Origin of the sequence: Mangrovibacter plantisponsor, assembly GCF_003182475.1 — a bacterium.
GTDB lineage: Bacteria > Pseudomonadota > Gammaproteobacteria > Enterobacterales > Enterobacteriaceae > Mangrovibacter > Mangrovibacter plantisponsor.
On record NZ_QGTS01000005.1, the window covers coordinates 191,072 to 306,414 of the forward strand.

Genomic DNA, 115,343 nt, shown 5'->3' on the forward strand with positions numbered 1-115,343 from the left:
GTAACAGGCGCAAATCAGGCACCACTGCGGCGGCAATGAACAGGCTCAGCCAGCCATCACGGGTAACAACCAGCATAATTCCCAGAACAGAGCAGGATAAGGTTACCGCGAGAGGCACGGCCGGGACATGCTGGTGGAGCATTAGCCCCAAAGCAATGCCGACAAAAATGGCCGGGAAAATACGCCCACCACGAAAACCACAGGCAGCGGCAACAACCAGTGCCAGAAGTTTTACGATAACAAAGAGCAGGTAGTCTGATACGGTAAACTTCCCGGCAAAAAGCGCAGTTACTTCACGCAGCCCACTGAATAGCGTAATGTCGCCACCAATTACCCCCAGCAAACCTAATACAAACCCCCCGGCGGTCAGCATCAGAATTGGGTTATTTACCTGGCGCATCAGGTAGTGCAATTTAGGAAACCCCCACACCGCCATCATGCCTAAAGCAATCGCAATGATGGCCACTACACTGCCGCTTATCAGGTCAATAAAATGCAGCCCTGGGTAAGGGGCCAGGGGAATGATAAACAGTGGGCCTGACATCAGTTGAGTGCAGATGGCACCGGTGGCTGCTGCTAACAAAGGTGCAAACAGGCGGTCCCATAGTGGCGCTTCATTACCGGCATTGAGTGTCTGAGCAAAGATCAGTGCTGCGGCAACAGGCGCACCAAACAGCGCGCCAACTGTTCCGGCTGCCGCCAGAATCGTCCAGTCGAATGCACTGACTTTTGGCAGCACGCGTGCGCCCAGAGCAACCGTTAGCGCAATATTAACAGACATAATAGGGTGCTCAGGCCCAAGGCTGACACCACCAGCCAGGCCCAGCAGCATTGCCAGCAGTAAGCCTGGCAAGGCAGCGATAGTGATGGGTGGGCTTATCAACGGCTCCAGTGCAGGATCCGGCCCGCCTTCACCAGGCATATAGCGAATGATGAGCCCCACAGCCAGGCCAGTAAGTGTTAATACACTCAGCATCCAAAACGGCGCATCCCCGGATGTACCCATACTTTGTGGTAGCACAATCCACAGGAATTTTTCCATCACCCAGGAGACATTCAAAACCAGGTGCAATACCAGACTGGTGGCAATACCAATCAGGATGGCGGGGCAGGAAAGAACCAGGAGCGTTCGGGCTCGCGGATGCAGCATAAGTAAAATCCTTACATAAAAAGTCTGGCAGACTGCCCCAGGCTGATTGCTAAGCACACTGAGTCAATAAACTGAAACGGTAAACTGATTCTCAGATACTGCAAAGGAAATTTCTTAAATTTTAATTAAATCAAACTCGTGAATGGCTGGACAGGTAGCTGTACCAGTAGTGGCGCAGGTGCCAGTCTCCCGGGTATCTGTAAAACCATAAAGTAGTTAACTTTAGCACTAACCAGGGGACTGGGGACAGGAGCAGCAAAAATATCGTTTTTTCACAGGCAAAAAAATCCCCCAAAATAAAGGGGGATAAAATTACTCATTTCAGGCAGTGAAAGTCAGGGTTTGACCATATAAAAACCAAAATCTTGTACTCATTTGCCTCATCGAAAATATACAAAAAATAGATTCAGCCACACAAGGTAATATTATTAATAGTTGGTTTTATTAAATGTAATATCTCTATTTCTTTTTGAATTTCAATGAAATTATCAAATTTGGTTATTTATGATGTTTGACGAATTTAATTTTAACAGGCAAATATGTCATTTACAGGATAATTAGAAAACTACCGGGAGGGACGGGTGAATAAAGCTGGCTTTATTCTGCTGGGGGTAATTATTTTAGGCTGGCGAGTAAATGCCAGTATTGAACAAGCGCGTATTGATACGTTACTGGAAACAGAAGACAGCCTGGTTATGGTGTGTTCGGCTTTGGGGGAAGGGGTGTGGCTTGCCGACTCATTGCCACAAAATGAAACCGTGGCTGTAAGAGAGGCAGCCGCCCGGCAGGCGAACATTATGACGCACATTGCCCTGGGTACCTGCCAGGGGCGGGCAGAAGATGAATTTTCACGTTGCCAGTCCAGTGGCTGTGGCTGGTAGCCCTGTGCTGACCGCTCGCTCCCGCTACACGAAATAGCGGTATCTGGCCGCAGGATGAATGAGATTATGTGATATGGCTCAATAATCACACCCCGGGTATGCTATGTTGTTTGTTGATATCACTGACTTGATTTTACTCTGTTATCAGGAATTTTTCTGACTTAAGTGGAGCGAATGGCAAATGACAAAATATGCTTTGGTGGGAGATGTTGGGGGCACCAATGCGCGGTTAGCTTTGTGTGATATCGCTACAGGTGAAATCTCGCAGGCAAAAACTTATTCGGGGCTGGATTACCCCGGTATTGAATCGGTCATTAAAGTGTACCTGAAGGAACATAATGTCAGTGTCACGGATGGCTGTATCGCCATCGCCTGCCCGATTAATGGTGACTGGGTGGCTATGACCAACCATTCATGGGCTTTTTCTATTGAAGAAGTTAAAACCAGTCTGGGGTTTGACCACCTTGAAATCATCAATGATTTCACTGCCGTGTCGATGGCGATTCCGGTGCTTAAACCTGAACATCTGATTCAGTTTGGCGGCGATAAGCCAGTCGAGAACAAACCTATAGCGGTTTATGGTGCCGGCACCGGGTTAGGCGTGGCGCATTTGGTCCATGTGGACAAACGCTGGGTGAGTTTGCCGGGTGAAGGCGGGCATGTAGATTACGCCCCCAATAGTGAAGAAGAAGGCATTATTCTTGAACACCTGCGCGAAGAACTGGGTCATGTATCTGCTGAGCGCGTGTTATCCGGGCCGGGTCTGGTTAACCTCTACCGGGCTATTGTGAAAGCAGATGGCCGGTTGCCAGAAAACTTACAACCCAAAGATGTCACGGAAAAGGCGCTGGATGACAGTTGTACTGATTGCCGCCGCGCATTGTCACTATTTTGTGTGATTATGGGCCGTTTCGGTGGCAACCTGGCGCTAAATCTGGGGACATTTGGTGGGGTGTACATCGCCGGAGGCATTGTGCCGCGTTTCCTCGATTTCTTTAAAGCTTCAGGCTTTCGTGGTGGTTTTGAAGACAAAGGGCGGTTTAAATCTTACGTTGAAGATATTCCGGTCTATTTGATTGTTCATGACCAGCCCGGCTTATTAGGTGCCGGTGCCTATTTGCGCCAGACTCTGGGGCAAATCATCTGATTTTATGCAGGCTGGCAAGCGTGGTGTCTGCGCTTGTTGGCCTGCATCTTCTTTTGGGCACATTTCTGAACGCTACAGGCGCATTAACTGCCGGAACTCTTTAACTTTACTGCGGCTGACCGGGACTTCGAAGTCGAGGTCACGCAGGCGTAAAATATAGGTATTGTTAAACCAGGGCTCTATTTCGCGGATTTTGTTCAGGTTGACACAATAAGAGCGGTGGCAGCGGAAAAAATAGCTTTCTGGCAGGCGGCTGCAAAATTCTGTGATATTCATTGGCATCACGTAGGATTCACGCCGGGTGTAGACAAACGTCATTTTCTCGTGGGCTTCTGCATAATAAATATCGTTGATATCCGTAACGATAATGCGCTCGTCTTTAATCAAATTAATGGTGATATTCTCACGCACTGCTGTACTGGCTGGCGGGGATGTATTGCGCTGCTGCCCGGCTGCTTCCAGTTTTTGCAGCATCCCAATAATACGTGATTCCTGGTAGGGCTTGAGAATATAGTCGAAGGCCTCCAGCTCAAAAGCTTCGACGGCATGCTCTTTCCAGGCTGTGATAAAAATAATAAAAGGCTTGTTGGCAAATTTGCTGATGTTTTGTGCCAGCAACACGCCATCCAGTGAAGGTATGTTGATATCCAAAAAAATAGCGTCAACATCATGGTGTTGCAGGTATTTTAGTACATCGAGGCCATCTTCAAAGGTTGCGACAACCTCAACTTTACTGTGTTCTTTGATGAGCCAGCTCAGTTCCTGCTGTGCCAGTACTTCATCTTCAACAATGATAGCTTTCATTACGTCCTCTCCACCTGGCCAATACCCACAGATGCAGGCAACGAGGTGATACCGCTATTCACATAAAACGCAATTTCAGTGCCTGGCTCCAGGCGGCGAATTTGCAACCCTTCACCATAGAGCAATTTTACCCGGTGGTGCACATTCAGTAAGCCAATTTTATTGCCGGGCATTTCATTTGCTTCTACCCGGTCAATAACTGCCTGATCAATACCATTACCGGTATCACGCACGGCAATACGTACCCGGTTACCCTGTTCAATGATACTGATAGTAACCACGCCTTTCCCGCGGCAGGGCTGAATACCATGCACAATGGCATTTTCTACCAACGGCTGAATTAACAGACTGGGAATGCGGCATTCGACTTCTTCGTCAATATCATAGATAACCGTTAGTTTGTCGCCAAACCTGGCCTGTTCAATAGCGATATAGTCCTTGATTTGGTACAACTCTTTTTTAATATCAATCAGTTCGTCATCCGTTAATTCCAGGTTATACCGCAGGTAACGGGACAAGTTAATAATTAACTGGCGGGCGGTATCCGGATTCAGACGAATTGATGACGAAATGGCATTAAGTGCATTGAATAAGAAATGCGGGTTAATTTTACTCTGCAATGCGCGCAGTTCTGCTTTATTTGCCATTTCGCGTAATTGTTCAGCGCGAGAGACTTCCAGTTGTGTTGAAATAATTTGTGATAAACCAATCGCCATTTCCTGTAATGACGAAGTGATTTGGTGAGCATGGCAGTAATAGATTTTCAGCGTGCCGGTTACAATTCCTTTTTCCCATAAAGGGATAACCAGCATAGAGTGAATCTCTGGTGTACGGTAAGCTTCATCATTGTTTTTTATTATGATTTTTCCATAACGCATTGCCTGCCGTGTGGTTGGGCTTATCTGATCATCATGTTCGTGGTAGTTATTTTCCCCCACGCCAACATAAGCCAGTACCTGCTCTTTATTGGTGATGGCGACTGCATCGGCATTAATATCTGTCCGGATTATTTCACATACTTTCCGCAATGATGCTTCATTCACATGACGGAACAACGGCAGTGTCTTGTTGGCAATTTCCAGTGCCAGTTTTGCCTGGCGTGCGGCAACAGCTTCTTTTTCCCCTTCGACGCTTTGTACCAATAACACAATAAAGCCGATACAGACATTCCCCAAAATCATTGGGATGCCTATTTTGGAGACAATATCCAGCCCTAAAGATACGGATGGAGCCCATAAGACCACCAGGATCATTGTCAGTGTTTCGCACAGCATTCCCCCCAGAATACCGATACGCCAGTGATTTTTCTTGGGGAAACGCACATTGATCCAACTGGAAATCAACCCGGCAAGAATACTTGTCACCAGGCAGGGAACGGAGGTAATTCCACCAATATCAATCAGGTAACGGTGAACGCCGGCAATAACACCGGTAATTATCCCCACCCAGGGGCCAAAGAGTAAACCACCAGACATGACTGCAATAATTCGCACATTCACCAGTGAGCCTTCAACAGGAACTCCGGACCAGGTACTGAACAGAGCAAACATCGAAAACAGTGCTGTCAGTGCCAGGCGCTCTTTCGGGGTGTGGGCTGTTTTATGCAATAACTCGCGGAATAAACGCAGGCGAATCAGAAAAAACAGGCAGATAAGCATTAGTGCTGCCCGGTCGAAAACCGCCAGCAACATAGTGAATATTTCGTGCACGTAAAAATCCGGAATCCAGCAGGGGAAGACCTCATGATAAAAAACCTGGCCGGGAATAACCAGTGCAGGAGGGATGCGTTAAGTTTATGCCGCATAAATTCAGGTCATTATGCTTGTTATCTGGTTTTATAACCTGAATATTTGCTTAATTCAGCGTTATATATAGTGCGTGGCGAATGTTGAACAGACAAACAGTGTTTTTTTCTGTGATATATCGACAAGCCAGCAAGAGAAGTGCACTGTAAAAAGGTCGCATCAGCGGCAACGTCGCTCGGACGGTCCGGGCGCTGACGTCACTTCAGAGGATACTATGGCTGATTTCAGTCCAAAACGCCGTTTTGCGCGTATCGACAGACTCCCCCCTTACGTTTTTAACATTACTGCTGAACTGAAAATGGCTGCGCGTCGGCGTGGTGAAGATATTATCGATTTCAGTATGGGGAACCCTGATGGCGCAACCCCTGCACATATTGTTGAAAAATTATGCACGGTAGCGCAACGCCCTGATACCCACGGGTATTCCACTTCAAAAGGGATACCCCGTTTACGTCGTGCAATCTCGCGCTGGTACCAGGACAGATACCAGGTGGATATTGACCCGGAAACAGAAGCGATTGTGACTATTGGGTCGAAAGAGGGCCTGGCGCACTTAATGATGGCAACACTGGATCTGGGTGATACGGTGCTGGTGCCAAACCCGAGCTATCCCATTCATATTTATGGTGCGGTTATTGCCGGGGCGCAGGTGCGTTCAGTACCACTGGTTGAAGGCGTTGATTTCTTCAATGAACTGGAGCGTGCGATTCGGGAAAGCTACCCTAAACCGAAGATGATTATCCTCGGCTTTCCTTCCAACCCCACAGCACAATGTGTTGAGCTGGATTTCTTCGAGAAAGTGGTGGCTCTGGCACGCCGTTACGATGTTCTGGTTGTGCACGATCTGGCCTATGCCGATATTGTTTATGACGGCTGGAAAGCACCATCAATAATGCAGGTGCCTGGAGCCCGGGAAGTTGCTGTGGAATTTTTCACACTCTCCAAAAGCTACAATATGGCGGGTTGGCGTATTGGTTTTATGGTTGGCAATCCAGAATTGGTACATGCACTGGCACGAATTAAAAGTTACCACGACTACGGCACCTTTACTCCACTTCAGGTAGCAGCCATTGCAGCCCTTGAGGGGGATCAAACGTGTGTGCATGAGATTGCCGAAGAATATAAGCGCCGCCGCGATGTACTGGTGAAAGGCCTGCATGAAGCCGGGTGGATGGTAGAGTGCCCGAAGGCATCTATGTATGTCTGGGCAAAAATCCCTGAGCCTTATGCCGGGATGGGGTCGCTGGAATTTGCTAAAAAATTACTGGCAGATGCCAAAGTGTGTGTATCGCCAGGTATTGGTTTTGGTGACTATGGCGATACCCATGTGCGTTTTGCCTTGATTGAAAATAGTGACAGGATTCGCCAGGCGGTGCGTGGCATTAAAGCAATGTTTCGTGCCGATGGCCTGTTGCCTTCTTCCCGGCACCCGGCGGCTGAAGGCGAAAAATAAGCGTTCATTTTCCACATAAACAAAAAAGGCGCTGAGGCGCCTTTTTCTGTTTTACGTAACACACATTGAGAGTGTTATTCCACCATCAGGACAAAGGTTCCGGCCCACACCAGGATGATGACAGAAATTCCCATAAAAAAGTATTTCACAATTGACACTCCGCGTAGTTGTAACGCTAAACAACGTTATTAAAACGTTCTGGTAAAAAGTATAAAAGGCTCTCGTTGCCAGACTGAATAATGAGACTTTTCTTGTTGGTTCTGTTTGCTGTCTTTGGCGAAAAAGTTTCAGTATGGCCTGCCATTCGCGAGTAATGTACTGCGTAAAATAGAGGGGAGCAAGCACGTTTTGGTTGTTTTTTGTACACTCGGAGTGGTTGTGCAAAAATATAAAAAAATAGATATTTATCAGTATATTAAGTGTTACTGATTGGCGACACTTTTTAGTTTTGTTACGTGACTAACCGTTTTTTTACGTGAGTGCCACACCCCCGGGTTAATAATGACGTTATCAGGCATTTGCCTGGTCTGCTTCGGGCATTTGCCTGGTTGAAGTGGATTCAGCGCACAATCCATTAACTCTTTTTAAGTATCACTAAATAATCCGTTGTAGTGACCGATAACTGAGCTATTAGCGCAAAAAAAACACACAGGGGCGAGTATGAGCTTGGTCAGCGGATTAAAAAATATAAGAATTTCAAGGAAATTATATGCCGGGTTTGGTTTGGTATTGCTGCTGGTGGCTATCGCTTCTGCCCTCAGCGTGATGCGCTTTCGGGATATCACTAATATCTACGATAAAACAAATCTCATCTACAACATTAATATTGAGGTTTTCCAGGCAAAAATTAACCGCCTGAAGTATTTCTATTCAGGTGATGATAAAACCCGGGATATTATGGCGAAGTTTGTTACTCATGCCCGGGAATTAGTTCAGGAAGCTAAAGGCCGCCATTGGTCAGAAAAAGAAGCCGCAATGGTGGATGACCTTGGGGCACAGTTGCAGGGTTTTCAGGATAATATTACCCAGATGGGGCAGGCAACGCAGTCCTTGCGCTCGGTAAAACAACAATTAGATGATTACAATGCAAAAGATATGACGGGCGAATTTGCTCAACTGATTCGTACCCCCGTCAGTAATACTCAGGATGCTTACACCATTTATGATTTCTTGTTACTGACAGGCAGTGTGAATGACCAGGCGCTGTCATTACGCCTGAGTGGCACTGAAAGCGCCCGGGCCAAACTGGAGCAAACCTGGAAGCAGGCTGGTGAGAAGTACCAGCAATTATCCGGAGTACTGACACCAGAACAACTTGCACCTTTCACCCGTTTATGGAAAAGCACCAGTGATTATAAAACGGTGAATGATAACTATCTCGCGGCATTTAATGGCCTGAAAGCTGCGGAAGATAATGTGAAAACATCCGGTGATAAAAGCAGTGCCATCGTTAAACAGCTTATTGCGTCTGTCAAAGTTCAAAACGATAAACTGGCATACGGCTCAGCCAGTACTACCCTGGTCATTGGGCTTATCGCTATTTTGATTGGCATTTTCGTCACCTGGTATATTACCCGGCAGATAACGCGCCCGGTTGTACATAACCTGTCATTGGCTCAGCGTATTGCCAGCGGGGATCTCAGTGCGACAATTCAGCCAGGCAGTAATGATGAACTGGGTAAACTGACCAGCGCTATGGGGCAAATGAATACACGCCTGCGCACCATGATAAGTGAAGTGCGTAATAGTGTGTTGTCTGTGACACGTTCGGCAAGCGCCATTGCTGAAGGCAATACTGATTTGTCTGCCCGCACGGAACAGCAGTCTGCTGCAGTTGTGGAAACGGCTGCCAGTATGGAACAACTGACCTCAACAGTACGTAATAACGCAGACAACGCCCGCCATGCCAGCCAGATTGCCGCTGAGGCAACGACTAATGCCGTGCAGGGTGGGGAAGTGGTGCGCAATGTCGTCAGCACTATGGCGGATATCTCCTCCAGCTCGAAGAAAATTTCGGATATCACTGCGGTAATCAACAGTATTGCGTTCCAGACCAATATTCTGGCGTTGAACGCGGCAGTTGAAGCCGCCCGGGCTGGTGAACAGGGCCGTGGGTTTGCGGTAGTGGCCAGTGAAGTGCGTAGCCTCTCTCAGCGTAGTTCTCAGGCGGCAAAAGATATTGCCACACTCATTGATGAATCGGTCAGCCGCATTAATACCGGCAGTTCGCTGGTGGCGAAGGCCGGGGATAACATGGAGCAGATCGTTACATCGGTACGCCGGGTGAATGACATCATTAGCGAAATTTCCTCTGCTTCTGAAGAGCAAAGCCGTGGGATTGCCCAGATTGCTCAGGCAATTTCCGAGCTGGATACCACCACGCAGCAGAATGCCTCTTTGGTGATGGAGTCATCCAGTGCTGCCAATGCGCTGGAAGAGCAGGCGGTTCTGCTGGAGCAACTGGTGGCTAGCTTCCGCCTTGGGGAAATGAATGAGCCAGCCCATTCTCATGCATTGCCTGGCCGGAGCGCAAATCGTCTGCCATCGCCGGGAAATATCCGCTCCGAAACGACGCTCACTAATGACGAGGGTTGGACAACGTTCTGATAAGCATTAAACCTGATTAAGACAGGGTAGTAAGGAAATTATTACTGCCCTGTCCGTTTCTATTAAGGAAATTCTGTATTCCCCCTCACATCCCGAATGAGCCTGGCTTCTGGACGCCAGCATAATCTGCTATTGTCACTCCCTGATATTTATTTTTTGCTTTTCATCCGGCCACTGGCGGCTTGGTAATTCTGTGAAAGTTCCTATTAAACAGATGGAAAGCCCGGTATTACCCAGAAGGCATCAATGAAATTTACAACCCTGTCAGACGATGAAGTGGTGGCTGAACTATGCCGCCGTATCAAGGAAACCCGTATTTCTCAACGCCTGTCGCAAATTGAGCTTGCCAGTCGCGCGCAAGTAGGGATTGCGACAATTAAGCGTGTGGAGCAGGGGGGAGCAGTCACGCTGACCACGTTGATAGGGATTCTGCGGGCACTGGACCGGCTTCACCAACTGGAGTCCGTTCTGTTCGATTCAGAGGTACGCGGGTTTAATGCAGAACTGCATCCTGCTGAGGCTCGCCCGCCACAACGCATCCGCAAAAAAACCGCCACAGTGGCTGAGCCCGATATGCCCGGCAAAGAAAAGGATGGTGGGAAAAAAATGAATGAGTGGTATGCGACAGCCATGGAGAATAGTGTCGTCTGGCCGGTGCACTGGCCAGACGAAAAGAAATAACCTTGTGGTTTATGCCTCGCAAAGGGCAACTTTTATTGCCAGCCCTCCGAGGGCTGTTTCCCGGTATTTGGCATTCATGTCTTTACCGGTTTCGTACATGGTTTCGATAACTTTATCCAGCGACACCCGGGGGACACTGGTGCGCAGCATTGCCATGCTGGCGGCGTTAATGGCTTTTACCGCGGCAATGGCGTTACGCTCAATACAGGGAACCTGCACCTGGCCCGCAACCGGGTCGCAGGTAAGGCCCAGGTTATGCTCCATACCTATTTCCGCTGCATTACAAACTTTTTCCGGGCTGCCACCCAGTAATTCGGCAAGACCGGCAGAGGCCATAGAGCAGGCAACACCGATTTCCCCCTGACAACCTACTTCTGCACCAGAAATTGACGCATTCATTTTGTACAAGATCCCCACGGCACCGGCGGCCAGAAAATAACGCAGCGTGAGTTCCGGTGTGAGTGGCTGAATAAAGTGATCGTAGTACGCCAGCACGGCGGGGATAATGCCACATGCCCCATTAGTTGGGGCCGTAACAACGCGCCCACCTGCAGCATTTTCCTCGCCCACCGCCATGGCGAACATATTCACCCAGTCCATTGCCCTGATAGCATCCGGGCGGATACTTTCGCCGGGAGACAATACACGGTGTAAAGCTGAAGCACGGCGAGGTACGCGCAGAGGCCCGGGCAATACCCCTTCAGTACGTATTCCCCGCTCTATCGCCTGGCGCATGGTATCCCACAACTGTGTCACCCGTTCTTCCACGGCAGCACGCCCGTATAATGCACTTTCGTTTTGCATCATAACGGCGGAAATCGACAGACCATTGGTATGGCAGGTTTCCAGTAAATTGTTTGCTGAGTAAAACGGAAATGGCACGACTACTTCATCCCGTTGTTGCTGGCCAAACTCCGCTTCACTGACCACAAAACCACCGCCCACGGAGTACCAGGTTTTGTGATACAACCGGTGCGGGCCATCCCATGCCGTGAATGTCAGCCCATTTTCGTGCAGTGGCAGGCGGCGGTCATGAAAATTGAGAACCAGTTCCGGGGTAAACTGCATACCCGTTTTGTCTGAAACTGGCAGTTTGCCTGTTTCATTCACTCCACGAATAAATACCGGAATGGCATCAATATCCACGGTTTCTGGTTTATTCCCGGCAAGCCCCATAATGATGGCGATATCCGTATGGTGACCTTTCCCTGTCAGAGATAAAGACCCATAAATATCGACCTCTATCTTGCGTGTCAGCGGCATTAAATCTTGTTCGATTATTTCATCAATAAACAAGTTGCCTGCTACCATTGGCCCAACGGTGTGGGAGCTTGAAGGGCCAATACCAGGTTTGAATATACTGAAAATACTGATCATAAGGGGCCTCCAGCCAGTTATTTCACCAGGTCAAACAGAATGGCCGACATCGCAATCAGCCCAACCAGTACAACGAAAATATTCGACAGTTTCCCACTGTATTTACGCATTGCCGGCACTTTATGAATGGCATACATCGGCATCAGGAACAGCAACATGGCAATAACTGGCCCACCCAGTGTTTCTATCATGCCTAAAATACTGGGGTTCAGAGTGGCAACTGCCCAGGTACTCAGCAGCATAAACAGAGCAGTAAAACGGGATAAGCGTGTTGGTTCAATAGTGCGGCCACGGCTGCGTAATTGTTTAATTACCAGGCCATTAAAGCCTTCACTGGCACCAATATAATGGCCCAGAAAAGATTTGGTGATGGCGACAAATGCAATAATCGGTGCAGACCAGGCAATCAATGGGTTATTAAAATGGTTCGCCAGGTAAGAGAGGATCGAAATATTCTGTGCTTTAGCTTGCGCCAGGTTTTCCGGGCTAAGACTAAGTACACAGCTGAACACAAAAAACATCACGGTGATGACCATCATAATATGTGCACAGCAAAGAATTTTGGTACATTTACTCTCAGCCTGATCACCATATTCTTCACGCTTGGCAACAGCAAAAGCGGAGATAATCGGCGAATGGTTAAATGAGAACACCATAACGGGAATCGCCAGCCACATAGTCATCCATAAACCATGCCCGGAAACACTGGATGTCATGCTATGGAAAATGGCTCCGTTCCAGCCTGGAACCAGGTAGAGGGCCAGTACCATCAAGGTTGCCACAAACGGGAATACCAGAATACTCATAGCACGAACAATAAACTTCTCCCCCAGGCGCACAATAGTCATTAACCCTATGATTAATATCAGGGCAAGCAGGGCACGCGGTGGTGAAGGTAAGTGAAGTTGGTGAACAATAAAGCTGTCTACCGTATTAGTGATGGCAACACTATAAACTAATAAAATAGGATAAATAGCAAAGAAATACAGCAGAGTGATAATTTTCCCGGCACCACAACCAAAGTGCTCTTCAACGACTTCGGTGATATCTTCACCCGGTTTTTTACCGGATAAAACAAAACGACACAAACCACGGTGAGCAAAAAACGTCATTGGGAAAGCAAGTAATGCCATAAATATCAGTGGGAGAAGCCCACCGATACCGGCATTAATCGGCAGGAACAACACACCTGCACCAATTGCTGTGCCATATAATCCGAGCATCCAGATAGTGTCTGTTTTCCGCCATGCCCTGTTTTTATCTGTATAAATTGTCGCCGTTTGAATTGTATCCATAATAATCCTCAGTGGATATTAATTATCCAATTTTTATAAGGTAAAGAAAAAAGATGTACTTCGTTTTTATGGCGGCAAATTTATAGTATTGCTGCGTGGTGGTTAATGTGGGGGATCACATTATCCTGTATTGAAAAAAAATTTTAAAGGATGAAAAATGATGCGTTAAAGAAATGGAGGGTTAAGGGATGAATCTTAATGCCTAATATAGATACAGTAAGAAAGTAATTACCGGTTAAATAACGAATATCTTATAATAAAGCACAATGTATGCGCAGGATCAATATACTATTCCTGAGTAGTATGCCAGATGAATATTGTTGTTATGAAAAGAGCAAAAGCTAAGGGCGAGTATTGTGCTCTGGTGCTTATACATGCACTTGTAGCTGTTCAGACTATGAGCAGAGCAAGAAGGATAACTGGCGTCCCCAGCAGGAATCGAACCTGCAACTAGCCCTTAGGAGGGGCTCGTTATATCCATTTAACTATGGGGACGGGCGGCAGTAGTATACCCGTTTTCGCCGCCACGTTAAGCGCTTAGCGGTTTGTTTGCTTAATAACTCGCCACTAAGCGGCTCAGCGCCGGGGTTTTTTAAATCTCCATGGCTCTTTGCCCCGAGGGTGTTTGGCCGGTATTGCTGCGCGGTCGTTGCGAATTTGTACATGGCTTAGCAGGGCAAAAATAAAGGTACCACCCAGTATGTTTCCGGCCAGTGTGGGCAGGGCAAACGGCCAGAAAAAGTCGTGCCAGGGAATCACATCGCGCATGGCAAGGTAGAGAATTTCCACTGAACCCACCACAATATGCGCGGTATGGCTTAAGGCCATCAGCCATGTCATCAAAATAATCACCACAATTTTGGCTGAACCGGCGGCGGGTAACATCCATACCATGGTTGCGATAATCCAGCCTGCCAGCATAGCGCTGGCCAGCATCTCTCCTGGGGATTTATGCATAATCTCCAGGCCAGAAGTGAGGAAGGCTTCCTGGGTGGGAGCGTCAAAACCGGGCATAACAGAAAACGTAAAGGCGACCACCACCGTACCAATTAAATTCCCGGCAAGGACAACCCCCCACAAGCGTAACAGCAGCAAAATATTACTGCGGGTGGGCAGTTGCATCACGGGTAAAACCGCAGTAACGGTATTTTCAGTAAATAATTGCTGGCGGGCTAAAATAACAATCATAAAGCCGAAGGAATAACCAAGGTTTTCCAGTAAAAAATGCCCCGGGATCCCTTCCAGATAGCGGGTGAATAATCCCCTTGCCAGAAAAGAAGCTCCCATGGATAAACCTGCGGCAACGCCAGACCAGAACAAAGCCAGCGGCTCCCGCTCCAGCTCTTTTTCCCCTTCCTGGCGAATACTTTCATGGGTTGCCATCGCCCGGGACGGCAGATCTGCTTCATCCACCACAATATCTGAACCACTCGCCCGTTCTTTGCTATCTACCTGTAAACGGTCGTCATCAGGTTGGGAAGGCTTATCCTGCATCGTTGTTACTCCCTGCAAAACGTTCAGAATATAAGCGTAGTGGCTGCGTCTGAATGGCGCAAAAATGCAGATTAATCGGACTAAACACAGCACCCGGTGCGTAGACTTAATAAGTAAGGATGTTACAATCGCAACATATTTTCATTCTGGTAACAGCAAAAAAACATGCCCGGAGTGCGAATCACGGCTGTTATATCCGTATAAAAAAAGTAATCAGTGTGGTTTTTTGCGGCTTTACTTTTCCGTAATCCCGGTATGATTTTTCTTATACGGCTACTATTAATGCAACAACCAGAATCCTTGGCCCAACACTGCCACCTTATAAGTGGTTGCGCTATTTAACAGGGAGACACCTATGAATTTTCGCCTGACCAGCCTGGCGATGGCGGTTACGGTTCTGGCCGGGTGCGCCAGCCATCCTGATGAACAGGGGCGCTCAGATCCTCTGGAAGGTTTCAACCGCACGATGTTTACCTTCAACTATGATGTGCTGGATCCTTATGTGGTTCGCCCTGTCGCTGTTGCCTGGCGTGATTATGTCCCGCAACCTGCCCGTAATGGTTTAAGCAACTTCACCAGCAACCTTGAAGAACCGGCTACTATGGTGAACTACTTCCTGCAGGGCGATCCGTATAAAGGCTTCGTGCATTTTACGCGTTTCTTCCTGAATACCTTGTTGGGGATGGGCGGGTTTATGGATGTGGCGGGTATGGCTAACCCCAAACTCCAGCGCGAAGTGCCGCACCGCTTCGGGAGTACCCTTGGGCATTACGGCATGGGCTACGGGCCATATGTAGAACTGCCTTTCTATGGGAGCTTTACCATACGTGAAGATGGTGGGCAGTTTGTTGATGACCTGTACCCGGTGCTTTCATGGCTGACCTGGCCGATGTCTATTGGTAAATGGACTATTGAAGGTATTGAAACCCGCGCGCAGTTACTGGATTCAGACGGCCTGTTGCGCCAGTCCAGCGACCCTTACGTGATGGTGCGTGAAGCCTACTTCCAGCGTTATGACTTTATTGCCCGTGGCGGCAAACTGAAGCCTGAAGTGAACCCGAATGCCGCCGCTATTCAGGATGACCTGAAAGATATCGACTCACAATAATTGCTGGCCGGGGTGTTTGCCGTGGTTGATAGTAGTTTGAATAACGAGCCAAATCGCTATATACAAATAGCTATATAAAAGAAAAAAGGGTGAGCCAGTGCTCACCCTTTCTCGTTATATCAGGCTGGCAAAATCAGAAACGGTAGTTGAAGTTAGCGCCATACAGCCAGGCCTTACCATCAGATTCAAACTTGTAAGGGCCTTCCTCAATAGTAACGTGCTGACCGTGCATGTAAGATACCCCTACATCAACAGACGCATCTGGCGTGATGGCATAAGTTGCCCCTGCGCTCAGCCACAAGCGATCCTGGTCAGGAATGGAGATGGAACGGGTTGAGGCTGGCACCGGGCTGTCATCAAAGGCGATACCGGTACGCAGTGTCCAGCTATCATCCAGGTAGTAGGTTGTCCCCAGAGCAATACGCCACGCATCTTTGAACTTCTCATCTTTCTGGAACAGAACGCCGCCGTCGTTACCCGTTGCTTTCAGCTCCTGGAACTGGCTCCAGCTGGTATATGTCAGGCTGTAGTGGACTGCCCATTTCGGTGCAACACGGTTATACCCTGATAACTCCCACATTTCTGGCAGGTTCAGTGTTAAAGAACCATCGACAGTTTGCCCGTTGGTTCCGGCAGGTAAGCCCATACCCGCGTAGATAGCCTGCAGGTTACTGGGCAGTGCGCTGGACGGAGGCAGAGAGCTCTTATAGTTGCCGTCGAAGTCAATTTTAACTTCAGAGCGGTATGTAAAGCCGTAGCGGTTGTTTTTATCCAGCTCGTACAAAATACCGGCGTTCCAGCCAAAGCCCCAGGCATCCCCTTTCAGGTGAGCAATCTGGGTATCTGCCGGAACGTTTAAATACTGTGCGTAAGCCGGGTATTGTGCTGCAGCCATCAGGCCCGCATCCCCGGCATAACGTTCAATTTTTGCTTTGGCAAATACGGCGTCAAACCCTAAGCCAAAACTCCAGTGCTGGTTCAGGCGGTAGGCACCGCTTAAATTCAGGTTAAGGGTTTCCAGGTCTGTTTTACCGCCCATAGTACCAGCGGCATAATCATTACTGTATTCGGTCGCGAGACCATAATTGGAAGTAATGGATGCCCCCCAACCGAACTGGTCATTGATTGGTGCGACAAAATGGAAATTGGGCACCCAGGCTGTCGGCGCGATGTTTTTGGCATCAAGGCTCTGGCCGCTGGGAGACTTACCAGAAATATCAACGCCCGGATCAACAAACACAGCGCCCAAAGACATCGCCGGGCGATCAAACAGCATGATAGTTGCCGGGTTACGGCTGGCGGACCCTGCGTTGTCGCCAATGGCGCCTTCACCGGAATATGCCCGGCCAAGGCCAGAAGAAGAAAATTCATTTAACTGAAAGCCTGCTGACCAGGCCTGAGTTGATACGACAGCCACTGCAATTGCAAGAGCACATTTGGTAAAACGGGGTTTCTGACTCATACCCAAAACCTCATTCTCATCAATTATTGTTATTCAAACAATGTTACATATGGTAACAGGAGCGCGAAGTGTAGGGTCTGACGATGTACAGAGAAATCAGACCAGTGGCGAGAGTATAGGTCTGACCAGTAACTATGTTGCAAGTTTGTTTATAATATTTTTCAAATATGTTTAATAAAACGCGAGCTCCATAGCAAAAAACAGGGCAGATTCCGTCAAGTGAATAACTCTGGTTTGTTTTGCATCAAAATGATGTGTGATTTTAATCACTATCAGTAACCAAAGCAGACAAGCACTGGAGGTGTGCTCCCGGGCCTCATAAACTATAAACAGTGTTTCAGTTTCCTCAGGCCAAAGCGAAAGGAGAGTGTAATGAGCCAGAATAAAGCGCAAGAAACGCCGGTATGTTGCTGTGTTGATGTGGGCACAATTATGGACAACACCGATTCTGTTGCCACGTGGAGCCGGGTTTTTGACTCCAAAGCAGAAGCTGAGCAGATGCGTGAAAGCCTGGAGGCCAAAGCGCGAGCAGTGGAATCGGAACCTTGCCAGATAACCTCATCCATGCAAGATGAAGCCGGTGGTGTTCGGCTGGATATGCAGTTTGTATTTAGCTGCCAGGCTGAATCACTCATTTTCCAGCTTGGTTTACGTTAAGCCGCGGGTTTGCCGAAAACGGGGGTGCCGTTATTTTCGGTGGCGAATACCTTAATTACGCCTGTCTGCACACTACCTCCGGGTAGTGTGCACATTCCTCGCGAGTTGCCCTCCAGTGCAATTTCGTGTTTTGCCTCGCACTTTTCCCTTATTGCAGTTGGCGTAGTGTAAAAATTTGGTTAAAACTTTTATCAGGTCAGACCACTTTGCGCTAATTATTCTATTCGGGGAGCCTTATGAAACAGCCGCTGCCACTGGTTACACGCCAGGGGGATCGTATTGCATTTATTGCCGGGTTAAGAACACCGTTCGCACGCCAGGCTACTGCGTTTCATGGTATACCCGCTGTTGATCTGGGAAAAATGGTGGTGAGTGAACTACTCACTCGCAATGAAATAGACCCGCAACTGGTTCAACAGTTGGTATTCGGCCAGGTTGTACAAATGCCGGAAGCACCCAATATCGCCCGGGAAATTGTCCTGGGAACCGGGATGTCAGTTCATACTGATGCATACAGCGTCAGCCGCGCCTGTGCCACCAGTTTCCAGGCTGTTGCTAATATCGCCGAAAGTATTATGGTTGGCACCATTCATACTGGTGTTGCGGGCGGGGCGGATTCATCTTCTGTTCTGCCCATAGGGGTGAGCCGTAAGCTGGCAAAAACGTTGGTTGATATCACAAAAACGCGTTCAGTCGCGCAACGCCTTAAGCTTTTTTCCCGCCTGCACCTGCGTGACCTGATGCCTGTCCCTCCTGCTGTTGCGGAATACTCAACTGGCTTACGCATGGGGGACACCGCGGAACAAATGGCCAAAACGCACAGTATTTCACGTGAAGATCAGGATGCCCTGGCTTACCGTTCACACCAGCTTGCCGCGCTTGCCTGGCAGGAGGGCAAGTTGAATGATGAGGTCATGACCGCCTTTATTCCTCCTTATAAAGCCGCCTTTCACCAGGATAATAATATTCGCCCGGAAACCTCTCTGGCAGATTATGCCCGCCTGCGCCCGGCCTTTGATCGCAAACATGGCAGTGTTACTGCAGCAAACAGCACGCCGCTGACTGACGGTGCCTCGGCTGTCATTATGATGGCGGAGTCACAGGCGAAATCACTGGGTTTACAACCATTAGGCTACCTGCGCAGCTATGCGTTTACCGCAATTGATGTCTGGCAGGACATGTTGCTGGGGCCTGCCTGGTCCACGCCGCTGGCACTCTCCAGGGCAGGAATAACACTTGCCGACCTGACACTGTTTGATATGCACGAAGCCTTTGCCGCACAAACATTGACGAACCTGAAGTGCCTCGCCAGCGATAAATTTGGCCGGGAAGTGCTGGGGCAGAGTGGGGCAACCGGCGAGGTCGATATGGACAAATTTAATGTGCTGGGCGGTTCGCTGGCCTACGGGCACCCCTTTGCAGCAACAGGCACACGAATGATTACGCAGACACTCAATGAATTACGCCGTCGTGGTGGTGGGCTTGGGCTGGTCACGGCCTGTGCAGCGGGTGGGCTTGGTGCGGCAATGGTACTGGAGAGCGAATAATGGAACAGATTTCCGCATTTAACCTGGTGGTGGGCCCGGACAATATTGCCATTGTGACTATTGATGTCCCGGGCGAAAAAATGAATACCCTGCGGGCGGAGTTTGTTAATGAAGTAAAAAATTTGCTGAGTGAACTGAACACACTGAATGAACTGGAAGGTGTGGTGCTGGTTTCCGGTAAACCAGATAACTTTGTTGCCGGGGCAGATATTCGCATGATTGAAGCCTGCCAGACCGCCGGGGAGGCCAGCCAGTTGGCCCGAGCCGGGCAGCAAGTCATGGCGGAATTAAGTAGCTTACGAGTTCCTGTTGTTGCGGCTATTCATGGCGCCTGCCTTGGCGGTGGCCTGGAGCTGGCGCTGGCCTGCCACAGCCGGGTATGTTCAGATTCCTCGCAAACCCAGTTAGGCTTGCCTGAAGTGCAATTAGGTTTATTGCCGGGGTCAGGAGGTACACAACGCCTGCCGCGCCTGATAGGGCTGCCAGGCGCACTGGACATGATCCTGACAGGGAAATCGTTGCGCCCACGGCAGGCCAAAAAATGTGGCCTGGTTGATGATGTCGTCCCGCAAAGTATTTTGTTGGCAACGGCGGTTTCCCTGGCAAAAAAAGGCCCACAACCCGCACAACCGCTACCGTTGAAAACTCGTTTGTTAACGGGGAAGCTGGCACGAACGCTTATTTTTAATACTGCCCGTAAAAAGACCCTGGCAAAGACTCAGGGCAACTACCCGGCAGCAGAGCGCATTCTTGATGTGATGGAAACCGGCTTATCTTCTGGCATGGCAAATGGCTTTGCTGCGGAAGCTCAGGCATTTGGTGAGCTGGCAATGACGCCTGAATCGGCGGCACTGCGCAGCCTGTTTTTTGCCAGCACTGATTTGAAAAAAGACCCGGGGAGCGCCACTCCACCAGTCAGCGTTAAGCGAGTGGGGATATTGGGTGGTGGGTTGATGGGCGGCGGTATTGCCAGTGTAAGCGCAACTAAAGCCGGGCTGCCGGTGCGCATTAAAGATATCAATGACAAAGGTATTAACCACGCTCTGCAATATGCCTGGTCACTGCTGGATAAAAAAGTCCGCCGTCGCCACCTGACGGCTTGCGAACGTAATCTGCAAATGGCACGTATTTCCGGTGGCACCGATTACCGTGGCTTTGGCCAGTGTCAGTTGGTTATTGAGGCGGTATTTGAAGATTTGGCACTGAAGCAAAAAATGGTCAGTGAAATCGAAGAACACTGTGCACCAGGCACTATCTTTGCCTCAAATACATCGTCATTACCCATCGCAGAGATAGCCCGGGAGGCAGGTGCGCCGGGTAGGGTTATCGGGCTACACTATTTCAGCCCGGTAGATAAAATGCCGTTGGTGGAAGTTATCCCTCATGCTGGTACAGATGCGGAAGTGGTTTCCACTGTAGTAGCCCTGGCCAAAAAACAGGGAAAAACGCCGATAGTTGTGGGCGACTGCGCCGGGTTTTATGTGAACCGTATTCTCGCCCCTTATATTAACGAAGCGATACGTTGCCTGGCCGAGGGTGAGCCCATCGAACATATTGATAATGCCCTGGTTAAAAAAGGGTTTCCTGTTGGGCCACTACAGTTGCTGGACGAAGTGGGTATTGATATCGGCACGAAAATTATGCCGGTTCTGGAAGCCGCTTATGGTGAGCGTTTTGCCGCACCGCAATCTGCGGTTAGCGCAATTTTAGGTGATGACCGCAAAGGGCGTAAAAATGGACGGGGTTTCTACCTGTATCAGGCGAAACACAAAAATCCATTTAAAGCTAATAAAAAACAACCAGATACATCTGTTTATTCTGTGCTGGGTGTAACGCCACGGGTGAATAAACCGGGTGAAGAAATAGCGGAGCGCTGTCTGTTTTTGATGCTGAATGAAGCCGCCCGTTGCCTGGATGAGAACGTGCTGCGTTCTGTGCGTGATGGTGATATTGGCGCGGTGTTTGGTATCGGTTTTCCGCCTTTTCTTGGCGGGCCATTTCGCTACATGGACAGCCTTGGGGCAAGTGAAGTCGTCAGCCGTCTGACTCAGCTTGCTGAACGCTATGGTGAAAGGTTTACGCCGTGTGGGCTTTTGCAACAAATGGCAAAAGATGGTGAGTTTTTTTGGCGAAAAAATGAACCTGTCCAGTGACAGAGAACTCTAAGTTTTTGTAAAAGTGACTGCAAATAACGACAGTGTGGTTATTTTATAAACGGATATTGACTATCCTTACAGCAATGCGGTAAAACACACCGTTCAATTTGATGTATGGATAAGGCACAATGCCCGACCCCCTGTTAGCGCGTACGGATTGCGGTTGGTTTCGTGCGGGGTGAGCAGGTGTTTCTGGTTAACAAAAGCGGTGCAATATGCAAGTTTTTATCATGCGTCATGGCGACGCGGCGCTCGATGCCGCCAGTGATTCGGTTCGTCCTCTCACTCAGGTGGGGATCGACGAAACGCAAATGATGGCGACCTGGTTAAAAGGTCAGCAGGTAGAAATTGGACGTGTTTTGGTGAGTCCATTTTTACGTGCGGAGCAAACACTGGATGTTGTGAGTCAGCAACTTTCTCTGCCTGGCGAGAAAGAGACAATGCCTGAATTAACGCCTTGCGGCGATGTGGGTCTGGTAGGGTGTTATCTCCAGGCGCTTGCAGAGCAGGGTGAAAAGTCAGTGCTGGTTATTTCTCACCTGCCATTGGTGGGGTACCTTGTATCAGAACTGTGCCCAGAGGAAACGCCTCCGATGTTCTGCACATCGGCGATTGCTTCCGTCACTATTGCGCCGGAAACGGGCAAAGGGGCATTCGAATGGCAAATCAGTCCGTGTAATTTGAAAGTGGCAAAAGCAATTTAATGCCTGAACACTTAAGAGCCGCTTGCCGGCTCTACGTGTTTCTGGGCTCAGGGAAGTTCAGGTGGCTGCCACTCATCCACTTCAATCAACACCAGCAATGCCGCATCACCACCCCACTCTTTGGGAGCCTGGTGAAAAGCCATAACGTGCGGGTGCTGGGCCAGCCACAATGGGGTTTGTTGCTTCAGAATATGTTTCCCGTGCCCGTGCATTACGCAGGCGCAATATACATGTTCCCGGCGGCAGGCAGCAATTAACGCCCCTAACTCTTGTTTGGCCTGCAGTTGCGTTAACCCGTGTAAATCCAGCATCAAATCTGGCGTGTAATCACCGCGGCGCAGTTTTTTCAGCTCAAAATGGCTGACACCTTCGCGGACATAACGCATCGGCCCTTCACTGGAAAGTAGCGGCTGAAATTCATCTGAAAAATAGTGGCTGGCGTCAACTTGTTCCTGTACCAGGCGTTTTACCGGCATTTCAGTGATTTTTTTGCGTACCGGGCGATGAACAATTGTGTCCTGAGCCAGTTTACGGGTGCCGCGCATTAATTCACGGAACAGCGCCTGGTCTTCCGTACTCAACTGCGCTTTTTTCTTCATATCGTTTTATTCCTGTCATGCAATACCTGCCAGTTTACCTGCTTTAATGGTTGCAATTAAATAAAACCGCCAATTTCAGCTCTGGGGGGTGCCCTGTTGCTGATTTATCGCCTGGTTCGTGGCAAACTAGCGGCCGAAACAACAGCGCTAACGGCCTGCGGAGGGCATGTGGATAAAATTTTTGTCGAAGAGGCAGTCAGTGAACTGCACACTATTCAGGATATGCTGCGTTGGGCCGTCAGCCGTTTTAGCGCGGCAAATATTTGGTACGGGCACGGCACGGATAACCCGTGGGATGAAGCCGTACAACTGGTGCTCCCAACCCTCTATCTGCCACTGGATATCCCTGAAGATATGCGCCAGTGCCGCCTGACATCCAGCGAACGTCACCGCATTGTTGAACGGGTGATTCGCCGTGTGAATGAGCGTATACCGGTTGCCTACCTGACCAATAAAGCCTGGTTCTGCGGCCACGAGTTCTATGTTGATGAACGGGTACTGGTGCCGCGTTCGCCAATTGGTGAACTGATCAACACACATTTTGCCGGTCTGGCGGATGGCGAGCCGGCACATATTCTGGATATGTGCACAGGCAGCGGGTGTATTGCTATTGCCTGCGCTTACGCCTTCCCGGAAGCTGAAGTGGATGCAGTGGATATCTCCCCGGATGCACTGGCTGTGGCGGAGCGCAACATTGCAGAACACGGGCTGGAACACCAGGTAACCCCGATTCGCTCTGACCTGTTCCGTGATTTACCCAAAGTGCAGTACGACATTATTGTGACCAACCCGCCGTATGTTGACGCAGAAGATATGTCGGATTTGCCGGGCGAATACCGCTTTGAGCCTGAACTGGGGCTGGCGGCGGGCACTGATGGCCTGAAACTGGCGCGCCGGATACTGGCCTGTTCCCCGGACTACCTGGCTGACGGCGGCATCCTGATTTGTGAAGTCGGCAACAGCATGGTACATCTGGCAGAACAATACCCGGATGTCCCTTTCACCTGGCTTGAATTTGATAACGGCGGTGATGGCGTCTTTATGCTGACCAAAGCACAGCTTATTGCCGCACATGAACATTTCAGTATTTATAAAGATTAATCTGCTGTGGGCTGTCTGGCCCACAATGCCCCTTGAAACGATAACAACGGTAAGGAGCCGTGATGGCAGGTAATACTATTGGACAGGTATTCCGTGTAACCACTTTTGGTGAGTCACATGGGTTGGCGTTGGGCTGTATTGTTGATGGTGTCCCGCCAGGTATTTCGCTCACTGAAGCGGACTTGCAACATGACCTGGACCGCCGTCGTCCGGGAACATCGCGTTACACCACACAACGCCGTGAACCGGACCAGGTAAAAATTTTATCCGGGGTATTCGAAGGTGTCACCACCGGAACCAGCATTGGGTTGCTTATCGAAAATACCGATCAGCGTTCTCAGGATTACAGCGCCATTAAAGATGTATTCCGCCCGGGCCATGCTGATTACACCTATGAGCAAAAATATGGCCTGCGCGATTATCGTGGTGGGGGCCGTTCATCTGCTCGTGAAACAGCAATGCGCGTTGCCGCTGGTGCGATTGCCAAGAAATATCTGGCTGAAAAATTCGGTATTGTGGTGCGTGCCTGCCTTTCTCAAATGGGCGATATCCCACTGGATATTGTTGACTGGGAACAGGTTGAACAAAATGCGTTCTTCTGCCCGGATCCCGAAAAAGTGGCTGCACTTGATGAACTGATGCGTGCACTCAAGAAAGAAGGGGACTCAATCGGCGCGAAAGTGACGGTGGTTGCCGATAACGTACCGCCGGGTTTTGGTGAGCCGGTTTTCGACCGCCTGGATGCAGATATCGCTCATGCACTGATGAGCATTAACGCCGTAAAAGGTGTTGAAATTGGTGATGGTTTTGGCGTGGTGGGGCTGCGTGGCAGTGAAAACCGCGACGAAATAACTCAGGCCGGTTTCAGCAGCAACCATGCTGGTGGCGTATTGGGTGGTATCAGCAGTGGCCAGCAAATCGTGGCGAACATTGCACTGAAACCGACTTCCAGCATTATGGTGCCAGGTAAAACGATTAACCGTGCAGGCGAAGAAGTTGAGATGGTCACTCGCGGTCGTCATGACCCTTGTGTGGGGATTCGTGCTGTGCCAATTGCCGAAGCTATGCTGGCAATCGTGCTGATGGACCACGCGTTGCGCCAGCGTGCGCAAAATGGGGATGTAGCCTGCCCACTTCCACGCTGGTAATACCGAATGAACAGAACTGTCTTAGCACTAGCTGGTTTGTTATTGTGCGGCCTTGCTCAGGCCGCCACACCCTGGCAGAAAATTACCCATCCGGTTGCCGGCTCACCGCAATCAATTGGTGCTTATGCCAATGGTTGTATTATTGGTGCCGAACCATTGCCGCTACAGTCAGATGATTACCAGGTGATGCGCACTGATCAGCGCCGTTACTTTGGTCACCCTGATTTACTGGCTTTTATTGGCCGCTTGTCTGCCAGCGTGCACCAGCATGGCATGGGAACACTACTGATTGGCGATATGGGCATGGCTGCGGGTGGGCGCTTTAGTAGCGGTCACGCCAGCCACCAGAGTGGCCTGGATGTGGATATTTTCCTGCAACTGCCGAAAGTACGCTGGTCCAGTGCGCAACTGCTAAAACCTCAGGCTCTGGATTTGGTTGCCCCGGGCGGAAAAAATGTGGTTGAGTCGCTCTGGCAGCCGGAAATCGGGCAGTTGATAAAACTGGCTGCTGAAGACAGCGATGTCGCGCGGATTTTTGTTAACCCTGCCATCAAAGAAAAATTGTGTGAAACCGCTGGCACCGACCGCACCTGGTTGCACAAAGTGCGCCCCTGGTTTGCTCACCGGGCACATATGCATGTGCGCCTGAACTGCCCGGCAGGTAGCCTTGAGTGCATTGACCAGGCACCACCACCACCCGGTGATGGTTGTGGTGCGGAACTACAAAGTTGGTTTGAGCCGCCTAAACCTGGTGCTGTGAAACCCGGCAAAAAAACACCGCCACCGATACCGGCATCCTGCCAGGCATTACTGGATAAAAAATTGTTATAAGGGACAAGTACATGGAGTGGTTCATGGTTTCGCCACTGGTGCTGGTGGTGTTATTTTTTGTCGCAATGCTCGCTGGTTTTATTGATTCTCTGGCTGGTGGTGGCGGGTTGTTGACGGTTCCGGCATTACTGGCTGCCGGCTTGCCTCCGGCTCAGGCACTGGCCACCAATAAGCTACAGGCCTGTGGTGGCTCAGTATCTTCATCACTCTATTTTATTCGCCGTAAAGTGGTGAGCCTCGCCGACCAAAAACTGAATGTGTTGATGACGTTTATTGGCGCCACATCTGGCGCATTACTGGTGCAGCATATGCACGCCGACATTCTGCGCCAGATCCTGCCCATACTGGTTATCGCCATTGGCTTATATTTTTTGTTAATGCCACGCCTTGGCGAAGCAGACAGACAACGCCGCTTGCACGGGCTGCCATTTGCCCTGGTTGCAGGTGGGTGCGTGGGGTTTTATGACGGCTTTTTTGGCCCCGGGGCTGGCTCATTTTATGCGTTGGCTTTTGTTGCGCTGGCCGGGTTTAACCTTGCCAAAGCCACCGCCCATGCGAAATTGCTCAATGCCACTTCTAACCTTGGCGGGTTACTGTTGTTTATTATTGGCGGCAAAGTGGTATGGGGCACTGGCTTTGTCATGATGGCCGGCCAGTTTTGCGGTGCGCGCATGGGTTCCCGTTTGGTGCTGAGTAAAGGCCACAAACTGATTCGCCCCATGATTGTGGTGGTGTCTGCGGTGATGAGCGCCAAATTACTGTTCGACAGCCACGGGCAAACAATTCTTCACTGGTTAGGTATGCAGTAATGGAAGTAATGGAAACACATCACTACGAGCAACTGATTGAAATTTTTAATGGTTGTTTTGCTGGTGATTACAATACCCGCCTGGTTAAAGGCGACGACGAACCGATTTATCTGCCTGCAGACAGCGAAGCCCCTTACCATCGCGTAGTTTTTGCGCATGGTTACTATGCCAGTGCGCTGCACGAAATTGCACACTGGTGTATTGCCGGTGAAGCGCGGCGTAAGCTGGTTGATTTTGGTTACTGGTATTGCCCGGACGGGCGCGATGAAGCAACACAGCACCAGTTTGAAGATGTGGAAGTGAAACCCCAGGCACTGGAATGGATGTTCTGTGTCGCTGCCGGGTTTGCATTTAATGTCAGTTGCGACAACCTCAGTGGGGATTTTGAGCCTGACCGTATAGTGTTCCAGCGGCGGGTTCACCAGCAGGTGATGCACTGGTTATCTGCAGGCGTACCTGCCCGCCCGGCTCGTTTTATTGCCGCCTTACAACAGTATTATCATTCTGCGCCCTTCACGGCAGAATCTTTTCCATGGCCCGAAGATTTGTGCTGAGCGCCATACCAAGCAGGAGAATATTATGATTGAAGCGTTTGAAGCACGCATTCTGGGTTTAATTGACGATATGGTCGAGCATGCCTCTGACGATGAATTGTTTGCCAGCGGGTATTTGCGTGGCCACCTGACACTGGCTATTGCCGAAGTTGCGCAGGGTGATGACCACTCCTTCGAGCGGGTGTACCTGCATGTTGGGCAGAGCCTTGAAAAAGCCATCAGCGCCGGGGAATTGTCACCGCCAGACCAGGTACTGGTTCTGGAAATGTGGGACAAACTGTGGAACCAGGCCAAAGCATAATCCAGCCAGCCCGGCCAAAGTGCCGGGCATAATCCTTGCGTTTACTTCTCTATTTTTCTGCCTTTCAGCCACTTGCGCACCCACAACCTGGACGGAGTCATTGCTGCCAGTGTTTCCTGGTCGGACGGTAATGGTTCTGCACTCATTTGTGCTGCCAGTATTTCAGCCGCCAGAGGTGCACTGCATAACCCACGTGAACCCAGTGCGCCGAGCATAAATAAGTCAGGGTGTACCGGGAGCAGGCGCTGCGAAGAGACAATGTCTTCAGCAGAGTTGAGGGCATAGTCGCCCATAAACGCGGCGTAATCCGGAACATTCCCGACCATAGGGAGATGGTCTCGGGTGGCACAGCGCACACCACACCGGGCATCACCTGCACTGGTGTCGACTTCCTGAGCCCATTTAGCCTGTGGCAGGCAATCAACCAGGCGTTGCCGGTTATGCACCTGGTCTTCTTCACTGTAACTGGCCGCTGACTGGCCCCGGTGGTAACTGGCGCCAATACAGTGTTGCCCACGAGCAGAGTCAACCGGTGTCAGGTAACCGTCATAACACAGCACTTGTTTCAGCGCACCTAAGCCCGGTGTGGTGGGAATATGGCTTACCTGGCCGGCAACCGGGTAGGCGGGGAGATGAGCCGTTTGTTCAAACTGGGTAATGTTGTGGCCATTAGCCAGTACCAGGCAGCTATGCTGCGCAGCCTGGCCTGCGGCGAAGTGAATATCCCAGCCGGTGTCACTACGGCTCAGGCTCAGAGCCTGCTGGTTGTAATGCACTTTCAGGCCTTGCTGGCAAGCCAGCTCAATTATCTGTTGAGTCAGAGTTTGTGGGCAAAGCCAGCCGCCCTGTGGGAAACAAATACCAGGAACCCCGGTTTCCACACCGCAGGTTGCCTGCATCGCTTCTTTGCTGACAGCATGAATCAGTGTTTCAGGCAGTGGCATATCCAGCATTTTTGCCAGTTTGTCGGCGCTTTTATCGTTCCACGCCAGTTGAGTGACGCCACACCAGTCGTGGGCGAAAACTACAGGCAGGCGGTCATATAACCGCCGGGCAAACCCAAACGCATGAGGGAAAAACGCAGCCAGTGCCGGGTCATGCTGGTTGATCAACGGGTAAAGAGCGCCCTGGCGGTTTCCTGATGCCCCCTGTGCTGGCGCGTCATCGGCGCAGTACAGGGTTACATCCCAGCCCCGGTGCAATAATGCAAGGCTTAATAATGCACTGGCAATGCCACCACCTATAATGGCAGTTTCGCGGCAGCTCGCCGCCTGGCGGGTATACCATGGGGTGGTGAGTGGTGTGCTGATGCCTTCAGCCAGCGTACCGGTCAGCATTTCGCGCTTGCGGCCAAAGCCCTTACGTTTTTCAACCTGAAAACCCGCCTGCTGTAACCCACGGCGAACAAAGCCTGCGGATGTGAACGTTGCCATCGTTCCCCCTGGTTTTGCCATGCGGGCCATGCCGTCAAACAATGCCTGGTTCCACATGTCGGGGTTACGTGAAGGGGCAAAACCATCCAGAAACCAGGCGTCAACACGCTGATTCAGGGTGCAGTCAAGTTGGGTGAGGCTGGTATTAATATCGCCAAACCACAAATCTACAGTTACGCGCCCATTATCCAGAACCATGCGGTGGCAACCGGCAACCGCATCAGGCCACTGCGCCTGCAATTGGGTGGCGAATGTAGCCAGTTGAGGCCACTGCTGGTGGGCTTTTGTGAGGTCGCCCAGGCGTAACGGAAATTTTTCAAAACTGATAAAGTGCAGCCGCTGCAGCCTGGCTTGCGGGTTATCGGTATGGAATGTGGTGAATTGTTCCCATAACGCCAGAAAATTCAGCCCGGTCCCAAAACCGCTTTCAGCCACCACAAACACGCTTTCATGGTGGTTGAAAAACCGGTCTTTCAGCCTGTTTCCATCGAGGAAAACATAGCGGGTTTCTTCCAGCCCGTTGTCATTCGAAAAGTAGACGTCATCAAATTGTCGGGAAACAGGTGTACCCTCAGCATTGAAGTCCAGTGTGGCAGTTTGTATGCAGTTTTGTTTCACGTAAGTTGCTCGTATAACACGGTGTGCCACGATCTTAAGGGTTAGTCTGAGCTGGCGCAAATTATCTGCATAAAATGGCTGATCGGACTTGTTCGGCGTACAACTGTACGCTATTGTGCGACACGAAATCTAAAATATGCAGTGAAAGAGGTATTGAATGAAACGTGCAGTGATTACTGGCCTGGGTATCGTTTCCAGCATCGGTAATAACCAGCAGGAAGTCCTGGCATCTCTGCGTGAAGGGCGCTCAGGGATCACTTTCTCTCAAGAACTGAAAGATTCCGGTATGCGTAGCCACGTGTGGGGTAATGTCAAGCTGGATACCACAGGCTTAATCGATCGCAAGGTCGTTCGCTTTATGAGTGACGCCTCTGTTTATGCTTACCTGTCCATGGATGAGGCAATTAAAGATGCCAAACTGGCTGACGAAGTTTACCAGAACAACCCACGCGTTGGGCTGATTGCCGGTTCTGGTGGCGGTTCGCCAAAATTCCAGGTCTTTGGTGCAGATGCCATGCGCAGCCCTCGTGGTCTGAAAGCTGTTGGCCCCTACGTTGTTACCAAAGCTATGGCCTCTGGTGTTTCTGCCTGCCTGGCCACGCCATTCAAAATTCATGGCGTGAACTACTCTATCAGCTCCGCCTGTGCAACATCTGCACACTGTATTGGCAATGCGGTTGAGCAAATTCAGCTCGGTAAGCAAGACATCGTGTTCGCTGGTGGTGGTGAAGAGTTGTGCTGGGAACTGGCCTGTGAGTTCGATGCCATGGGCGCACTGTCTACCAAATACAATGAAACGCCGGAAAAAGCTTCCCGTACTTATGACGCGCACCGTGATGGCTTTGTTATCGCTGGCGGTGGCGGTATGGTCGTGGTTGAAGAACTGGAGCATGCTCTGGCTCGTGGCGCTCATATCTATGCAGAAATCGTTGGTTACGGCGCAACGTCTGATGGCGCAGATATGGTTGCTCCGTCTGGCGAAGGTGCTGCGCGTTGCATGAGAATGGCAATGGATGGTGTGGATACACCTATCGATTACCTGAATACTCATGGTACGTCTACACCCGTTGGTGATGTGAAAGAACTGGGTGCGATTCGCGAAGTATTTGGCGAAAACCCCCCTGCGCTGTCTGCAACTAAAGCCATGACTGGCCACTCACTGGGTGCGGCAGGGGTTCAGGAAGCAATTTACAGCCTGCTGATGCTGGAACACGGTTTTATCGCGCCAAGCATTAACATCGACGAACGTGACCCGCTGGCTGAAGGCATGAACATTGTCACTGAGCCTGTCGAGCGCGACCTGACAACTGTTATGTCTAACAGCTTCGGGTTTGGCGGCACCAACGCCACACTGGTAATGCGTAAATACAGCAAATAAAGACGTTTTAATGTCTTTTGCATAAGGGGCGGGTGACTGCCCCTTTATTTTTTGCAGTCTTGCTATTTTTATACTCTGTATTGTTTTCTCTGCAACATACTCTCGCACAACCACCTGCCTTCCACTGAACAACCCGCTCCGCGCTAAAATATTTTTTCTCCTTTTATTCTGGCTGCGATAAATACCGCCTTTTGCTTTAACTATTATTAATAGCCAGTCAAACAGCGATAAGCATTTCTCATGCATGTAAATAAGAGATTGCCTGAGGGCTTTCAAACTAAATAAACAGGTGTTGCACTCCATTTTTGCGTCACCTATTCTGATGACGAAGATATTACTAATAATTAATGAATGCCATCCGGGATGGCATGCAATTCAGATTGTGTGCCACGTTGGAGCTTTCAGGTAAAAGCCTGGTCTGCTTGCAGACACAATCCAGCCACTGGGCCTTTTATGTCCGAGGAATATTTTGAGTAATAGCAACCCTCTTGATTCGCAACAGTTGACGGTTCTTCAGGCTCTGGAGCTGGCGAATGCTCACTGGAATGCCGGGCAGGCCGCACAGGCAGAGCAGCTTTGCCTGCGGGTGCTGGAAGTCGCACCATTACAACACGATGCCCTTAATCTACTGGGGCTTATGATGCATGCTTACGGTATGCAGGACCAGGCTATCGACTATATTCGTAAGGCCTGCCAGTCACCTGAGGCTCCGGCATTAATCTTTAGCAACCTGGCAGAGCTTTATCGCCAGAAAGGTTTGTTACTTGAAGCCGAACAGGCAGCACGGTTGGCAGTAGAGCAAGAGCCGGAGCTTGTTGTAGCCTGGAGTAACCTCGGCATCATCCTGCAAGAGGCCGGGAAATTTACCGACAGCCTGGAGTGCCTGGAATACGTTGTATCATTGCAACCAGATAATGCTGAAGCGCATAACAACCTGGCTAATACTTGCCAGCGTCTGGGTTATTTGCAACGTGCACGGGAAAGTTACCAGCGCGCCCTGGAGCTGCGTCCGGAGTATGCAGAGGTGTACAGCAATCTCACCTTGCTATTGAGTGATCTGGGCTGTATTGATGAGGCTGCGGCTTCTGCCCGCAGGGCGATAGATATCAATCCGCAACTGGCGGATGCGTATTTGAACCTGGCGAATATCGAATTGTCGCGCATGCGCTACGCTGATGCCCGGCACTGGGTTAATTCCCTGCTGGAGTTCGCACCACAACATGTGGGTGGGCTGACTGCACTTGCCCAAATCATGATTATCGACGAGCGTTATGAGGACGCTGTCACCTTTGCTCGCAAGTCCCTCGCTATTACACCAGATAATGCGAATGCGCATAAGGTGCTGGGTAAAGCCCGGCAGGGGCTTGGGCATTATGAAGAAGCGGAACAGGCATATAACCGGGCGGCGGAATTACCTGGTACAGTCGCCGAGGAAGCACTGGTTGCACGCTCAGTTTTACTCATGGAAATGGGCGACAAGGATGCTGCGTCTGCCGGGTTTGAGCTGGCATTGAAACGTTTCCCTGGTTCACATCGAATTGTTGCCGCGCGTTGTGATAATAAATTCTACCAGCCAGGCGACCCTGACATTGATGTTATGGAAGCGGCGTTGGCCCGTGAGCCTGCATTGCCGCTTAATGAACAAATGCTGCTACATTTTTCGCTTGGCAAAGCGTATCTGGATATCAATGAATCTGAGCGTGCATTTTTCCATCTTGACCGGGGAAATGCTATTAAACGGGCCACTTTTAGTTATGATGCCGAACAAATTAGCGTATGGATGAAAAGTGTTGCAGACGTTTTCACACCAGCATTAATGGAACGGTTCAGGGGGGCAGGCGCGGCCTCTGAGCGGCCAGTTTTCATCATCGGTATGCCACGCTCTGGTACCACTCTGATTGAACAGATTCTTGCATCTCATCCCGGTGTTTGCGGCGCGGGGGAATTGGGTGCTCTGGGCCGGGCCGTTGCGCGTGGAGGCCGTTTCCCTGATGATGTGGCCAGCTGGGGCCATGGCCACTTTCTTAATATTGGCGCAGATTATCTTGAACAGACAAGCCACCTGGCACCGGATGCACTGCGAGTGGTTGACAAACTGCCAGGAAATTTCCTCTACGCTGGTTTGATTCCACTGCTGATGCAAGGCGCGCGCATCATCCACTGCCGCCGTGACCCTGTCGATACCTGCCTTTCCTGTTACAGCAAACTTTTTTCCGGTGAACAGTTATTTGCTTACCAACTGGATGAACTGGGGCAGTTTTATCTCGACTACCAGGCGCTGATGACGCATTTCCGCCGGGTATTACCACCAGAATGCTTTATTGAAGTTGATTATGAAACGGTGGTCGATGATCTGGAAGGCCAGGCGCGGCGCCTGATTGATTTTATTAATCTTCCCTGGGACGATGCCTGCCTTGCATTCTACGAAACTCGCCGTATTGTACGTACGGCGAGCGTGGCTCAGGTGCGCCAGCCCATCTATGCTTCTTCCCGGGGGCGCTGGCACAGGCACGCCACGCATCTCGGCCCCTTACTGGATGTGCTCGGTGTTGAACAAAAATGAACCAGGAACAGAGAGATCTTAACGTAGTCTGGCTGCAGGTTGATGCTCTCCTGAAGGCTGAATGCTGGGCCGAGGCAGAGGTAGTGCTGTGCCAGGCGCTGGCTTCTGGCACCGGTCCTGTTGCCTTATGGCGTCAGTTGTATATGGCATTTCGCCAGCAAGGTAAATTTGTCGCAGCAACTCAAGTAATGGACATGATTGTGCAAACAGTGCCTGGCGACATGGGAGCGCGTTTTGACTTGTCCGAGATGCTGTTACTGCAAGGCGAGTTTACGCGTGGCTGGCGCGAATACCGCTTTCGCTACAAGCTTGACCATACCCGTATGTTCGAGCGGCATATGCAAAAACCGCGCTGGGAAGGGCAGCCTGTCAAAGGGAAGACATTGTTGATCCACGATGAGCAAGGGTATGGTGATACCTTCCAGTTTTTGCGGCTGGTAGAGCAGGCTCAGGAACGCAGTGGTGCTCATATCATACTGGAGGTAAACCAGGAAGCCTGTAATCTGGCTCGACGTGTCAGTGGGTATAACCAACTGATAGTTCGGGGAACACTTCCTCCACCTTTCGATTTTCACTGTGAACTGATGAGCCTGCCAGCGGCACTTGGTCTGCAATTGTCGCAACTGCCAGGAAGAATGCCTTATTTGTTTGCCGATCCTGAGCGTGTGGAAAAATGGCGGGCAAGGCTTGCCGGTTTGCCGCGCCCGCTAGTGGGGTTGGTGTGGGCCGGGAGCCCCACTCATGCCAATGATAAGCGCCGCTCGCTCACGCTGGCTGACCTGGCGCCGTTGGCTCTGGAGGGGATTACCTTTCTGGCGCTGCAAAAAGGGCCTGCGGCAGAGCAGGCTGTGGCACCACCACCGGGTATGTCGTTGTTGTCATTGAGTGGTGAAATCCATGACTTTGACGATACAGCGGCTATTCTCACAGTGGCAGATATTCTGGTTTCAGTAGATTCATCGCCGGTTCACCTGGCTGGCGCACTTGGGCGCCCGGCCTGGGTACTGCTACCTTTCCTGAATGACTGGCGCTGGCTAATACAACGCGACGATTCACCCTGGTATCCTGGTATGCGGTTGTTCCGCCAGCCTGTGCCCGGGCAATGGGAAACTGTTCTGCAAAATGTTGCCGCTGCTTTAAAAGAATTGAAGGGTAAGGTTGATGTGGCAGATCCTTTCTTTGTGAGTATGTGCGAAAAACACTAATCCCCTGAACTTGTAGTCTTGATTATTTTTACCTGGTTAATCCTTTTGCTACAGATTAATCAGGTAGAACATCTGTAACAATAAAACCACACTTATTATGTGTCATTATTGTTTTCCGGCTAATTATGTTCGTGGCTGGGAAAATTTCATCACAAATTTTAGTTAAGTTAAAAAGTGAGAAAAAAAACTAATCACTGTGCTTAAAGTTATGTGTGCTGCAGTAAACATAAACTATGATGATTATGTAATAGTTGGTGGTTACGGATTTGCGCTAAATACAATGCGTTTAATCTGAAAATTATAATAAATAATAGGGTATGGAATGAGTCAATATAGAAAAAGTCCTGCCGATACACAACTCGACAGACGTAAGGTTCTGGGGGTGTCTCTGGGGTCGGCTATCGCGTTGATGTCAACTACGGAAGCCTATGCAGCTTGTATAAATGTGGGCGGCACGGTCACTGTGGTAGGGTCCACCGGATGCGTTAACTGGTCTGGTGGGAATATGACACTGACTAGCAATGGCACGCTCAGTTCATCAAGTGCTGCGGCCTTAACTGCATCCGCGTTAGCCGAAACATTAACTAACAATGGACTACTTCTCGGTACATCATTTGCCGCGCTGGAGAACACCAGCAATAGTCTCGCCGTGGTTAATAATACTGCGATGCTCAGTGACACTGTTGGGATTCTTAATAACGGTACTATTTTATCGCTAACCAATAATTCTGGAGCTACAATATCTGGTAATACTGCTGGTATGCAGAATAATACTGATGTTATATCGCTCGTTAATAGCGGAATAATTACCGGTGGCGCAGGCATAAGTAGTGCGGGGAATATTGGCACGTTGTCGAATACGGGAAGCATAACCGGAACGACAGTTGGCCTGCAAAGCAGCGGTACAATCACATCGCTTAACAACAGCACCGGAACGATTTCCGGTACTACGACAGGTATCCAGAACGACGGTGCCATTACATCGCTGGTTAATAGCAGCATCATCACCGGCGGTGTCGGCATCAACAGCCCGGGCAATATTGGCACGTTGTCGAATACGGGAAGCATAACCGGAACCACAGTTGGCCTGCAAAACAGCGGTACAATCACATCGCTTAACAACAGTACCGGAACGATTTCCGGTACTACGACAGGTATTCAGAACAGTGGCACCATCGGCAGCCTGGTAAACAGCGGTATGATCACTGCGGCTCAGGCTATCAATAATAGCGGCACTCTGGGTACGCTGGTTAACAGTGGAACCCTTTCTGGCAGTGGGTATGCTATTTATAACGCCGCAACTGGCACGATGGAGCCTGTTAATAACAGTGGTCTGATTGCCGGCAATATTTCAAATCTGAGCTCCTCAGGGTTGATAATTAACGGCGGAACTGGCTTGAATTTCGGCACCCTGACGGGTTTTAGCGGCAATATTGATAGTGCCAGCATGGGGACTATCGTAAGCAACGCATCTGATATCTATTTCAGTTCAGGTAATTTACTGCTTAATGATAACGTCAGTGTTGGTTCCTTTACCCTGCGCAATACGGGGGCGACGTTGCAGGTTAATAACCTTGTCAATATCACCGGAAATTACGCGCAAAGTTCATCTGCAACATTGCTGCTTGGCGTTGGTGACTCGGCGGTGAGCAATGGCCTCACTACTGATACGGGTTATGGGCGTTTGATTGTCAGTGGCTCTGCGACCATTGGTAGTGGTTCTACTGTGTCACTCAAGTCGCTTAACGCCTGGCGATTTGCTGCAGGCCAGCGCTATGTGGTGGTAAGTGCAGCCAAAAGTGGCACCAATTTTAATGCCAGCGCGTTAAATTATTCGATAAGCGCTTATGATGGTGTCACCACGGGGTCTGTGGTTAATACGGGTAATACCAGTAACCTGGTGGTTTCTCTTGGTAACCAAACAACACCGACAACACCGACAACACCGACAACACCGACAACACCGACAACACCGACAACACCGTCGACTCCGGGAAATACCAACAATGGATTTGCCACTACCGACAATGCATTATCCTCATTGCGGGGGCTGCAGAATTATACCGGAATTGCCTCGGGGCTACTGGATTTGTATAACGCTTCACTGGCTATCGATTCTACCCGTGAAGCAAACCAGGTGGGGGAACAGTTATCTCCCGTGCAGAACAGCAGCGCCAGCCAGGCGGCGTCAGTGGCAACCTTTGGTGCAGTAAATGTGGTCAGTCAGCGGGTTGATTCAATACGCCTGGCACAATCACATGGCATGAGCGGTTTGGCAGCAGGGGATGCGCCTGACGACTGGTCTGCGTGGGGGCAGGTATTTGGCGGACATGCTAATCAGGGAATGGTGGATAATGTCAGCGGTTATAAAGCAAATTACGGTGGGATGGTGCTGGGCGTTGACCGGCTGGTTGGCGAGGCATGGCGTGCGGGTGGCGCACTGACTTACAGCTATACCTCGGTGCGCGGACAGGATAATCTCTACGGTAACAAGACGGGGGTTGATTCCTGGGGGCTGATTGGCTATGCCAGTTACAGTGGTGACCCGTGGTATGTGAATCTGTCTGTTAGTGCCACGCAGCAACGCTATGATACTACGCGTAATGTAAGTATGACGGGTTACTCTGACAGGGCATCGGGCAAGTTTAATGGTCAGCAATATGTTACCAATGCAGAGTTCGGTTACCCTCTGATTGTGGCGGATAAGACGACACTGACGCCGCTAGCCAGTTTGAGTTACAGTTATCAAACCACTGATGGCTATAAAGAAAGTAGCAATAATGGCTCGGCTTTGTCTGTGGGGAGTAGCCACAATAACGCGCTGCGTAGTGGCCTGGGCGCGCGCCTGGATAAATCATTCCAGACTGGTTTTGGCGATGTTGTGCCGTTCGTGCAGGCCATATGGACACACCAGTACAACCCACAACGCAGCACTACCACGGCAAGTTATGTTGCTGCAACAGCGGGCGAAACCAACTTCACGACCTTTGGTGCCTCGCCCGTTGAAGACACCGCAGACTTGTCTGTTGGTGCCACTCTTGTCAAATCGGACACGCTAACACTGAACGCCCGTTATAACGTGCAACTCGGTGAACAGTATCAGGGACAGACCGTTATTCTGCAGGTCCGCAAGCAGTTCTGATAAGCCACCTAATACCGCTTCTGGGAAATCTCAGGAGCGGCTCTTTTTCTCGTAAACCTGGCGAATCGTGCTGAATAGCTAGTGCTGTAGCTTACCCTGGCTATTTTCGTTATTGGTATGGGGGGCCGTTGTTGCCCATGGCAAAAGTGCTGCCTGTTCAGTGCGCCCTGAAAAACATCACAGCACCAGTAGCACCAGGCAAAAGACCAGTACTAATGCGAACAATGTCAGCCCCGGGCGGGCTGACATCACTTTCAGCGGCTCGGATATGAAGGCAATAAACGGGTTATAGACAGGCTGGATACTGCGCACATCCAGTTGCACCGCTCCACGCTCTGCACGCATAAAGAAAATTTGGCTCAGCACTTCCTGAACCTGCGCGGCTGTTAATACTGTCTGTGGTGTGGCCTGCCACTGCTGCTGCAGTGTATCCGTAATACGCTGCAACTCATGGTGCTCAAGCGGTTGTTTTAGCACCGTCTGGATAACCTGCAATGTGGGCGCAGGGTTATGCGCCAGCGTTTCTCTGGCCTGCAGCCAGGTCACCATCTGTGGGAAATGGCGGGCAGGAATTTGCTCGCTGGATTTGGCGCCACTGAGTTCAACCAGATTCTGCCAAATGGTTTTTACAGATTCGCCTGAACTGGCGGCGAGTTTGCTGACCAGTTGATTGAGTGTGCTGTGTTCTGCGGGTAACAACGGCCGCTCAGTGGCCGGGCGCGTGGTTGGCTGCGGAACCACAATTTCGCCTTTTTGTAATACCGTTAACACCGTTTTTAACTGATCTGGCGTGAGCTGGCTGAGCGCAGTATGGCCGAACTCCTGGCGAATATAGTTACTCACTGCCTGGCGGTTATTACCTTGCGAAAGTAAATTATTCAGTTGTTGCAGAACCTGACGTGTTTCATGGGTTTGTTGGGCACCAGCCAGGCGCTGGTTCAGGTTTTGCTCTGCCGCAGGAAAGTGGCGGGACTGCATTGGTGTGTTATTTTTCAACCCGAGATCATGCTTCATTGCCGCCCACACTTCCGCCGGTTGTTGCTGAGTCAGCGCAATGATGCGGGTTATCAGGCGTTCCAGTACCGTGCGCTGAATAGTGGAAAGCGGTGCTTCACCAGCTGGTGGTGTGGTTCTGGGGGTACCTGGCGGTTCGCCGGGAGGTTGGGGTGAATGGCCCACAATGGGTTGCATAATAACAAATCCTTAATCTTTCTGGGTCGGTTCAGCCAGACGGCATGTACAGCAATAGGCCTGAGGTCAAGATTATGGCACACTTACGCGTTATTTCCCGCACATAAACAGGTACTGTAACGTGAAAATCCTCGTTGATGAAAATATGCCCTATGCTCAGGCGTTGTTCAGCCGGTTGGGGGAAGTTCAGTCTGTGCCAGGTCGCCCAATCCCTGAGGATGCGCTGACGGGTGCTGATGCGTTAATGGTGCGTTCTGTCACCAAAGTCAACGCCGGGTTACTGGCTGGTACGCCAGTAAAATTTGTGGGTACTGCAACCGCAGGTACTGACCATGTTGATAGCGCATGGTTATCCAGCGCAGGTATCGGTTTCTCTGCCGCGCCAGGTTGTAACGCGATTGCGGTGGTTGAATATGTCTTTTCCGCATTACTGATGCTGGCTGAGCGTGAAGGTTTCGCTTTGCAGGACCGGACTGTCGGTATTGTTGGGGTAGGTAATGTGGGTGGGCGGTTACAAAAACGTTTAGAAGCGCTGGGTATTAAAACATTATTGTGTGACCCACCGCGTGCTGACCAGGGCGATGACGAGGCTTTCCTGCCGCTGGAAACGTTGGTGCAGGAAGCGGATATCCTGACGTTCCACACCCCACTGTTTAAAGACGGGCCTTATAAAACCCTGCACCTGGCAGATGAATCGTTATTGCGGCGCCTGAAACCCGGCACTATTTTAATTAATGCCTGCCGTGGCCCGGTAGTGGACAATGCAGCGTTACTGGCCTGCCTGAATGACGGCCAGGCGCTCTTTACTGTTCTGGATGTATGGGAAGGTGAGCCAGACCTGAATCTGGCTCTGCTTGAGCGTGCAGACATCGGTACACCTCATATTGCGGGTTACACCCTGGAAGGGAAAGCGCGCGGTACTACGCAGGTATATGAAGCTTTCAGCGCTTTTATCGGGCAACCAGAAACGGTGTCGCTGAATACTTTGCTCCCACCTCCTGAATTTAGTAGGGTTTCCTTGCATGGACCACTCGATCAAACTGCGCTGAAAAGACTGGCGCATCTGGTGTATGATGTGCGCCGTGATGATGCCCCCCTGCGCAGAGTAGCAGGGCACACCGGGGAGTTTGATAAACTGCGTAAGTTTTACAAAGAGCGCAGAGAGTGGTCTTCCTTACTTGTTGAATGTGATGACCAGTCTGCAGCGGCCTTGCTGAATCAGTTAGGTTTTAACGCGCAATTTTCCCCTCATCAATAATCGTCATTACCGCTCCCTGCTGTGAACGGCGGGGAGTGCTTTTATTTTGTCTGGAGTAAACCACTATGTCAGAAGGTTGGAATATCGCCATCCTCGGGGCGACCGGCGCGGTCGGTGAAGCCCTGATTGAGTTACTTGGAGAGCGTCAGTTCCCTGTTGGTGAACTTCACTTGCTGGCGACAGCAGAAAGCGCAGGTACCACCGTGCGTTTCGCAGGAAAAACCCTGAAAGTACAGAATGCCGCTGAGTTTGACTGGGTGCAGGCTCAACTGGCATTTTTTGTCGCTGGTACACAGGCAACGGCTGCATACGTTGAAGAAGCAACTAATGCGGGTTGCGTAGTGATTGATTCCAGCAGCTTGTTTGCTCTGGAGCCAGATGTGCCTTTAGTGGTGCCAGATGTAAACCCGTTTGTTCTGGCAGATTACCGTAATCGCAATGTGGTTGCAGTGGCAGACAGCCTGACCTGCCAGTTACTTTCGGCAGTTAAGCCCTTGATTGAAGAAGGTGGTCTGTCCCGCCTCCAGGTGACAAATCTGTTACCGGCCTCTGCACATGGCAAAGTTGCGGTTGACGCCCTTGCCGGGCAGAGCGCTCGCCTGCTTAATGGTTTACCTTTAGAAGACGATGACCATTTTGGGCGCCAACTGGCATTTAATATGTTGCCTCTGGTGCCTGATGCACAAGGCAGTGTGCGTGAAGAACGCCAGGTGGTCGACCAGGTGCGTAAAGTGCTGCAGGACGAAGGGCTGTTGATTTCGGTCAGTTGTATCCAGAGCCCGGTGTTTTATGGGCACGCGCAAATGGTAGGGATGGAGGCGTTACGCCCGCTCTCTGCAGAAGAAGCGCGTGATGCGTTTACTCGCCAGGAAGACATTGCTTTGTCCGAAGAGCAGGACTTCCCAACTCAGGTGGCGGATGCCTCTGGCAGTGTGCACTTGTCCATTGGTTGTGTGCGCAATGATTACGGTTTGCCTGAACAAGTCCAGTTCTGGTCTGTTGCTGATAACGTTCGCTTCGGTGGCGCGTTAATGGCACTGAAAACAGCAGAAAAACTCCTGCAGGAGTACTTCTGGTAATGTCCGGTGTAATCGCAGTAAGCCGCAGCAAAATAGCGCTGGGTATTGAGTATGATGGCAGCCAGTATTATGGCTGGCAGCGTCAGCAGGAAGTGCGTAGTGTTCAGGAAAATCTGGAAAAAGCATTAAGCCAGGTTGCTAACGAACCTGTCCATGTATTCTGTGCTGGCAGAACGGATGCGGGTGTGCACGCCACCGGGCAGGTGGTGCATTTTGAAACGCAGGCAGAGCGCAAAGATGCTGCATGGACATTGGGCGCCAATGCGAATCTGCCAGGCGACATTGCAGTAAAATGGGTGAAACATGTGCCTGAGGCTTTTCATGCACGTTTCAGTGCGACAGCACGCCGTTATCGCTATGTGATTTATAATAATCGCCTGCGCCCGGCCATTTTGCAGCGTGGTGTGTCGCATTACCATTTACCGCTGGATGCTGAAAAGATGCAGCGGGCGGCTCAGAGCCTGTTAGGTGAAAATGATTTCACTTCGTTTCGTGCAGTACAGTGCCAGTCGCGCACACCCTGGCGTAATGTGTCGCATATCCGGGTAAACCGGTATGGCGAGTACCTGGTGGTGGATATTAAAGCCAACGCTTTTGTGCATCATATGGTACGAAATATAGTCGGCAGCCTGCTGGAAGTAGGGTGCGGTAATCAGCCGGAAGAATGGATAGCCTGGTTGTTGGCGGCGAAAGACAGAACCCTGGCGGCGGCGACAGCCAAAGCGGAAGGGTTATATTTAGTCGCGGTGGATTATCCTGCTGAGTTTGCGTTACCTGAACCGGTTATGGGGCCTTTGTTCCTGCCGTCTCTGAGCCTGGACTGTTAAGGACGTATTATGGAATTTATCCACTTTATCATTGATTTTATTTTACATATTGATGTGCACCTGGCTGAACTGGTTGCCAACTATGGTGTCTGGGTTTACGGGATACTGTTTCTTATCCTGTTTTGTGAAACCGGGTTAGTTGTGACACCGTTCCTGCCTGGCGATTCTTTGCTGTTTGTTGCCGGGGCGCTGTCTGCTTTACCGGGCAACGACCTGAACGTGCATATTATGGTGGTGCTGTTGGTCGCTGCGGCAATTATTGGTGATGCCGTCAACTATACTATTGGGCGGGTGTTTGGTGAGCGGTTGTTCAGTAACCCGAACTCAAAGATTTTCCGGCGCAGCTATCTCGAAAAGACCCATGCGTTTTATGAGCGTCACGGTGGTAAAACGATAATTCTGGCGCGTTTTGTGCCTATCGTGCGGACTTTTGCTCCCTTTGTTGCTGGCATGGGGCATATGTCTTACCGGCATTTTGCATTGTTTAACGTCACTGGTGCAATTTTGTGGGTGTTGCTGTTCAGCTATGCCGGTTACCTGTTCGGAGACCTGCCGGTAGTACAGGACAACCTGAAATTGTTGATTGTGGCAATTATCGTGTTGTCGGTTTTACCCGGTGTTGTGGAAATTATTCGCCACAAACGCGCAGCAGCACGTCAGGCTCGCCAGATAAAAGAGTAAGCCAAGGGGTTCGACCACTTTTTTATCCAAAGTCGGGCCCGGTTATGGTTTAATGAGCAACATTTATGGTCTGTGGGCGGAGAAAATGGCATTATGCGCCCCCACAGAAAAACTGGCATCGACCAGGTTCAGGCAGAAAGGTCATCAATGAGCTGGATTGAACGAATTCTCAATAAGAGCAACATTACCCCAACCCGCCGCGCTAACATCCCGGAAGGGGTGTGGACGAAATGTGACAGCTGCGGACAGGTGCTGTACCGCGCTGAGCTGGAGCGCAACCTTGAGGTGTGCCCGAAGTGTGATCACCATATGCGCATGTCTGCGCGTGCACGCCTGCATACCTTGTTAGATGAAGATTCGCTGGTAGAGTTGGGAAGTGAACTTGAGCCTAAAGATGTGCTGAAGTTCAAAGACTCCAAGAAATACAAAGATCGCCTGGCAACTGCCCAAAAAGAAACGGGTGAGAAAGATGCACTGGTCGTAATGAAAGGCACACTGTATGGCATGCCGGTTGTTGCGGTTGCATTTGAGTTTGCTTTTATGGGCGGCTCAATGGGCTCTGTCGTCGGTGCGCGCTTTATTCGTGCTGTTGAACAGGCGCTCGAAGATAACTGCCCGCTGGTTTGTTTTTCTGCATCAGGTGGTGCACGTATGCAGGAAGCACTGATGTCGTTGATGCAAATGGCTAAAACCAGTGCAGCATTAGCAAAAATGCAGGAACGCGGCTTGCCGTATATTTCTGTACTGACCGACCCAACTATGGGTGGTGTATCAGCCAGTTTCGCCATGCTTGGTGATTTGAATATTGCCGAACCAAAAGCACTGATTGGCTTTGCCGGTCCGCGTGTTATTGAGCAAACTGTGCGTGAGAAATTGCCACCAGGTTTCCAGCGCAGTGAGTTCCTGATTGAAAAAGGGGCGATTGATATGATTATTCGCCGCCCGGAAATGCGCCTGAAACTGGCACAAATTCTGGCGAAACTGACTAATCAGCCTGCTCCAAACCCGGATGAAACTGCCGTCATTACGCCGGTAGTTCCCGAAGAAGGCGATGAAGCCTGACAAGACTCCACGGGCGGCGCATACAGCGCTGCCCGTTCTACTATTGAATACAGTTATGCAGAACGGCGTTTATGAAACACGAATTGCATCTTGAAGCCACGTCGCCTTTGGCAACGTGGCTTTCTTATCTGGAAAATCTCCACTCCAAAACCATTGATCTGGGGCTTGAGCGTGTTGCGAAAGTCGCGGACACAATGGGTGTTCGCAAACCAGCTCCTTTTGTTTTTACCGTTGCCGGAACGAATGGCAAAGGCACAACTTGCCGCATGCTGGAAACCACGCTGATTGCCGCCGGGTATCGGGTTGGTGTCTACAGTTCTCCGCATTTGGTTCGCTATACCGAACGGGTGCGTATTCAGGGGCAGGAACTGGATGCCGGGCAACATACAGCGTCATTCGCTGCAATAGACTCTGCGCGTGGGGAGACATCTCTCACCTATTTTGAATTTGGTACGTTATCGGCGCTGTATCTGTTTAAACAGGCTGCCGTCGATGTGGCTATTCTGGAAGTTGGCCTGGGTGGGCGCCTTGATGCGACCAACATTGTTGACTGTGATGTTGGCGTTATTACCAGTATCGCGCTGGACCATACCGACTGGCTTGGCCCTGATCGCGAGAGCATTGGCCGGGAAAAAGCCGGTATTTTGCGTGGTGGTAAACCGGCGATCGTCGGCGAGCCCGATATGCCCGAGACCATCGCGCAGGTAGCGCAGGATAAAGGCGCGCTATTGAGCCGGGTAGGGCAGGACTGGTGTTACTCGGTTAACGAGCAACACTGGCGTTTCAGCGATAAGTTCGGTGAGCTGGGCAACCTTCCGCTGCCTCTGGTGCCGCAGCCTAATGCTGCCACTGCGCTGGCAGCACTGCGCGCCAGTGGGCTCAGTGTTACTGAACAGCATATTCGGGACGGCTTGCGTAATGCCACTTTGCCCGGGCGTTTTCAGGTTGTGGCTCACTCACCACAGGTGATTCTGGATGTGGCACATAATCCGCATGCGGCGGGTTATCTCGCCACCCGGTTAGCGGCATTGCCAAAGGCCGGGCGAGTTCTTGCCGTGGTTGGCATGCTGCACGATAAAGACATCCAGGGTACGCTGGCATGTTTGTCACCACAGGTAGATAGCTGGTATTGTGCTCCTCTGGAAGGGCCGCGTGGTGCTTCGGCAGAAACGCTGGTGGCGCATCTTCCCGGGGCCAGCACTTGGCCTGATGTAGCACACGCCTGGCGGGCAGCAATGGCGGATGCGGCCCCAGAAGATACCGTGCTGGTATGTGGCTCATTCCATACTGTGGCACATGTAATGGAAGAAATGGACGCGGGGACGACGGGTGGCAAGTAAGTTTCAAAACCGGTTAGTGGGCACTGTGGTGCTGGTTGCGCTGGCAGTTATTGTCTTGCCAGGGCTGCTCGACGGGCAAAAAAAGCACTATCAGGATGAGTTTGCAGCAATTCCGCTGGTCCCAAAAGCGGGTGACAAAGACGAAAACGACTTATTGCCGCCAGCCAGCCAGCCTATTCCGGCTCAACCTCCTGAAGGGGCGGCTGAAGAGGTAAGGGCGAGCAATGCTTCCAACTCGTCAATTGATACGGCAAATTTACCAGCCAATACCGGAGCCGGGCTGGATGCCATCCCGGTCGAAAGGGATTCTTCTGCATCCGGGCGTAACACGCAGGCTGTCACTCGCCAACCAGGTGCGGGTAAAACCACGGCGCAGCAACCTGTTTCCCAACCGGTCACTCAACCGAAAGTGCCGGTGAAAGAGGATACGCCACCCACACCTGAAGGTAAGGCATATGTGGTGCAACTCGGTGCGCTGAAAAATGCTGACAAAGTGAATGAGATAGTCAGTAAATTACGTGCTTCAGGTTACCGGGTGTATACCTTGCCAACCACACCCGTTCAGGGGAAAATCACCCGGATTCTGGTCGGCCCGGAAGCATCGAAAGACAAACTCAAAGCTTCTCTTGGAGATTTGCACAGTTTGTCCGGGCTTAACGGGGTGGTGATGAATTACAGCGTTCATTAACACTTTGGCAGGTAAAGAATATCAGGGGTAAGCGTTACGCTTGCCGCCTGGATAAGTGCCCGTTACACGGGCTCAGGGTTGTGGCGTTGAGCGTTTTTTCAACGCCATTTTTATTTTTGCACGGGAAGGAAATCCCTACGCAAACGTTTTCTTTTTCTGTTAGAATGCGCCCCGAATCGGATGTCAGGGCGGTAAATCGTGGGACTTGAAATGGTCTGGATAGATTACGCCATTATTGCGGTGATAGGTTTTTCCTGTCTGGTCAGCCTGATCCGTGGCTTTGTACGTGAAGCATTATCGTTGGTGACATGGGGCTGCGCTTTCTTTGTTGCCAGCCATTACTATACGTATCTGGCAGTCTGGTTCACTGGCTTTGAAGAAGAGCTGGTGCGAAATGGAATTGCGATTGGCATTTTGTTTGTCGCGACACTGATAGTCGGTGCTATTGTCAACTATGTCATTGGCACGCTGGTTCAGAAAACGGGCCTGTCCGGTACAGACCGGGTGCTGGGTATCTGTTTTGGTGCTTTGCGTGGTGTGCTCATTGTTGCCGCTATCCTGTTTTTTCTCGATACCTTTACCGGTATGGCGAAAAGCGAAGACTGGCAAAAATCGCAATTGGTTCCGCAGTTCAGTTTCATCATCAGGTGGTTTTTTGACTACCTGCAAAGCTCGTCGAGTTTCTTACCCCGGTAATTGTATCGGGGGGTGTGGCAAAGAACACACTGGCCTCCAGGCCTGTTATATTCAGGTGGGGTAACGGCTGTGTGTTCATGATGAGGAAAAGACAACATGTGCGGTATTGTCGGTATCGCCGGTGTTATGCCGGTAAACCAGTCGATTTATGACGCGTTAACGGTGTTACAACACCGTGGGCAGGATGCCGCTGGCATCATCACCATTGATGAAAACAATTGTTTTCGCCTGCGTAAAGCAAATGGCCTGGTGAGTGATGTATTTGAAGCCCGGCATATGCAACGTTTGCAGGGCAATATGGGGCTCGGCCATGTTCGTTACCCGACTGCTGGCAGTTCAAGCGCATCTGAAGCACAGCCGTTCTATGTGAACTCTCCTTATGGTATTACCCTGGCGCATAACGGTAACCTGACTAATGCTCATGAGTTACGCAAAAAGCTGTTCGAAGAAAAACGTCGCCACATCAATACCACCTCAGATTCTGAAATTCTGCTGAATATTTTTGCCAGCGAACTGGATAACTACCGCCATTACCCTCTTGAAGCAGATAATATCTTCTCTGCTATTGCCGGCACTAACCGCCAGATCCGTGGTGCGTATGCCTGTGTTGCAATGATCATTGGGCATGGCATGGTGGCTTTCCGCGATCCACACGGTATCCGTCCGTTGGTGCTGGGTAAACGCGAAGTCAGCGACGGGCGTACCGAGTACATGGTTGCTTCGGAAAGCGTCGCGCTGGATACCCTGGGTTTTGATTTCATTCGTGACGTCGCACCGGGTGAAGCGGTGTACATTACCGAGAAAGGCCAACTGTTTACTCGCCAGTGTGCCGATAACCCCACCAGTAACCCTTGCCTGTTTGAATACGTTTATTTCGCCCGTCCGGATTCTTTCATCGATAAGATTTCCGTTTACAGCGCTCGCGTGGGTATGGGGACAAAATTGGGTGAGAAGATTGCCCGTGAATGGGAAGATCTGGATATCGATGTGGTGATTCCAATTCCGGAAACCTCCTGCGATATCGCACTGGAAATTGCCCGTATTCTGAATAAACCTTACCGCCAGGGTTTTGTGAAAAACCGCTATGTAGGCCGTACTTTTATCATGCCCGGGCAGCAGTTACGCCGTAAATCAGTGCGCCGTAAGCTTAATGCCAACCGCGCTGAATTCCGTGATAAAAATGTCCTGCTGGTAGATGACTCCATCGTGCGCGGAACCACTTCCGAACAGATTATCGAAATGGCGCGTGAAGCCGGAGCGAAGAAAGTGTATCTGGCATCCGCTGCGCCAGAGATTCGTTTCCCGAATGTGTACGGTATTGATATGCCGAGCGCAAACGAGCTGATTGCCCATGGTCGCGAAGTGGATGAGATCCGCGAGTTAATTGGTGCTGATGGACTGATTTTCCAGGATCTCAATGATCTGATTGAGGCTGTACGTGCCGAGAACCCGGATATTCAGCAATTCGAATGCTCAGTGTTCAATGGGGTTTATGTCACGAAAGATGTTGACCATAACTACCTTGAGTACCTGGAATCATTGCGTAACGACGACGCCAAAGCTGTGCAGCGCCAGAACGAAGTAGAAAGCCTGGAAATGCATAACGAAGGCTGATAATCACTCGCTTTGTTCCTGGGCCCCGGTGCAACAATCTGCACCGGGGCCTTTGTTTTTATGGTAAACAGCGAACGGGTAAGTACGAAATAAGTGCAAGACGGCTTCCCATGCTCATCGAAAAATGCCTGCCTGCACTGGTTGGGTGCGAAAGTTCAGTACGTGCACACTTATGGCGCGTTTTTGCAGGCGCGATCAAAACCTCGATATTTACTCTTTGATAACACGCAAAATTAGCTTTTCCTCGCAAGCATAGCTGCTATCTTTCATTGGCAGGCCTTGATGCAACGTTTTTTTAACAAACTGGCGAATCTGCCTGAAGTTAAAAAAGTGGCACGGTAAGTGCAAGCTTCAGTATGCAAAACACAACACTACAAAACACAACACATCACGTAAAACGTCTGAACTCTTGAGGGTAAAGTATGAAGAAGAAGGTTCTTGCACTGTCTTTGCTGTTAGGACTGACCGCAGCCAGCAGTGTTTTCGCAGCAATTCCTAAAGATATCCGCATTGGTACCGACCCAACTTATGCTCCTTTCTCTTCTAAGGATGCCAGCGGTAAACTCGTGGGCTTTGATATCGACCTTGGTGATGCCATGTGTGCCAAAATGCATGCTAAATGCACCTGGGTTAGCAGTGATTTCGATGCGCTTATTCCGTCTCTGAAAGCCAAAAAAATCGACGCTATCATTTCTTCTCTCTCTATCACTGAAAAACGTCAGCAGGAAATTGCTTTCTCCGAGAAGCTTTACGCTGCAGACTCTCGCCTGATTGCTGCCAAAGGCTCACCGATTCAGCCAACGCTTGCTTCGCTGAAAGGCAAGCATGTCGGCGTCCTGCAGGGCTCTACTCAGGAAGCATATGCTAATGAAAAATGGCGTCCGCAAGGGGTTGATGTTATCTCCTACCAGACCCAGGACCTTATCTATTCAGACCTGGTTGCAGGCCGCCTGGATGCAGCATTCCAGGATGAAGTGGCTGCCAGCGAAGGCTTCCTGAAACAACCAGCTGGTAAAGACTTTGCCTTTGCCGGCCCGTCAGTAAAAGATAAGAAATACTTTGGTGATGGTACTGGTGTTGGTCTGCGTAAAGAAGATGCTGACCTGAAAGCGGCCTTTGATAAAGCATTTGATGAAGTTCGCAAAGACGGTACTTACGACAAACTGGCTAAGAAATATTTTGATTTCAATGTTTACGGCGAGTAAGCCAACCCTATAGTCTGTCGTCAGGCCAGCCACAACGGTGGCTGGCCGGGGATGTGGGTAAGGTATGTGCCTTTTTGGTGCAGGATGAAACCCTGTCGTATGGTTTTGGTGCGTAGTGTGCACCAAAATGGGGTGCGCGAATTACGGTGTCAGGTCACCATAATAATAACTTATTGTGGTATCTAAGATTATTCTTCACCGTTTTCTTCCATGCTGGCACAGAATCTGCTATTACCCCCTGACAAAAATTGTCATTCAGGACAAGTACAGTCTATTGAGGATGAGTATGAATAAGAAGGTTTTCGCCCTTTCACTGGCATTATTGTGCTCCAGTGTTTCCACAGCATTCGCGGCATTTCCTGAGAGTATCCGTATCGGGACCGACCCAACCTATGCCCCCTTTGAGTCGAAAAGTGCCAGTGGGGAACTGGTCGGTTTTGATATCGACCTGGCGAAAGAGCTTTGTAAACGAATCCATACCAAGTGCACCTTTGTAGAAAGCCCGCTGGATGCGCTGATCCCTTCTCTCAAGGCGAAAAAAATAGACGCCATCATGTCTTCACTCTCCATCACAGAAAAACGCCAGCAGCAGATTGCCTTTACCGACAAACTGTATGCGGCTGATTCTCGTCTGGTGGTGGCAAAAGGTTCCCCTATCCAGCCAACGGTTGAATCCCTCAAAGGGAAGCGTGTTGGTGTGTTGCAGGGTACCGTTCAGGAAACTTACGGTAATACATACTGGGCGCCTAAAGGCATTGAGATAGTCTCTTACCAGGGGCAGGACTCCATTTACGCAGACCTGATGGCCGGGCGTATTGATGCGGCGTTCCAGGATGAAGTGGCTGCCAGTGAAGGTTTTCTGAAGCAACCGGAAGGGAAAAGCTACCAGTTTGGTGGCCCGTCCGTGAAAGACGACAAACTGTTTGGCGTCGGCACGGGGATGGGGATCCGCAAAGAGGATAACGAGTTGCGGGAAGCGCTCAACAAAGCCTTCGCCGACATGCGTAAAGATGGTACTTACGACAAGCTGGCGAAGAAATATTTTGATTTTGATGTCTACGGTGGTTAACGGTCACCAGTGATGCAACCTGCTCCAACGGGAGCAGGTTCGTATCGGAAAGACACTGACGGCAGGATACGCACCATGTTGTATGGTTTTTCGCACGTTATTTTCCAGGGGGCGATTGTCACCCTTGAACTGGCAATCACTTCAGTACTCCTGTCAGTGATTATTGGGTTGGTTGGTGCCGGAGGGAAACTTTCAGGCAGCAAACCGCTGGCGTTCTTTTTTGAATGCTATACCACATTGATTCGTGGTGTTCCTGATCTGGTGTTGATGTTGTTGATCTTCTATGGTCTGCAAATTGCGCTTAATGCTGTGACCGATGCTTTCGGTATGGCGCAGATAGATATCGATCCGATGGTTGCCGGGATCATCACGCTGGGCTTCATTTATGGCGCGTATTTTACGGAAACCTTCCGTGGCGCTTTTCTGGCGGTTCCCAAAGGTCAGATTGAAGCCGCGACCGCATTCGGTTTTACCGGCTGGCAGATATTCAACCGGATTCTGTTCCCCTCAATGATGCGCTTTGCACTGCCTGGTATTGGTAACAACTGGCAGGTAATTTTGAAAGCAACCGCGCTGGTATCACTGCTTGGCCTGGAAGATGTGGTTAAAGCCACACAGCTTGCCGGGAAAAGTACCTGGCAACCGTTCTACTTTGCCATTGTTTGTGGGTTGATATATTTAGTGTTTACCACGGTATCAAATGGGGTCCTGCTGATGCTGGAACGCCGTTATTCAGTGGGCGTGAAGAGGGCAGACTTGTGATTGATATTATCCACGAATACTGGCAACAACTGCTCTGGACCGACGGTTACCGTTTTACTGGTGTCGCAATTACCTTATGGCTGCTTATCGCCTCGGTAGTGATGGGGGGCATCATGGCATTGTTTTTGTCGATAGCCCGCGTCTCCAGTAATAAATTTGTGGCGTTTCCGGTGTGGCTGTTTACCTATATTTTTCGCGGTACACCGCTGTATGTACAGTTACTGGTGTTTTATTCCGGGATGTATACGCTGGAAGTTGTCAAAGGCAATATGCTGCTCAATGAGTTTTTCCGCAGTGGCCTGAACTGTACGATACTGGCGCTGACACTGAACACCTGTGCTTATACTACGGAAATATTTGCCGGCGCGATCCGCTCTGTGCCACACGGTGAAATTGAAGCCGCCCGGGCATATGGCTTTTCTTCTGTTAAGTTGTATCGCTGCATTATTTTGCCTTCTGCGCTGCGTATTGCGCTTCCGGCGTACAGCAATGAAGTGATTCTGATGCTGCACTCTACCGCACTGGCGTTTACCGCAACGGTGCCGGATCTGCTCAAAGTTGCCCGTGATATTAACTCGGCAACCTATGAACCTTTTACCGCGTTTGGTATTGCCGCTGTGCTTTATCTGGCGATTTCGTTCTGCCTGATAAGCCTGTTCCGCAAAGCTGAAAAACGCTGGCTCCAGCATGTTAAACCTGCCTCAACGCACTAAGTGATAGCCATGGCCGAAAATAAATTAAACGTATCTGATCTGCATAAACATTACGGTGAGCATGAAGTGCTGAAAGGGGTCTCATTAAAGGCGAATGCCGGAGATGTCATCAGTATTATTGGCTCGTCAGGTTCAGGGAAAAGTACTTTCCTGCGCTGCATTAACTTTCTGGAAAAACCCAGCGAAGGCACGATTATCGTTAATAACGAGAATATTACGTTAGTCCGTGACAAAGACGGCCAACTGAAAGTTGCCGATAAAAATCAACTGCGCCTGCTGCGCACTCGCCTGACCATGGTGTTCCAGCACTTCAACTTGTGGGGGCACATGACAGTTCTTGAAAACGTCATGGAAGCACCCGTACAAGTGCTGGGCTTAAATAAAGCCGAAGCAAAAGCGCGCGCTATTAAATACCTGGAAAAAGTGGGTATTGATGAGCGGGCACAGGCGAAATACCCGGTTCATTTATCTGGTGGCCAGCAGCAACGTGTTTCTATTGCTCGCGCTCTGGCTATGGAGCCTGAAGTCCTGCTGTTTGATGAACCAACTTCTGCACTGGATCCGGAGCTGGTGGGCGAAGTGCTGCGCATTATGCAGCAACTGGCTGAAGAGGGGAAAACCATGGTGGTTGTTACCCATGAAATGGAGTTTGCCCGCCATGTTTCCAGCCACGTTATTTTCCTGCACAAAGGGAAAATTGAAGAAGAAGGGAAGCCTGAGGATGTGTTTACTAATCCGCAAAGCCCCCGTTTGCAGCAATTCCTCAGTGGCGCGCTGAAATAATCCTGCACCCGTTGTGGCGCGCTTAATGCTGGGTATTCAGCCCTAAGCGCGCCACTCAGGTCACATTCTGTAAAGCATCTTCAAGTTGAAACCAGCGAAAGCCAAAACCTGACTGCTCAAGGCGGCGAGGTAACGCATTCTGGCCACCCAGTACCAGTGTGGCGGATTCACCCATCATCAGGCTTATTACCCGGGCAGGTACGCGTAAAATTGCCGGGCGGTTTACTGCTTCTCCCAGCAATTGTGTAAACCTGGCATTTCTGACCGGGTAAGGCGCCACCATATTAAAAGGCCCTTGTAGTGGGTTATCCAGCAACCAAATAATGGCGTTCACCATATCGTCAATATGGATCCATGACAGATACTGGTGCCCGTCACCTAACGGGCCGCCGAGCCCAAGGCGAAACAGCGGTAACAATTTACTCATCATGCCGCCATCAGGTGCCAGAACCACGCCGGTGCGCAGTAAACAGACTCGGGTGTGCGGGCTTTGTGCCTGCAAAGCAATGGCTTCCCATTTTGCACAAAGCTCATGAGTAAACGCGTTATGTGGAGTGTCTTCTTCGGTCACGACTTCATCGCCGGTATCGCCGTAAAAACCCACAGCGGAACCGGAGAGAAAAATAGCCGGGGGTTGGTTGCTGGTATGGATCATTTCTACCAGGCGTTGGGTGATACGCCAGCGGCTTTGGCATAAGCGCTGTTTCTGCGTTGCAGACCAGCGTTTATCGGCAATGGGTTCACCGGCAAGATTAATGACAGCGTCGAACCCATCAAGCGTGGGGTGTTCATCCAGGCTCTGCCAGAGCGTAACCCTTGGGTCGAGCAACTGCCGGGCCCGCTCCGGGGAGCGGGTGACCACGGTAATACTGTGGCCTGTCTCTATCAAAGGAGGGATAAGGTGACGCCCAATCAGACCTGTACCACCTGTCAGCAAAACTTGCATATTCCCTCCCGGAGCATTAATCAGGCATCGCGACGCCAGCTCATACTCATAGAAACTGAGTCTGCGTAACGCAACGCGTGCAGTTTATCGATTTCAACTTCAGCATAAGTGACCCAGTCATGCTGGCGTGCGATATCAAGCACATCCTGAGTTAATTTTTCTAACAACGAAAAACGATGATTCTCAACGTGCTGGATAACCGCTTTGGTAATAGTCCGGTAATTCAGCGCATCTTTAATGTCTTCGCTATGCCGGGCATTATCTGCTGGATAATGCAGCGTAATATTAATCACGACATCCTGCCGGTTAGCGATTTCTTCATCTTTGATACCAATGAACGTACGCAGCCTGAGATTTTTAATTCGAATAATAGCATCCTGATACGACATGCAAGTGTGCCTCCTGATTATCTTTATAGCGCCATAATACACGAGCTTTTCCGGTCATGGGAGGTCAAAATCTGGGGTGTGTGCTGGTATAAACGCAGGAAATTTCTTTTCTTTGCAGTGAGTTATATTGCAAGCCAGTGCTGAAGCAGAAAATCCGGCTTTACATGCAGGCTTGCTGGAATGGTGCTGAAATTCGTTGTATTTTTTCTCATGGGTCAATGCGAATGGAGAAACTTATGAGTCAGCCAACAATCTGTCTGTGGTCAGATGCTTGTTTTCACAGCCCTTATGTCATGTCTGTATTTGTTGCTTTAAAAGAAAAGGGGCTGTCATTCACCCTGAAAACCATCGACCTGGATTCCGGGCAGAATCATCAGAGCGGCTGGGCAGGTTTTGACATTACGCGGCGTGTACCCGTGCTGGATGTGGATGGCTTTTTACTGGCGGAGTCATCTGCCATTACGGAGTATCTGGAAGACACGTTTGCTCCGCCAACCCGGCAACGGATCTACCCGGTAGAGGCACAGTTGCGGGCCAAAGCACGTGAAATTCAGGCCTGGTTGCGTTCAGACCTGGCTGCTTTGCGCCAGGAACGTTCCACTGGCGTGATTTTTGCCGGGCAACACTTCGATCCATTGACTCCCCGGGGGGAAGCAGATGCACAGCGCCTGATTCACCTGGCCTCCTCTCTGATTGAGCCTTCACAACATAATTTATTTGGTGAATGGTGTATTGCCGACACAGATCTGGCACTGATGCTTAATCGCCTGATCATGCACGGTGACCCTGTGCCAGAGAATTTGGTTGAATATGCCACTGTCCAGTGGCAAAGATCCTCCGTTCAGCAATATGTCGCACTTTCCGCCAGGCATTCTGCCTGATGCGCTGGCACTATTGCTTGCCACTCAGCCTGTCTGAGCATGATAAGCACAGGAGTGTGTAATGAAATTGATGTTTGCTTCAGATATTCATGGTGCGTTGCCAGCCTGCCAGCGGGTACTGGAAATTTTTGCTGCCAGTGATGCGCAGTGGCTGATTATTCTTGGTGATGTGCTCAACCATGGGCCACGTAACGCGCTGCCCGAAGGCTATGCGCCTGCCCAGGTTGCGGAGCAGCTAAATGCGGTGGCTTCGCGAGTTATTGCTGTGCGCGGTAACTGCGACAGCGAAGTAGACCAAATGCTGTTGTCATTCCCGATAACAGCGCCATGGCAGCAAGTGCTGCTTCCTGAACAACGCCTTTTTCTGACACACGGACACCTGTATCATCCAGAGAAGCTACCTCCGCTGGGGCTCAGTGATGTGCTGGTGTTTGGTCATACGCATATTCCAGTCGCCGAGCAGCGTGGGGATATTTTTCTGTTCAACCCCGGCTCAGTGAGTATTCCTAAGGGGGGATATCCGGCCAGTTATGGCATGCTGGATGGGGAACAGATGCGGGTTCATAATCTGGAAAATCACGATGTTATTGCACAGGTATGCATAACGCCGTAATTTACTTCGACAAAACAAATGCGCCAACAGAGCGCCTGAACAAAAAGGTTACCGATGGTGGAACAGGACTCAAATTCTGGCACGGAGTGGGTGGACATTGTCAATGAAGACAATGAAGTGATTGCACAGGCCAGCCGTGCGCAAATGCGCGCGCAGCGGTTACGGCATCGCGCCACTTATATCGTGGTACATGACGGCATGGGGAAAATTCTGGTGCAACGGCGCACAGAAATTAAAGACTTCATGCCGGGTATGCTGGATGCCACGGCTGGTGGAGTGGTGCAGGCTGACGAAGTGCTGCTCGATTCCGCTCGCCGCGAAGCAGAAGAAGAGCTGGGTATTGCGGGTGTACCTTTCGCTGAACATGGCCAGTTTTACTTTGAAGATGAGAATTGCCGGGTTTGGGGCGGGTTGTTCAGTTGTGTCTCTCACGGGCCATTTGCCCTTCAGGAAGAAGAAGTCAGCGAAGTGTGCTGGATGCTGCCTGAAGAAATCACCGCACGTTGTGATGAATTCACACCAGATTCACTTAAAGCGCTGGCGTTGTGGATGAGCCGTAATGGCGGGGCAGAGAACAAGCCTGCAGCCGGAAAGACGGCAGAAACGGAACCTGCTGAGCCTTCAAAAGCTGAAGCTTCTGGCGAAGAAGATTCACCTGCTGCACAGTGAACCTAATGGCCTGTATCAGGCCCTGAGGCTGATGACAAACCTCATGTCCGCACAGAACGAGAGGATGTCACCCAATAAAAAACCAGGAAAATCAATTCATTGATTTTCGCCCACTAACTAAAAAGAAGGAAAAACCACGCTTTTTCCTTCTTTTTTATCAATCTGTGGGCCTGTATCAGGCCCTGATTAACAACTTTCCCGCATACATAATGTTGATTTAATGGGCTTCTGGTTTGGCTGAGTTTCCCCGTTAAGCCGTGCCAGTAATGCCTTGCCTGCCTCAATACCTATCTCGCGGTGCGGCACCGACAACGTAGTCAATGGCGGCTGGCAGACTTTCGCAACATCACTGTCACCAAACCCGACAACCGCCAGGTCATCAGGGACTTTAATTCTGCGGCGCTGGCATTCATATAGTGCGCCACAGGCCAGCTCATCTGACACACATACCAGTGCATCCAGTTCCGGCCAGGCCAGCAGGAATTCGGGTAATTGTGCTGCGCCGGTGGAAAACGTCGGCGGAGCGGCTGCATTAATGACTCTGTTGGGGGAAATATGGTGGCGTAACATGGCCTTATACCAGCCCTGCAAATGCTGCTGGAAAATCCATTGCTCCTGGTTTGCGCACAGCAGGCCAATATTCTGGTAGCCGCGCTCAATCAGCATACTGGTCAGTTCAAACATGGCGGCAACGTTATCAATGCCAATATTCATATCAACCGGATCTGCCCGCGTGGCACCTATCTCCATAACCGGGATCCCGGCATTGCCCAGCCAGGTACGGACATTATCGCTGTGCTCAACACTCAGAAGAATGGCTGCGGCCAGATTAGAAGCAAGCAGGGTTTCCAGTAGCTTTTCTTCCTGCTCCAGGCGGTGGCGCGATTCCGCCAGCATAATTTGGTAGCCGGCAGGTTGTAACACCTGCTGTAACCCGGCGAACATCTCGGTACAGCCAGACTCCGCTAAATTTGGCACCACCATGGCAATGGTATAGGACGATGCCGATGCCAGAGCGCTGGCTGCCAGGTTGGGTAAATACCCCAGCTCATTGACTGCTGCGTTGATTTTTTCCCGTAATTTGTCAGAAACCTGATCAGGGGTACGCAGTGCGCGTGAAACTGTCATGGTGCCGACACCGGCTAACTGCGCGACATCGGCCAGCGTGACTTTGCCGGTGCTGCGTCTTTTTCGGGTTAAAGACATGCTCGTTCCTGTATCAAAGGTGTAGCACTTACTCACTTTTCACATAAAAATCGTGGGTTATTATCCTGATATTATAGGGGGTAACCTTCTCTGGTTACTGTTTTTTGTGCAACCTTTCATTTTTTGATAGCGCTATCACATATCGGTGATATTCCCTCTGATAGCGCTATCTTTGAGAAGTCTGTCACGGTCAGAACCCGCTGGCTTGCCTAAAGTTTGCCCATAACTGAAGGGACAGGAGCACATTATGCTTTCACAGTGGTTACATGATGGGACCATACAGTGCCGTGAGCGTGCAGAAAACTGGCAACAGGCACTGCACCTGAGTGCTGAACCTCTGCTTAAAGCGGAAGTGATTACCCCGGGCTACGTTCAGGCGGTGATAACCCAGCATGAAAAACTGGGGCCGTATTATGTGCTGGCCCCGGGGCTGGCAATGCCACACACACGGCCAGAGGATGGCGCACAGGGAATGGGGTTGTCATTACTGAAACTTGAACAGGGTGTGGCATTTGGCTCTGCCGATTTTGACCTGGTTACCACCATTATTATGCTGGCAGCACCCGACAGCCACAGCCATATCAATATGATATCTGCCCTGGCTGAATTGTTTTCCTGCGATGAGGATTTACAGAAACTACATCATGCTAATTCAGTGGAGGATATTAAAGAAATCCTTTCTCACTACTAAACAGATAATTATAAATAAGATACTCAATGTAATTTAGATTACAGGTGGGATGCGGTACGGTTTTGGGCCTGCATTTGGCTATATCAACCGGGGCTTTCAATATGCCATTCTGCCTGAAAATTTAAATATAGCGGGTGTTAATATTACTCTCCTGTTGTCTGCACAGGACAACTTCCCTGTACGCTACAAAAAGGTAAACATAATGAAGATAATGGCAATATGTGGATCAGGTCTCGGCAGTAGTTTTATGGTTGAGATGAATATTAAAAAGGTGCTTAAAAGAATTAATGTTGAGGCAGAGGTTGAACATGCTGATTTATCCTCTGCCACACCCGGTGCGGCTGACTTATTTGTCATGGCGAAAGATATAGCTGCCAGCGCCAGCGTACCGGAGCATCAACTTTTGGTAATCAATAATATTATTGATATTAACGAGCTTGAAGCAAAGCTTGCGGCTTATTTTTCAGACCGTTAACAGACTAATATAAGTGAGGCCGGTATGTTCCTTTCAGGCGTGCTCAGTTTTATTGTCGATATACTCAAGGTACCTTCAGTGCTGGTTGGTGTCGTGGCATTAATTGGGTTGCTGGCACAGAAAAAATCCTTCTCTGATACAGTCAAAGGGACAATTAAAACTATTCTTGGTTTTATTGTCCTGGCAGGTGGTGCATCGGTATTATTAACCTCGTTAAATCCACTGGGAGGTATGTTTGAACATGCGTTCAATATTCAGGGGATAATTCCTAACAATGAGGCTGTTGTCTCTATTGCACTGGAAAAATATGGTGCATCCACCGCGCTTATCATGGCTTTCGGCATGGTGGCAAATATTATTATTGCTCGTTTTACCCGGCTGAAATACATCTTCCTGACCGGGCATCATACATTTTATATGGCGTGTATGATTAGCGTGATTCTCACTGTAGCCGGGTTTGAAGGTGTGGGGCTGGTATTTACTGGCGCATTGACCCTGGGGCTGGTAATGGCTTTTTTCCCGGCGCTGGCTCAACGTTATATGCAAAAGATCACCGGGAATGATGAAATTGCCTTTGGCCACTTCGGTACGCTGGGTTATGTGTTATCCGGGTGGATTGGCAGCAAATGCGGTAAAGGCTCGCGTTCAACGGAAGAGATGAATCTGCCGAAAAACCTCAGTTTTTTACGTGACAGTTCCATCTCTATTTCTCTGACCATGATTGTGATTTACATGATCCTCGCTATTTGTGCCGGGCAGGGGTATGTCGAAACGCAATTAAGTGGTGGCCAGCACTTCCTGGTGTACTCCATTATTCAGGCAATTACCTTCGCGGCAGGGGTTTTCATTATTCTGCAAGGTGTGCGTTTGATTCTTGCCGAGATTGTACCGGCGTTCACCGGTTTTTCTGAAAAACTGGTCCCAAATGCCCGCCCGGCACTGGATTGCCCGGTCGTATATCCCTATGCACCTAATGCCGTACTGGTCGGCTTCTTGTTCAGTTTTCTTGGCGGACTGGTTGGGTTGTTTTTACTGGGGCAGTTTAAGTTAGTGTTGATCCTGCCCGGTGTAGTGCCGCATTTCTTTACCGGTGCTACTGCTGGTGTTTTTGGTAACGCTACCGGAGGGCGCCGTGGTGCCATGTTGGGCGCGTTTGCTAACGGTCTGTTGATCACTTTTCTTCCTGTCCTGTTACTGCCGGTTCTGGGGGCGCTGGGGTTTGCCAACACCACATTCTCCGATGCGGACTTTGGCGTGATCGGCATTCTGCTGGGTAACCTGGCGCGTTACTTCTCTCCGGGCGTCATTATGGGGCTGGTTGTTGCGTTGTTTGCCCTGCTGGTGGCTTTCAATTACCTGGTGAAAAAGAAACCTCAGGAAAACAGTGCGGTTGATAACCAGGGAGGTTCGAATGGCTTCAGTAAATGAAATCGCGACGTTTGCCCGGCAAATTCGCATTGAAACCTTACGGGCTCTGAATCATTTAGGTTTTGGGCACTATGGCGGCAGTATGTCTGTGGTTGAGACGCTGGCGGTGTTGTACGGTGATGTCATGCACACAGACCCACAACACCCGGACTGGCCGGAACGGGATTACTTTGTGTTATCCAAAGGGCATGCCGGGCCGGCACTGTACAGCACGCTGGCACTGAAAGGGTACTTCCCGGTTGCACAGTTACTGACTCTCAATGAAAACGGCACCCATTTGCCCAGCCATCCGGACAGGTTAAAAACCCGCGGTGTGGATGCCACTACCGGCTCACTGGGGCAGGGAGTATCCATTGCCGGGGGCATTGCACTGGCACATCAACTGGCCGGGAAACCGAACCGGGTGTTCTGCATAGTGGGCGATGGTGAACTGAATGAAGGGCAGTGCTGGGAAGCATTCCAGTTCATTGCGCACCATAAGCTTAATAACCTGGTGTTGTTTGTTGACTGGAATAAGCAGCAGTTGGATGGGCCACTGAGCGAAATTATCAGCCCCGGGGATTTAAGTGCAAAATTCAGGGCATTTGGTTTCGCGGTGACACAGGTTAAAGGGGATGATATCGCCGGAATACAGGCGGCTGTTGCGCCGGTCTCATTACCGGGCGACGCACCACGGGTGGTTATTCTGGATAGCATAAAAGGGCAGGGGGTGCCCTGCCTGGAGGCGTTGCCGAACTCACACCATTTGCGGCTGACTCCCGATATGCAAACGACACTTGAGCGTGAACTGGCACAACTGGAGGTGATGCATGATTAAACTGGCTCCTTTGGGTGAGAAAGACAGTATTGAGATGCGCAAAGTGTATGCCGGCTTTGTTCGCGAGCAAATTCGCCAGAACAGCGGCATTATCGCGCTGGAAGCAGACCTGATGAGCTCGATGGCAATGGATACCGTGCAGGCCGAGTATCCCCGGGATGTGATTAACTGCGGGATCATGGAAGCCAACGTGATTGGCACCGCCGCAGGGTTGTCACTGGCCGGGCGCAAACCTTTTGTGCATACCTTTACGGCATTCGCCAGCCGCCGCTGTTTTGACCAGTTGTTTATGGCACTGGATTACCAGCGCAATAATGTGAAAGTGATTGCCTCGGATGCTGGTGTTACTGCCTGCCACAACGGTGGTACGCACATGTCATTTGAAGATATGGGGATTGTGCGTGGCCTGGCGCATGCGGTTGTGCTGGAAGTGACAGACAGCGTGATGTTCAGTGACATCCTGCACCAGCTTATCGGGCTTGATGGGTTCTACTGGGTGCGCACCATTCGCAAACAGGCCCGGCGTATTTATGAGCCCGGTACCACCTTTACCATTGGCAAAGGGAATGTTTTACGGGAAGGGCGTGATATTACGCTGATAGCCAACGGGATTATGGTTGCAGAGGCGTTGGATGCGGCAACGATACTGGCACACCAGGGAGTGGACGCCGCGGTGATTGATATGTTCACCCTGAAACCGATAGACCGCATGCTGGTAAAAAATTATGCGGAGAAAACCGGGCGAGTGGTGACCTGTGAAAACCATAATATCCACAATGGGCTGGGTTCTGCTGTAGCGGAAGTATTAAGCGAGACTTGCCCGGTGCCATTGCGGCGGGTCGGCGTGAAGGACCAGTATGGCCAGGTGGGCACCCAGGACTACCTGCAACGCACCTACGGGCTGACTTGCGCAGATATTGTCGCTGCGGCGCAGGAGCTGTTGGAGTAGCAGTTAGCTGTTATCAAATAAAAAAGGCAGCCCGCAGGCTGCCTTTTCACATGGCTTTCAACAAATCATTAGCTTTGTTGAGAAGACTGAATCGCGGTCAGTGCGATGGTGTAAACAATATCGTCTACCAACGCGCCACGGGACAAGTCGTTAACCGGTTTGCGCATACCCTGCAGCATCGGCCCAATGGAAATCAGGTCGGCAGAACGCTGTACGGCTTTATAGGTGGTGTTACCAGTGTTCAGGTCAGGGAAGATGAACACAGTGGCACGGCCAGCAACCGGAGAGTTCGGCGCTTTGGATTTTGCCACATCAGCCATAACTGCTGCGTCATATTGCAGCGGGCCATCGATAACCAGGTCCGGGCGTTTTTCCTGAGCCAGGCGAGTTGCTTCACGAACTTTCTCAACATCGCTACCGGCACCAGAGTTACCAGTAGAGTAGGAAAGCATAGCAACGCGCGGTTCAATACCGAAAGCAATTGCAGAATCAGCAGACTGAATTGCGATTTCAGCCAGTTGTTCGGCAGTCGGATCCGGGTTGATTGCACAGTCACCGTAAACATAAACCTGTTCCGGCAGCAGCATGAAGAAAACAGAAGAAACCAGTGAGCTGCCTGGTGCAGTTTTAATCAACTGCAGCGGCGGGCGAATGGTGTTGGCAGTGGTGTGAACCGCACCAGATACCAGGCCATCAACTTCATCCTGTTCCAGCATCAAAGTACCCAGAACAACGTTGTCTTCCAGTTGTTCACGGGCAACAGCTTCGGTCATACCTTTGTTTTTACGCAGTTCAACCAGGCGAGGTACATAGCTTTCACGTACTACATCCGGGTCAACAATTTCGATACCTGCGCCCAGTTCAACGCCCTGAGAAGCTGCAACACGGTTCACTTCTTCCGGGTTACCTAACAGGATACAGGTGGCGATACCACGGTCAGCACAGATAGACGCCGCTTTAATAGTACGCGGTTCATCACCTTCTGGCAGCACGATACGTTTAGCCGCTTTGCGTGCCAGTTCAGTTAACTGGTAACGGAAAGCAGGCGGAGACAGGCGACGGCTACGTTCAGACGTTGCAGTCAGAGACTCAATCCAGTCGCTGCTGATGTGGCTGGCAACGTATTCCTGAACTTTCTCAACACGCTCATGGTCATCAGCCGGTACTTCCAGGTTGAAGCTCTGCAGGCTTAAAGAAGTCTGCCAGGTGTTGGTGCTAACCATAAATACAGGCAGGCCGGTTGCGAAAGCACGTTCGCACAGTTTACCAATGCGTTCGTCCATTTCGTAGCCGCCAGTCAGCAGCAGTGCGCCAATTTCAACGCCATTCATTGCGGCCAGGCAGGCTGCAACCAGAACGTCAGGGCGATCAGCAGAAGTTACCAGCAGTGAACCCGGACGGAAATGTTCCAGCATATGAGGAATACTGCGAGCACAGAAAGTCACGGATTTCACACGGCGGGTATTGATGTCACCTTCGTTGATGATGGTGGCATTCAGGTGTTTCGCCATGTCGATAGCACGAGTCGCAATCAGATCAAAGCTCCACGGAATACCGCCAAGAACTGGCAGCGGGCTTTTCTCTGCCAGAACTTTGGCATCAATGCTGACTACTTTAGCTTTGCTGGAATCATCAAAGATTTCAGACAGGTCAGGACGGGTACGACCTTGTTCATCAACCGGAGCATTCAGTTTGTTAACAATAACGCCAGTGATGTTGGTGTTTTTGCTGCCGCCAAAAGAGTTGCGGGTCAGCTCAATACGTTCCTGAATTTGCTCAACTGTATCAGTACCCTGAGACATAACGAAAACAATCTCAGCGTTCAGGGTTTTGGCAATTTCATAGTTCAGAGACTGCGCAAACTGATGTTTGCGTGTTGGAACCAAACCTTCAACCAGTACCACTTCCGCATCTTTGGTGTTTTCGTGGTAGCGGGCAATAATCTCTTCCATCAGCACGTCTTTCTGGTTGCTGGACAGCAGAGACTCAACATGGTGCATTGTCAGCGGTTCAGCAGCAGTCACGTTGGAGTTGGCACGCACGATAGTGGTGGTCTGGTCCGGAGTATTGCCGCCAGTACGAGGCTGAGCGATTGGTTTGAAGACGCTTAAACGAACGCCTTTACGTTCCATAGCGCGGATAACACCGAGGCTGACGCTGGTCAGGCCTACGCTGGTTCCGGTAGGAATAAGCATAATAGTACGGGACACGTTGAATCCTCTTTCACACTGGCACCTGCTGGCAGGCGCATTGGGAGTGTCGTTAAAACAGCACCGCCAGCGAGGCTGGCGGTGAAGATATTAAGCAGTCAGGCGAAGCGCGTCTTGCGCGATAACCAGTTCTTCGTTGGTCGGGATGACCATGGCGAGAGTGGTGCCTTCTTTGTTGATGAAACCAGAGTTACCAAAACGGGCAGCCAGGTTACGTTCGTGGTCAACTTCAAAGCCCAGAACACCCAGTTTAGCCAGAGACAGTTCACGAACCATCGCAGCGTTTTCACCAATACCGCCGGTGAATACAACGCCGTCCAGACGGCCTTCCATCATTGCAGTGTATGCACCGATGTATTTCGCCAGGCGGTGGCAGTAAACGTCCATGGCGCGTTTTGCGTCATCTTTGGTTTGGTAGTTATCTTCAACATAACGGCAGTCGCTGGTGACTTCAGTCAGACCAAGCAGACCAGATTCTTTGGTCAGCAGTTTGTTGATCTGTTCAATGCTCATACCCAGGGTGTCATGCAGATGGAACACGATAGCCGGGTCGATATCACCAGAACGTGTACCCATTACCAGGCCTTCCAGCGGGGTCAGACCCATGGAGGTATCAACGCATTTCCCGTTACGGATTGCAGAAACAGAACCACCATTGCCCAGATGGCAGGTGATGATGTTCAGTTCTTCAACCGGTTTGTTCAGCATTTTGGCCGCTTCCTGAGTTACATAGAAGTGGCTGGTGCCGTGAGCGCCATAACGACGGATGCCGTGCTCTTTGTACAGGCTGTACGGCAGCGCATACAGGTAAGATTCCTGCGGCATGGTCTGATGGAACGCGGTGTCGAAAACGGCAACGTTTTTGTTGGCCAGATTCGGGAATGATTTCAGTGCTTCAGCGATACCAATCAGGTGCGCCGGGTTATGCAAAGGTGCAAAAGAGGACGCATCTTTGATACCCTGAACAACAGTATCGTCAATGACAACAGAGCTGGTGTATTTTTCGCCACCGTGAACAATACGGTGACCAATTGCGACCAACTGGGCAGACAGTTCAGGTTTTTGTGCCAGAATGGTATTAACGATGAAGTTCAACGCTTCGCTGTGCGCAGCGCCGGCACCCAGTGCCGCTTCTTCTTTATTACCGCTCATTTTCCATTTGATGCGTGCTTCAGGCAGGTGGAAGCATTCGGCTAAACCAGAGAGGTACTCGTCACCATTAGTTGCATCGATGATTGCGAATTTCAGTGAGGAGCTACCGCAGTTCAGAACCAGTACTAACTTACTCGACATGGAAGTACCTATTATTTGATACGTGGCTAAAAAAACGTCAGTGAGTCTTTCATCGTAGCGCAAGATGACGCTGACATTTATGATTAACGTCATGCCCGAAACGTTTTTTGGCACGACGAACAAATATTCATGAGTTTACGCCATTTTCACTTTTTTTCCGCCTGAGTTGGCGCTTGTGAAAGTATGGCAACCGGCAGTTCTCCACTACGGCCTCATGGCCCGGACAGGATAACTGATCGCACCAGGAAATGACAAAATATTTTGAACCTTGTCATTAGAAGTTGGTATTTTGCACAAAAATTTGAATTTTTATATGTGAAGTTGAGGTGAAACCATGTCCACACCCGAAAAACGTTCCGTCAGTGGCCTCAGTTTATTTCGTAAGGGGCAGCATTATGCGAAAACGTGGCCCATGGAAAAGCGCCTCGCTCCGGTGTTCGTAGAGAACCGCATTATTCGCGCCACCCGGTTTGCCATCCGCTTTATGCCACCCATCGCGGTATTCACTCTCACCTGGCAAATTGCACTCGGCGGTCAGTTGGGGCCTGCCGTGGCGACAGCACTGTTTGCCGTCAGCTTGCCGATGCAGGGCCTGTGGTGGCTGGGGAAACGTTCCGTTACGCCATTACCGCCCTCTATCCTTAACTGGTTTTATGAAGTGCGCAGCAAGCTGGAAGAAGCAGGCCAGGCGCTGGCGCCTGTAGAAGGCAAACCGGATTACCAGGCACTGGCTGACACACTGAAGCGCGCCTTCAGGCAACTGGACAAAACATTTCTTGATGATTTGTAATCCCGGCTAATTACGCATATAAAAGAAGGCAGGTATTTTTTGTGGTTTAACAGAGTTATTTCAGTGCGTTAGCCTGATACAGGAGTTGTGAAATGGAAATGACCAATGCCCAACGGCTTATTCTCTCTAACCAATACAAAATGATGACCCTGCTGGACCCGGATAACGCAGAACGTTACCGCCGCCTGCAAACCATTGTTGAGCGTGGTTTTGGCCTGCAGATGCGTGAACTTGACCGGGAGTTTGGTCAGCTAACGGAAGAAACCTGTCGCACCATTATCGACATCATGGAAATGTACCATGCGTTGCAGGTTTCCTGGGGCAATCTGAAAGATGGCGAAAACATTGATGAACGCCGGGTAACGTTCCTTGGGTTTGATGCCGCAACAGAGGCCCGTTTCCTGAGCTATGTTCGCTTTATGGTGAACACGGAAGGGCGTTATACCCATTTTGATGCTGGTACACACGGGTTTAACGCGCAAACCCCAATGTGGGAAAAATACCTGCGTATGCTCAAAACCTGGCAAAGTTGCCCGCGCCAGTACCACCTGAGCAGCAATGAAATCAACCAAATTATTAATGCCTGACAGGAGATACCGTAGTGCAGTGTAAAGGATTTTTGTTCGATTTGGACGGTACTCTGGTTGACTCGTTGCCTGCGGTCGAAAGAGCCTGGTGTAGTTGGGGCGACCGGTTTGCCATCCCGCATAAGGACATTCTTGATTTCATTCACGGGAAACAGGCCATTACTTCACTGCGGCATTTCATGGCTGGTGCTTCTGAAGAGGATATCCAGCGAGAATTTTATGCGCTGGAAGCGTTGGAAGCGTCCGACACCACAGGGATTACTGCATTACCCGGGGCGATCGCGTTGCTGAACTATTTAGATGCCAACGAAATTCCCTGGGCCATTGTTACATCGGGCTCTGTCCCTGTAGCCAGTGCACGCCACAGCGCTACAGGCCTGCCCACACCAAAAGTGTTCGTGACTGCAGAACAAGTGAGTAAGGGGAAGCCTGAACCAGACCCTTATTTACTGGGGGCAAAATTACTTGGCCTGCCTGCGTCAGAATGCCTGGTTGTTGAAGATGCTGCTGCAGGTGTGTTGTCTGGCCTGGCAGCAGGTTGCCATGTGGCGGCAGTCAACGTTCCGGGTGATGCTCCCGGGCTTGACCGCGTTGATTTCTGCCTGTCCAGCCTTGAACAACTGGTTGTTGAGGTTACCGTTCGTGGTGAAGTGGTGTTAAAACAGCGCGAATCCTGATTTAGCCCGCTATTTATTACACTTTTCTTTTGTACACTAAAACGCCTGAGATTATTTCAGGCGTTTTTTTTCACTGACGCATTGCCAGCGGACTGGCAATATCCGTTTCACTTCAGCAAACAAGGACAAGTTGTGAACAGCGAACTGATTTGGGTAGTGTGCTTACTGGGCTTTGCTGTTTTTTTCTTTGCCACCGGAAAAATTCGTATGGATGCGGTGGCGTTGTTGGTGATTGTTGCTTTTGTGTTGAGTGGTACGTTAACGCTGAATGAAGCGCTGTCTGGCTTCAGTGACCCGAACGTTATCCTGATTGCGGCTTTATTTATTATTGGCGACGGGCTGGTGCGCACCGGTGTGGCGACAGCGCTGGGTGCCTGGCTGGTGAAAATGGCAGGCAGTAGCGAAACCAAAATGCTGGTGTTACTGATGCTCACCGTGGCGGGGCTCGGAGCCTTCATGAGTTCAACGGGTGTGGTCGCGATTTTTATCCCCGTGGTTCTGAGTGTTTCTGGTCGTATGCAAATCCCCCCAGGCCGTTTAATGATGCCGCTGGCATTTGCCGGGCTTATCAGCGGCATGATGACGCTGGTTGCCACCCCGCCTAACCTGGTTATCAACAGTGAACTGTTGCGTGAAGGTTTGCAGGGCTTTCAATTCTTCAGCGTAACGCCTATTGGCCTGGCCGTTCTGGTGCTGGGTATCTTCTATATGTTACTGGTGCGTTTTGCGTTCCGTGGCGAAAGTGATCACGGCACGAAAGAGCGCTGGAAACGCCGTACTTTCCGCGACCTGATCAAAGACTACCGGCTGAGCGGGCGCGCTCGCCGCCTGGCTATTCGCCCGGGGTCGCCGCTTATGGGCCGCCGCCTGGATGACCTGAAACTGCGTGAGCACTATGGGGCGAACATTATTGGTGTTGAACGTTGGCGTAAATTCCGCCGGGTTATTGTGAACGTTAATGGGGTTACAGAGCTGCGCGATCGCGATGTACTCCTGATTGATATGTCCGCCTCTGATGTCGACCTGCGCCAGTTTTGCGCTGAACAAATGCTGGAGCCCATGATTTTGCGTGGTGAGTATTTTTCTGATCAGGCGCAGGATGTGGGCATGGCTGAAGTGTCTCTGTTACCGGAATCTGAACTGGCGGCAAAAAGCGTGCGTGAGATTGGCTTTCGTTCACGTTATGGGCTGAATGTTGTTGGCCTGCGCCGTGGTGGTGAAGCGATGGAAGGCAACATTCTTGATGAGCCGGTACAGTTGGGCGACATTTTGTTGGTGGTGGGGGACTGGAAGCTGATTCGCATTCTGGGCCAGAAAAAGCGTGATTTCCTGGTGCTGAATTTACCCGTTGAAGAGAGCGTAGCTTCACCTGCACATAGTCAGGCGCCCCATGCCATTTTCTGCCTGGCGTTAATGGTTGCCATGATGCTGACTGATGAAATTCCTAACACGATTGCGGCACTTATCGCCTGCCTGTTGATGGGGAAATTTCGGTGTATTGATGCGCAAAGCGCTTATAAAGCTATTCACTGGCCCAGCATTATTTTGATTGTCGGTATGATGCCATTCGCGCTGGCTTTACAGAAAACGGGCGGGGTGGATTTGATTGTGAAAGGCCTGATGGAAGTCGGAGGCGGATACGGGCCTTATATTATGTTGGTATGCCTGTTTGTTATGTGTGCGGCCATTGGGCTATTTATCTCCAACACGGCAACTGCGGTACTGATGGCACCTATCGCGCTGGCTGCGGCCAAATCAATGGGGGTTTCGCCTTATCCGTTTGCCATGATTGTGGCAATGGCCGCGTCAGCAGCATTTATGACGCCAGTTTCATCGCCAGTAAATACCCTGGTACTGGGGCCGGGGAATTACCAGTTCAGCGATTTCGTGAAAATAGGGGTTCCCTTCACGCTGCTGGTTATGGTGGTGTGTGTGGTGCTTGTACCGGTGTTATTCCCATTTTGAAACACGGCACATTGTTGCGCCCGGCACGGGTTTACCGGGCGCAACCACTCGATGCTCAGAGTGGGGTGTCCTGGCTGATTTCATCAAGGGATAAATGGAAGCTGGGGACAAACACCCGCATAAAGTATTCCATTTCTTCACTGTGGCGTTCGCTGAGCGTCTTCTCGAGCCTGCCTTTTGCCAGTAAAAATTCATTGTTCCCGGCAGAAAGCTCTTCCAGACACTTCAGATAAGCACAAAGCGCATCGGCCTGTTTGACAATGTGTTTTTCATCATCGCTGTAATACTGTTCATCCAGCAACGGGGTGAAAATATCCTGCAGTTCATCCGGGATCATCTGCAATAATTTTTGCTGGGCGATTTTTTCGATTGCCTTATATTCATGGGCAATTTGCGAATTGAAGTATTTCACCGGGGTTGGCAAGTCACCGGTCAGCACTTCGCTGGCATCGTGGTACATCGCCAGTAAGGCAACGCGCTCCTGATTAAGCGTCCCACCAAATTTACGGTTTTTGATAGCGGCCAGTGCATGGGCCACCATCGCCACCTGTAAACTGTGTTCTGACACATTTTCAGTGCGAACATTGCGCATCAGTGGCCAGCGGTTAATTAACTTGAGGCGGGAGAGGTGGGCAAAAAAATGGCTCTGGCTCATGATTCACAATGACCTTCTGTACAAAAGAAGGCCATTGTGTCGCTGCGCACCAGAAGATGCAATGCTTTTGGCTTGCGGGTACTACTGGTGGTAATGCCCAAGGAAACGGCCAAATTTATCAATAGCCTGTTCCAGTTCGTCAACCCGTGGCAGGGTTACAATGCGTACATGATCCGGCCAGGGCCAGTTAAAAGCAGTCCCCTGAACTAACAACACTTTTTCCTGTAACAGGAAGTCCAGCACCATTTTTTGGTCATCATGGATATTAAAGCGTTTCGCATCAATTTTCGGGAACATATACAACGCCCCGTTGGGTTTCACGCAACTCACGCCGGGAATATCGTTAATTAACTCCCATGCCCGGTTACGTTGTTCATACAAACGCCCGCCCGGCACAATAAATTCGCTGATGCTCTGGTACCCACCCAACGCTGTTTGAATAGCGTGTTGTGCCGGCACGTTGGCACACAGGCGCATTGAGGCCAGCATCTCCAGCCCTTCAATGTAACCTTTAGCATGTTTTTTCGGGCCATTCAGCACCATCCAGCCCTGGCGGAAGCCTGCAACCCGGTAGGTTTTTGATAACCCGTTAAAGGTTACAGTGAGCAGGTCCGGAGCCAGTGCGGCAATAGAGTGGTGTTGTGCATCGTCGTAGAGGATCTTGTCGTAAATCTCATCGGCGAAGATAACCAGATTATGCTGCCGGGCAATCTCAACAATCTCTTTGAGAACATCCAGTGAATAGACAGCACCTGTCGGGTTGTTTGGGTTAATTATCACAATACCACGGGTACGCGGTGTGATTTTGGCGCGGATGTCGTCAAGATCCGGGAACCAGTCGGAAGATTCATCACACAGGTAATGAACGGCCTTACCACTGGAAAGGGAAACGGCGGCAGTCCAGAGTGGGTAGTCAGGTGCGGGAACCAGCATTTCGTCACCGCTGTTCAGCAAGGCCTGCATGGACTGAACAATCAGCTCAGATACCCCATTACCAATATAGATATCTTCAACCGTGACATCCCGCATTCCACGCTGCTGGTAGTGCTGCATAATCGCTTTGCGCGCAGAATAAAGCCCTTTGGAATCAGAGTAACCCTGAGATGTGGGAAGATGACGAATTACATCCACCAAAATTTCATCAGGCGCTTCAAAACCAAATGGCGCAGGGTTGCCGATGTTGAGCTTGAGAACTTTGTTGCCTTCTTCTTCGAGGCGTTTCGCTTCTTTAAGAACAGGCCCACGGATGTCATAGCAGACGTTATCGAGTTTACTGGATTTTTCAATAATCGGGGACATGGTACACCTTACTTTGTTTTCGGCGCTTCCTGCCGTGGAAGGCCGCTGGCGACAATGTACTCTTCGGCGTTGCACTTTTGAAGGGCAGGTGCAGATATCTGTATGGATTTTGTTACCTAACACGTTGATAAATAATAATCTTGACTGGTTTTTTGTGGCGATGGATTGGGTTGATGTAGTTTGATTAATTGGTTAACGGTTGTTTTGTTGGTGTTTAATATTGCCGTTGTTTGGATAAGTAGATTTATTGTTTGCTTATAAAAATTAGCAGAACCATGAATGTTGAATTTTGTTTATCAATAAAGATGAATGGTAGAAAACAGATAAACAAAAAGTTAAAAAATTTTAATTAATAGTAGTGCCAGGCTGGATAAATGAGGCTCTCTGCATATCACAGTATCAAAAAAACCATCTCGCTGGAGGCAATTGGCCTGCTCACTATAATTAATTGATATCAATATGGGTTCAATCTTGTTTATCAGAAATACCTGGGTATGGTACGGTTATTACTGAAAAGTGGTGTTAATGGGGCGGAGCAGGTTATTACTGGCGATTATTATTATGAGATCCTTGATATCTAAATAGAATTGAGGCGTTGCCTTTTCTATTCTTTGATTAGTCACTCAAGTAATTATTGTTCTGTTTCGTCTGTACAGTTGTGCTTTTACCGGAAATGTCGCACAGCCTTTACAAACATTACCTTTATTTAATTATTTCCACTGGTACGATGACTGTAGTCTCGGTATCTTGTACCAACAGATTGCCCGGTATGGTGGCCTGGCAAACAGCCATTTTTACCAGGAACATTTTGCAGTCAAAGCGTAAAGGAAAGCGAAGCAAATAGCGCCTGTTGAAGGCGAAGCAAAGCCTTACGACCACCCGTAGTGTATAAGCTTCATAAATTCGTAATACACAAATAACTACGAAATGAAAACACGATGGGTTTTTATCTGGCAGGAAGCCAAGTTCAAATGGAATTGCTTTGTTGTTTCACTCACATAGCAAAAGATAAGGGCAGCTCATTTACGAGCCCCGGACAGTGAATCATTATGATAAATTCTACTCGCACGATACTAAACCTTGACCTCGATCTCCTCAGGACGTTTGTTGCCGTAGCGGATTTAAATACTTTTGCTGCGGCTGCAGTAGCTGTTTCGCGTACGCAATCCGCTGTCAGTCAACAGATGCAGCGCCTGGAACAATTGGTTGGCAAAGAATTATTTGTCCGCCACGGGCGTAATAAACTTCTGACTGAGCATGGTATCCAGTTACTGGGTTACGCCCGCAAAATATTACGTTTTAATGACGAAGCCTGTATGTCACTGTTATTCAGTAATATTCAGGGCAATTTGTCTCTGGGGGCGTCAGATGAGTCAGCGGATACGTTGCTTTCATTTTTACTGGGCAGAATAAGTCTTGTTTATCCTAAACTTACTCTGGATATCTGTGTAAAACGCAATCCTTATATTGTTGAAATGCTCAATAGCCAGGAACTCGATCTTATTCTGACTACCTCTGCTCCTGAGTGGGCCGAATCTTTTGTCTTGCGGCGTTCTCCCACCCTGTGGTATTGCTCGGCCGATTTTATTTTCCCGGTGGGGGAGCCTGTGCCCCTGGTGCTTCTCGACGAGCCCAGCCCTTACAGAGATATGATTTTTAAACACCTGGAACATGCGCAGGTTGATTACCGGGTTGCTTATGTTGCATCAACGCTTGCGGCAGTGCGGGCGGCGGTTAAAGCCGGGCTGGGAGTAACCGCAAGGCCCGTGGAAATGATGAGCCCGGAACTACGGGTGCTGGTCGATACCGATGGGCTGCCTTCACTGCCCGACACCGAATACAGTGTCTGTTTTAACGGCAAAAAAGAAAATGAGTTAGTGCAAACACTGTTTCACACACTCAAAGATTACCAGGACCCGTGGCACTACACACAACCCGTTGGTGGTGAAAAACAGTGGCAGGATAGCGAACTTCCCGGCTAACTCTTGCTTTGTAATAAAAAGCTTTTAAGGCAAATTCTGCTTTGAAAGCTTTTTTTTTGCCCATCATTTTTGCCTGTTCAGGCCCCCCCTGGGGAAAACCATTATAAAAACATGGGCGTTGTTTGTTTTTTATTCAATTGAGATAGTTTCGTGCAGGTAGCAAAATCTGGGTCTATGTTAAATATTGACAGGGTATTGTTGCTGATTTATTGGTTGAATTAACAAAAGCGTGTCTCAGATCAAGAAAATACTCGTTCTTGGGGGGAGGAATCCCTTAGATTTCCTGCCAGAATAAAGAGACATCGCAGGCCATATCATGAACGGACTCGATTCAACAGTATGAATATTCATCAGTTAGCAGGGAAAAATGGCGACCTGAGCATCAAATGTTAAGGCTTGTAGTCAAATGTAAACTAATGTGATGATACTTTTGTTAAAGTTGACAAAAGGTTATGAAAAGGAGTAAAAAACCACAGCATCAGGCTGGTCATAAGAAAATCATAGCAGCCGGTGTCAGGTTTTCTGTTCCTCCCCATGAATCGATGTGGTGAATCTCTGTGAACCTGTGCAGAGGTCAGTTTACCACTTTTGATGAGTAAGCAATGAGTATGTCGACATCCACTGAAATCATCGCTCATCACTGGGCATTCGCAATTTTTTTTATCGTCGCATTAGGCCTGTGCGCCTTTATGCTGGTTGGTGGCTGGTTACTGGGCGGCAGAGCCCGTGCCCGTTACAAAAACACACCGTTCGAATCGGGTATTGATTCCGTTGGGTCCGCCCGGTTGCGCCTCTCAGCGAAGTTCTATCTGGTCGCCATGTTCTTCGTCATCTTTGATGTTGAAGCACTCTATCTTTATGCCTGGTCAACCTCGATTCGCGAGAGCGGATGGGTAGGTTTTGTCGAGGCCGCCATTTTCATTTTAGTGCTGCTGGCAGGTCTGGTTTATCTGGTGCGTATTGGTGCACTGGACTGGACGCCTGCACGTTCCCGTCGCCAGATGGTTAACCCGGAAACTGACAGCCACACTAGTCAACGCTAACTGCGAGGCAATAAGATGGATTATACGCTCACCCGCATAGATCCTAACGGTGAGAACGACCGTTACCCCCTTCAAAAACAGGAGATTGTAACTGATCCCCTGGAGCAGCATGTTCATCGCAGTGTTTATCTGGGCAAACTGGAAAATGCATTGCACGACATGGTCAACTGGGGGCGTAAAAACTCAATTTGGCCGTATAACTTTGGCCTTTCCTGTTGTTATGTAGAAATGGTGACCTCTTTCACCGCTGTGCATGACGTAGCGCGTTTCGGGGCGGAAGTATTACGTGCTTCTCCTCGCCAGGCGGACCTGATGGTGGTGGCTGGTACCTGCTTCACTAAAATGGCACCGGTTATTCAACGCCTGTATGACCAAATGCTCGAACCTAAATGGGTTATCTCCATGGGGGCCTGCGCCAACTCTGGCGGCATGTACGATATTTACTCAGTAGTGCAGGGCGTGGATAAATTTTTACCCGTCGATGTTTACATTCCGGGTTGCCCGCCGCGTCCTGAAGCCTACATGCAGGCACTGATGCTGTTGCAGGAGTCCATTGGGAAAGAACGTCGCCCACTGTCCTGGGTGGTTGGTGACCAGGGTGTTTATCGCGCCAATATGCAATCTGAGCGTGAACGCAAACGCGGTGAGCGTATTGCGGTGAAAAACCTGCGTACACCGGACGAGATTTAAAAGAACAGCGAAATGTGGCATTTACTTGCATATCAATAATTAATAGCGCAACGCCACATTTCGGTCACCAAAAAACCATTTGCAATGGTGAACAATATGACCGATTTAACCACGCAAGAGGCGGTTTTACCCGTCTGGCAAACCAGGGATCACTTGGATGATCCGGTCATTGGCGAATTGCGTAACCGTTTTGGGCCAGATGCTTTTACTGTGCAGGCAACACGTACCGGCGTACCGGTAGTTTGGGTGAAGCGTGAACAGTTACTCGAAGTTGGCGATTTCCTGAAAAAACTGCCTCAGCCTTATGTCATGCTGTTTGACTTACATGGCATGGATGAGCGCCTCAGAACCCACCGTGAAGGCTTGCCCGCTGCTGATTTCTCCGTCTTCTATCACTTAATTTCCATTGACCGTAACCGCGACATTATGCTGAAGGTTGCGCTGGTGGAAAATGATATGACGGTACCCACATTCACCAGCCTGTTTCCGAATGCCAACTGGTATGAACGTGAAACCTGGGAAATGTTTGGGATAACCTTCAGCGGTCACCCCAATCTGCGCCGTATTCTGATGCCGCCTACCTGGTCTGGCCACCCGCTGCGTAAAGATTACCCGGCCCGTGCGACCGAGTTTGATCCGTTTGAACTGACCAAACAGAAAGAAGACCTGGAAATGGAAGCGCTGACCTTCAAACCCGAAGACTGGGGTATGAAGCGCGGCACGGAAAATGAAGATTTCATGTTCCTGAACCTCGGGCCGAACCACCCCTCTGCGCATGGTGCGTTCCGCATTATTTTGCAGCTCGATGGCGAAGAAATCGTTAACTGTGTTCCTGACATTGGTTACCACCACCGCGGTGCGGAAAAAATGGGTGAACGCCAGTCATGGCATAGCTACATTCCCTATACCGACCGTATTGAATACCTGGGCGGTTGTGTTAACGAAATGCCTTATGTGTTGGCAGTGGAAAAGCTTGCCGGTATAACCGTGCCTGATCGCGTTAACGTGATTCGCGTTATGCTGTCTGAGTTGTTCCGCATTAACAGCCACTTACTGTATATCTCCACGTTTATTCAGGACGTGGGCGCCATGACCCCGGTGTTCTTTGCCTTTACCGACCGCCAGAAAATTTACGACCTGGTTGAAGCAATTACCGGTTTCCGTATGCACCCGGCCTGGTTCCGTATTGGTGGTGTGGCGCACGACCTGCCGCGCGGCTGGGATCGTTTACTGCGTGAATTCCTCGACTGGATGCCAAAACGCCTGGCCAGCTATGAAAAAGCCGCGTTGCGTAACACCATTCTTAAAGGGCGTTCGCAGGGGGTTGCTGCCTACGGTGCGAAAGAAGCACTGGCCTGGGGAACCACGGGGGCCGGGTTACGTGCTACCGGGATTGATTTCGATGTGCGTAAAGCCCGCCCATATTCCGGATACGAAAACTTCGACTTTGAAGTCCCGGTTGGTGGTGGCGTGAGCGACTGCTATACCCGTGTGATGCTCAAAGTCGAAGAGTTGCGCCAGAGTCTGCGTATTCTGGAACAGTGCCTGAACAATATGCCGGAAGGGCCGTTTAAAGCGGATCACCCGCTGACAACGCCGCCACCGAAAGAGCGCACGTTGCAACATATCGAAACCCTGATCACCCACTTCCTGCAGGTATCCTGGGGCCCGGTTATGCCGGCCAATGAATCCTTCCAGATGATCGAAGCAACGAAGGGGATAAACAGTTACTACCTGACAAGTGATGGCAGCACTATGAGCTACCGTACCCGTGTACGTACGCCAAGTTTTGCTCACCTGCAACAGATCCCGTCGGTTATCCGCGGCAGTCTGGTTTCTGACCTGATTGTGTATCTGGGGAGTATCGATTTTGTTATGTCAGATGTGGACCGCTAATTATGCACGATAATCAACAACCCCAAACGGGTGCCTTTGCACTGAGTGCCGCAGAGCGTGAGGCGATTGAGCACGAAAAGCATCATTATGAAGACCCGCGTGCGGCGTCCATTGAAGCGCTGAAAATCGTCCAGAAACAGCGTGGCTGGGTGCCCGATGGCGCAATTAATGAAATCGCCGGCTTACTGGGTATTCCCGCCAGTGATGTTGAAGGTGTGGCGACATTCTACAGCCAAATCTTCCGCCAGCCTGTTGGCCGCCATGTTATTCGCTATTGCGATAGCGTGGTGTGCCATATCACGGGTTACCAGGGCATTCAGTCCGCCATTGAAAAACACCTGGAAATCAAACCGGGCCAAACCACGTTTGATGGCCGTTTTACACTGCTGCCGACCTGCTGTCTGGGTAACTGCGACAAAGGGCCGACCATGATGATTGATGAGGATACCCACAGCCATCTTACGCCTGAGGCTATCCCGGAACTTCTGGAGCAGTATAAATGAAGACGATTATTCGTACTGCCGAAACCCATCCGCTGACCTGGCGGATGCGTGATGATAAACAACCTGTCTGGCTGGATGAATACCGCAGCAAGAATGGGTATGAAGGTGCGCGTAAGGCTCTGACAGGAATGGCACCGGATGAAATCGTCAGCCTGGTAAAAGACTCCGGGCTGAAAGGCCGTGGTGGTGCGGGCTTTCTCACCGGGCTCAAATGGAGCCTGATGCCGAAAGACGAATCCATGAATATCCGTTACCTGCTGTGTAACGCCGATGAAATGGAACCCGGCACTTATAAAGACCGTATGCTGATGGAGCAACTCCCTCACTTGTTAGTGGAAGGGATGCTTATCGCGGCATTTGCGCTGAAAGCGTACCGTGGCTACATCTTCCTGCGTGGCGAATATATTGAGGCCGCTCAGCATTTACGCCGTGCCATTGCGGAAGCCACCGAAGCCGGGTTACTGGGGAAAAATATCCTCGGTTCTGGTTTTGATTTTGAGCTGTTCGTGCATACCGGTGCCGGGCGCTATATTTGCGGTGAAGAAACGGCGTTAATTAACTCACTGGAAGGCCGTCGCGCCAATCCGCGTTCCAAACCGCCATTCCCGGCCAGTGCTGGCGTCTGGGGTAAGCCGACTTGTGTTAACAACGTCGAAACCCTGTGTAATGTTCCGGCAATTCTGGCCGATGGGCTTGAATGGTATCAGGGCATTTCGGCGGGCAAGAGCAAAGATAATGGCACCAAACTGATGGGGTTCTCCGGTCGGGTAAAAAACCCCGGTGTTTGGGAACTGCCGTTTGGTACCACTGCCCGTGAAATTCTTGAAGATTATGCCGGTGGCATGCGTGATGGCCTGAAGTTTAAAGCCTGGCAGCCTGGTGGCGCAGGTACTGACTTCCTGACTGATGCTCATCTTGATTTGCCAATGGAATTTGAAAGCATTGGTAAGGCGGGAAGCCGCCTGGGTACAGCGTTGGCGATGGCAGTTGACCACGAAATCAACATGGTTTCCCTGGTGCGCAACCTGGAAGAGTTTTTTGCGCGGGAATCCTGTGGGTGGTGTACGCCATGCCGCGATGGTTTGCCGTGGAGTGTAAAAATCTTGCGTGCCATTGAAAAAGGTGAAGGGCAGCCGGGCGATATCGAAACGCTTGAGCAGTTGTGCCGTTCACTGGGCCCGGGCAAAACCTTCTGTGCCCATGCGCCAGGGGCCGTTGAGCCTTTGCAAAGCGCGATTAAATACTTCCGCGAAGAATTTGAAGCAGGTATTCAGCAGGACTTTAACAATACCCGATTGATAAACGGGATACAGCCAAACCTGTTGAAAGCGCGCTGGTAAGCCGCAACCCGCAAGCGGGTGAGCGCCGCAAACCGAATTTTGATTAACGCCTGACAGTGTCAGGCCTGATGGAAGCATGCTGACTATGGCAACGATTCATGTAGACGGCAAAGAGTATGAGGTAGATGGTGCAGACAACCTGTTGCAGGCGTGTCTCTCTCTCGGCCTTGATATTCCGTACTTTTGCTGGCACCCGGCACTGGGGAGTGTGGGTGCCTGCCGCCAGTGTGCGGTAAAGCAATACCAAAATGCCGAAGATACCCGTGGTCGCCTGGTGATGTCCTGTATGACACCAGCGTCAGACGGTACCTTTATTTCAATTGCAGACGATGAAGCGAAGCAATTCCGTGAAAGCGTGGTGGAATGGTTAATGACCAACCACCCGCACGATTGTCCTGTTTGTGAAGAGGGTGGTAACTGCCATCTTCAGGATATGACAGTGATGACCGGCCACAGCTTCCGCCGTTATCGTTTTACTAAACGTACACACAGAAACCAGGAGCTGGGGCCGTTTATTTCCCATGAAATGAACCGCTGCATCGCTTGTTATCGTTGTGTCCGTTACTACAAAGATTATGCCGATGGCACCGACCTGGGTGTTTATGGCGCACATGACAACGTCTATTTTGGCCGCCCGGAAGACGGCACGCTGGAAAGTGAATTTTCCGGCAACCTGGTAGAAGTGTGCCCAACCGGCGTATTTACCGACAAAACTCACTCAGAGCGTTATAACCGTAAATGGGATATGCAGTTTGCGCCGAGCATTTGCCAGCAGTGCAGCCTGGGGTGCAACACCAGCCCGGGTGAGCGTTATGGTGAATTGCGCCGTATCGAAAACCGCTATAACGGTTCGGTAAACCATTACTTCCTGTGTGACCGTGGGCGTTTTGGCTACGGTTATGTCAACCGCGAAGACCGCCCGCATCAGCCACTGCAACGCCGCGGCGACGATATTATCGCGGTCAATGCTGAGCAGGCCTTGCAGGGCGCGGCAGATATTCTGCGCCAGTCTAAACGCGTGATTGGTATTGGTTCACCACGCGCCAGTGTGGAAAGCAACTTCGCGCTGCGTGAACTGGTGGGTGAAGGCAACTTCTATACCGGTATTGCCGCTGGTGAACAATCCCGTCTGCAGCGTATGTTGAGTATTCTGCGCGAAGGCGGTGTTCGTACGCCGTCACTGCGTGAAATTGAAAGCTATGACGCGGTGCTGATTTTGGGTGAAGACCTCACTCAAACCGGTGCCCGTGCTGCACTGGCTGTGCGCCAGGCAGTAAAAGGCAAAGCGCGCGAAATGGCAGCGGCACAAAAAGTGGCCGACTGGCAAATCGCCGCCATTCTCAATATTGGGCAGCACGCCAAGCACCCGCTGTTTGTTACTAACGTCGACAGCACTCGCCTTGATGATATTGCCGCGTGGACCTACCGTGCTCCGGTTGAAGATCAGGCGCGCCTTGGCTTTGCCATTGCCAGTGCGCTGGACAGCTCAGCACCGGCGGTTGAACTCACCAACAATGACCTGAAAAACAAAGTTGATGTTATTGTTCAGGCGCTGGCTGGTGCGAAAAAACCACTGATTATTTCCGGTACTAACGCCGGGAGTGAAGCATTACTGGAAGCAGCAGGTAATGTGGCGACGGCGCTGAAAAATCGCGGTGCCGATGTTGGTATTACTCTGGTGGCACGTTCAGTGAACAGCGTTGGCCTGGGTATGCTGGGTGGTGGTTCACTTGATACCGCGCTCAGCGAGCTGGAAAACGGCAATGCTGATGCAGTGATTGTCCTGGAAAATGACCTGCACCGCCACGCCAGTGCATCCCGGGTGGATGCAGCGCTCAGTAAAGCACCGCTGGTGATGGTGATTGACCATCAGCGTACCCAAATTATGGACCACGCGCATTTGGTCTTGTCTGCGGCAAGTTTCGCAGAAAGCGATGGCACCGTGGTGAATAACGAAGGCCGCGCACAGCGTTTCTTCCAGGTGTTCGACCCGGCTTATTACCACAGTGACTGGGTGATGCTGGAAAGCTGGCGCTGGCTGCATTCGTTACACAGCATGGTAGAAAACCGTGCTGTGGACTGGACTCAGCTTGATCACGTCATTGACGCCTGCATCGCGAAGTTCCCGCAACTGGCTGGTATCAAAGAAGCCGCGCCGGAAGCCAGCTTCCGTATCCGTGGGCAAAAACTGGCGCGTGAACCTCATCGTTACAGTGGGCGCACGGCGATGCGCGCCAATATCAGTGTCCATGAACCTCGCCAGCCACAAGACCAGGACACCATGTTCGCTTTCTCAATGGAAGGGAACAACCAGCCTGGTGCACAGCGCCAGCAAGTTCCATTTGCCTGGGCTCCGGGCTGGAACTCACCACAAGCCTGGAACAAATTCCAGGACGAAGTGGGCGGCCACTTACGCTTTGGCGACCCGGGTGTGCGCCTGATTGAACCATCAGACAATCAGGCTGCCTGGTTCACCACAGTGCCACAACCGTTTGCTGCGGTTGCTGGCCAGTGGCGTGTTGCACCTTATTACCACCTGTTTGGCAGCGATGAGTTATCGCAGCGCTCGCCGGTTTTCCAGAAACGTATGCCGGTTGCCGTGTTACGCCTGAACCCAACGGATGCCGCAAACCTTGGTATTAACGAAGGTGCGGTTGCGAGCTTCACTGTCGACGGGCAAACCCTGCGTCTGCCGGTTCAGTTGAGTGACGGGCTGGCTGCCGGGCAGGTTGGCCTGCCGATGGGGATGCCGGGCGTTGCGCCAGTTTTGGCTGGGGCACAACTGAGTAATCTGCAGGAGGCACAAGCATGAGCTGGCTGACACCTGAAGTTCTCTCCGTCATTTTCAGTGTGCTGAAAGCGGTGGTTATTATTTTGGTTGTGGTGGTGTGCGGTGCCTTCATGAGTTTTGGTGAACGCCGTTTGCTGGGTCTGTTCCAGAACCGTTACGGGCCAAACCGTGTGGGTTGGGGCGGGTCGCTGCAGTTAGCAGCCGACATGATCAAAATGTTCTTTAAAGAGGACTGGATCCCGCGCTTCTCCGACCGGGTTATTTTTACCCTGGCACCGATGATTGCGTTCACTTCATTGTTGCTGGCGTTCGCGATTGTGCCGGTAAGCCCCACCTGGGTGGTGGCAGACCTGAATATCGGGATTCTGTTTTTCCTGATGATGGCAGGGCTTGCGGTTTACGCAGTGTTGTTTGCTGGCTGGTCCAGCAACAACAAATACTCACTGCTGGGCGCAATGCGTGCTTCTGCACAAACGCTGAGTTATGAAGTGTTTCTCGGTTTGTCCCTGATGGGTGTGGTGGCACAGGCGGGGTCATTCAATATGACCGACATTGTGAACAACCAGGCGCATTTGTGGAACATCGTGCCGCAGTTCTTTGGTTTTATCACCTTTGCTATTGCGGGTGTGGCGGTATGCCACCGCCACCCGTTTGACCAACCGGAAGCTGAGCAGGAACTGGCAGATGGTTACCATATTGAATATTCCGGGATGAAGTTCGGTTTGTTCTTTGTGGGGGAATACATCGGCATCGTGACGGTCTCTGCGTTGATTGTCACCCTGTTCTTTGGCGGCTGGAATGGTCCCTGGTTACCGCCATTCATCTGGTTCGCGCTGAAAACCGCGTTCTTCATGATGATGTTTATTCTGATTCGTGCCGCACTGCCGCGCCCACGTTATGACCAGGTGATGTCCTTTGGCTGGAAAGTGTGTCTGCCACTGACTCTGATTAATTTGTTGGTAACCGCTGCGGTTATTCTCTGGCAGGCATCTTAAGGGGTGAAAAAACCATGACATTGAAAGAATTAGTGGTTGGTTTCGGCACCCAACTGCGCAGTATCTGGATGATAGGGTTACACGCTTTTGCCAGGCGTGAAACCCGGATGTATCCGGAAGAGCCGGTTTATCTGCCACCGCGTTACCGTGGGCGTATTGTGCTCACCCGCGACCCGGATGGTGAAGAGCGGTGCGTTGCCTGTAACTTATGTGCGGTAGCCTGCCCGGTAGGTTGTATCTCTCTGCAAAAAGCAGAGATGAAAGATGGCCGCTGGTACCCGGAGTTTTTCCGGATCAACTTTTCACGCTGCATCTTTTGCGGTCTGTGTGAAGAGGCCTGCCCTACAACCGCGATTCAGTTGACGCCGGATTTTGAACTGGGTGAATTCAAGCGTCAGGACCTGGTGTACGAAAAAGAAGATTTGTTGATTTCCGGGCCTGGTAAATACCCGGAATATAACTTCTATCGTATGGCTGGCATGGCAATTGACGGAAAAGATAAAGGCCAGGCGGAAAACGAAGCCAAACCTATCGACGTCAAGAGCCTGTTACCTTAAGGAGTCGGGAATGGAATTTTCATTTTATCTTTGTGCCCTTGTGGCCATCCTGACCACCCTGAGGGTGATCACGCATACCAATCCGGTGCACGCGTTGCTGTATCTGATTGTGTCGTTGTTGTCTATCGCTGGTGTGTTTTTCTCCATGGGCGCTTACTTTGCCGGTGCGCTGGAAATCATCGTTTACGCGGGCGCCATTATGGTGTTGTTCGTGTTCGTGGTGATGATGCTTAACCTTGGCAACTCGGTTGTGGAGCAAGAACGCGCCTGGCTCAAGCCGCAATTGTGGATTGGCCCTGGCATCCTGAGTGCGGTGCTGTTGTTTGTCATTGTGAAAGGCATTATGGGGCTGAATGACCAGGGGATTGACGGCGCAGCCATCAATGCCAAAGAGGTCGGTATTGCTTTATTTGGCCCGTACGTTCTGGCTGTTGAGCTGGCATCCATGCTGCTGCTGGCCGGGCTGGTCGTTGCCTTCCATATTGGCCGCGAAGAGCGCCAGGGCGAAGTCATCAGTAACCGCTCTGGTGATATGGCAACAAGAAAATCGGAGGAACGCGCATGATACCGCTACAACATGGGCTCATTCTTGCGGCCATTCTCTTTGTCCTTGGCCTGACCGGGCTGATGATTCGTCGCAATCTGCTGTTTATGCTGATTAGCCTTGAAGTAATGATCAACGCTGCCGCACTGGCATTTGTCGTGGCGGGCAGTTATTGGGGGCAGCCGGAAGGGCAGGTAATGTACATCCTGGCGATTACCCTTGCTGCGGCGGAAGCCAGTATTGGTCTGGCGCTGCTGTTGCAGCTCCATCGTCGTCGCCAGAATCTGAATATCGATTCAGTAAGTGAGATGCGCGGATGAATCTGCTCTGGTTAACTTTTTTCCTGCCACTGCTTGGTTATGTATTGCTGGCCTTTTCGCGTGGGCGCTGGTCAGAAAACCTGTCTGCAACGGTGGGGGTTGGCTCTGTAGGGCTGGCCGCTTTAGTCACCGCATGGGCGGGGATGGATTTCTTCAACCACGGTAAGCAGGCGTTTACTTTGCCTTTGTGGACCTGGATGTCGGTGGGTAACTTTACCGTCGCCTTCAACCTGGTGCTGGATGGCCTGTCACTGACGATGCTGTCTGTCGTGACCGGGGTTGGCTTCCTAATCCATATGTTCGCATCCTGGTATATGCGCGGCGAAGAAGGCTATTCGCGCTTCTTTGCCTATACCAACCTGTTTATTGCCAGCATGGTGATTCTGGTGCTGGCCGATAACCTGATGCTGATGTATTTGGGTTGGGAAGGTGTGGGGCTGTGTTCTTACCTGCTGATTGGCTTCTACTATACCGACCCGAAAAATGGGGCTGCAGCCATGAAAGCCTTTATCGTTACCCGTGTGGGCGACGTATTCCTGGCTTTCGCGCTGTTCATTCTCTATAACGAACTCGGTACGCTGAATTTCCGCGAAATGGTGGAACTGGCGCCGCAACACTTTGCTGCGGGCAACACTATGTTGCAGTGGGCAACGTTGATGCTGCTGGGTGGTGCTGTGGGTAAATCAGCTCAGTTACCGTTGCAGACATGGCTGGCTGATGCCATGGCTGGCCCAACCCCCGTTTCCGCACTGATCCACGCGGCAACCATGGTAACTGCCGGGGTCTATTTGATTGCCCGTACCCATGGCCTGTTCCTTATGACACCAGAGGTGCTTCATCTGGTGGGTATTGTTGGTGCAGTTACGCTGGTGCTGGCGGGTTTTGCCGCACTGGTGCAGACAGATATCAAACGTGTGCTGGCTTATTCAACCATGAGCCAGATTGGTTACATGTTCCTGGCCCTTGGGGTACAGGCATGGGATGCGGCGATTTTCCACCTGATGACCCACGCGTTCTTCAAAGCGTTGCTGTTCCTGTCTTCAGGCTCCGTTATCCTGGCATGCCACCACGAGCAGAACATCTTTAAAATGGGCGGCTTGCGTAAGTCGATTCCACTGGTTTATGTCTGCTTCCTGGTGGGTGGCGCGGCGTTGTCTGCGTTGCCGGTGATTACCGCAGGTTTCTACAGTAAAGATGAGATTCTGTGGGGCGCGCTTGCCAGTGGCCACCAGAACCTGATGCTGGCCGGGCTGGTTGGGGCATTCCTCACCTCAATTTACACCTTCCGTATGATCTTCATTGTGTTCCATGGCGAAGAGAAAATTCATGCTCATGCCGGAAAAGGTATCACCCACCACCTGCCGTTGCTGGTGCTGCTGGTGCTGTCTACTTTCGTGGGGGCATTAATTACGCCACCGCTGGCTGGCGTGTTGCCGGAAAGCGATTTGGGGCATGCAGGAAAAACAACACTGGAAATGACCTCCGGGGCCGTTGCGATTATCGGCATCCTGATTGCTGCCTGGTTGTGGCTGGGTAAACGTACTCTGGTCAGTGCGGTTGCCAAAAGCGCACCGGGGCGTTTCTTCAGCACATGGTGGTTCCATGCCTGGGGCTTTGACTGGTTATATGACGCCATTTTCGTCAAACCATTTAAAGCGATTGGCTGGTTGCTGCAACGTGACCCACTGAATGCACTGATGAACATTCCGGCGATATTGTCGCGTTTTGCAGGCAGAGGTTTGCTGCTAAGCGAAAGCGGTCATTTACGTTGGTATGTTGCGTCCATGAGCATTGGTGCTGTTGTGGTGCTGGCACTGCTGATGGTGTTGCATTAATGGATATCAGGGGAGCGGCGAAACCTGTTTCCCTGAAAATTATGTTGTGCTGTTTTTCCTGTTCTTATGGTGTGGCTGGCGTGACGGCGTGCAATGCATGGCGTGTGGCAACAGTCTCACCATCAGATAGATCAATAAGGAAATAAATTGCCATGTTATTACCCTGGCTAATACTCATTCCCTTTATCGGCGGCTTCCTGTGCTGGCAGACCGAGCGTTTTGGCGTTCGTACACCGCGCTGGATAGCGCTGATTACCATGGGGCTGACACTCGCGCTGTCGTTACAACTCTGGCTGCAGGGCGGTTATTCACTCACGCAGGCAACAGGCTTGCCGCAGTGGCAATCTGAATTCACCCGAGAGTGGATCCCACGCTTTGGCATTTCCATTCACCTTGCGCTGGATGGGCTGTCACTGCTGATGGTGGTACTGACCTCACTGCTGGGTGTTCTGGCAGTACTGTGTTCCTGGAATGAAATTGAAAAATATCAGGGCTTCTTCCACCTCAACCTGATGTGGATCCTGGGCGGCGTTATCGGCGTCTTCCTGGCGATTGATATGTTCCTGTTCTTCTTCTTCTGGGAAATGATGCTGGTGCCGATGTACTTCCTGATAGCTCTCTGGGGCCACAAAGCCTCCGACGGGAAGACGCGTATCAGTGCAGCAACCAAATTCTTTATTTATACCCAGGCAAGCGGCCTGGTGATGCTGATAGCTATTCTGGCGCTGGTGCTGGTGCACTACAATGCGACTGGTGTCTGGACATTCAACTACACCGAACTGTTGCACACGCCAATGTCGCACACCGTGGAATGGCTGTTGATGCTCGGCTTCTTCATTGCCTTTGCGGTTAAAATGCCAGTGGTGCCACTGCATGGCTGGCTGCCGGATGCGCACTCTCAGGCACCGACTGCGGGTTCTGTTGACCTCGCGGGGATCCTGCTGAAAACCGCAGCTTACGGTTTATTGCGTTTCTCGCTGCCATTGTTCCCTAACGCATCGGCTGAGTTCGCACCCATCGCCATGTGGCTTGGGGTGATTGGTATTTTCTACGGTGCGTGGATGGCATTCACCCAGACAGATATCAAACGCCTTATCGCTTACACCTCGGTTTCCCATATGGGCTTCGTGATGATTGCTATCTATTCTGGCAGTCAACTGGCTTATCAGGGGGCGGTGATCCAGATGATTGCCCACGGTTTGTCTGCTGCCGGGTTGTTTATTCTGTGTGGCCAGATTTACGAAAGAATGCACACTCGCGACATGCGTTTGATGGGCGGGCTGTGGAGTAACATCCGCTGGTTGCCAGCGTTGTCTATGTTCTTTGCTGTCGCCACTCTGGGGTTACCGGGTACTGGCAACTTCGTTGGCGAATTTATGATTCTGTTCGGTAGCTACCATGTGGTGCCGGTCATTACGGTAATTTCCACCTTTGGCCTGGTGTTCGCATCGGTTTACTCGCTGGCGATGCTGCATCGTGCCTATTTTGGGCAGGCGAAAAGTGAAGCGGCACGTAAGCCGATGCGCGGTCTGTCGATGCGGGAATTATTTATTATTTTGTTGCTGGTGGTACTCCTGCTGCTGCTTGGGTTCTTCCCGCAACCGGTTCTGGATACCTCACACGCTGCGGTGAGTAATATCCAGCAGTGGTTTACCAGTTCTATTTCAACTACAAGGCCGTAATTCGCCATGACAATAACTGCTCAACAACTGATCGCGCTGCTGCCGCTGTTGATCGTCGGATTGACAGTGGTGGTTGTGATGCTCTCCATTGCGTGGCGACGCGACCACTTTCTTAATGCCACGTTATCTGTAATCGGGCTGAATGCCGCACTGGTCTCATTGTGGTTTTCTACCCAGGTTGGCGCGATGGATGTCACGCCACTGTTGCGTGTCGATGGTTACGCTGCGCTCTATACCGGGCTGGTGCTGGCGGCAAGTCTGGCGACCTGTACCTTCGCCTATCCCTGGTTGCAGGGGTACCCGGACAACCGTGAAGAGTTTTACCTGCTGGTGCTGATTGCCGCGATGGGTGGGATTTTGCTGTCCTGCGCCAATCATATGGCTTCACTGTTTATTGGTATCGAGCTGATTTCTTTACCGCTGTTTGGCCTGGTTGGCTATGCCTACCGGCAAAAACGCTCACTTGAAGCCAGTATCAAATACACCATTATGTCTGCTGCTGCATCGTCTTTCCTGCTGTTTGGTATTGCGCTGCTGTATGCGGAGTCTGGCAGTCTGTCTTTTGTCAGTATTGGCAAGAGCCTCAACGACAATATGCTCCATGAGCCCCTGTTACTGGCCGGGCTGGGTATGATGATTGTCGGGTTAGGTTTCAAACTGTCGCTGGTGCCGTTCCACCTGTGGACGCCTGATGTTTACCAGGGCGCACCGGCACCGGTATCAACCTTCCTGGCAACTGCCAGTAAAATCGCTATTTTTGGTGTGGTGATGCGCCTGTTTCTGTACGCCCCGATGGGCGACAGCGAAGCAGTGCGTATTGTTCTGGGGATAATCGCGTTTGCCTCTATCCTGTTCGGGAACCTGATGGCACTGAGCCAGACCAATATTAAACGCCTGCTCGGTTACTCATCTATTTCTCACCTGGGGTATTTGCTGGTAGCGTTAATTGCGCTGCACAGTGGCGACGTCTCCATGGAAGCAGTGGGTGTTTACCTGACCGGTTATCTGTTCAGCAGCCTGGGCGCGTTTGGTATTGTCAGCCTGATGTCCAGCCCTTACCGTGGCCCGGATGCCGATACCCTGTATTCCTACCGTGGCCTGTTCTGGCACCGTCCTGTTCTTGCGGCAGTGATGACTGTCATGATGCTTTCCCTGGCCGGGATCCCGATGACCCTGGGCTTTATCGGTAAGTTCTATATTCTTGCTGTGGGTGTGCATGCACACTTGTGGTGGCTGACAGGCGCTGTTGTGGTGGGGAGTGCGATTGGCCTGTACTACTACTTGCGCGTTACTGTCAGTCTCTACTTGTCCAAACCACAGCAACCCGCTCGTGATACCCCGTCTAACTGGGCATTCACTGCGGGTGGTGTTGTGGTGCTGATCTCTGCTGTTCTGGTGTTGCTGTTAGGGATTTGGCCGCAGCCACTGATTAGCCTGGTGCAACTGGCTCAGCCTTTGATGTAATCACTGTATTACCAACAGGTATACTCATATTAAACCGCCGGAAACGGCGGTTTTTTTGTCGGGAACACAGCAGGAGAAAACCATGATGACCTGGCAGAACTTACACCATTCGGAACTGACTGTCCCGCAGTTATACGCGCTGTTGCACCTGCGCTGCGCGGTATTTGTTGTTGAGCAAAACTGCCCGTACCTGGATGTTGATGGCGAGGATTTATCAGGTGAAAACCGCCATATTCTTGGCTGGCAGGGCGGCAAACTGGTGGCTTACGCCCGCATACTGACCAGCGACCGCCACCACCCGCTGGTGATTGGCCGCGTGATAGTTAACCCTGCCTGCCGGGGGCAAAAACTGGGGAACCAGCTTCTGGAACACGTAATGGCTGCTTGCCAGCGACACTGGCCGGGTGTTGTACCTTATCTCAGTGCCCAGGCGCATTTACAGCATTTCTACCAACAATTTGGCTTTGAGCCGGTCACCGATGTGTACCTTGAAGATGATATCCCCCACCGCGGCATGGCATGGATAAAAAATACACAAAATAACGTAGGTTAACTATAGTAAACAGACTCTGGGAAAAAACATAATAAGTGAGCGCGCCATGAGCGACGACCTTCAACGGCGGGTTATCCGTGCCCGCCAAAATGTTACTGGCCTGAGCCAGTGTATAACCACGTTACTGAATTACCCTGATAGCTGGTCTGAAACCGGGTATGCGTTGCTACTGGTGCGGGCCGACACCCAGCTTGGCCGGTTGCAAAGGCAGTTGCGTATTCGCAAAGTGATTGCTCTTCCTGCGGATGCGCAGAGCCTGTCATTCAGCCATTATGTGTAAGCCTGCCTGCGGCATTTGCGTGCATAGCGTTAAATCTGCCTCATAACCGCATTTTTTGGTGCAGCCAAACGGCCTGGCGGCATTCTATTTCTGTTCTGACCACGTATAATTTGGGGTTTTTACGTGGCGGGATAGCAAATGGAACTGACACAGGCGGTGAAAGCGCTGCAGCAAGCGTTACGCAAAGAACTTCCCGACACGCCCGGCGTAAGAATAATGTCGGTGCCACTGAGCCTTGCCGGTAACCAGGAGCCGCTGTGCTGGCTGAACAGCCAGGCCTGCTGGCCACAGTTTTACTGGCAGCACCGTGACGGCCATGAAGAATACGCCGTACTGTGTGCATTGCGTACCTTCACCTCACTGGCTGAAGGGCAGCGTTTCCTTTCCTGCTTTCCTGAATACCCGGAGCTACGCCTGTGGGGGCTGAATGCGTTTGACCCGCAACACGGGCAACTGTTTCTCCCTCGTCTCACCTGGCAACGGCAGGGTTCACAGGCCCGGCTGGTCCTGAACTTATACAGCGAAACCAGCCTGCGTGAAGCGGCGGCAGAGGCTGAATCCTGGTTGTCCGGCTTATGCCCGGCTGCCGTAATCCCTGAACTGGCCGCACGGGTCTGTGAGCAGGTGCATTTGCCTGCAGAAGTTCAGTGGCTCGCCCTGGTAACCGAGGCAACGCAGGCTATTAGCCGGGGGCAATTCGACAAAGTCGTGCTGGCACGGGCAACGGATGTGCAACTCACCCAGCCCATGTCTCCCGCCTGGCTGATGCATGCCAGCCGCCAGCATAACAGCCGCTGCTATCACTTTTATATGGCCTTTGACTCCCGCCAGGCCTTTCTGGGTTCTTCACCTGAGCGCCTGTGGCACAGGGCGGGGCGGCAATTATCAACCGAAGCCCTGGCCGGAACCGTTGGCCGTGATGCAGATGACAGCCAGGCAGACCAACAAAGCCAGTGGTTGCTGAAAGATAAAAAGAATCAGCATGAAAACTGGCTGGTGGTTGAAGATATTTGCCAACGGCTGCAGGCAGTCGCCGGGCAGATTGATGTGGAGCCTGTACAAGTGATTCGCTTGCGAAAAGTACAACACTTACACCGGGCCATCACTGCCACCCTCAACTACGCAGATGACACTGCATGCCTGATGCAGTTACAGCCCACAGCGGCGGTGGCCGGGTTGCCACGCAAAGATGCACTGGCTTTTATTTATGCACACGAACCTTTCAACCGTGGCTGGTATGCCGGGTCTGCCGGTTATCTCAGCCTGGCAACCTCCGAGTTTTGTGTGGCACTGCGTTCTGCACTGGTTCAGTACAATAACGTCAGGCTTTATGCCGGTGCGGGTATTGTGGCGCAGTCAAACCCGGCAGAAGAATGGCTGGAAATTGAAAATAAAGTGGCGGCATTACGTTCATTATTCAGCTGAAAGCGGATAAACCGATGTATATCAATGTCTGCCAGTTTGCCGACGCTATACTTTTTTGCAAATGCTATTGCGGGTCAAGTTATGTCGTTAAGCACGTTCAACCGGCGCTGGGCCGCCGTCATTTTGCAGGCATTACACCATAATGGAGTCCGGCATGTGTGTATTGCTCCGGGTTCCCGTTCCACACCACTGACACTGGCCGCCACTCAAACGCCAGGGTTTGTGTTTCATACCCATTTTGATGAACGTGGGCTGGGGCACCTTGCGCTTGGCCTTGCCAAAGCCACTGGTGAGCCGGTTGCGGTCATTGTGACTTCAGGTACTGCGGTAGCAAATATTTATCCTGCGGTAATTGAAGCGGGTCTGACTGGCGAAAAACTGGTGGTCCTGACCGCCGATCGCCCGCCGGAATTAATTGATTGTGGCGCCAACCAGGCTATTGTTCAGCCGGGTATTTATGGCGCACACCCTGCCGCCACGCTGAATCTACCTCGCCCCACAGAATCCATTCCTGCACGCTGGTTAGCCAGTGCCATTGACAGCCAAATGGGCGCATTGCGCCATGGTGCGCTGCATATCAACTGCCCATTTGCAGAGCCTTTATATGGCGAAATGGATGATACCGGCCTTGCCTGGCAGCAGGCACTGGGAAACTGGTGGCAGGGTGAAAAACCATGGCAAGCTTTTAGTGCCGCGCAGGGGGTTACCCCGCAGCCTGACTGGCATAGCTGGCGGCAGAAAAAAGGGGTAGTTATTGCTGGCAGAATGACTGCTCAGGAAGGTGAACGGGTGGCTCACTGGGCCAGTACGCTTGGCTGGCCGCTGATTAGTGATATCCAGTCCCAAACCGGGCAACCCTTGCCTTATGCTGACCTCTGGCTTGCCAACCCCGGTGCGCTCCAGGTGCTGGAGCAGGCGCGTATCGTTGTGCAGTTTGGCGCGAGCCTCACCAGTAAACGCTTACTGCAGTGGCAGGCCAGCGGGCATCAGGACAACTGGTGGCTGGTGGATCCTTTACCCGGGCGGCTTGACCCGGGGCATCACCGTGGGCGGCGAATTCAGGCAACTGTTGAAGCCTGGCTGGATGTACACCCGGCGCACAAGCAGGTGAGCTGGGCAGACGCACTCCAACCTTATGTGCAGCAGGCGGCAGTGGCCGTAGATACAGAAATTCCGCCAGCGGGTGAAGCCGGGCTGGCGAAGAGTTTGCCCCGGTTATTACCAGAAAAAGGCCAACTGTTTATTGGCAACAGTTTGTCGGTGCGCCTGGTGGATGCATTGGCGCAACTACCCTGTGGGTACCCTGTCTACGGCAACCGTGGTGCCAGTGGTATTGATGGGCTGGTGGCGACTCTTGCGGGGGTCGCACGGGCGGCCTGCAAGCCAACGCTTGCTGTGCTGGGGGATTTATCTGCACTGTACGACCTCAACTCACTGGCATTATTAAGATCCTGCCCGGCTCCGGTTGCACTGGTGGTGGTGAATAACAACGGTGGGCAAATCTTTTCGCTGCTTCCCACACCTGCAGAAGTGAGAAGTGAATTCTATGCCATGCCGCAGAACGTAGATTTTCGCCATGGCGCCGCGTTGTTTGGCCTGCCATATATTGCACCGCAGTCTCTTGAAGAGTTAGCCGGGAGCCTGAAGCAGTGCTGGTCCGGGCCAGCAGTAGCAACCGTGATTGAACTGAAAGTGCCGGAAGCTGAAGGGGCCGCGATGTTACAAAAACTGGTTGCCAGGGCCAGCCAGCAATGACGCTTGCCGGGCAGATAATACCGGGAGAGCAGCCTCAGCTACCGTATCTGGTTTGGCTGCATGGCTTCCTTGGCTCAGCCGATGACTGGCAGGCAACCCGCAAAGCGTTTACTCGCTGGCCACAACTCTACCTTGACCTCCCAGGCCACGGCGCATCTGAAAACGTTGCCATACCAGGGTTCGCAGAGTTCTTCACGCAACTTACCCATACGCTTGCGGAGCGGAATATTACGCGTTACTGGCTTATAGGGTATTCACTGGGGGGCAGGCTGGCTATGTACACGGCCTGCCAGCAGCCTGCCGGCCTGCAGGGGATTATTATTGAAGGTGGTAACCCGGGCCTGACTGATCCACAGGAACGGTTACTGCGTATTGAATCTGACCAGCGCTGGGCGCTGCGGTTTGCGGCAGAGCCTCTGGAACAGGTGCTGGATGCCTGGTATCGCCAGCCCGTATTTGCTTCACTTTCTAATGCAGCACGCCAGCAATTAATCAAGGAACGCGCTGGCAACCAGCCTGCCGCTCTCGGCAGCGCACTGGGTAACCTTTCGTTAGGTCTCCAGCCGTGGCTGGGTGATGCATTAGCCGCGCTACCTGTGCCATTCCATTATCTGTGTGGCGCACGGGACCAAAAATTTCAGGCCATTGCCCGTGCGCTGGGCATGCCTTTTCATCTGATTGAACATGCCGGGCACAATGCCCACCGGGAGAATCCGGCGGCATATTGCCAGTGTGTTATTGATATTTTGACTCACTATTCTGAGGAACAGCCATGATTTACCCCGATGAACAAGAACTGTATGCCCCTGTCTCCTGGCAGGACTGCTCTGAAGGTTATGATGATATCCGCTACCACAAATCGGCAGAAGGGATCGCGAAAATCACCATTAACCGCCCGCAAGTGCGTAATGCCTTTCGCCCGCAGACCGTTAAAGAGATGATTCAGGCGCTGGCTGATGCGCGGTATGACGACAATATCGGTGTCATTGTGCTGACCGGGGAAGGCGATAAAGCATTCTGTTCCGGTGGTGACCAGAAAGTGCGCGGCGATTACGGTGGTTATAAAGACGACTCTGGCGTGCACCACCTGAATGTACTGGATTTTCAACGCCAAATCCGTACCTGCCCGAAACCTGTCGTGGCGATGGTTGCCGGTTACTCCATTGGTGGCGGTCATGTGTTACACCTGATGTGCGACCTCACTATTGCGGCTGAAAATGCCATTTTTGGCCAGACCGGGCCAAAAGTGGGTTCGTTTGATGGTGGCTGGGGCGCATCTTATATGGCACGCATTGTCGGCCAGAAAAAAGCGCGCGAAATTTGGTTCCTGTGCCGCCAGTACGATGCACAGCAGGCGCTGGATATGGGGCTGGTCAATACGGTTGTGCCACTGGAAAGTCTTGAAAAAGAAACTGTACGCTGGTGCCGTGAAATGCTGAAAAACAGCCCGATGGCACTGCGTTGCCTGAAAGCCGCACTGAATGCTGATTGTGATGGTCAGGCCGGGTTACAGGAACTGGCGGGTAACGCCACGATGCTGTTCTATATGACAGAAGAAGGCCAGGAAGGGCGCAACGCATTCAACCAGAAGCGCCAGCCAGATTTCACTAAATTCAAACGGAACCCGTAATGCGACAGGCACAACTCTGGCGTTACACCATTCCCATGGATACCGGTGTGGTGATTCGCGACCGCCGGCTGAAAATGCGTGAAGGGTTGGTGGTTGAACTGTGTGAAGGCAATCAGCGGGGATGGGGCGAAATTGCTCCATTGCCTGGCCTGAGTACAGAGAGCCTTGAAGAAGCGCAGTCTGCTGCCCTGCACTGGTTGTCTGGCTGGCGGGCAGGGCAGTCTCCTGAACTCCCGGCACAACCTTCTGTGGCTTTTGGGCTGAGTTGTGCGCTGGCGGAGCTGTCTGGTGAACTGCCACAAGCGGCGAATTACCACTCGGTGCCGCTGTGTACCGGTGACCCGGATGCGTTATTTGCGCTATTGCAAGGGTTACCAGGCCGCAAAGAGGCCAAAATAAAAGTGGGCCTCTATGAGGCGGTACGCGATGGCATGGTGGTCAGCTTATTGCTGGATGCCATTCCGGACCTCTGGCTGCGCCTGGATGCCAACCGGAGCTGGTCTGCACAAAAAGCCTCGCAGTTTGCCCGCTATGTACCAGAGGCGCTGCGCTCACGAATAGCGTTTTTTGAAGAACCGTGTAAAACCCCGGAATTGTCACTGGCATTTGCCCGGGACACCGGTATTAAACTGGCGTGGGATGAAAGCCTGCGCGACGGGCAAGTGGCGATAAGCCCGTGCCCGGAAGTCAACACCCTGGTGATTAAACCCTCACTGACTGGCAGCCTGCAACAGGTGCAGGAATGGGTTAACCAGGCACATGTGTGTGGCATGAACGTGGTAATCAGTTCGGCGATTGAATCAAGCCTTGGGCTAACACAACTGGCGCGTATCGCCGCCTGGTTGACACCCCAAATAACGCCGGGGCTGGATACGCTCTCTTTGATGCAGGCACAGTTATTACGTCCCTGGCCGGGAAGTCCATTGCCGCTAATCAGCCAGCCTGAGCTGGAGTTGGTGCAATGACGCTGGCGAATTACCCGTGGCGCCACTGGGCGAGCTTTGCACCTGAGAAAGTGGCATTGCATACCCAAAATGGTGAAATAAGCTGGCAGCACCTGGCACACCAGGTAGATAACCTGGCGGCCAGCTTTCATCGCCAGGGTGTGAATGCCGGAATGGGCGTTGCCCTGCGTGGGCGCAACAGTATGCCGTTATTATTAAGCTGGCTGGCGCTGTTGCAATGTGGTGCCCGGGTGTTACCGCTCAACCCGCAACTGCCGGATACCTTGCTGGCAGCACTTATCCCGTCGCTGTCCATCCATTTTGCCCTGAGTTTTGACTGTGATGCGGTGCCTGGCCCTGCCGTTTTGCATTACCAGCCGCTGGCTGGCGAATGGGCAGAGCCGTGGCAACCGGAGCGCTTTGTCTCCATGACCCTGACCTCCGGCTCCACTGGCTTGCCAAAAGCCGCAGTGCATACAGCCAGCGCGCAACTTGCCAGTGCGCGGGGGGTAACAGCACTGATGGCATTTGGCTGTGATGACTGCTGGTTATTGTCACTGCCACTGTTTCATGTCTCCGGCCAGGGGATTTTATGGCGCTGGCTGGTAACCGGGGCCGCGCTGGCATTGCGCCCGGAGCAGCCGCTGGCTTTGGCATTACAGGGGTGCACGCATGCCTCACTGGTTCCAACGCAGTTATGGCGGTTACTGAGCGATAACCCGGTTTCGTTAAGCAATTTAAAGGCAGTATTGTTGGGTGGGGCTGCAATTCCTGTCGCTTTAACTGATACAGCACAACAGCATGGTATTGCTTGCTGGTGTGGCTACGGTATGACCGAAATGGCTTCCACCGTGGCAGCCAAACGCGCCGATGGCTGTGGGGACGTGGGGCAGCCATTAGCAGGCCGCCAGGTGCGTGTTGTAGACAATGAGGTCTGGTTACGGGGTGACAGCCTGGCGTCCGGTTACTGGCGCCAGGGCCATTTACTGCCACTGCTGAACGCTGAGGGGTGGTTTGCTACCCGGGACCGCGGAACATATACCAGCAATACGCTCACCATTCACGGGCGGCTTGATAATCTCTTTTTCAGTGGTGGAGAAAGCATTCAACCGGAAGAAGTTGAGCGGGTTATCATGGCGCATCCTCAGGTTCAACAGGTCATCGTTGTGCCCCGTATTGATGAAGAGTTTGGGCACCGCCCGGTCGCTGTTGTGGAACTGGCAGACCCCAATGCGCTGGCAACATTAAGTGACTGGGTACGGGATAAACTGGCTCGTTTCCAGCAACCCGTTCAGTGGTTACTGTTGCCAGATGCATTACGCCAGGGCGGCATTAAAATTGCCCGTAACGCCGTGATGCAGTGGGTTGCAGAACAACAATAAACGCACCAGAGCGTGCTTGTTACATTCTGTAGAGAAAGCACCAGATTTCCGTCTTGAATGTCGCCCTCCAGCGGGTAAAATCCGCTTTGCGCTTCAACAGGTTAATTTGCCAGGTATCAGAGTTCAGGAAAATAAAATGAATAAATATCTATTGTTGGCAGTCAGTGGGCTTTTTGCAGTATCTGGCTCAGCCAGTGCCATAGGGATTTACGGCCAGGCCGGGCATAAATACACCAGTATTGGTGTGGGCATGGGGACGTCTACCAGCGGTGTGGCACTCAGTGGCGACTGGACCCGTCATAATGATGATGGTTATATCGCGGACCTGGGGCTGGGCTACAACCTGCCTGTTGGCCCGGCAATGGTTACCCTGGGCGGTAAAGGTCTGTATATCAAGCCTGACCAGGGGAAAACTGGCTACGCGCTGGGAATTGGCGGCGGTCTGAGTGTACCGGTTGTGAGCCATGTTTCTGTCTTCGGGCAGTACTATTACGCGCCAGATGCCTTTGCTTCGGGTATTGATTCCTACCAGGAAGTGCAGGCTGGTGGCCGCTGGATGGTGTTCCGCCCGTTAACGGTTGAAGCCGGTTATCGCTATATGAGCCTGAAAGACCGTAACGACAACCGGAATACGATTATTGATGGCCCGTATCTGGGCGTCAGTGCGGCGTTTTAATCACTTCACAGTTACCTTCCCCACAAACCTTATGCCGCGTATCAATCTGCGTGCGGCGTAAGGTGAAACAGGTGTACCTCTGTATTTACCTGGCCACTGCGCTATAGTGGTGGCTTCCCTCCCAATGGAGTATATCGATGTTAAATGTGGAAATGCTCTCTACCGGCGATGAAGTGCTGTATGGGCAGATAGTCGATACCAATGCATCCTGGCTTGCTGATTTCTTATTTGAACAGGGTTTCCCCATGACCCGCCGCCAAACGGTCGGGGATAAATTTGCCGACCTGGTGGCGGTACTGCAGGCGCGCAGCCATGAGGCGGATATTCTGATAGTCAATGGCGGCCTGGGGCCAACCAGTGACGACCTGAGCGCAGAAGCTGCCGCGAAAGCTGCGGGTACAGAGTTGGTTATCCATGAAGAGTGGCTGGCGCATATGGCGCGTTTCTTTGAAGAGCGCGGCAGGCCTATGGCCCCCAGTAACCGCAAGCAGGCGATGATCCCGGCGGGCAGTGAAATGATTGATAACCCGGTTGGGACTGCCTGCGGGTTTGCCATGCAGCTTAACCGTTGCCTGATATTTTTCACTCCGGGTGTTCCTTCTGAATTTAAACAGATGGTTGAGCAGGAAATTTTACCGCGCCTGCGCAAGCGTTACCCCAGCATTGAAATGCCGTTATGCCTGCGCATGACCACATTTGGCCGTTCTGAAAGCGATCTCGCCCAACAACTCGATCCCCTGCCATTACCAGAAGGCGTGGTACTGGGTTACCGTTCTTCTATGCCAATTATCGAACTGAAGCTGACTGGCCCTTCTGCACAGCGCGCAGGCATGCAGCAGGCCTGGCAGAAAATTCGTGACGTGGTGGGTGAAAGCCTGATTTTTGAAGGAACTGAAGGGTTGCCTGCACAGCTTGCCACGCGGTTACAGGAGCAAAATCTGACTCTGGCGCTGAGTGAACAGTTTACCGCAGGTATGTTGTGCTGGCAGTTGACCAATGCTGGCGTACCGGTAGTTCAGGGGCAGGTTTTACCTTCTACAACACCAGAGAGCCTGGCGGGTTGTATTCAGCGTGCCCGGCAACTGGCTGAACAGCAGGGCAGTTCACTGGCGCTGGTGGTTGGCGCAATTGATGACAGCAGCAAACAAACGCTGGCGTTGCACACCCCAGGTAAAACTGTCGGTTTGCGGGTTAACTGGTCCGGGCGTCGCCATAGCGTGGAAACCCGCCAGGCGGTCTGTGCGATGCTGGCCATGAATATGCTGCGCCGTTGGTTAAATGGCTGGGATGTGGGCGCAGAACATGGCTGGATTCATATTGAAGAGCAACTGACACGTTCGGCCTGAGCATCACGCTGAACCGTGTATCTGGCAGCAAAGGTAGAAATAAAAAAGGGAAAACAATGTTTTCCCTTTGTGCCATTCAGCCAGCAATCTGGTTGGCCGGTAACGTGTTCACAATCAGCAATCCACTTCCACATCACCTTGTGCTTTGCAGCAACAAGGTAAAATTTCCCCGGGCTGGATAAAAGCCAGCGGCTGAGTCAGCCATTTAACCTGGCCTGCCAGCAGGCGCATACGACACGAGCCGCAATACCCTTCCCGGCACTGATACTCTACAGCCACCTTGTGTGATTCCAGGGCGGCCAGCAGTGAAGGGTGGTCGTCCTGGCACTCTAACTGGCGGCCGGACTGATGTAAGGTAATACGGTTGCTCATAGTTATAACTGGAAGTTACTCAGGTCATCAGCATCGATTTGTGAATCTATCTGGCCAACCAGGTAAGAGCTGACTTCAACTTCCTGAGGCGCAACCTGTACGTTGTCTGACACCAGCCAGGTGTTGATCCACGGGATAGGGTTGGAGCGTGTCTGGAATGGCAAGTCCAGCCCAACAGCCTGCATACGGATATTGGTAATATATTCAACATACTGGCACAGAATGTCTTTGTTCAGGCCAATCATTGAGCCGTCGCGGAACAGGTAGTTTGCCCAGTCTTTTTCCTGCTGTGCCGCCATAACAAACAGGTCATAGCTTTCCTGCTGGCACTCTTCGGCAATTTCAGCCATTTCCGGGTCGTCTTCACCGCTGCGCATCAGGTTCAGCATATGCTGAGTACCGGTAAGGTGCAGAGCTTCGTCGCGGGCAATCAGGCGGATAATTTTTGCATTGCCTTCCATCAGTTCACGCTCAGCAAAGGCGAACGAACAGGCAAAACTGACATAAAAGCGAATGGCTTCCAGTGCGTTCACACTCATCAGGCACATATAAAGCTTTTTCTTCAATTCGCGCAGGTTCACCGTAACGGTTTTACCATTTACAGTGTGTGTGCCTTCGCCCAGCAGGTGCCAGTAGCTGGTCAGTTCAATCAGCCCGTCGTAATAGGTGGAGATGTCTTTGGCGCGCTTGATTATTTCTTCGTTTTCTACGATGTCATCAAACACCACCGCCGGATCATTGACGATATTACGAATGATATGGGTGTATGAACGGGAATGAATAGTTTCAGAAAACGCCCAGGTTTCGACCCAGGTTTCCAGCTCAGGAATTGAGATAAGCGGCAGCAACGCCACGTTAGGGCTGCGCCCCTGAATGGAATCCAGTAGTGTCTGGTATTTCAGGTTGCTGATGAAAATGTGTTTTTCGTGTTCCGGTAATGCCTGGAAATCGATGCGGTCGCGCGACACATCCACTTCTTCTGGCCGCCAGAAAAATGACAGCTGTTTCTCAATCAGTTTTTCGAAAATGTCATATTTCTGCTGGTCATAGCGTGCAACGTTAACCGGTTGACCAAAAAACATAGGTTCGTTGAGCGGGTTATTTTTCTTCTGTGAAAATGTGGTGTATGCCATAAACATTGTCCTGTAAAACGCCACCATTGGCTGAGTGCCGTTTTGCTGTTCTTAACGGGCCCTTTACCGCGTGAAAAGGGAAACAGGCAGACCGGGGGACCGGCCTGCCTCTGGGTTAAATCTTACACGCGCCGCTTTCGCAACCGTCGTCCTGGATGCTGGGTGCCAGGTCGTCCTGGGCATCTTCAGCACCGTCGCGGGTGTTCTGATAATAAAGGGTTTTGACACCAAATTTATAGGCGGTGAGCAAATCCTTCAGTAATTGCTGCATCGGCACCTTTCCTGACGGGAAACGTGACGGGTCATAGTTGGTATTGGCAGAAATCGACTGGTCGATAAATTTCTGCATTACGCCAACCAGTTGCAGGTAGCCATCGTTACCCGCCATTTCCCACAGCAATTCGTATTTGTCTTTCAGTTGTTCATAATCTGGCACCACCTGGCGCAGAATACCGTCTTTCGACGCTTTCACACTGATATGCCCACGTGGTGGTTCAATACCATTGGTGGCATTGGAAATCTGTGATGACGTCTCTGACGGCATCAGAGCAGACAGCGTTGAGTTACGCAGACCATGGGTCTTGATAGACTCACGCAGGCTTTCCCAGTCGTAGTGCAGCGGTTCGTTGCAAATTGCATCCAGGTCTTTTTTGTAGGTGTCAACCGGCAGAATACCTTTGGCGTAGGTGGTTTCGTTGAACCACGGGCATGCGCCTTGCTCTTTCGCCAGCTCATTTGATGCTTTCAGCAGGTAATACTGAATGGCTTCGAAGGTTTTGTGCGTCAGATTGTTGGCACTGCCATCGGAGTAGCGCACGCCATGTTTTGCCAGGTAATAAGCGAAGTTAATCACACCAATACCCAGGGTACGGCGGCCCATGGCACCACGTTTGGCGGCCAGAATAGGGTAGTCCTGGTAATCCAGCAGGGCATCAAGTGCACGAACAGCCAGAACCGCCAGCTCTTCCAAATCTTCCAGGCTGTCGATGGCACCCAGGTTGAACGCGGACAGTGTACACAGCGCAATTTCGCCGTTTTCATCATTGATGTCATTCAGCGGCTTGGTTGGCAGTGCAATTTCCAGGCACAGGTTAGACTGGCGCACCGGGGCAACTGTTGCATCAAACGGGCTGTGGGTGTTGCAGTGGTCAACGTTCTGGATGTAAATACGGCCAGTAGAAGCACGTTCCTGCATCATCAGTGAGAACAGTTCCGCCGCTTTAACGCGCTGCTTACGGATGCTGTCGTCATTTTCATACTGGGTGTACAGGCGTTCGAACTCATCCTGGTCTGCAAAGAAGGCATCATACAGCCCCGGAACATCAGACGGGCTGAACAGAGTGATATCGCCACCTTTAAGCAGGCGGGTGTACATCAGTTTGTTGATTTGTACACCGTAGTCCATATGGCGAACACGGTTACCTTCCACCCCACGGTTGTTTTTCAACACCAGCAGGCTTTCAACTTCCAGGTGCCACATTGGGTAAAACAGTGTGGCAGCACCGCCACGCACGCCGCCCTGAGAACAGGATTTCACGGCTGTCTGGAAGTGTTTGTAGAACGGGATGCACCCGGTATGGAATGCTTCACCACCACGAATCGGGCTACCCAGTGCGCGAATGCGTCCCGCGTTAATACCAATACCGGCACGCTGAGACACATATTTCACAATAGCGCTGGATGTTGCGTTGATAGAGTCAAGGCTGTCACCACACTCAATCAGCACACAAGAGCTGAACTGGCGCGTAGGGGTACGCACACCAGACATAATTGGTGTTGGTAGTGAGATTTTGAAAGTCGACACTGCGTCATAGAAACGTTTTACGTAGTCCAGGCGGGTAGCACGCGGATAACGTGAGAACAGGCAGGCCGCAACCAGAATGTACAGGAACTGGGCGCTTTCATAAATTTCACCCGTAACGCGGTTTTGCGCCAGGTATTTCCCTTCCAGCTGTTTTACAGCCGCGTAAGAGAAGGTCATATCGCGCCAGTGGTCGATAAAACCGTCCATCTGCTGGAACTCTTCTTCCGTGTAGTCTTCCAGCAGATGAGTGTCGTATTTACCCATTTCAACCATTTTTACTACATGGTTGTAGAGTTTGGGCGGTTCGAACTGGCCAAACGCTTTTTTACGCAGGTGGAAAATAGCCAGACGGGCGGCGAGATACTGGTAGTCCGGGGCGTCGCGAGAAATCAGGTCCGCGGCTGCTTTGATAATCGTTTCATGGATATCTGAAGTGCGGATACCGTCATAAAACTGGATATGGGAACGCAGTTCAACTTGTGAAACTGAAACGTTGTGCAGGCCTTCTGCCGCCCAATCAAGGACACGATGAATTTTGTCCAGATTGATGCGCTCTGTACGGCCATCACGTTTCGTTACCAGCAGACTCTGATTCATGTGGGGTTTACCTGTCCGTGAAATAAAAATATCCCCCGCTTATCCACAGCGCAGCCTTGTGGCTAACTTTGTGGATAAATACTATATGTTGGGGGTATGGGATAACTGAATCACTATATGGTGAGTATTCTAGTAAGGAATCTTTCAATCTCAAGAGTTGATTTTGCCAAAAAATTGAGGTTCATCCTCCCTGAACAGGTAAGAATGCCCGAATGGTAAGGCCTGAAGGGGATGTCAAGCTGGAGTAACTTTTTTTAAAAAAATGACTGAATGTTGGTTTCTTGTGCGTGATGTAAATTGCGCAACTTGATGCTGCGCAATTTTTGATAGCAAAAACTTATCTCAGACCGCGTCTTTTGCGCTGGTGTGCAACATATAGTTAACATCAACGCCGGGCGCCAGGCGGAAATGATCCGTCAACGGGTTGTAATGCAAACCGGTCATATGGCGTTCACGCAAGCCGGTGTTACTGAGCCAGTGGATCAGCTCCGCAGGTTTGATAAATTTTTTAATGTCATGGGTACCTTTGGGCACCATGCGCAGAACATATTCAGCGCCAACCACTGCCATCAGCCAGGCTTTACCATTACGGTTAATGGTGGAAAAGAAAACATGGCCGCCCGGTTTGACCAGGCGTGCGCAGGCCTGCACCACAGATTGTGGGTCCGGAACATGTTCCAGCATCTCCATGCAAGTGACGACATCGTAGGCTCCGGGGTTCGCTGCGGCATGGTTTTCAACGGTTTCCTGGCGGTAATCAACCTGAATGCCGCTTTCCAGCGCGTGCAGGCGGGCCACTTGCAGGGGGTCGCCACCCATATCCAGCCCGGTTACTGTTGCGCCTTCCCGTGCCATGCTCTCTGCCAGAATGCCGCCGCCGCAACCTACATCAAGCACCTTTTTACCAAACACACCACCGCTGCGTTCATTGATATAGCCCAGGCGTAAAGGGTTAATCCGGTGAAGGGGTTTGAACTCGCCTTCCATGTCCCACCAGCGCGAGGCGATGGCTTCAAATTTAGCAATTTCGTTGTGGTCAACATTGAGCGACACCGGGGTATTTTCGTCATTCATGGACGCCAGAACTCCTCATCAATAGATGCTGCCGAGTATAACAGCCTGGCGAGACGAATAAAGCGCTGCGCCCCTCAGACAAGTTTCCCTGCCACTGCGGGAGTGTGTTATAATTTGCGACCTTTGAATCCGGGATACAGTAGAGGGATAGCGGTCAGATGAGCGACCTTGCCAGAGAAATTACACCGGTCAATATTGAGGAAGAGCTGAAAAGCTCATATCTGGATTATGCCATGTCGGTTATTGTCGGCCGTGCATTGCCAGATGTCCGTGATGGCCTCAAGCCTGTACACCGTCGCGTATTGTTCGCGATGAACGTGTTGGGCAATGACTGGAATAAAGCCTATAAAAAATCCGCCCGTGTCGTCGGTGACGTTATCGGTAAATACCATCCCCATGGTGATTCTGCAGTGTATGACACCATTGTTCGTATGGCGCAGCCATTTTCATTGCGTTATATGCTGGTCGATGGCCAGGGGAACTTTGGTTCAATCGATGGCGATTCCGCCGCGGCCATGCGTTATACAGAAATTCGTCTGGCGAAAATTGCCCATGAGTTAATGGCTGATCTTGATAAAGAAACAGTCGACTTCGTGGACAACTATGACGGAACAGAAAAAATTCCCGATGTTATGCCAACCAAAATCCCGAACCTGCTGGTTAACGGTTCTTCCGGGATTGCGGTGGGGATGGCAACTAACATACCGCCCCATAACCTGACAGAAGTGATTAACGGCTGCCTGGCGTATATCGAGGATGAAAACATCACCGTTGAAGGGTTGATGGAACACATCCCGGGGCCAGATTTCCCGACTGCGGCAATTATTAATGGCCGTCGCGGTATTGAAGAAGCGTACCGCACAGGGCGCGGGAAAATTTATATTCGCGCCAAAGCAGAGGTGGAAACCGATGCAAAATCTGGCCGCGAAACCATCATCGTGCATGAAATTCCTTATCAGGTGAACAAAGCTCGCCTGATTGAAAAAATTGCCGAGCTGGTGAAAGAGAAACGTGTTGAAGGCATCAGTGCACTGCGCGACGAGTCTGATAAAGACGGGATGCGTATTGTGATTGAAGTCAAACGCGATGCAGTGGGTGAAGTTGTGCTGAACAACCTTTACTCACAAACTCAGTTGCAGGTGTCTTTCGGGATCAACATGGTGGCATTGCACCATGGTCAGCCGAAGATCATGCCGCTGAAAGATATTCTCGAAGCTTTTGTGCGCCACCGCCGTGAAGTGGTGACTCGCCGTACAATCTTTGAACTGCGTAAAGCGCGCGACCGTGCTCATATCCTTGAAGCACTGGCTGTTGCGCTGGCGAATATCGACCCGGTTATCGAGATGATTCGCCATGCTCCGACACCTGCTGAAGCGAAAGCAGCGTTAGTGGCGCATGCGTGGGACCTGGGTAATGTGGCTGCGATGCTGGAACGTGCTGGCGACGATGCTGCCCGTCCAGAATGGCTGGAACCGCAGTTTGGGGTGCACGACGGGAAATACTACCTGACTGAGCAACAGGCTCAGGCAATTCTTGATTTGCGCCTGCAAAAACTGACCGGCCTTGAGCATGAAAAACTGCTCGATGAATACAAAGAGCTGCTGGAGCAGATTGCTGAGTTGCTGTACATCCTGTCCAGCGCAGAGCGCCTGATGGAAGTTATCCGTGAAGAGCTGGAAGCGATTCGCGACCAGTTTGGTGACGAACGTCGCACGGAAATCACTGCCAACAGCGCGGATATCAACATCGAAGATCTGATCAACCAGGAAGATGTTGTTGTTACGCTGTCGCATCAGGGCTATGTGAAATACCAGCCGCTGTCAGATTATGAAGCGCAGCGCCGTGGTGGTAAGGGTAAATCTGCTGCCCGCATTAAAGAAGAAGACTTTATTGACCGCCTGCTGGTCGCTAACACCCATGACACGATCCTGTGCTTCTCCAGCAGGGGCCGTCTGTACTGGATGAAGGTTTACCAGTTGCCGGAAGCGAGCCGTGGCGCGCGTGGCCGCCCAATCGTCAACCTGTTGCCACTGGAGCAGGACGAACGCATTACCGCGATTCTGCCAGTGCGTGAATACGAAGAAGGCGTGAATGTCTTTATGGCGACCGCGAGCGGTACTGTGAAGAAAACTGCGCTGACTGAGTTCAGCCGCCCACGTAGCGCCGGTATCATCGCTGTGAACCTTAACGAAGGCGATGAGCTGATTGGTGTGAACCTGACTCAGCAAGACGACGAAGTTATGTTGTTCTCTGCGTTTGGTAAAGTGGTGCGCTTTAAAGAAGACGCAGTGCGTGCCATGGGCCGTACAGCCACCGGTGTGCGTGGTATCAAGCTGGCAGAAAAAGACAGCGTGGTTTCACTGATTGTGCCACACGGTGAAGGTGCCATCCTGACAGTTACTCAGAACGGTTACGGTAAACGTACCGGTGAGAAAGAGTACCCAACTAAGTCCCGTGCGACTCAGGGTGTTATCTCTATCAAAGTGACTGAACGTAACGGGGAAGTGGTAGGCGCTGTTCAGGTTGATGACGCTGACCAGATTATGATGATCACCGATGCCGGTACGCTGGTGCGTACTCGCGTTTCTGAAATCAGCGTTGTGGGCCGTAACACCCAGGGCGTGATTCTGATTCGCACGGCGGAAGATGAGCACGTAGTGGGTCTGCAGCGTGTTGCTGAACCGGTAGACGACGAAGAACTCGACAGCATTGATGGTTCTGTAGCAGAAGGCGATGATGAAATAGCGCCGGAAGCGGAACAGGATGACGATGTTGCCGATGACAGTGAAGATTAATCTGAAATCATCACGTTATGAAGGGCCGGGTAACCGGCCCTTTTTCTTTGCCATTGCGACCACTCACTTTTATCGCTAAGTTAACGCTTTATTATCGATTGACTGACGCTTACCGGGCTTACATTGAAATACGCCGTCTCTTTCCGCAGCACGCTTAAAGTCTCGCGCTATCTTTTTAGGGCGCTGGCGCTTTTACTATGGCTTCTGATAGCCCTGTTTTCGGTGTTTTACATCGCAGGCGCACTACACGATAAAGAAGCGGAAATACACCAGGAGCTCACGCTGAGCTTTGACCAGGCGCAGCGGTATATTCAGCGCACAACTGATGTGGTGAAAGAGCTCAAGTACATTACAGAAAACCGGCCTACTGATAACGCAACTCCCGGCAGTAATCGGGGTAGCAGCGCACCTGCATTCTTGCCTTTGGGCAACAATGTGGACTGCAGTGCGCTTGACCAGTCCTGGCAAGGATCCATGCTGTCGCTATCCGGCTTTTTGCGTTACTGGCGCGATAATTTCTCGGCAAACTACGACCTGAACCGGGTTTTTCTGGTGGCGGGAGATAATCAGTGCATTGCCGATTTCTCGTTGCGTAATACTCCGCCCGGCCAGGACAAAGCGCTTTCAGTGCTCAATGAGCGGTTAAAACGCTACCGTGACGCACCCATGGATGAACGCATTAATACCGTTTACTGGGTGGCACCTGGCAGCCGTCCGGGAACCGGGTATTTTTATACATTAACGCCCGTTTTTCTCGCTAACCGGGTTCAGGCGTTACTTGGGGTTGAACAGAGTATTCGCCAGGAAAACTTCATGCTGCCGGGTAACTTACCGGTAGATATCACACTGATGGATGAAAATGGCCACTCACTGGTATCTCTGACAGGGGGTAGTGGGCATTTATCGCTACAGCCAGACTGGCTTCAGGCCCGCACCTGGTTTGGCTACACCACCGGGTTTAAAGAGCTGGCATTGAAAAAAAACCTGATGCCGTCATCGCTTAGTGTGGTGTACAGCGTACCGGTTGATAAAGTGCTGGATGAAATCCGTATTCTTATTCTGAATGCCGTGTTACTGAATATTCTGGTCGGTGTGGTGCTGTTTACCCTGGCAAGAATGTATGAGCGGCGTATTTTTATCCCGGCAGAGACGGATGCCCAGCGTCTGGAAGAGCACGAGCAGTTTAACCGTAAAATTGTCGCCTCAGCACCGGTAGGTATTTGTATTCTGCGCACGCTGGATGGCACCAATATTCTTAGTAATGAGCTGGCGCACAATTACCTGAATATGCTGACTCATGAAGACCGCCAGCGCCTGACGCAAATCATTTGTGGGCAACAGGTTAACTTTGTTGATGTTCTTACCAGCGACAACACGAACCTGCAGATAAGTTTCGTACACTCGCGTTATCGCAACGAGAACGTGGCGATTTGCGTGCTGGTGGATGTCAGTGCCCGTGTGAAGATGGAAGAGTCATTGCAGGATATGGCCCATGCTGCAGAGCAGGCCAGCCAGTCTAAATCGATGTTCCTGGCAACGGTAAGTCACGAATTACGTACTCCGCTGTATGGCATCATTGGTAACCTGGATCTGTTGCAAACCCGTGAACTGCCCGATGGTGTTGACCGCCTGGTCACGGCAATGAACAACTCATCCAGCCTGCTACTGAAGATAATCAGCGATATTCTCGATTTCTCGAAAATTGAATCAGAGCAGTTAAAAATTGAACCGCGTGAGTTTTCTCCCCGCGAAGTAATGACCCACGTTACCGCAAACTACCAGCCTCTGGTGGTGCGTAAACAAATGGGGCTCTACTGCTTTATCGCGCCTTCTGTGCCATTAACCTTACGTGGCGACCCAATGCGTTTACAGCAGGTGATTTCAAACTTGCTGAGTAACGCGATTAAGTTTACCGATACTGGCTGCATTATTCTTGATGTACGCTGTACGGATGATTACCTCTGCTTCCGGGTGCGTGATACCGGGGAAGGGATTGCTGCCAAAGAAGTTGTGCGCCTGTTCGATCCTTTTTTCCAGGTGGGGACAGGGGTTCAGCGTAACTTCCAGGGCACCGGGTTGGGGCTGGCTATCTGTGAGAAGCTTATCACTATGATGGACGGCGATATTGCGGTGGATTCCGAACCCGGTATGGGGAGCCAGTTCACTGTCCGTATACCGTTGTATGAAGCTAAACCGGTTCCGGTTATGGCAGCATCGGATCTTACCCATAAACATTGCTGGCTGGCTGTCAGCAATGCTTACCTGAGTGATTTTTTAGCGAAGTTGCTGGCAAGTAAAGGTATTAAAGCCAGCTTCTGGCTGGGAGAAACACCAGATCCGGACGATGTGTTAATCACTGATGAAGCGTTAAGTAATCCATGGCCTGGAAGAGCGGTGGTTCAGTTTTGCCGGCGGCATATTGGTATCCCTCTGGAAAGCGAACCCGGTATCTGGTCGCACAGTGTGGCTTCTCCTCATGATCTGGTGACGTTGTTGGCGAAAATTTACCGGGTGGATGTGAAGGTTCCGGGTAACGATGTGAACTTACCAGAGCCTTCGGAGATCAGTGAGCAGAACGATGATATTACGGTGCTGATCGTCGATGATCACCCGATAAACCGCCGTTTGCTGGCGGATCAGCTCGCATCGCTTGGTTATCACCAGTGTAAGACTGCGGGCGATGGTGTTGAAGCGCTCGAAGTGCTCAGTAAGCATCATATTGATATTGTTCTGAGTGATGTGAATATGCCGAATATGGATGGTTATCGCCTGACACAACGTATTCGCCAGTTAGGGCTGACGTTACCTGTGATTGGGGTGACGGCGAATGCGCTGGCAGAAGAGAAGCAACGCTGTCTTGAATCGGGAATGGATAGTTGTTTGTCCAAGCCTGTGACGCTGGATGTGTTGAAGCAGACGCTGGCGGTGTTTGCGGAGCGGGTGAGGAATCACCGGGAGTAAAAGGGGCTCGCCCCTTTGTTATCCCTGTTTTCGCGGGCGATCGGTGCAGTGTTGTACGCTCACCGGATGTGGGTATTTTCGTTGACTTGCAGTGTAGTTGTTTCCGTTCACCTCCAGTGGCGTGGTTAATGTGGCTTCACAGCCTGTGAACGTGTTAAGGGGCCCGCCCCTTAACAATCCGGTTTTTCGCGGGCGACCGGTGCTGCGCACTGCGTTCACCTCCGGGCAGTCAGCCTGCGGCCGGCTCGACTCGGCATCCATGCCTCGGTTCGCCTTATTCCGCCGTCCGGGCGGAATAACCTTGTCTTCCTTTCTCCGGTTCACCGGTCTTACGCGAACAAGCCCTCGCTGCAAGTAGCGGGGTTTTTTGTGTTGTCAGGTGTGGCTGTTGGATTTGTGCGTTGTCTGTTTTCTTTGATTTTTGCTGAGATATTACAGGCGGGTGTGGGGTGTGGCCTCTAAATCGTTGAGGCGTGCCTGGCGGGCCGGGGCTGCCTGCAGGACGCAGGCAGAGCGACGGGAGGCAGGAAGCCGACTCGGAGCGGTACCCGAACAGGCCGCCGGGGTAAGCCGAATGTCCGCGAAGCGGCGATTTTGCCGGCCACAGAAGGGGGTGCAGGGGGCCAGTGCCCCCTGCGGGCGCCGGGCGCAGTGGGTGAGTAAAAGCAGTGTGGCTGACACGGCGCGCAACTGGCTCTGTGCTGGCAGATTATTGTTACTGCGGTGACTGTTCCGTTCACTTGCTGTGGTGTCAGTGTAGAGGGTTCCGTTCACTTGCTGTGGTGAGGTTAGTGTGGCTGCACAGCCCGTGAACGGGCGAAAGGGGGCTCGCCCCCTTTGCAATCCCCGTTTTCGCTGGCGACCGGTGCTGCGCACTGCGTTCACCTCCGGGCAGTCAGCCTGCGGCCGGCTCGACTCGGCATCCATGCCTCGGTTCGCCTTATTCCGCCGTCCGGGCGGAATAACCTTGTCTTCCTTTCTCCGGTTCACCGGTCTTACGCGAACAGGCCCTCGCTTCAGTTAGCGGGGATTTTTGTCTGGTCTGGTGCGGCTGTATGTTCTGTGCCTGGTATGTCTTTGTATGTTTTTTGCTGCGGGATTACAGGCGGGGAAAGGGAGAAAAGCAGCGCGGAGGTACAACGAAAAACAGCAGGGGATCCCTGCTGTTTTAGTGAAGAGGGAAGTAAAAAAACTTACTCTTTATCGGCTGGTGTTAATGTCACAGATGACAAGTAATTCAGCAGAGCAATATCGTTATCCACGCCCAGTTTCATCATGGCTGATTTCTTCTGGCTACTGATAGTTTTGATACTGCGGTTAAGCTTTTTGGCAATCTCAGTCACCAGGAAGCCTTCAGCAAACAGGCGTAATACTTCGCTCTCTTTGGGTGACAGGCGTTTGTCACCATACCCACCTGCGCTGATTTTCTCCAGTAAGCGGGAGACACTTTCCGGTGTGAATTTTTTGCCTTTCTGTAAAGCAGCCAGAGCCTTAGGCAGGTCTGTTGGCGCCCCTTGCTTCAGTACAATACCTTCAATATCCAGGTCCAGCACAGCACTCAGAATGGCCGGGTTATTGTTCATCGTCAGTACAATAATGGAAATTGACGGGAAATGGCGCTTAATGTATTTGATAAGCGTAATCCCATCGCCGTATTTATCCCCAGGCATGGAAAGGTCAGTAATCAGGACATTCGCGTCCAGCTTTGGAAGATTGTTAATAAGTGCTGTGGAATCTTCGAATTCACCAACAACATTAACCCACTCGATTTGTTCCAGAGATTTGCGAATCCCGAACAAAACGATCGGATGGTCATCGGCAATAATTACGTTCATATTGTTCATGTTTTAGGTTACCTTTTTACAGTAAGCTATTGACGTAAGTATCAATATCACTGATATATTTTTCTATGGCAGGTGCATCTTTTTCACGAATGTGATGCTCCAGCGTTTCACACAACTGTTTCCCTGGTACCAGATTCAGCATAGCAAATACGCCTTTAAGTCTGTGTGCCGTTTGGGCCAGCGCTAAAAAGTCGTTTGCCTGTGACTCATTTTGCAGACGTTTTACATCGTCGGGCACGGTATCTACAAACAGCGCATAATAACCACTTGCATGAAGTTGAGCAGTTTCATCACTCACTCCTGAGCCACTTTCTTGCGCATCGTCATTAGCCATTTGCGCTTCAATAAGCTGAAGTATTGCGTCCTGCATTGCATTACTCATATTGAAGTTTACACGATAACGGGCATTTCCGATTTTCCGTAAACCGTTCTCATCATCGCTTAAAAGCAAGCCCGATGCAGTAAGATTAGACGGATTATCTGTTAAAAATATATCAAATGCTTGACTTGATGATTGCTCATCAGGTGCAACACAGGCGGCACCCCAGCTTTCTAACTGCCTGGTGACAATGTTACGGACATCACGTGAAGCAATATCCACCAGAGCGACAACATCATCCAGCAGGCGTTCTTCCTGTTCCTGTACTGCTTGTTTGCCTTCTTGTGGCAGGCGCAGGTGCAGGGTATAGCGAGTACCCAGCTCATCTTTTGACTTGATACTCAGGTTGCCACCCATTTTACGGGCTAACTGGTTACACAAGAAAAATGTCAGGCCGTTGGCCTGTGCATAACGGTCTTCCGTGGTGGAGTTAAGGAACGGGAAGTGCAGGTTATCAACTTCATCGTCGCTGATTCCGCGCCCGGTATCGGTGATACGGAAAATCAGCCCGTCATCTATGCCTTCGTCCTGAGTAATATCCAGAGTTATCTTGCCAATTTCAGTTGTGGTGGCAGCATAATGCAACAACATCAGTAGCATACGGTGCAGGGCTTCTCTGTCACCATGGCGGTTTTCCGTGGCAGGAATTGGGTTGTTAACCAGTAATTGCAAACCCTTGCGCTTAATGACTGGTAAAATCGCAGGCACAACATCATCAAGCAAAGACTGCAGGGAGAAACAGGAAGTGCTGCTTTTCCAGTTGTCATCTTCCAGCAAGTTCAGTAGCTGCATTTCATCCACCAGGTGAGCCAGGCGGTCAGCGTCGTCGGCCAGCGCGAGGTGCTCGGGGGTTTGCAGCCCTGATGCTTTTTCTGCCAGTGAGTCAATAGGGCCTTTAAGTGCATGGCAAATGTGCTGCATAAAAGCACTTCGGCCTTGTTGGTTTTTCTCATACAGCCGCTGTGCCTGGCGCAGTTTCTTCGTGACCAGAATTTCTTTATCCTGGTCGCGGATAATGAAAATCTGTACCCGTGAAACAATCTGGCTACGGTACTGGCGGATTTCGTACAGTTCATTATTCACAGTTGCCTGAATAACGCCCTGGTGCTGGTCTGCCATGGACATAATATTTTTCAGGTTAAGGTGTGGCAGCAGGTTATCGGCCATTTTATTACTGATAACTGTACGGTTGTTCTCAATATCCTGCACCAGAATGCCCAGTGGCACGACAGACAGAATTTCTTCATTCAGCGCCCTGAGCGCCTGTAATTCTTTCCCGTTAGATGCAGGTGAGTTATCTGATGCCTGGCGTGAAGGCTGCTGGCGGAAAGTGATTAAACCAAAAATAGCCAGTGCAATCAGACCAATAGTTAGCAACACGCCCAGGAGAACATTTTGCAATGTCTCCATTATCATAGTGCCGGTAGGTACTTCCCAAACCAGCTTCATGCCTGTTGTGACAACAGGTACTGAGATTTCAATATGCCCGCCGTTGAAGCCAATACTCACCAGTCCTTCAGACTGGTTCTTGGTAGTTTTTAAATGCGCCTGTTCATCGTTATCCAGGCGGAAGTCATCCACAGACATGTTGGCGGGGAGTAAATCGTTAACCGGCATATCAAAGGCAACCACAGTTGCCAGATGCCCCGGCTGGTTAAAGGTGGTGCGCACAGTAAAGTAATTGTTGTTTTGCCACTCCATTTGCCGCAAACCGGAAAAGCTTTCCCGTTCGTCCAGTGCGTTTGCCTGTTGCAGCATTTCTGCCCGGCGTTGATCGACCATGTTGCTGATACTGGATTCTTTAAAACCAGAGGTTAAGTCTTTTAATGGCAGCGTGGAGACCAGAACCATACTGTTGTCCTGGCCATTCAGATAATACATTGACCATGGAGCTGATTCAGCGCCCCAGAGAATATCCAGATAATTGGATATTCTTTGCGTCATGGCGAGCGTGCTGCTGTCATGTGAGCCAAAAATAAGCGCTTCGGTTTTGCGCCGTGGTTTTTCCAGATAATAAACATCCTGGCGCAGGCGGGTTTCCTGAATTTCGTTACTGGCACTGGCAGGGGCTGCTGCAACATTGTCATAAATTTGCCAGGTAACATAACGCCAGGTCTCAATGCGCTTGTGCATGGACTGAGCTACATCCACTACCTGCAGGCTTTTGTCCTTCAGCCAGGTGTTGACCGCGCTCTGAAGTGTTACGCCCAGCGTAACCAGTAACACAACGATCAACAGGATGAAGTAGCGCGATATGCTGCCTGGTTTTAAGGAAAACTTATTCGGGTTCATAGCCTCTGAATATTTCTTTATTATCAGTTAGTGAAGACCAGCCACTGCAATAGCGTGAAACCAGGCTGAAAAGCGTATCATCACATATCCCGCCTTCCCGTGGTACAAGGGATTTCGTCTTTGCAACCACATCACTCACCAGCATGGTTAAACCAGGCCTGGCTGGAGTATGCAAAACTGCACTCAGGCCGTTTTTACCCAGGCAGCCAGGTTACGTGATGATGCCATTACTGGTTGCTGCTGCGGAATATCGTTTCTACTCATTGTATAGCGCAATATGCCAACACGCACAGGTATGCGGCCAATTGAACATGCGCAATACCTTGCCTGTCGTAGCAAAAATAACCATCAGATAAACCTCATTTTTTACTTTATTGCGGTAAGGAATTATCCGAAAGATTGTGGCTGGTAAGAAGGGATAATGTTGAGGTGATAATTAAAAGCACAAAAAGATAAGAAAAGTATAGTTGATGAAATTCGCTTTGTCTAATAATGGGGGTAAATAGTTAATAGTCGTTACAATTTTTAATGTTAATTATCAATCGATGGCATCGTTTGGCTGAGGCAAAAAAAAAGCCGAATGTAAGACATTCGGCAAGAAATTGGGGTAAACAGACATTCAGAACTGAATGACGGTAATAAATAAAGTTAATGATGATAGCGTTGATAATTCTAGGATGAATTAAGACGGTGTGTTTAACATTCAGTGCGGCGATTGGTATTTAATTTAAGTATTTGATTTTATTGAATATGAAATATTTTTTGATTTTTAGTGCGAATATTTTTATCTATTGGTGCTAAAAAAAGTTCCCTGATATTTACAATTTGTTACATATGAAAAGTATAATGAAACACCACAAAAGTTTTAGTATCAAAATCCCATTGGATTAATCTGTATTGGTTTAAGACAATGGCATCTGCCGACTGGTTCCGTAATCAGT

Annotated in this window: 96 protein-coding genes and 1 tRNA gene (1 of these 97 cut by a window edge); 72 read left to right on the forward strand and 25 right to left on the reverse strand. The window is 51.0% G+C overall.

Annotated features, from left to right (window positions below; all coding sequences use genetic code 11):
• Positions 1-1,150 carry the 5' portion of an ion channel protein gene (locus DES37_RS09655; protein WP_110025660.1) on the reverse strand. The gene continues 86 nt to the left of window position 1, outside the view, so only the first 1,150 of its 1,236 coding nucleotides appear in the window; the start codon lies at positions 1,148-1,150; the stop codon falls past the left edge of the window.
• A gap of 581 nt (positions 1,151-1,731) precedes the next feature.
• On the opposite strand from DES37_RS09655, the gene DES37_RS09660 reads away from it, so the two are divergent.
• Together DES37_RS09660 and glk are read left to right on the forward strand one after the other, a co-directional pair.
• Positions 1,732-2,031 (forward strand): hypothetical protein, encoded by a 300-nt coding sequence (locus DES37_RS09660; protein ID WP_110025661.1) that lies wholly within the window; start codon positions 1,732-1,734, stop codon positions 2,029-2,031.
• A gap of 181 nt (positions 2,032-2,212) precedes the next feature.
• Positions 2,213-3,178: a glucokinase gene (gene glk / locus DES37_RS09665; RefSeq protein WP_110025662.1), complete on the forward strand. Its 966-nt coding sequence runs from the start codon at positions 2,213-2,215 to the stop codon at positions 3,176-3,178.
• 72 nt (positions 3,179-3,250) lie between these two features.
• On the opposite strand, the gene DES37_RS09670 is transcribed toward glk, so the two are convergent.
• Complete coding sequence (locus DES37_RS09670) at positions 3,251-3,982, reverse strand: LytR/AlgR family response regulator transcription factor (RefSeq protein WP_036116127.1); 732 nt, start codon at positions 3,980-3,982, stop codon at positions 3,251-3,253.
• A complete protein-coding gene (locus DES37_RS09675; RefSeq protein ID WP_110025663.1) occupies positions 3,982-5,691 on the reverse strand; it encodes a sensor histidine kinase in 1,710 nt (569 codons plus the stop codon). Before DES37_RS09675 ends, DES37_RS09670 begins: the two co-directional genes overlap by 1 nt.
• A gap of 310 nt (positions 5,692-6,001) precedes the next feature.
• On the opposite strand from DES37_RS09675, the gene alaC reads away from it, so the two are divergent.
• On the forward strand, positions 6,002-7,240 hold the full coding sequence (alaC, locus tag DES37_RS09680) for an alanine transaminase (RefSeq protein ID WP_036116118.1): 1,239 nt from the start codon (positions 6,002-6,004) through the stop codon (positions 7,238-7,240).
• 74 nt (positions 7,241-7,314) lie between these two features.
• Here alaC and ypdK read toward each other — a convergent pair whose 3' ends face one another.
• The gene (gene ypdK, locus DES37_RS26170) at positions 7,315-7,398 is read right to left on the reverse strand and encodes a membrane protein YpdK (RefSeq protein ID WP_425451704.1); all 84 of its coding nucleotides are present in this window, start codon (positions 7,396-7,398) and stop codon (positions 7,315-7,317) included.
• 502 nt (positions 7,399-7,900) lie between these two features.
• Between ypdK and DES37_RS09690 the strand changes: the two genes are divergently transcribed.
• Entirely contained in the window at positions 7,901-9,847 is a 1,947-nt protein-coding gene (locus DES37_RS09690) for a methyl-accepting chemotaxis protein (protein ID WP_110025664.1), read from the forward strand.
• A gap of 246 nt (positions 9,848-10,093) precedes the next feature.
• A complete protein-coding gene (locus DES37_RS09695; RefSeq protein ID WP_036116114.1) occupies positions 10,094-10,528 on the forward strand; it encodes a helix-turn-helix domain-containing protein in 435 nt (144 codons plus the stop codon).
• A 9-nt stretch (positions 10,529-10,537) separates the two neighbouring features.
• On the opposite strand, the gene DES37_RS09700 is transcribed toward DES37_RS09695, so the two are convergent.
• The 4 genes from DES37_RS09700 to DES37_RS09715 all read right to left on the reverse strand — a co-directional run bounded on the left by DES37_RS09700 (position 10,538) and on the right by DES37_RS09715 (position 14,694).
• Positions 10,538-11,905: an L-serine ammonia-lyase gene (locus tag DES37_RS09700; protein WP_036116109.1), complete on the reverse strand. Its 1,368-nt coding sequence runs from the start codon at positions 11,903-11,905 to the stop codon at positions 10,538-10,540.
• Positions 11,906-11,922: 17 nt separating this feature from the next.
• A complete protein-coding gene (locus tag DES37_RS09705; protein WP_110025665.1) occupies positions 11,923-13,200 on the reverse strand; it encodes an HAAAP family serine/threonine permease in 1,278 nt (425 codons plus the stop codon).
• A gap of 420 nt (positions 13,201-13,620) precedes the next feature.
• Positions 13,621-13,695, reverse strand: a tRNA-Arg gene (locus DES37_RS09710).
• Between the two features lie 81 nt (positions 13,696-13,776).
• Positions 13,777-14,694, reverse strand: coding sequence for a formate/nitrite transporter family protein (locus DES37_RS09715; protein WP_110025666.1), 918 nt, complete (start codon positions 14,692-14,694; stop codon positions 13,777-13,779).
• A gap of 355 nt (positions 14,695-15,049) precedes the next feature.
• On the opposite strand from DES37_RS09715, the gene mlaA reads away from it, so the two are divergent.
• Positions 15,050-15,802 carry a phospholipid-binding lipoprotein MlaA gene (mlaA, locus tag DES37_RS09720; protein WP_036116100.1) on the forward strand — a complete coding sequence of 251 codons (753 nt, stop codon included), beginning with the start codon at positions 15,050-15,052 and terminating at the stop codon, positions 15,800-15,802.
• Positions 15,803-15,935: 133 nt separating this feature from the next.
• On the opposite strand, the gene fadL is transcribed toward mlaA, so the two are convergent.
• Positions 15,936-17,264: a long-chain fatty acid transporter FadL gene (fadL, locus tag DES37_RS09725; RefSeq protein WP_036116099.1), complete on the reverse strand. Its 1,329-nt coding sequence runs from the start codon at positions 17,262-17,264 to the stop codon at positions 15,936-15,938.
• Positions 17,265-17,636: 372 nt separating this feature from the next.
• Between fadL and DES37_RS09735 the strand changes: the two genes are divergently transcribed.
• The 4 genes from DES37_RS09735 to sixA all read left to right on the forward strand — a co-directional run bounded on the left by DES37_RS09735 (position 17,637) and on the right by sixA (position 22,328).
• Positions 17,637-17,921 carry a YfcZ/YiiS family protein gene (locus DES37_RS09735; RefSeq protein ID WP_036116098.1) on the forward strand — a complete coding sequence of 95 codons (285 nt, stop codon included), beginning with the start codon at positions 17,637-17,639 and terminating at the stop codon, positions 17,919-17,921.
• A gap of 236 nt (positions 17,922-18,157) precedes the next feature.
• A complete protein-coding gene (fadI, locus tag DES37_RS09740; RefSeq protein ID WP_110025669.1) occupies positions 18,158-19,468 on the forward strand; it encodes an acetyl-CoA C-acyltransferase FadI in 1,311 nt (436 codons plus the stop codon).
• Entirely contained in the window at positions 19,468-21,621 is a 2,154-nt protein-coding gene (gene fadJ / locus DES37_RS09745) for a fatty acid oxidation complex subunit alpha FadJ (RefSeq protein WP_110025670.1), read from the forward strand. The genes fadI and fadJ overlap by 1 nt, the downstream gene beginning before the upstream one ends.
• Before the next feature lie 218 nt (positions 21,622-21,839).
• On the forward strand, positions 21,840-22,328 hold the full coding sequence (sixA, locus tag DES37_RS09750) for a phosphohistidine phosphatase SixA (RefSeq protein WP_036116087.1): 489 nt from the start codon (positions 21,840-21,842) through the stop codon (positions 22,326-22,328).
• Between the two features lie 47 nt (positions 22,329-22,375).
• Here the strand turns inward: sixA and smrB are convergent, their stop codons facing one another.
• Positions 22,376-22,927: an endonuclease SmrB gene (gene smrB / locus DES37_RS09755; RefSeq protein WP_110025671.1), complete on the reverse strand. Its 552-nt coding sequence runs from the start codon at positions 22,925-22,927 to the stop codon at positions 22,376-22,378.
• 168 nt (positions 22,928-23,095) lie between these two features.
• Here smrB and prmB point away from each other — a divergent pair, with 168 nt between their 5' ends.
• From prmB to DES37_RS09785, 6 genes are all read left to right on the forward strand, one after another.
• Positions 23,096-24,028 carry a 50S ribosomal protein L3 N(5)-glutamine methyltransferase gene (gene prmB / locus DES37_RS09760; RefSeq protein WP_110025759.1) on the forward strand — a complete coding sequence of 311 codons (933 nt, stop codon included), beginning with the start codon at positions 23,096-23,098 and terminating at the stop codon, positions 24,026-24,028.
• Positions 24,029-24,090: 62 nt separating this feature from the next.
• Positions 24,091-25,176, forward strand: a complete 1,086-nt coding sequence (gene aroC / locus DES37_RS09765) for a chorismate synthase (protein WP_110025672.1) — start codon at positions 24,091-24,093, stop codon at positions 25,174-25,176.
• Positions 25,177-25,182: 6 nt separating this feature from the next.
• Positions 25,183-26,007, forward strand: coding sequence for a penicillin-insensitive murein endopeptidase (mepA, locus tag DES37_RS09770; protein ID WP_036116080.1), 825 nt, complete (start codon positions 25,183-25,185; stop codon positions 26,005-26,007).
• 11 nt (positions 26,008-26,018) lie between these two features.
• Positions 26,019-26,816: a sulfite exporter TauE/SafE family protein gene (locus DES37_RS09775; RefSeq protein ID WP_036116079.1), complete on the forward strand. Its 798-nt coding sequence runs from the start codon at positions 26,019-26,021 to the stop codon at positions 26,814-26,816.
• Positions 26,817-26,824: 8 nt separating this feature from the next.
• Positions 26,825-27,370, forward strand: coding sequence for an elongation factor P hydroxylase (locus DES37_RS09780; RefSeq protein ID WP_036116450.1), 546 nt, complete (start codon positions 26,825-26,827; stop codon positions 27,368-27,370).
• 25 nt (positions 27,371-27,395) lie between these two features.
• Entirely contained in the window at positions 27,396-27,671 is a 276-nt protein-coding gene (locus DES37_RS09785; protein ID WP_110025673.1) for a YfcL family protein, read from the forward strand.
• Between the two features lie 41 nt (positions 27,672-27,712).
• On the opposite strand, the gene mnmC is transcribed toward DES37_RS09785, so the two are convergent.
• Positions 27,713-29,722, reverse strand: coding sequence for a bifunctional tRNA (5-methylaminomethyl-2-thiouridine)(34)-methyltransferase MnmC2/FAD-dependent 5-carboxymethylaminomethyl-2-thiouridine(34) oxidoreductase MnmC1 (mnmC, locus tag DES37_RS09790; RefSeq protein ID WP_110025674.1), 2,010 nt, complete (start codon positions 29,720-29,722; stop codon positions 27,713-27,715).
• Positions 29,723-29,879: 157 nt separating this feature from the next.
• Between mnmC and fabB the strand changes: the two genes are divergently transcribed.
• From fabB to DES37_RS09810, 4 genes are all read left to right on the forward strand, one after another.
• The gene (gene fabB / locus DES37_RS09795; RefSeq protein WP_110025675.1) at positions 29,880-31,100 is read left to right on the forward strand and encodes a beta-ketoacyl-ACP synthase I; all 1,221 of its coding nucleotides are present in this window, start codon (positions 29,880-29,882) and stop codon (positions 31,098-31,100) included.
• Between the two features lie 469 nt (positions 31,101-31,569).
• Positions 31,570-33,663, forward strand: coding sequence for a tetratricopeptide repeat-containing sulfotransferase family protein (locus DES37_RS09800; RefSeq protein ID WP_110025676.1), 2,094 nt, complete (start codon positions 31,570-31,572; stop codon positions 33,661-33,663).
• On the forward strand, positions 33,660-34,868 hold the full coding sequence (locus DES37_RS09805) for a glycosyl transferase family 8 (RefSeq protein ID WP_110025677.1): 1,209 nt from the start codon (positions 33,660-33,662) through the stop codon (positions 34,866-34,868). The genes DES37_RS09800 and DES37_RS09805 overlap by 4 nt, the downstream gene beginning before the upstream one ends.
• Positions 34,869-35,190: 322 nt before the next feature.
• Positions 35,191-38,010, forward strand: coding sequence for an autotransporter family protein (locus DES37_RS09810; protein WP_110025678.1), 2,820 nt, complete (start codon positions 35,191-35,193; stop codon positions 38,008-38,010).
• A 177-nt stretch (positions 38,011-38,187) separates the two neighbouring features.
• Here the strand turns inward: DES37_RS09810 and flk are convergent, their stop codons facing one another.
• Complete coding sequence (gene flk, locus DES37_RS09815; RefSeq protein ID WP_036116064.1) at positions 38,188-39,201, reverse strand: flagella biosynthesis regulator Flk; 1,014 nt, start codon at positions 39,199-39,201, stop codon at positions 38,188-38,190.
• Between the two features lie 121 nt (positions 39,202-39,322).
• Here flk and pdxB point away from each other — a divergent pair, with 121 nt between their 5' ends.
• From pdxB to hisP, 14 genes are all read left to right on the forward strand, one after another.
• Positions 39,323-40,459 (forward strand): 4-phosphoerythronate dehydrogenase PdxB, encoded by a 1,137-nt coding sequence (gene pdxB / locus DES37_RS09820; RefSeq protein WP_110025679.1) that lies wholly within the window; start codon positions 39,323-39,325, stop codon positions 40,457-40,459.
• Positions 40,460-40,524: 65 nt separating this feature from the next.
• A complete protein-coding gene (locus DES37_RS09825) occupies positions 40,525-41,538 on the forward strand; it encodes an aspartate-semialdehyde dehydrogenase (RefSeq protein WP_110025680.1) in 1,014 nt (337 codons plus the stop codon).
• The gene (gene truA / locus DES37_RS09830) at positions 41,538-42,365 is read left to right on the forward strand and encodes a tRNA pseudouridine(38-40) synthase TruA (protein ID WP_110025681.1); all 828 of its coding nucleotides are present in this window, start codon (positions 41,538-41,540) and stop codon (positions 42,363-42,365) included. Before DES37_RS09825 ends, truA begins: the two co-directional genes overlap by 1 nt.
• Before the next feature lie 9 nt (positions 42,366-42,374).
• On the forward strand, positions 42,375-43,046 hold the full coding sequence (locus tag DES37_RS09835; protein ID WP_036116055.1) for a DedA family protein: 672 nt from the start codon (positions 42,375-42,377) through the stop codon (positions 43,044-43,046).
• Between the two features lie 147 nt (positions 43,047-43,193).
• Complete coding sequence (accD, locus tag DES37_RS09840; RefSeq protein WP_170123754.1) at positions 43,194-44,108, forward strand: acetyl-CoA carboxylase, carboxyltransferase subunit beta; 915 nt, start codon at positions 43,194-43,196, stop codon at positions 44,106-44,108.
• A 71-nt stretch (positions 44,109-44,179) separates the two neighbouring features.
• Entirely contained in the window at positions 44,180-45,448 is a 1,269-nt protein-coding gene (gene folC / locus DES37_RS09845) for a bifunctional tetrahydrofolate synthase/dihydrofolate synthase (protein ID WP_110025683.1), read from the forward strand.
• Positions 45,438-46,136, forward strand: coding sequence for a cell division protein DedD (gene dedD / locus DES37_RS09850; protein ID WP_110025684.1), 699 nt, complete (start codon positions 45,438-45,440; stop codon positions 46,134-46,136). Before folC ends, dedD begins: the two co-directional genes overlap by 11 nt.
• Positions 46,137-46,346: 210 nt before the next feature.
• On the forward strand, positions 46,347-46,832 hold the full coding sequence (cvpA, locus tag DES37_RS09855; RefSeq protein WP_036116044.1) for a colicin V production protein: 486 nt from the start codon (positions 46,347-46,349) through the stop codon (positions 46,830-46,832).
• A 96-nt stretch (positions 46,833-46,928) separates the two neighbouring features.
• The gene (purF, locus tag DES37_RS09860; protein WP_036116041.1) at positions 46,929-48,446 is read left to right on the forward strand and encodes an amidophosphoribosyltransferase; all 1,518 of its coding nucleotides are present in this window, start codon (positions 46,929-46,931) and stop codon (positions 48,444-48,446) included.
• Between the two features lie 422 nt (positions 48,447-48,868).
• Positions 48,869-49,651: a lysine/arginine/ornithine ABC transporter substrate-binding protein ArgT gene (argT, locus tag DES37_RS09865; protein WP_036116040.1), complete on the forward strand. Its 783-nt coding sequence runs from the start codon at positions 48,869-48,871 to the stop codon at positions 49,649-49,651.
• Between the two features lie 286 nt (positions 49,652-49,937).
• Positions 49,938-50,720: a histidine ABC transporter substrate-binding protein HisJ gene (gene hisJ / locus DES37_RS09870; protein WP_036116039.1), complete on the forward strand. Its 783-nt coding sequence runs from the start codon at positions 49,938-49,940 to the stop codon at positions 50,718-50,720.
• Positions 50,721-50,795: 75 nt separating this feature from the next.
• The gene (locus DES37_RS09875; protein ID WP_110025685.1) at positions 50,796-51,482 is read left to right on the forward strand and encodes a histidine ABC transporter permease HisQ; all 687 of its coding nucleotides are present in this window, start codon (positions 50,796-50,798) and stop codon (positions 51,480-51,482) included.
• On the forward strand, positions 51,479-52,195 hold the full coding sequence (locus DES37_RS09880; RefSeq protein WP_036116036.1) for an ABC transporter permease: 717 nt from the start codon (positions 51,479-51,481) through the stop codon (positions 52,193-52,195). Before DES37_RS09875 ends, DES37_RS09880 begins: the two co-directional genes overlap by 4 nt.
• 9 nt (positions 52,196-52,204) lie before the next feature.
• The gene (hisP, locus tag DES37_RS09885; protein WP_036116034.1) at positions 52,205-52,978 is read left to right on the forward strand and encodes a histidine ABC transporter ATP-binding protein HisP; all 774 of its coding nucleotides are present in this window, start codon (positions 52,205-52,207) and stop codon (positions 52,976-52,978) included.
• Positions 52,979-53,033: 55 nt separating this feature from the next.
• Here hisP and DES37_RS09890 read toward each other — a convergent pair whose 3' ends face one another.
• Positions 53,034-53,924, reverse strand: coding sequence for a TIGR01777 family oxidoreductase (locus DES37_RS09890; protein WP_110025686.1), 891 nt, complete (start codon positions 53,922-53,924; stop codon positions 53,034-53,036).
• A 20-nt stretch (positions 53,925-53,944) separates the two neighbouring features.
• Positions 53,945-54,313, reverse strand: coding sequence for a dihydroneopterin triphosphate 2'-epimerase (gene folX / locus DES37_RS09895; RefSeq protein WP_036116031.1), 369 nt, complete (start codon positions 54,311-54,313; stop codon positions 53,945-53,947).
• Positions 54,314-54,549: 236 nt separating this feature from the next.
• Here folX and yfcF point away from each other — a divergent pair, with 236 nt between their 5' ends.
• From yfcF to yfcD, 3 genes are all read left to right on the forward strand, one after another.
• A complete protein-coding gene (gene yfcF / locus DES37_RS09900; RefSeq protein ID WP_110025687.1) occupies positions 54,550-55,194 on the forward strand; it encodes a glutathione transferase in 645 nt (214 codons plus the stop codon).
• 61 nt (positions 55,195-55,255) lie between these two features.
• Positions 55,256-55,807: a phosphodiesterase gene (gene yfcE / locus DES37_RS09905; RefSeq protein ID WP_036116027.1), complete on the forward strand. Its 552-nt coding sequence runs from the start codon at positions 55,256-55,258 to the stop codon at positions 55,805-55,807.
• 54 nt (positions 55,808-55,861) lie between these two features.
• The gene (gene yfcD, locus DES37_RS09910; protein ID WP_110025688.1) at positions 55,862-56,476 is read left to right on the forward strand and encodes an NUDIX hydrolase YfcD; all 615 of its coding nucleotides are present in this window, start codon (positions 55,862-55,864) and stop codon (positions 56,474-56,476) included.
• Between the two features lie 186 nt (positions 56,477-56,662).
• On the opposite strand, the gene DES37_RS09915 is transcribed toward yfcD, so the two are convergent.
• Positions 56,663-57,682 carry a LacI family DNA-binding transcriptional regulator gene (locus DES37_RS09915; protein WP_036116026.1) on the reverse strand — a complete coding sequence of 340 codons (1,020 nt, stop codon included), beginning with the start codon at positions 57,680-57,682 and terminating at the stop codon, positions 56,663-56,665.
• A gap of 247 nt (positions 57,683-57,929) precedes the next feature.
• On the opposite strand from DES37_RS09915, the gene DES37_RS09920 reads away from it, so the two are divergent.
• The 5 genes from DES37_RS09920 (at position 57,930) to DES37_RS09940 (ending at position 62,042) form a co-directional block, all read left to right on the forward strand.
• Positions 57,930-58,373, forward strand: a complete 444-nt coding sequence (locus DES37_RS09920; RefSeq protein ID WP_110025689.1) for a PTS sugar transporter subunit IIA — start codon at positions 57,930-57,932, stop codon at positions 58,371-58,373.
• Positions 58,374-58,575: 202 nt separating this feature from the next.
• Positions 58,576-58,848, forward strand: coding sequence for a PTS sugar transporter subunit IIB (locus DES37_RS09925; protein ID WP_036116446.1), 273 nt, complete (start codon positions 58,576-58,578; stop codon positions 58,846-58,848).
• 24 nt (positions 58,849-58,872) lie between these two features.
• Positions 58,873-60,276 (forward strand): PTS ascorbate transporter subunit IIC, encoded by a 1,404-nt coding sequence (locus DES37_RS09930; RefSeq protein WP_110025690.1) that lies wholly within the window; start codon positions 58,873-58,875, stop codon positions 60,274-60,276.
• Positions 60,260-61,093 carry a transketolase gene (locus DES37_RS09935; RefSeq protein ID WP_110025691.1) on the forward strand — a complete coding sequence of 278 codons (834 nt, stop codon included), beginning with the start codon at positions 60,260-60,262 and terminating at the stop codon, positions 61,091-61,093. The genes DES37_RS09930 and DES37_RS09935 overlap by 17 nt, the downstream gene beginning before the upstream one ends.
• Positions 61,086-62,042 (forward strand): transketolase family protein, encoded by a 957-nt coding sequence (locus DES37_RS09940; RefSeq protein WP_036116017.1) that lies wholly within the window; start codon positions 61,086-61,088, stop codon positions 62,040-62,042. The genes DES37_RS09935 and DES37_RS09940 overlap by 8 nt, the downstream gene beginning before the upstream one ends.
• Positions 62,043-62,110: 68 nt before the next feature.
• Here the strand turns inward: DES37_RS09940 and pta are convergent, their stop codons facing one another.
• Both pta and ackA read right to left on the reverse strand, forming a co-directional pair.
• Positions 62,111-64,252 carry a phosphate acetyltransferase gene (gene pta, locus DES37_RS09945; RefSeq protein WP_036116012.1) on the reverse strand — a complete coding sequence of 714 codons (2,142 nt, stop codon included), beginning with the start codon at positions 64,250-64,252 and terminating at the stop codon, positions 62,111-62,113.
• Positions 64,253-64,342: 90 nt separating this feature from the next.
• Positions 64,343-65,545, reverse strand: coding sequence for an acetate kinase (gene ackA, locus DES37_RS09950; protein ID WP_110025692.1), 1,203 nt, complete (start codon positions 65,543-65,545; stop codon positions 64,343-64,345).
• 334 nt (positions 65,546-65,879) lie between these two features.
• On the opposite strand from ackA, the gene yfbV reads away from it, so the two are divergent.
• From yfbV to DES37_RS09970, 4 genes are all read left to right on the forward strand, one after another.
• On the forward strand, positions 65,880-66,335 hold the full coding sequence (gene yfbV, locus DES37_RS09955; protein ID WP_036116007.1) for a terminus macrodomain insulation protein YfbV: 456 nt from the start codon (positions 65,880-65,882) through the stop codon (positions 66,333-66,335).
• A gap of 92 nt (positions 66,336-66,427) precedes the next feature.
• On the forward strand, positions 66,428-66,922 hold the full coding sequence (locus DES37_RS09960) for a YfbU family protein (protein ID WP_036116005.1): 495 nt from the start codon (positions 66,428-66,430) through the stop codon (positions 66,920-66,922).
• 14 nt (positions 66,923-66,936) lie between these two features.
• Complete coding sequence (locus DES37_RS09965; protein WP_110025693.1) at positions 66,937-67,599, forward strand: sugar phosphatase; 663 nt, start codon at positions 66,937-66,939, stop codon at positions 67,597-67,599.
• Positions 67,600-67,731: 132 nt separating this feature from the next.
• Complete coding sequence (locus tag DES37_RS09970) at positions 67,732-69,564, forward strand: SLC13 family permease (protein WP_110025694.1); 1,833 nt, start codon at positions 67,732-67,734, stop codon at positions 69,562-69,564.
• A gap of 55 nt (positions 69,565-69,619) precedes the next feature.
• On the opposite strand, the gene yfbR is transcribed toward DES37_RS09970, so the two are convergent.
• Positions 69,620-70,219, reverse strand: coding sequence for a 5'-deoxynucleotidase (gene yfbR / locus DES37_RS09975; protein ID WP_036115998.1), 600 nt, complete (start codon positions 70,217-70,219; stop codon positions 69,620-69,622).
• Positions 70,220-70,300: 81 nt separating this feature from the next.
• Positions 70,301-71,518: a pyridoxal phosphate-dependent aminotransferase gene (locus tag DES37_RS09980; RefSeq protein WP_036115996.1), complete on the reverse strand. Its 1,218-nt coding sequence runs from the start codon at positions 71,516-71,518 to the stop codon at positions 70,301-70,303.
• Positions 71,519-72,567: 1,049 nt separating this feature from the next.
• On the opposite strand from DES37_RS09980, the gene DES37_RS09985 reads away from it, so the two are divergent.
• From DES37_RS09985 to DES37_RS10100, 24 genes are all read left to right on the forward strand, one after another.
• Positions 72,568-73,500 carry a LysR family transcriptional regulator gene (locus tag DES37_RS09985; protein WP_110025695.1) on the forward strand — a complete coding sequence of 311 codons (933 nt, stop codon included), beginning with the start codon at positions 72,568-72,570 and terminating at the stop codon, positions 73,498-73,500.
• A gap of 602 nt (positions 73,501-74,102) precedes the next feature.
• Positions 74,103-74,543 carry an NADH-quinone oxidoreductase subunit NuoA gene (gene nuoA, locus DES37_RS09990; RefSeq protein WP_110025696.1) on the forward strand — a complete coding sequence of 147 codons (441 nt, stop codon included), beginning with the start codon at positions 74,103-74,105 and terminating at the stop codon, positions 74,541-74,543.
• A gap of 15 nt (positions 74,544-74,558) precedes the next feature.
• Positions 74,559-75,233, forward strand: a complete 675-nt coding sequence (gene nuoB, locus DES37_RS09995; RefSeq protein WP_036115987.1) for an NADH-quinone oxidoreductase subunit NuoB — start codon at positions 74,559-74,561, stop codon at positions 75,231-75,233.
• Positions 75,234-75,317: 84 nt separating this feature from the next.
• Positions 75,318-77,129, forward strand: coding sequence for an NADH-quinone oxidoreductase subunit C/D (gene nuoC, locus DES37_RS10000; protein ID WP_146211506.1), 1,812 nt, complete (start codon positions 75,318-75,320; stop codon positions 77,127-77,129).
• A gap of 2 nt (positions 77,130-77,131) precedes the next feature.
• Positions 77,132-77,632 (forward strand): NADH-quinone oxidoreductase subunit NuoE, encoded by a 501-nt coding sequence (nuoE, locus tag DES37_RS10005; RefSeq protein ID WP_036115983.1) that lies wholly within the window; start codon positions 77,132-77,134, stop codon positions 77,630-77,632.
• Positions 77,629-78,972, forward strand: a complete 1,344-nt coding sequence (nuoF, locus tag DES37_RS10010; protein ID WP_036115978.1) for an NADH-quinone oxidoreductase subunit NuoF — start codon at positions 77,629-77,631, stop codon at positions 78,970-78,972. Before nuoE ends, nuoF begins: the two co-directional genes overlap by 4 nt.
• 85 nt (positions 78,973-79,057) lie before the next feature.
• Positions 79,058-81,784, forward strand: coding sequence for an NADH-quinone oxidoreductase subunit NuoG (nuoG, locus tag DES37_RS10015; protein ID WP_110025760.1), 2,727 nt, complete (start codon positions 79,058-79,060; stop codon positions 81,782-81,784).
• Positions 81,781-82,758 (forward strand): NADH-quinone oxidoreductase subunit NuoH, encoded by a 978-nt coding sequence (nuoH, locus tag DES37_RS10020; protein ID WP_036115976.1) that lies wholly within the window; start codon positions 81,781-81,783, stop codon positions 82,756-82,758. Before nuoG ends, nuoH begins: the two co-directional genes overlap by 4 nt.
• A 14-nt stretch (positions 82,759-82,772) precedes the next feature.
• Complete coding sequence (gene nuoI / locus DES37_RS10025; protein WP_110025697.1) at positions 82,773-83,315, forward strand: NADH-quinone oxidoreductase subunit NuoI; 543 nt, start codon at positions 82,773-82,775, stop codon at positions 83,313-83,315.
• A 10-nt stretch (positions 83,316-83,325) separates the two neighbouring features.
• The gene (nuoJ, locus tag DES37_RS10030; RefSeq protein WP_036115972.1) at positions 83,326-83,880 is read left to right on the forward strand and encodes an NADH-quinone oxidoreductase subunit J; all 555 of its coding nucleotides are present in this window, start codon (positions 83,326-83,328) and stop codon (positions 83,878-83,880) included.
• Complete coding sequence (gene nuoK, locus DES37_RS10035; protein ID WP_036115971.1) at positions 83,877-84,179, forward strand: NADH-quinone oxidoreductase subunit NuoK; 303 nt, start codon at positions 83,877-83,879, stop codon at positions 84,177-84,179. The genes nuoJ and nuoK overlap by 4 nt, the downstream gene beginning before the upstream one ends.
• Positions 84,176-86,014, forward strand: coding sequence for an NADH-quinone oxidoreductase subunit L (gene nuoL, locus DES37_RS10040; protein WP_036115968.1), 1,839 nt, complete (start codon positions 84,176-84,178; stop codon positions 86,012-86,014). The genes nuoK and nuoL overlap by 4 nt, the downstream gene beginning before the upstream one ends.
• Before the next feature lie 152 nt (positions 86,015-86,166).
• On the forward strand, positions 86,167-87,696 hold the full coding sequence (nuoM, locus tag DES37_RS10045) for an NADH-quinone oxidoreductase subunit M (protein ID WP_110025698.1): 1,530 nt from the start codon (positions 86,167-86,169) through the stop codon (positions 87,694-87,696).
• Positions 87,697-87,702: 6 nt separating this feature from the next.
• Positions 87,703-89,160 (forward strand): NADH-quinone oxidoreductase subunit NuoN, encoded by a 1,458-nt coding sequence (gene nuoN, locus DES37_RS10050; protein ID WP_036115965.1) that lies wholly within the window; start codon positions 87,703-87,705, stop codon positions 89,158-89,160.
• Between the two features lie 82 nt (positions 89,161-89,242).
• The gene (locus DES37_RS10055; protein ID WP_110025699.1) at positions 89,243-89,713 is read left to right on the forward strand and encodes a GNAT family N-acetyltransferase; all 471 of its coding nucleotides are present in this window, start codon (positions 89,243-89,245) and stop codon (positions 89,711-89,713) included.
• A gap of 46 nt (positions 89,714-89,759) precedes the next feature.
• Positions 89,760-89,993 carry a hypothetical protein gene (locus DES37_RS10060; RefSeq protein WP_110025700.1) on the forward strand — a complete coding sequence of 78 codons (234 nt, stop codon included), beginning with the start codon at positions 89,760-89,762 and terminating at the stop codon, positions 89,991-89,993.
• 138 nt (positions 89,994-90,131) lie between these two features.
• Complete coding sequence (gene menF / locus DES37_RS10065) at positions 90,132-91,418, forward strand: isochorismate synthase MenF (protein WP_110025701.1); 1,287 nt, start codon at positions 90,132-90,134, stop codon at positions 91,416-91,418.
• Between the two features lie 81 nt (positions 91,419-91,499).
• Entirely contained in the window at positions 91,500-93,173 is a 1,674-nt protein-coding gene (menD, locus tag DES37_RS10070; RefSeq protein WP_110025761.1) for a 2-succinyl-5-enolpyruvyl-6-hydroxy-3-cyclohexene-1-carboxylic-acid synthase, read from the forward strand.
• Positions 93,170-93,949 (forward strand): 2-succinyl-6-hydroxy-2,4-cyclohexadiene-1-carboxylate synthase, encoded by a 780-nt coding sequence (gene menH / locus DES37_RS10075; RefSeq protein WP_110025702.1) that lies wholly within the window; start codon positions 93,170-93,172, stop codon positions 93,947-93,949. The genes menD and menH overlap by 4 nt, the downstream gene beginning before the upstream one ends.
• Complete coding sequence (gene menB / locus DES37_RS10080; protein WP_036115952.1) at positions 93,946-94,803, forward strand: 1,4-dihydroxy-2-naphthoyl-CoA synthase; 858 nt, start codon at positions 93,946-93,948, stop codon at positions 94,801-94,803. Before menH ends, menB begins: the two co-directional genes overlap by 4 nt.
• Positions 94,803-95,768, forward strand: a complete 966-nt coding sequence (menC, locus tag DES37_RS10085; protein ID WP_110025703.1) for an o-succinylbenzoate synthase — start codon at positions 94,803-94,805, stop codon at positions 95,766-95,768. Before menB ends, menC begins: the two co-directional genes overlap by 1 nt.
• A complete protein-coding gene (gene menE / locus DES37_RS10090; protein ID WP_110025704.1) occupies positions 95,765-97,129 on the forward strand; it encodes an o-succinylbenzoate--CoA ligase in 1,365 nt (454 codons plus the stop codon). The genes menC and menE overlap by 4 nt, the downstream gene beginning before the upstream one ends.
• Positions 97,130-97,265: 136 nt before the next feature.
• The gene (locus DES37_RS10095) at positions 97,266-97,805 is read left to right on the forward strand and encodes a YfaZ family outer membrane protein (RefSeq protein WP_036115945.1); all 540 of its coding nucleotides are present in this window, start codon (positions 97,266-97,268) and stop codon (positions 97,803-97,805) included.
• Positions 97,806-97,942: 137 nt separating this feature from the next.
• Positions 97,943-99,151, forward strand: a complete 1,209-nt coding sequence (locus DES37_RS10100) for a nicotinamide mononucleotide deamidase-related protein YfaY (protein ID WP_036115942.1) — start codon at positions 97,943-97,945, stop codon at positions 99,149-99,151.
• Between the two features lie 114 nt (positions 99,152-99,265).
• Here DES37_RS10100 and yfaE read toward each other — a convergent pair whose 3' ends face one another.
• The 4 genes from yfaE to ubiG all read right to left on the reverse strand — a co-directional run bounded on the left by yfaE (position 99,266) and on the right by ubiG (position 104,131).
• The gene (gene yfaE, locus DES37_RS10105) at positions 99,266-99,523 is read right to left on the reverse strand and encodes a class I ribonucleotide reductase maintenance protein YfaE (RefSeq protein WP_036115939.1); all 258 of its coding nucleotides are present in this window, start codon (positions 99,521-99,523) and stop codon (positions 99,266-99,268) included.
• A gap of 2 nt (positions 99,524-99,525) precedes the next feature.
• Positions 99,526-100,656: a class Ia ribonucleoside-diphosphate reductase subunit beta gene (gene nrdB / locus DES37_RS10110; protein WP_036115937.1), complete on the reverse strand. Its 1,131-nt coding sequence runs from the start codon at positions 100,654-100,656 to the stop codon at positions 99,526-99,528.
• A gap of 115 nt (positions 100,657-100,771) precedes the next feature.
• The gene (gene nrdA, locus DES37_RS10115) at positions 100,772-103,057 is read right to left on the reverse strand and encodes a class 1a ribonucleoside-diphosphate reductase subunit alpha (protein ID WP_110025705.1); all 2,286 of its coding nucleotides are present in this window, start codon (positions 103,055-103,057) and stop codon (positions 100,772-100,774) included.
• Positions 103,058-103,399: 342 nt separating this feature from the next.
• Positions 103,400-104,131 carry a bifunctional 2-polyprenyl-6-hydroxyphenol methylase/3-demethylubiquinol 3-O-methyltransferase UbiG gene (ubiG, locus tag DES37_RS10120; protein WP_110025706.1) on the reverse strand — a complete coding sequence of 244 codons (732 nt, stop codon included), beginning with the start codon at positions 104,129-104,131 and terminating at the stop codon, positions 103,400-103,402.
• A gap of 158 nt (positions 104,132-104,289) precedes the next feature.
• Between ubiG and gyrA the strand changes: the two genes are divergently transcribed.
• Positions 104,290-106,926: a DNA topoisomerase (ATP-hydrolyzing) subunit A gene (gyrA, locus tag DES37_RS10125; protein ID WP_036115930.1), complete on the forward strand. Its 2,637-nt coding sequence runs from the start codon at positions 104,290-104,292 to the stop codon at positions 106,924-106,926.
• A gap of 123 nt (positions 106,927-107,049) precedes the next feature.
• Positions 107,050-109,887, forward strand: coding sequence for a two-component system sensor histidine kinase RcsC (gene rcsC, locus DES37_RS10130; RefSeq protein WP_110025707.1), 2,838 nt, complete (start codon positions 107,050-107,052; stop codon positions 109,885-109,887).
• Positions 109,888-111,080: 1,193 nt separating this feature from the next.
• On the opposite strand, the gene rcsB is transcribed toward rcsC, so the two are convergent.
• Both rcsB and rcsD read right to left on the reverse strand, forming a co-directional pair.
• The gene (rcsB, locus tag DES37_RS10140; RefSeq protein ID WP_036111472.1) at positions 111,081-111,731 is read right to left on the reverse strand and encodes a response regulator transcription factor RcsB; all 651 of its coding nucleotides are present in this window, start codon (positions 111,729-111,731) and stop codon (positions 111,081-111,083) included.
• Between the two features lie 16 nt (positions 111,732-111,747).
• Positions 111,748-114,402: a phosphotransferase RcsD gene (rcsD, locus tag DES37_RS10145; protein WP_110025709.1), complete on the reverse strand. Its 2,655-nt coding sequence runs from the start codon at positions 114,400-114,402 to the stop codon at positions 111,748-111,750.
• Positions 114,403-115,343 lie beyond the last annotated feature (941 nt).

Bases quoted from the DNA above. Each gene is read 5' to 3' on its own strand.
- menE (WP_110025704.1), top strand. From the start codon at position 95,765: ATGACGCTGGCGAATTACCCGTGGCGCCACTGGGCGAGCTTTGCACCT.
- truA (WP_110025681.1), top strand. From the start codon at position 41,538: ATGTCCGGTGTAATCGCAGTAAGCCGCAGCAAAATAGCGCTGGGTATT.
- nuoF (WP_036115978.1), top strand. From the start codon at position 77,629: ATGAAGACGATTATTCGTACTGCCGAAACCCATCCGCTGACCTGGCGG.
- nuoL (WP_036115968.1), top strand. From the start codon at position 84,176: ATGAATCTGCTCTGGTTAACTTTTTTCCTGCCACTGCTTGGTTATGTA.
- nuoJ (WP_036115972.1), top strand. From the start codon at position 83,326: ATGGAATTTTCATTTTATCTTTGTGCCCTTGTGGCCATCCTGACCACC.
- DES37_RS09805 (WP_110025677.1), top strand. From the start codon at position 33,660: ATGAACCAGGAACAGAGAGATCTTAACGTAGTCTGGCTGCAGGTTGAT.
- DES37_RS09940 (WP_036116017.1), top strand. From the start codon at position 61,086: ATGATTAAACTGGCTCCTTTGGGTGAGAAAGACAGTATTGAGATGCGC.
- purF (WP_036116041.1), top strand. From the start codon at position 46,929: ATGTGCGGTATTGTCGGTATCGCCGGTGTTATGCCGGTAAACCAGTCG.
- menC (WP_110025703.1), top strand. From the start codon at position 94,803: ATGCGACAGGCACAACTCTGGCGTTACACCATTCCCATGGATACCGGT.
- DES37_RS10060 (WP_110025700.1), top strand. From the start codon at position 89,760: ATGAGCGACGACCTTCAACGGCGGGTTATCCGTGCCCGCCAAAATGTT.
- menD (WP_110025761.1), top strand. From the start codon at position 91,500: ATGTCGTTAAGCACGTTCAACCGGCGCTGGGCCGCCGTCATTTTGCAG.
- DES37_RS10055 (WP_110025699.1), top strand. From the start codon at position 89,243: ATGATGACCTGGCAGAACTTACACCATTCGGAACTGACTGTCCCGCAG.
- hisP (WP_036116034.1), top strand. From the start codon at position 52,205: ATGGCCGAAAATAAATTAAACGTATCTGATCTGCATAAACATTACGGT.
- DES37_RS09835 (WP_036116055.1), top strand. From the start codon at position 42,375: ATGGAATTTATCCACTTTATCATTGATTTTATTTTACATATTGATGTG.
- DES37_RS09700 (WP_036116109.1), bottom strand. From the start codon at position 11,905: ATGATCAGTATTTTCAGTATATTCAAACCTGGTATTGGCCCTTCAAGC.
- nuoB (WP_036115987.1), top strand. From the start codon at position 74,559: ATGGATTATACGCTCACCCGCATAGATCCTAACGGTGAGAACGACCGT.
- yfcE (WP_036116027.1), top strand. From the start codon at position 55,256: ATGAAATTGATGTTTGCTTCAGATATTCATGGTGCGTTGCCAGCCTGC.
- menH (WP_110025702.1), top strand. From the start codon at position 93,170: ATGACGCTTGCCGGGCAGATAATACCGGGAGAGCAGCCTCAGCTACCG.
- nuoG (WP_110025760.1), top strand. From the start codon at position 79,058: ATGGCAACGATTCATGTAGACGGCAAAGAGTATGAGGTAGATGGTGCA.
- fadI (WP_110025669.1), top strand. From the start codon at position 18,158: ATGAAACAGCCGCTGCCACTGGTTACACGCCAGGGGGATCGTATTGCA.
- ackA (WP_110025692.1), bottom strand. From the start codon at position 65,545: ATGTCGAGTAAGTTAGTACTGGTTCTGAACTGCGGTAGCTCCTCACTG.
- yfaE (WP_036115939.1), bottom strand. From the start codon at position 99,523: ATGAGCAACCGTATTACCTTACATCAGTCCGGCCGCCAGTTAGAGTGC.
- sixA (WP_036116087.1), top strand. From the start codon at position 21,840: ATGCAAGTTTTTATCATGCGTCATGGCGACGCGGCGCTCGATGCCGCC.
- folX (WP_036116031.1), bottom strand. From the start codon at position 54,313: ATGTCGTATCAGGATGCTATTATTCGAATTAAAAATCTCAGGCTGCGT.
- rcsB (WP_036111472.1), bottom strand. From the start codon at position 111,731: ATGAACAATATGAACGTAATTATTGCCGATGACCATCCGATCGTTTTG.
- DES37_RS10100 (WP_036115942.1), top strand. From the start codon at position 97,943: ATGTTAAATGTGGAAATGCTCTCTACCGGCGATGAAGTGCTGTATGGG.
- smrB (WP_110025671.1), bottom strand. From the start codon at position 22,927: ATGAAGAAAAAAGCGCAGTTGAGTACGGAAGACCAGGCGCTGTTCCGT.
- argT (WP_036116040.1), top strand. From the start codon at position 48,869: ATGAAGAAGAAGGTTCTTGCACTGTCTTTGCTGTTAGGACTGACCGCA.
- gyrA (WP_036115930.1), top strand. From the start codon at position 104,290: ATGAGCGACCTTGCCAGAGAAATTACACCGGTCAATATTGAGGAAGAG.
- yfbV (WP_036116007.1), top strand. From the start codon at position 65,880: ATGTCCACACCCGAAAAACGTTCCGTCAGTGGCCTCAGTTTATTTCGT.
- nrdB (WP_036115937.1), bottom strand. From the start codon at position 100,656: ATGGCATACACCACATTTTCACAGAAGAAAAATAACCCGCTCAACGAA.
- DES37_RS09980 (WP_036115996.1), bottom strand. From the start codon at position 71,518: ATGTCCCCGATTATTGAAAAATCCAGTAAACTCGATAACGTCTGCTAT.
- DES37_RS09810 (WP_110025678.1), top strand. From the start codon at position 35,191: ATGAGTCAATATAGAAAAAGTCCTGCCGATACACAACTCGACAGACGT.
- nuoK (WP_036115971.1), top strand. From the start codon at position 83,877: ATGATACCGCTACAACATGGGCTCATTCTTGCGGCCATTCTCTTTGTC.
- DES37_RS09735 (WP_036116098.1), top strand. From the start codon at position 17,637: ATGAGCCAGAATAAAGCGCAAGAAACGCCGGTATGTTGCTGTGTTGAT.
- DES37_RS09670 (WP_036116127.1), bottom strand. From the start codon at position 3,982: ATGAAAGCTATCATTGTTGAAGATGAAGTACTGGCACAGCAGGAACTG.
- nuoI (WP_110025697.1), top strand. From the start codon at position 82,773: ATGACATTGAAAGAATTAGTGGTTGGTTTCGGCACCCAACTGCGCAGT.
- fadL (WP_036116099.1), bottom strand. From the start codon at position 17,264: ATGAGTCAGAAACCCCGTTTTACCAAATGTGCTCTTGCAATTGCAGTG.
- DES37_RS09920 (WP_110025689.1), top strand. From the start codon at position 57,930: ATGCTTTCACAGTGGTTACATGATGGGACCATACAGTGCCGTGAGCGT.
- DES37_RS09825 (WP_110025680.1), top strand. From the start codon at position 40,525: ATGTCAGAAGGTTGGAATATCGCCATCCTCGGGGCGACCGGCGCGGTC.
- fabB (WP_110025675.1), top strand. From the start codon at position 29,880: ATGAAACGTGCAGTGATTACTGGCCTGGGTATCGTTTCCAGCATCGGT.
- nuoN (WP_036115965.1), top strand. From the start codon at position 87,703: ATGACAATAACTGCTCAACAACTGATCGCGCTGCTGCCGCTGTTGATC.
- ubiG (WP_110025706.1), bottom strand. From the start codon at position 104,131: ATGAATGACGAAAATACCCCGGTGTCGCTCAATGTTGACCACAACGAA.
- mepA (WP_036116080.1), top strand. From the start codon at position 25,183: ATGAACAGAACTGTCTTAGCACTAGCTGGTTTGTTATTGTGCGGCCTT.
- accD (WP_170123754.1), top strand. From the start codon at position 43,194: ATGAGCTGGATTGAACGAATTCTCAATAAGAGCAACATTACCCCAACC.
- nrdA (WP_110025705.1), bottom strand. From the start codon at position 103,057: ATGAATCAGAGTCTGCTGGTAACGAAACGTGATGGCCGTACAGAGCGC.
- DES37_RS09960 (WP_036116005.1), top strand. From the start codon at position 66,428: ATGGAAATGACCAATGCCCAACGGCTTATTCTCTCTAACCAATACAAA.
- rcsD (WP_110025709.1), bottom strand. From the start codon at position 114,402: ATGAACCCGAATAAGTTTTCCTTAAAACCAGGCAGCATATCGCGCTAC.
- yfbR (WP_036115998.1), bottom strand. From the start codon at position 70,219: ATGAGCCAGAGCCATTTTTTTGCCCACCTCTCCCGCCTCAAGTTAATT.
- nuoC (WP_146211506.1), top strand. From the start codon at position 75,318: ATGGTGAACAATATGACCGATTTAACCACGCAAGAGGCGGTTTTACCC.
- DES37_RS09890 (WP_110025686.1), bottom strand. From the start codon at position 53,924: ATGCAAGTTTTGCTGACAGGTGGTACAGGTCTGATTGGGCGTCACCTT.
- DES37_RS09935 (WP_110025691.1), top strand. From the start codon at position 60,260: ATGGCTTCAGTAAATGAAATCGCGACGTTTGCCCGGCAAATTCGCATT.
- DES37_RS09690 (WP_110025664.1), top strand. From the start codon at position 7,901: ATGAGCTTGGTCAGCGGATTAAAAAATATAAGAATTTCAAGGAAATTA.
- aroC (WP_110025672.1), top strand. From the start codon at position 24,091: ATGGCAGGTAATACTATTGGACAGGTATTCCGTGTAACCACTTTTGGT.
- alaC (WP_036116118.1), top strand. From the start codon at position 6,002: ATGGCTGATTTCAGTCCAAAACGCCGTTTTGCGCGTATCGACAGACTC.
- menB (WP_036115952.1), top strand. From the start codon at position 93,946: ATGATTTACCCCGATGAACAAGAACTGTATGCCCCTGTCTCCTGGCAG.
- DES37_RS09695 (WP_036116114.1), top strand. From the start codon at position 10,094: ATGAAATTTACAACCCTGTCAGACGATGAAGTGGTGGCTGAACTATGC.
- yfcF (WP_110025687.1), top strand. From the start codon at position 54,550: ATGAGTCAGCCAACAATCTGTCTGTGGTCAGATGCTTGTTTTCACAGC.
- nuoH (WP_036115976.1), top strand. From the start codon at position 81,781: ATGAGCTGGCTGACACCTGAAGTTCTCTCCGTCATTTTCAGTGTGCTG.
- DES37_RS09875 (WP_110025685.1), top strand. From the start codon at position 50,796: ATGTTGTATGGTTTTTCGCACGTTATTTTCCAGGGGGCGATTGTCACC.
- nuoM (WP_110025698.1), top strand. From the start codon at position 86,167: ATGTTATTACCCTGGCTAATACTCATTCCCTTTATCGGCGGCTTCCTG.
- DES37_RS09715 (WP_110025666.1), bottom strand. From the start codon at position 14,694: ATGCAGGATAAGCCTTCCCAACCTGATGACGACCGTTTACAGGTAGAT.
- glk (WP_110025662.1), top strand. From the start codon at position 2,213: ATGACAAAATATGCTTTGGTGGGAGATGTTGGGGGCACCAATGCGCGG.
- hisJ (WP_036116039.1), top strand. From the start codon at position 49,938: ATGAATAAGAAGGTTTTCGCCCTTTCACTGGCATTATTGTGCTCCAGT.
- folC (WP_110025683.1), top strand. From the start codon at position 44,180: ATGAAACACGAATTGCATCTTGAAGCCACGTCGCCTTTGGCAACGTGG.
- DES37_RS09985 (WP_110025695.1), top strand. From the start codon at position 72,568: ATGATAAATTCTACTCGCACGATACTAAACCTTGACCTCGATCTCCTC.
- cvpA (WP_036116044.1), top strand. From the start codon at position 46,347: ATGGTCTGGATAGATTACGCCATTATTGCGGTGATAGGTTTTTCCTGT.
- DES37_RS09780 (WP_036116450.1), top strand. From the start codon at position 26,825: ATGGAAACACATCACTACGAGCAACTGATTGAAATTTTTAATGGTTGT.
- mlaA (WP_036116100.1), top strand. From the start codon at position 15,050: ATGAATTTTCGCCTGACCAGCCTGGCGATGGCGGTTACGGTTCTGGCC.
- DES37_RS09925 (WP_036116446.1), top strand. From the start codon at position 58,576: ATGAAGATAATGGCAATATGTGGATCAGGTCTCGGCAGTAGTTTTATG.
- fadJ (WP_110025670.1), top strand. From the start codon at position 19,468: ATGGAACAGATTTCCGCATTTAACCTGGTGGTGGGCCCGGACAATATT.
- DES37_RS09930 (WP_110025690.1), top strand. From the start codon at position 58,873: ATGTTCCTTTCAGGCGTGCTCAGTTTTATTGTCGATATACTCAAGGTA.
- DES37_RS09785 (WP_110025673.1), top strand. From the start codon at position 27,396: ATGATTGAAGCGTTTGAAGCACGCATTCTGGGTTTAATTGACGATATG.
- nuoE (WP_036115983.1), top strand. From the start codon at position 77,132: ATGCACGATAATCAACAACCCCAAACGGGTGCCTTTGCACTGAGTGCC.
- yfcD (WP_110025688.1), top strand. From the start codon at position 55,862: ATGGTGGAACAGGACTCAAATTCTGGCACGGAGTGGGTGGACATTGTC.
- DES37_RS10095 (WP_036115945.1), top strand. From the start codon at position 97,266: ATGAATAAATATCTATTGTTGGCAGTCAGTGGGCTTTTTGCAGTATCT.
- DES37_RS09775 (WP_036116079.1), top strand. From the start codon at position 26,019: ATGGAGTGGTTCATGGTTTCGCCACTGGTGCTGGTGGTGTTATTTTTT.
- flk (WP_036116064.1), bottom strand. From the start codon at position 39,201: ATGCAACCCATTGTGGGCCATTCACCCCAACCTCCCGGCGAACCGCCA.
- DES37_RS09705 (WP_110025665.1), bottom strand. From the start codon at position 13,200: ATGGATACAATTCAAACGGCGACAATTTATACAGATAAAAACAGGGCA.
- DES37_RS09915 (WP_036116026.1), bottom strand. From the start codon at position 57,682: ATGTCTTTAACCCGAAAAAGACGCAGCACCGGCAAAGTCACGCTGGCC.
- nuoA (WP_110025696.1), top strand. From the start codon at position 74,103: ATGAGTATGTCGACATCCACTGAAATCATCGCTCATCACTGGGCATTC.
- menF (WP_110025701.1), top strand. From the start codon at position 90,132: ATGGAACTGACACAGGCGGTGAAAGCGCTGCAGCAAGCGTTACGCAAA.